Source organism: uncultured Pigmentiphaga sp. (assembly GCF_937950555.1).
Classification (GTDB): domain Bacteria; phylum Pseudomonadota; class Gammaproteobacteria; order Burkholderiales; family Burkholderiaceae_B; genus Pigmentiphaga.
Genome location: NZ_CALFCW010000069.1, coordinates 55,044 through 168,044, shown reverse-complemented (window position 1 = coordinate 168,044; position 113,001 = coordinate 55,044). Strand labels below are relative to the sequence as shown.

Genomic DNA, 113,001 nt, shown 5'->3' with positions numbered 1-113,001 from the left:
CGAGCTCGATGCCCAGCTCTTGCAGGCGCTGCTTGAACGCGTTGCGGCCGGACAGCTTGCCCAGCACGATCTTGTTGGCGGACCAGCCCACGTCCTCGGCGCGCATGATCTCGTACGTCTGCCGCGCCTTGAGCACCCCGTCCTGGTGAATGCCCGAGGCATGGGCAAAGGCGTTGGCGCCGACGATGGCCTTGTTCGGCTGCACCACGAAGCCCGTGATGCCGGACACCAGGCGCGAGGCGGGCATGATTTGGGTCGTGTCGATGCCGACCTCGAGCCCGAAGTAATCCTTGCGGGTCTTGACCGCCATCACGACCTCTTCCAGCGAGCAGTTGCCTGCCCGCTCGCCCAGGGCGTTGATCGTGCACTCGACCTGCCGGGCACCGCCTATCTTGATGCCGGCCAGCGAATTGGCCACGGCGAGCCCCAGGTCGTCGTGGCAGTGCACGGACCAGACCGCTTTGTCGGAGTTGGGGATGCGCTCGCGCAAGGTGCGGATGAACTCGCCGTATTGCTCGGGCACAGCATAGCCCACCGTGTCGGCCACGTTGATGGTGGTGGCGCCTTCGGCGATGACGGCTTCGAGCACGCGGCACAGGAAGTCTGGGTCCGAACGGCTGCCGTCCTCCGGAGAGAACTCGATGTCGTCGGTATATTGGCGCGCGAACCGGACCGCCAACCTGGCTTGCTCGAAGACCTGGTCGGGCGTCATGCGCAGCTTCTTCTCCATGTGCAACGCACTGGTGGCGATGAAGGTATGGATGCGCGCGCGCTTGGCGCCGCGCAGCGCCTCCCCCGCCCGCGCGATGTCGCGGTCGTTGGCCCGTGCCAGCGAACAGACGGTGGAGTCCTTGATCGCCAACGCGATGGCCCGGACCGATTCGAAATCGCCGTTGCTGGCGGCTGCAAAACCCGCCTCGATCACATCTACCCGCAGCTTCTCGAGCTGCTTGGCGATGCGCACTTTCTCTTCGTGCGTCATCGACGCGCCGGGGCTTTGCTCGCCGTCGCGCAGCGTGGTGTCGAAAACGATCAGTTTGTCGCTCATGGGAGTCTCTCCTTACAGGCGACATTCTATCGTGACGAAGGGCCGCCCCCGAAGTGCCCGGGAAACGGCCGCAAGCCCTCAGCGCCGGGCGAGGCGCTCGCGCCTCCAGCGCAGGGCCCACAAGACGTAGCCGGAGAGCCCGTAGATCACGAACAACACGAACAGGACGATGGGCGGATCGCTGGAGATGAAGACGATGGCCAAGACCACCAGCAGGATGGTCCAGAAAGGAACGCTGCGCCCCAGGGCGAACGATTTGCCGCTGAAGAACGGCGCGTTCGACACCATGCTGACGCCCGCGTAGACGGTCAGCGTAAACGCGGCCCAGGGCATCCACAGCTCGCGTATCGGCAGTTTGTTGTCCACGGCGAGCCAGACGAAGCCGGCCACCAACGCCGCCGCCGCCGGGCTGGGCAGCCCCTGGAAAAAGCGCTTGTCCACGACGCCGACGTTGATATTGAAGCGGGCCAGCCGCAAGGCTGCGCCGGCCACGTAGATGAAAGCCGCGAGCCATCCCCAGCGGCCCAGGCCGTTCAGGATCCACTCGTACATGACCAGCGCCGGCGCGACGCCAAAGGAGGTCATGTCGGACAGGGAATCGTATTGCTCGCCGAACGCCGACTGGGTGTTGGTGAGCCGGGCGACGCGCCCGTCCATCCCGTCGAGCACCATGGCCACGAAAATGGCGATGGCAGCGGCCTCGAACCGATTGTTCATGGCCTGCACGATGGCGTAGAAGCCGGCGAACAGCGCGGCCGTCGTGAACGCGTTGGGCAGGAGGTAGATGCCGCGATGGCGGTGTTCCGGGTCTTTCATGACAGGGTTCCGCCGAAAGGTGAAACGTCGAGGTGCACCCACGTTGCAATGCCCCTTTAGATTGGAGAAAGAGTGGTGATCAGCATGACACGAAGGTTAACCGATGGCGTGCCAGCAGACCAATGAAAGGCGCGGCCGCCCTGCCCTGTGCGCCGCGGGCCACCTCGCTTGCCCTTTCTCTCCTATCCCAGCAGCGGCCGGCCCGCCACGGCCTGCGCGGCAGCCAGGACGGTCAGCGACGCATAGGCCAGGGCGACGAGCCAGACTGCCGCGATGCCGGTGGTCGCGTGGCGCGCCACCATGCCAGTGCCCGCGACGGCAAGCACGGGGCCGGATGCCCGGGCCGCCGCCATCGACGCCAGCATGCCTGCGGCGGGCAATACCTGCTGGGCGTGGATGCCGAGGAAATGCGCCACGCGCAGGTCTCCCCCGGCCAGCGACCAGCCGAAGACCGGCACGACAGCCCCGCCCGCCATGGCGCCGATGGTCGGGCCGCCATTCATGCTGATCGCCACCCCCGCCCCTGCACCGAAGACGAACGTCAGCACGAGCCCCAGTACGGCGCCGAGCCGGTACGCGGGCGCCATGTCCTCGGCATGGCGTCCGATCATCCAGGCTAGCGGCAGGGAGCAGGCGGTCAGGGTCAACGCGCCCACCCCCATGAGCACATACATGGCCGAATGGAAGGGTGTCGAATCATTGAAATGCGACGGCTGGCCCAAGGCCGCCTGGAGCGTGATGTAGGCCACCTCCGCCGCGCCCACCAGGATGATGGTGCGGGCCAGGCGCCGAACCGCGGGCGACGCGCGGAACCCGGAAGGCAATTCTCCGATCAGCCAAGCGGTGGTCCACGCATACAGCGCCACCGACGCCATGAACTTCATCGGCTTGACCCACACGCCCACGCCGCCCAGCGTGCGCGCATCGATCGCGGCCATCGCAAGCGACGCGGCAAGCGCGGCGAACAGGATCAAACCGAAGCGCGCCAGCGGGCCATGCCTGCGCTCGAGCTCGCGCACCAGCGCCCGCACAGGCTTGGCGGCATACAGCAAGCCGTAGGCGACCAGCCCCGCGGGGCCGAACAAGAACGTCAGGGCGTGGCAGGGAATCATCCACAAGGGAGCGATTCCATCGCGTTCGGCGCGCCGTGCCAGCCAAGTGCCAACGAAGAGGTCGAAAGCCAAGTAGTGATACCACCCTGCCGTCAACATGCCGCGATGGCCGAACAGCGTCGACACATCGTCCAGCGACCCGTACCCCCCGCCGGCGGCTGGCCAGGACATGGCCACCAACGCGACATAAGCCAGCGCCAGGGCACCGGGAACCACGGCGCCCGTCACCATGCGGACGATGGGCTTGGCCCTGCCCAGCCACGGCGACGCCGCCAGTGCAATCCAGGCGAGCATCACGATCATGCCCGCAAGCTCGAAAAGAAGATCGAACATGGCCCCTCTCCTCAGAAATGCCGCCCCAACCAAATCTAAACAGCGTTCAGATACCATAACAAGGCATTTGAACGGTGCAAAGTTTGATTTTTCCGACAACCAGCGAGGAGCCCTCATCCATGGCCACCCGGCGAAGCGGGGCGGCGACGCCCTACCACCATGGCGCACTGCGCCAAGCGCTCATCGACGCCACTGAACAATTGCTTGCCGCGCGCGGCGTGGAAGGCTTCAGCCTCAGGGAAGTCGCGCGCCAAGTGGGGGTGTCGCCGGCCGCCGCGCTGCATCATTTCGGTTCGGCCGCCGGCTTGTTGACGGAAGTCGCCATCCTGGGCTTTGAGGAACTGACGCGCTTCCAGCGGGAGGGCAGCGCGGCCGGCAGGACGCCGACCGAAAGGCTGCACGGCAAGGGGCTGGGATACGTGCGCTTCGCGCTGACCTACCCGGCCCGCTTTCTACTGATGTTCCGCAAGGACATGTTGGCACCCGACTCGCGGCTGGACGACGCGGGCCGGGCGGCCTACCGGGAGCTGGAAGAGGCCGTGCGGGAGTACGTGGGGCGCACGGATGGCCCGCTGGGCGCTGCGGACCAAGCCCTGCTGATGGGAGCGTGGTCGGCCGTGCACGGATGCGCACACCTGGCGCTGGAAGGCAAATTCGGGAACGGGCAGGCCGGCGGCGACGCGTTCATGGCGCAGATCCTGCCCGAGATGCTCAGGCAACTATTTCCCGAGCGGCCGCGCCCCAAGCGGGGCAAGGCCGAGTGAGCGCCGCGTCCATGCGCGCGGCGCAATGCCATCGACGTCAATAGTGGATGACGGTGCGGATGGACTTGCCCTCGTGCATGAGGTCGAACGCCTTGTTGATTTCGTCTAGCGGCAGCGTGTGCGTGACGAAGGGCGCGAGTTCGATTTCCCCGCGCATCGCTGCCTCGACCATGCCGGGCAGTTGCGTACGGCCTTTGACGCCGCCGAAGGCCGTGCCTTTCCAGGTGCGTCCGGTCACGAGCTGGAACGGGCGCGTGGAGATTTCCTGCCCCGCGCCCGCCACGCCGATGATGATGGACTGGCCCCAGCCGCGGTGTGCGCACTCGAGCGCCGCGCGCATCACGTTCACGTTGCCGATGCACTCGAACGAGTGGTCCACGCCCCAGCCGGTCATCTCGATGATGACTTGCTGGATGGGCTTGTCGTAGTCGTTCGGGTTGATGCACTCGGTCGCACCGAAAGTCTTGGCCAGTGGGAACTTGGCCGGATTGGTGTCGATGCCGATGATGCGGCTCGCCTTGGCCTGGCGCGCGCCCTGGATGACAGCCAGCCCGATGCCGCCCAGGCCGAATACCGCAACGGTATCGCCCTCCTGCACCTTGGCAGTGTTGTGCACGGCACCGATGCCCGTGGTCACGCCGCATCCGAGCAGGCAGACGTGCTCGGGATTGGCCTTGGGGTTGATCTTGGCCAGCGAAACCTCGGCCACGACGGTGTATTCGCTGAAGGTCGAGCAGCCCATGTAGTGGTAGACGGGCTGGCCGTTGTAGGAGAACCGCGATGTGCCGTCGGGCATCACGCCCTTGCCCTGCGTCGCGCGCACCGCGACGCAGAGGTTGGTCTTGCCCGACTTGCAGAACAGGCACTCGCCGCACTCGGCGGTATAGAGGGGGATCACGTGATCGCCAGGCGCAACCGAGGTCACGCCCTCGCCCACTTCGACCACCACGCCCGCCCCTTCGTGGCCGAGCACGACGGGGAACAGGCCCTCCGGATCCTCGCCCGAAAGCGTAAAGGCGTCGGTATGGCAAACGCCGGTATGGGTAATCTTCACGAGCACTTCGCCCTTCTTGGGCGGGGCCACGTCGATCTCGACGATTTCGAGCGGCTTACCAGGTCCGAATGCGACGGCGGCACGAGATTTCATGGGAGTCCTCTTTGCAGAAAGTCTTGGGAGCGCGACGGGGCGGGATTCATCGGAGATACGAGCGCACGAGGGAAATCACCTCGTCGATGGGCCGGTTCGGCGTGCCGGCGGCCTCGGCCAGGTGAGTGAACTCCTCGCGCAAATGACTTTCCAGCACGCCCGCCATCAGGCCGTTGATGGCCCCTCGCACGGCTGCAATCTGTTGGAGGATCGCCCCGCACTCCGCGCCCTCCTCCAGCGCCCGTTCGAGTGCGTCGATCTGCCCGCGCACGCGGCGGACACGGGTCAAGACGCGCTTTTTCTCTTCAGGCGTATGCGGCATGACGGTTCAGCATACTGGGTAGGAGTATGCGATGATACGTCATCGCCGCCGCAAGCGGCAGGGGGTTGACCCGTAGCAGACGGCGCTCGATGCGCAGCGCCCAAAAAGAAAAAGCCCTCGCGCAGGTAGCGTGAGGGCTGAGGCCTGGGATGCGCCGGGGCGCATCCTCGTGTTCCGGCCGCGCCATGGCATGCCGGGCCCGCCGGGAGCCCTGCCGCGCCACAACCGAAGATGGGCGCAGACATGCAGGACGCGCGGAATATCAGTTCTTGCTTTGGTCAACCAGCTTGTTCTTGCGGATCCAGGGCATCATTTCGCGCAGCTTGGCGCCCACTTGCTCGATCTGGTGCTCGGCCGTGAGGCGGCGACGCGACTTGATGGTCGGAGCCCCAGCCATGTTTTCCAGCAAGAAGCTCTTGGCATATTCGCCGCTCTGGATGTCTTTCAGGACGGCGCGCATGGCCTGCTTGGTCTCTTCGGTCACGATGCGCGGGCCGGTGACGTATTCGCCATATTCCGCGTTGTTCGAGATCGAGTAGTTCATGTTGCCGATGCCGCCTTCGTAGATCAGGTCGACGATCAGCTTGAGCTCGTGCAAGCACTCGAAGTAGGCCATCTCGGGCGCATAGCCGGCTTCCACCAGCGTCTCGAAGCCGGCCTTGATCAGCTCGACCGTGCCGCCGCACAGCACCGCCTGCTCGCCGAACAAGTCGGTCTCGGTTTCTTCGCGGAAGTTGGTCTCGATGATGCCGGCGCGGCCACCGCCGTTGGCCATGGCGTACGACAGGGCGATGTCGCGGGCCGCACCCGAACGGTCTTGGTAGACCGCAACCAGGTGGGGAACGCCGCCGCCTTGCTGGTAGGTGGCACGCACCGTGTGGCCCGGGGCCTTGGGAGCGACCATGATGACATCGACGTCGTCACGGGGCACGACGCAGCCATAGTGCACGTTGAAGCCGTGCGCGAAGGCCAGTACCGCGCCCTTCTTCATGTTGGGGCCGACGTTCTCGGCATAGACCTTGGCGATGTTCTCGTCGGGCAACAGGATCATGACGACGTCGGCTTCCTTGACCGCATCGTTCACTTCCTTGACGGTCAGGCCGGCGTTGACGGCCTTGTCCCAGGAGGCTCCCCCCTTGCGCAGCCCGACCACGACCTTGACGCCGGAATCGTTCAGGTTCTGGGCATGGGCGTGACCTTGGGAACCGTAGCCGATGATGGCGACGGTCTTGCCCTTGATCAGCGACAGATCACAATCTTTGTCGTAAAAAACTTTCATGGCGCTCTCCAAAATCCACTCGATACTCGAAATTCAAATTCAAATTCAATGCTGGCCGCTCCGCTTCCGACGCGACGGGGACGGGGAACCCGAGGCATTGGGTTCCGCCGGCGCCCGCCGGGCGGGACACATCCGCGCCACGGCCTGGCCTGCCATCCCCGGATGCACAGGCGCGCAGGGGCTCAGATCTTCAGCACCCGCTCGCCCCTCCCGACGCCGCAGCTGCCTGTACGCACGGTCTCCAGGATGCAGGCACGGTCGAGCGCCTCGATGAAGGCGTCGAGCTTGCCCTTGTCCCCGGTGAGTTCCACGGTGTAGCTCTTGTCGGTCACGTCCACGATATGGCCGCGGAAGATATCGACCATGCGCTTCATTTCCTCGCGCTCCTTGCCCACCGCGCGAACCTTGATCAGCATCAATTCGCGCTCGATGTGGGGCGCTTCGGTCAAATCGACGACCTTGACCACTTCCACCAGGCGGTTCAGGTGCTTGGTGATCTGCTCGATGACGTCGTCGGACCCGGAGGTCACGATGGTCATGCGCGACAGGGTCGGGTCTTCGGTCGGCGCGACGGTCAGGGTTTCGATGTTGTAGCCGCGCGCCGAGAACAGGCCGACGACGCGCGAAAGTGCACCTGCTTCATTCTCCAGGAGCACCGATATGACGTGTCTCATGTGTGCTCCTTAGAGGTCTTCGGAACCGAGCAGCATCTCGGTCAGGCCCTTGCCGGCCTTCACCATCGGCCACACGTTTTCCGTGCGGTCCGTGATGATGTCCAGGAACACCAGGCGCTTTTTGTGGGTGGTGAACGCTTCGCGCAACGCGCCCTCGACATCGCGGGCGCTTTCGATGCGCATGCCGACGTGGCCATAGGCCTCGGCCAGCTTGACGAAGTCGGGCAGCGAATCCATGTACGACTCGGCATAGCGGGAACCGTAGTCGATCTGCTGCCACTGGCGCACCATGCCCAGGTACCGGTTGTTCAGGCACAGGATCTTGGGGCTCAGGTGGTACTGATGGCAGGTCGACAGCTCCTGGATGTTCATCTGGATCGACCCTTCGCCGGTAATGACGGCGACGTCGGCATCCGGATACACCATCTGCACGCCCATGGCATACGGCAGCCCCACGCCCATCGTGCCCAGCCCGCCGGAATTGACCCAGCGGCGCGGCTTGTTGAAGCGGTAGTACTGCGCGGCCCACATCTGGTGCTGCCCCACGTCGGAAGTGACGAAAGCCTCGCCGCGCGTGACTTCCCAGAGCTTTTCGATCACGAACTGGGGCTTGATGACGTCGTCAGAGCGCTTGTATTTCAGGCATTGCCGCTCGCGCCACGCGCCGATCTGCTTCCACCAGGCAGCGAGCTGCTGCGGATCGCGCCGGTTTTCCTTGAGCGCGGACTCCAGGTGCGCCAGGAGGTCCTGCAGCACGTCCTTGACGTCGCCCACGATGGGCACGTCGACCTTCACGCGCTTGGAAATCGACGAGGGATCGATGTCGATGTGGACGATCTTGCGGGCGTTCTGCGCGAAATGCTTGGGATTGCCGATGACGCGGTCGTCGAAGCGCGCGCCAATGGCCACCAGCACGTCGCAATGCTGCATGGCCATGTTGGCCTCGTACGTGCCGTGCATGCCGGGCATGCCGACGAAATGCTCGTCCTCGCCGGGAAAGCCGCCCAGCCCCATCAGGGTATTGGTGCACGGCACGTCCAGCATGTGCACGAGTTTGGTCAGCTCGGGCGCGGCATCGGCCAGGATGACCCCGCCGCCCGTGTAGATCATCGGGCGCTCGGCCTGCAGCAACAGTTGCACGGCCTTCTTGATCTGCCCCTGGTGCCCCTTCACGACGGGCGAGTAGGAGCGCATCTTGATCTCGCCCGTGGGGGGCGTGTACTTGCAGCGCGCGACCGTGATGTCCTTGGGGATATCAACCAGCACTGGGCCGGGACGGCCGGTGCGGGCGATGTAGAAGGCCTTGCGGATGGTTTCCGCGAGGTCCTTGACGTCCTTGACCAGGAAGTTGTGCTTGACGCACGGCCGGGTGATGCCGACGGTGTCGGCCTCCTGGAAGGCGTCCTGGCCGATGGCGGTGGTGGGCACCTGCCCCGTCAGCACCACCAGCGGGATGGAATCCATGTATGCGGTCGCGATGCCGGTTACCGCGTTCGTCACGCCGGGGCCACTGGTGACCAGCGCCACGCCGACGCGGTTGGACACGCGCGAATAGGCATCGGCGGCGTGCACGGCTGCCTGCTCGTGACGCACCAGGATGTGCTTGAACTTGTCTTGCTTGAAGATCTCGTCGTAGATGTAGAGAACCGAGCCGCCCGGATAGCCGAACACGTGTTCGACCCCCTCATCGGCAAGGCTGCGCACGACGATCTCGGCGCCTGTGAGTTCCATTGGATGTGTCGTCCATTCAAGTTCGCGCTGACGCCCCGGGCGGTACTGCCTCCTGGCAGGGAAACCAAACCTGTACGGGCACCGGCAGCATGCAGCGACGCTTCACGGTTCACGGAACCGATCCGCTCGCCCACCCTGCCGACCTCGCACACGTTCACCGGAACGAGCACTGAAGGTTGAAACGGAAGGCCAAGGCCAGGCCGCCTGCGCCCTTTCGGGCCGAGGCCGCCGCAACGCTTTTGGCGCGGACTTGGGCTTGAGTAACTGCAATGCTTGGCGCCGAAGGTATCGGGCGCCAGACGAAGCGCTCTGCCGTCGACTTGGGTATCGCTTTCGGCGAGCCCGCTAGGCTATCAGGTATGCTGCACCGCAGTCAAGGTAGCGGTGCGCGCCTGGGATTTTCCCGCACTGCCCCCTGGGGGCGGGCGCGCGCCCGCCGGCTCGGGTTATCGTAGCGCCCCATGAATGATACGCAGTCCTTCCGCCCCGCTCCGCTTCCCACCCCCGGCCGCTGGCGCCGTTTCGCCTGCATGCTGTATGAAGCCATCCTGCTGTTCGGCGTGGTATTCGTCGCCGGGTATCTTTTCGACACGCTGACGCAGAGCAGGCATGCGCTGGCGCTGCGGCACGAGCGCCAGGCCTGGCTCTTCTTCGTCATCGGCGCCTATTTCGTCTTGTGCTGGCGCCTGGGTGGCCAGACCTTGCCCATGAAAACCTGGCACATCCGGCTCACTGACGCGGACGGCGGGCGGCCTCCGCTCTGGAAGGCAGTCCTCCGCTACCTGCTGGCCTGGCCGTTCACGCTCACGGGCATCGGGTTCGTCTGGAGCTTCTTCGATCCGGACAAGCAGTTTCCCCAGGATCGCCTGCTCGGCACGCGGCTGGTTTCCACGCGCTAGCCCAGGCGGCCGCTGGAGCGCATCGGCGGTGCGGCGTTGCAGCGCCTTGATGGAGCTGGGCGCTCCGGCGGCGTGTTGTTTTTTCCCCCAAATGCCCCCGGGTGGCCGCCTTCCCTGAGGAATCTTCAGTTGCCTGTAAGGTTGCGCGTTCTATCGTTGCCCCCTAAGATATAAATGCGAATCATTCTTCTTATCTCTTTTTTTCTTCGATGATTGACGGGCGCGCAGGCGCCCGCTTGGGGGGATTTCACGGTGACATCTTCGAACCCATTCCGGGTCAATACCTTGGCGGCCGCGATCGGCGCCCTGACCTTCCTGCCTGCCGTCCAGGCCCAGTCGCAGGACGCGGCAAACGCAGACGCGCCGCGGTCCGGCGGCCAGCTCGCGCCGATTACAGTACAAGGCGAGGCCGATACGCCCTACAAGGCAGAAAAATCGGCATCTCCGAAATTCACCGCGCCGCTGGTCGATACGCCCAAGAGCGTGACCGTCATTCCGCAAGAAGTCATCGAGAACACCGCCTCTACCACCCTGACCGAAGCGCTGCGCCTGACCCCGGGCATCACCTTCGGCGCCGGCGAAGGCGGCAACCCGCTGGGCGATCGCCCGTTCATCCGAGGCTATGACGCACAGGCCAGCACGTTCGTGGATGGCATGCGCGACATCGGCGCCACCACGCGCGAAATCTTCAATATCGAACAGGTCGAGGTCACGAAAGGCCCCGACGGCGCCTACGGCGGCCGGGGCGGGGCCGGCGGCAGCATCAACCTCATCACCAAGGCGCCCATGGCCGAGAATTTCACGAACGCCACGCTGGGCCTGGGCACGGACAATTACAAGCGCGCCACGGTGGACGGCAACTGGCTGTTGGGCGACAACATGGCCTTCCGGCTCAATGCCATGGCGCACGACGCCGACGTGCCAGGCCGCAAGGCGGTGGACAACTCCCGCTGGGGCATCGCACCGTCCTTCACGTGGGGGTTGAACACGCCGACCCGGATCACGCTGAGCTATTACCACTTGCAGACGGACGACACGCCCGACTCGGGCATCCCGTTCATGTACGGCAACAGGGTGCCCGCCGGCGTCACGGCAATCCGCCCGGTCACAGTCGACATGGACAATTTCTACGGCCTGGCCAACAGCGATTTCCTGAAGAACCGCTCAGACGTCGCCACCGCCCGGATCGAGCACGACATCAGCAGCAACCTGACCTTCCGCAACACGCTGCGCTACACCGCCTCGGACCAGCGCTACATATGGACCCAACCCGACGACAGCCAGGGCAACGTCAACGACGGCCTGGTCTGGCGCCGCGCGAACACCCGCACCAGCGGCGTCCATACCATCGCCAACCAGACCGAGATTTTCGGCAAGGCCAACCTGGGAGGCTATGAGCACAGCTTCACGGCCGGGATCGAACTTTCGCGCGAGAAGGCCGACAACGGCACCTACACCATTACGAGCACCCTGGGCAGCCGCAGCACCAACTCTTGCGGGCTGGGCGCAGGCGCGCCGTCGGGCTACACGTGCACGGACCTCTACAACCCCAACCCGTATGATCCGTGGACGGGGAGCATCATCGAGGGCGAACGCGCCAACCACTTCAAGACCACGACCAAGTCCATCTATGCGTTCGATACCATCAAGCTGAGCGAACGCTGGATGACCAACCTCGGCCTGCGCGTGGACGACTACAAGACCCGCTACTTCAACGCCACAACCGACGTCGGCCGCAACGACACGCTCGTCAACTACCAGCTGGGCCTGATCTACAAGCCTGCGTCCAACGGCAGCATTTACGTGTCGTACGGCACCTCGTCCACGCCCGCCAATGCCTTTCTCGGCCAGGGCAGCGAAAGCGGCAGCCTGACCCCGGGACGCGGTGGCGTGGGCCCCAATGCCGCGGAACTCGGCCCCGAGAAAAACCGATCGCTGGAGCTGGGTACCAAGTGGAACCTGCTGGATAACCAACTCGCAGTCAATGCTGCCGTGTTCCGCATCGACACGACCAATGCCCGCGTGACCATGCCCGACAACACCTACGCGATGGCTGGCAACCGCCGCATCAACGGCTTCGAAGTCGGCTTCTCGGGCAACATCACCAAGGCTTGGCAAGTGTTCGGCGGATACACCTTCCTGGACAGCGAGATGCGCAACACCGGGGCCACGACCGACGTGACCAAGGGGCAGGAGTTCCCCAATACACCCAAGCACAGCGCCAGCCTGTGGAGCACCTACAGCGTGACCAGCGATTTCTCGCTGGGCGGCGGCGTGTTCATCGTGGGCAAGCAATACGGCTCGAATGGCGCGGTACGCCGCTACATCCCGGGTTACACCCGCTTCGACGCCATGGCCGCGTATCGCATCAACCGCAACGTGAGCCTGCAGCTGAACCTGCTCAACCTGACCGACAAGCGCTACTTCACCTCGACCTATTCGACGCACTATGCCGCGGTGGGGGCAGGCCGGGCAGCAATCCTGAGCGTCAACCTGAAGTACTGAGGAGGTTCGCCCTGCGCGCGCGGCGTGCCGTCCCAGTGTGGACGGCGCGCCGAACTTTTCTAAGGCGGCCGCCAAGCCGGGTGCGGGCCTGCGCCAGGCTTGGGGCCGCCTTCGCACTGGCCCGTCCGTTCTCATGCACAATCGCAGCATGCACCCCATCACTCCCCGCCGACTGAACACCGCCACGCCAGAAGAGATCGCCGAGGTCCTGCGCGGGCCCGAGGAGCACGCAGTGGCCTGGATACGGGCCGCTGCCGAAGGCGGCGTCTCCGAAGCCCAGGCCGTCTACGGGCAAATACTGCTCGACGGCCGCGGCACGCCCGTGGACCGCGAACAAGCCGTGTATTGGTTCAAGCGCGCGGCCGACGCCAACCACGCAATGGCGATGAACATGCTGGGCCAATGCCACCGCCACGGCTGGGGGGTCCCCGTGAACCTCGTCCTGGCCGCCTATTGGTACCGGCTCGCAGCCCAGCAGGGCTTGGACTGGGGCATGTACAACTACGGCACGGCGCTGGCCCTGGGAGAAGGCGTGCCCGCCGACCGCGCCCAGGCCATGGCGTGGTTCAAGCGGGCGGCCGCCTTGGGCCATGCGAAATCCATCAATATCCTCGGCGGCTTCTACGAAGACGGCTGGGAAGTCCCCGTCGACAAAGAGCGCGCTTTCGAGCACTACCGCCGTGCAGCGGAGGGCGGAGATTTCCGTGGGCAGTTCAACTACGCGCGCCTGCTGGTCGAACGAGGCGAAATCGACCTCGCGCTGCCCTGGCTGGAGCGCCTGCCCGAGACGGCCACGCCCGCCTTCCTCGCCAAGGTGGCCGCGTTCTTTGCCCGCGCCGGCGATGCGCGGGTCCGCGCGGTGGCGCAACGGCTGGAGCGCCGCGCCGGCGCAAGGGGCGAAGGGACCACCCAGCCATGATGGCGTGGACCATGCGCGCCTTCACGCTCACCGTGGTGGCGCTCATCGGCCTGACCGCGTGGGCACTCTCGCATGGGATGCCCTGGCCCGCTGCCCTCGCCACGGCCGCCTTGCTCGCGGTGCTGGTCCACGCCGCCCTCGTCGCGGCGGGTTTCCTGCTCGCCCGGGCCGAAGCGAAACGGGCCGGTGAACCCGCACCGCCCGGCTGGGCCGCCGCCGCGCTGCCTGAGATCCTGCTTTCGATACGCAACATGTACGTGGATATCCCGTGGCGCCACCGGTGGCCCGCCCGCCTGCCCGACAACCCACGGGGCGCGGTGCTCCTGGTACATGGCTACGGATGCAACCGCGGCATCTGGCGGGACCTGGACGATTGGCTCGCCGCGCGCGGCTGGGCCGTCGCGGCGCTCGACCTGGAACCACCCCGGGGAAACATCGACGAATTCGGCAGGCAGGTCGCCGCCGAAGCCGCAGCGCTGGCGGCACGTACCGGCGCCGGCCCGGTCATCGTCATCGGGCACAGCATGGGCGGCCTGGCCGCGCGGGCGGCGCTGCGCTGCGCGCCCGACGCCCCCATCGGGCACATCATCACCATCGGCACCCCGCACGGCGGGACCCGGCACGCGCGCTTCGGACGTGGCCTGTGCGCCGCTCAGATGATGCCCGGCCACCCCTGGCTGACCGGGCTATGCACGGCCGAGCGGCCAGGTTGGCCAAGCCTCTGCACGTGCATTGCCTCGCGCCACGACAACATCGTCGCCCCGGTGAGCCGCGCGCTGCTACCCGGCGCCGCAGTCACGCAAATCGTCGAGCGGGTCGGGCACATGGCCATGCTGCACCACCCCGCAGTGCGCGAATTCCTAGGCGCGCGGCTGGCACAGCTTTCGAGCGGCCCAGCAACCCCCGCCGGGAATGCAAAGCTCAGCGGCGGCGCCCCAGGGCGATGACTACCGCCCCGGCAGCAATGGCGAGCACCCCGGCCCAGACCGGGATCTCCACGGTCTTGCGGGTATCCGCGGTGGCCTCCACTGGGCCGAGCTTGAGCAGCGTCTCCTCGGATGTGTACGAGAAGGTCCGGTAGCCGAGGGCCACTATCCCCAGCACGATGAGCAACAGGCCGACCACCACGGATGCTTTCATGTTTTCCCCTCTTGGTTGAGCCTACGCCCGCAAGATACCCGATGCACCGGCCCGCCGCGGCGCAAAACACGCCGGTCGTAGCATTTCCTTACCTCTGAAAGGCCTTTCGGAAACACGCAACCGCCGCAGTGCTGCCTGCCCGTGGACCGCGCCGGACCGGTGCAAAACTTTTTATAATTGGTTATCGTTTTCATTTTCACCATTGCCGACCGAGTACATGGCTATACGCCTCTCCGAGCTACCCTTTGGCCATGAAGCGGCCGTCAATACCGTCGAAGACGCACTACCCGCCGATCCCGTTGCCGTCCGCCTGCGCGATCTCGGCTTTGTCGCCGGCGAGCGCGTGCGCATCGTGGCCCGCGGCCCGATCGGCGCCGACCCTCTGCTGGTCCAGATAGGTTTTACCCGTTTCGCCCTGCGCCGCTCCGAGGCCGCGCGGGTCGTGGTGGAACCCCTCGCATCCTGATCCCATGTCCACCGCCGCCCTGTCGAACCTGCGCGTTGCCCTCGTGGGCAACCCCAATTGCGGAAAAACCGCACTGTTCAACCTGCTGACCGGCAGCCGCCAGAAAGTCGCCAACTATGCCGGCGTCACCGTCGAGCGCAAAGAAGGCCGCTTCGTCACCGCCTCGGGCCGGCAGGTCAGCGTGCTCGACCTGCCCGGCGCATACAGCTTGCACGCTGCCAGCCCGGACGAGGCCATCACGCGCGACATCTGCATGGGCCAGTTCGCCGGCGAACCGAGGCCGGACCTGCTGGTGGCCGTGGTGGACGCCACCAACTTGCGCCTGCACCTGCACTTCGTGCTGGAGCTGCAGCGCCTGGGGCTGCCCATGGTCCTCGCCCTGAACATGGTCGATGCGGCAGCCCGCCGCGGCATCCGCGTCGATCGGGAAAAACTGGAGCAGGCCCTGGGCGTCCCCATCGTGGAAACAGTAGCCGTCAAGCGCAATGGCGCCGCCCAATTGCTCTCGCGGCTCGATGGAGAGCTGCCCCCTCCCTCCCGCGGCCCAGCCCCCGGTGCCGACCTGCACCAAGAAGTCAACCGGCTGCTGCGCGAGGCCGTGTCGGTGCCGCGCCGGACCGCCGCGATCGACGACGCGCTCGACCGCTGGCTGCTGCATCCGGTATGGGGCCTGGTGACCCTGGCCGTGGTGATGTTCCTCATGTTCCAGGCGGTGTTCTCGTGGGCCGAGCCGCTCATGGAGCTGATCGAGTCGTCCGTCGGCGCCTTGGGCGCTTGGGTCGGCGCGACGCTGCCGGAAGGCTTGCTCAACAGCCTGCTCGTCGACGGCATCATCGCCGGCGCGGGCAGCGTGCTGGTATTCCTGCCCCAGATCCTGTTCCTGTTCTTCTTCATCCTGCTGCTGGAAGAATCGGGCTACCTGCCGCGCGCCGCCTTCCTACTCGACAAAATGATGGTGGGAGCGGGCCTGACCGGGCGCTCCTTCATTCCGCTGCTGTCCAGCTTCGCCTGCGCGGTTCCCGGCATCATGGCCACGCGCACCATCCAGGATCCGCGCGATCGGCTCACGACCATACTCGTCGCCCCGCTGATGACCTGCTCGGCGCGCCTGCCGGTCTACACGCTGCTCATCGGCGCTTTCATCCCGGACCAGACGGTGCTCGGGATCTTCAACCTGCAAGGCGTCACGCTGTTCGTGCTGTACGTGGCAGGCATTCTGAGCGCCCTTGCCGTGGCCTGGGTGATGAAGCTGCTGCGGCGCGACACAACGGAACACTCCCTGCTGCTGGAACTGCCGTCCTACCGCATTCCACACTTGCGCGACGTCGCGCTGGGCCTGGCGGAGCGGGCACGCATTTTCCTGGCCCGCGTGGGCGGCATCATCCTGGCGCTGACGGTGCTGATCTGGTTCTTGTCGAGCTTCCCCTCGCCGCCCGAAGGCGCGACCGGCCCTGCCATCGAGTACAGCTTCGCGGGCCGCATCGGCGAAATCCTCCAGACAGTCTTCGCCCCGATCGGCTTTAACTGGCAAATTTCCATCGCGCTCGTTCCCGGCATGGCTGCGCGCGAAGTTGCGGTCGGCGCATTGGCCACGGTGTACGCCCTATCGGCCGAGGATGAGGAAACGGCATCGACGCTGCTCACTCCGCTAATCGCGGCCCAGTGGCCGCTCGCCACGGCGTTCTCGCTGCTCGCGTGGTTCATTTTCGCGCCACAGTGCCTTTCCACCCTGGCCGTCATCCGTCGCGAAACCGGTTCGTGGAAGGTCGTGGCGCTGGCCGCCGGCTATCTGTTCGGCCTGGCCTACCTGGCATCCTTCATCACGTATCATGTGACCAGGATGCTGACCTGATTCGAAGGGCTGCCATGAATGCCTACTCCGTACTCGAAATCGCGCTCGTCTCCCTCATCGTCGCAGCGTGCGCGATCAAGGCTTTCGGGCGATTCGCTCCCAGGATGCGCATGCGCCTGCAGGCTCGCCTTGCCAACGCCTTGGACCGCCCCGGCCGCGCGCCGTGGCTGCGCAAGGCGGGCCAACGGCTAGGTGCGGCAGCGCCCGATGCGGGATGCGGCAGCGGCTGCGGTACCTGCGATGGCTGCGGCCCCGCCGACGCCAAGCCCGTGCACCTGCGCCGATGATGCCGCGAGGTGGAGTCAGGCGCGGCGGTTCAAATCGAACAGGCTCGTGGCGGTCAGGTCCAGCACCTCGCGGCCGTCCTGGTTCAACAAATGCCAGCGCCAGCGCAGCACGCCCAGCTCCGGACGGCTGCGTGAAGGCCTAGCTTCCAGCACCTCCGCCCGCAAGCGCAGCTCGTCGCCCGCAAACACCGGATGGGGCCAGCGCACCTGCTCCACCCCGGGCGAAGCGAAAGACTCCGAGTCATGCAACGCGGCCTGCACTGCGAGCTCCATCGCGATGCCGCAGGTCTGCCAGCCGCTCGCGATCAGTGACCCGAAGTGTCCTTTGCGGGCCGCTTCCTTGTCCGTGTGGAACCATTGCGGATCGTAGCGGCTCGCAAAGGCCAGCATTTCCGCCTCCTCGACGCGACGCGGCCCGGCCTCGATGACCATGCCCGGCTGGAAATCGGCGAATCTCATGCATGGTTCTCCGTCTGGATGCCTTGCGTCTTGCGCCGGTCATGCGCGAAGCGGGGAGCGCGCTTCTGGGCCAAGGCGGCCAAGCCCTCCCGCGCGTCTGCGCCGGCAAATCCGAAAAACTCCAGGGCCAGCGAATGTTCGAACGCCGGCCACGCCGACCGCAGCCAATGATTCAGGCTGCGCTTGGTCCAGGCCAGCGCGGTGGGACTGCCAGCCGCAAGCTGCGCCGCAATGCGCCGGGCGACAGGCAACACGTCCGCATCGTCCACGCACAGGCTGACCAACCCGATGCGTTCGGCCGACTCGCCGTCGAGCGGCGCACAGGTCAACAGATGGTACTTGGCCTTGGCCATGCCGCAAAGCAGGGGCCATAGGAGGGCGGCATGGTCGCCGGCCGCGACGCCCAGCTTGGTATGGCCGTCGATGAGCTTGGCGCTGCGCGCGGCGACGGAAACATCGGCCAACAGTGCGAGCGCCGCGCCGGCCCCGACGGCTGCGCCGTGGATCGCCGACACGATGGGCAGGTCGCAGTCCAACATGCCCTGCACGAGGTCACGGGCCTCCCGCATGACGCGCAGCCTGTCTTCTTCGCTATCGAGCATGGCCCGGACCACGTCCGCATGGCCGCCGGCGCAAAACCCCGTGCCCTCGCTGTGCACGAGCACGCACCGCACTCCCGGCTCGCGTGCGAGCCGGGGCCAGATGGCGGCCAATTCCGCATGGCCCCGGGCGCCCAGCACAGGTATGGTGCCCGGGGTGCCGAGCACCAGCTCTGCAATGCCGTCGTCGCCGACCGCAACGCGAAAATCGGACGTATCCACGCGCAATTCGTGGGACATGCTTCCTCCTCGAACGTGAACGAATGGTAGGCAACAGCCGGCGACCGTTCCCGCGCAGGCGCGCCGCCGGGCACCCGGAAAGTCCTACCGCACCCACGCGGCGGGCCGCTTCTCGAGAAAGGCCGCGAAGCCTTCGCGCGCCTCGTCCGTGCCGCGCACCCGGCTGATGGTGCGGGCGGTGAGCTCCCTGGTTTCGGCCGTCACGGGGCCGACCTCCAACCGGCCGAACAAGTCCTTGATCTCGGCCAGTGCCTGCGGGCCGTTGGCGACAAGCTCGCCCACCATGGCATCGACGGCGGCATCCAGTTCGGCGGCGTCGACCACCCGGTGTGCAAGTCCTACCTGCAGCGCCTCCTGGGCATCGATGCGAGAGGCGGTCAATGCCAGCCGCAGCGCATGGCGCTTGCCCACGGCGTTGACAAGGTACGGACCAATGACGGCCGGCAGGATGCCGAACCGCGCCTCGCTCACGGCAAAGCGCGCGTCACGGGCGGCCACGACGAGGTCGCAGGCGCAGGCCAGCCCGACCCCACCCCCGAGGGCGACGCCCTGGACGCGCGCGACCGTGGGTTTGGGACAGGAGGCGATCGCGTCGAGCATGGCGGCGAAACGGCGCGCATCCTCCAAGTTCCACGCCTCCGTGGCACGACTCGCGCGCTGCATCCATTGGATGTCCGCCCCTGCGCTGAACGCCTTGCCGCGCCCGGCGAGCACAATGGCCCGCACCGATGCGTCCGCGCCGAGCTCTGCAAAGACCTGGGCCAGCTCGGCGATCATCCGTTCGTCGAACGCATTGAACACCTCGGGCCGGGCCATCTCTACCCGGGCGACGCCCGCCCCGCTCTTGGTGATCGAGAGAGTCTCCATGGCCATTCAGTACGTCTCCAGGTGCAGCCGTCCTTCGCGCTTGAGTGTGGCGGCGATCGATTCCCAGTTCAGCCCCGCCTGCAAGGCGACGTCGCGCAACGCAAGGATGACGCCGGTTTCCATGCTCTTGAGCCCGCACACGTAAAAGTAGGAATTGGGGTCCTGCAAGAGTTCGGCGAGGTCGGCCGCGCGCTCGCGCATCAGGTCCTGCACGTAGCGCTTGGGTGCGCCTGGCGCCCGCGAAAACGCAAGGTTGATGTCGATGAAGTCCTTGGGCAGGCTCATCAATGGCCCGAAGTACGGCAGCTCCTCCTTGGTGCGCGCGCCGAAGAACAGCATCAGCCTGCCGCCTTCGAACCGCCCCTTGCCGCGCAGGCGGCGCCGCCATTCAGTCATGGCGCGCATCGGCGCGCTGCCCGTGCCGGTACATATCATCACGATGTGCGAACGGGGATGGTTGGGCATCAAGAACGAGGCGCCGAACGGCCCGATCACCTGCACCTTGTCGCCCACCTTGAGGTCGCACATGTAGTTGGAGCACAGGCCGCGGACCGGATTGCCCTGGTGGTCCGCCGTCACGCGCTTGACCGTGAGCGACACGTTGTTGTAGCCGGGCCGTTCGCCGTTGCGCGGGCTGGCCACGGAGTATTGGCGCGCATGGTGCGCCCGGCCCTGCGCATCGACCCCGGGCGGGATGATGCCGAGGGACTGCCCCTCGAGCACTGGAAATGGCACGGAGCCGAAGTCGAGCACGATGTGATGGGTTTCATTCTGCGTGCCTGGCTCGTTGACGCGCACATTGCCCACTACCGTAGCCGTGACGGGATTGCGCGGGCCGTAGAGGTTGGTGTAGGCATGGGCGGCAGACCAAGGCGGAATGGTGGCGCCGTACGAGGCGGCATTGAAAGGCTCATCGTCCGCGGAAAACGCTTCCGGTTCACGCTCGGCCAGCGGCCCCGGCGGGGCCTCGGCGCCTCCCTGGTCGACCGCGGCGCCTGCCGCTGCGAGCTGTTCGGGGGTCAGTTCGTCGGGCAATGCATCCCAGCCCAATTGCTCTTCGATGCTATACGCGGCCGACGCCAGCACGGATCGCCAGTTATCGATCGCGCCGGTTGGGCATGGCGGCACGCAGGCCATGCAGGCGTTGCAAACATCGGCCCGCACGACGTAATTCCTATCGTCGTGGGTGATGGCGCCCACCGGGCAGGTCGCTTCGCAGGTGTTGCAGCGTATGCAGATTTCCGGATCGATCAGGTGCTGCTTGATGACGACCGTCTTGACTGGCGTATCCATGCGCAGCTGCCGCTAGTTGAACCGGACGTATTCGAAATCCACCGGTTGCCGGTTGATGCCCATGACCGGCGGCGCGATCCAGTTCGCGAACTTGCCCGGCTCGGCGACACGCCCCATGAGCGACGCCACGAAGGCCCTGTCTTCGGCGCTCGGCAGCCATTCGTCTTTCTTCGCGTCCCACTCTTCCTGGGAGACCACGCGCCCCTCCGGCGAAACGCGCACGCCGGACAGCGAGCCGATCTGGCGGTTGAAGGCCTTGTGCGGGACGGTCAGGCGCATGGGCAGGCCCGCTTTCTCGATCACCTTATTCCAGCGCGCCACGCCAGCCATTGAGTCCTTGATGAAGTCATCGCGCAGCACTTCGTTCAGGCCGTTGAGCATGGGCACCTCCCGCTCGACCAGCTGGCCGTCGCGCACCTCCAGCACCTTGTACGCCTCGTCGCGCAGGCGATGGTCGTCGGTGCGCTTGCCTTCTTCGTAGCGCCCCTTGAGCCCCGAGCTGTAGAAGATAGCCGCGTTGGACGACTGGTCGGCGCCGAACAGGTCGATGGTCACGCTGTAGTGGAAATTGAGGTAGCGCTGTATGGTGCCGAGGTCGATCACCCCGGCGGCGCGGATGCGGTCCGGATCATCGGTCTTGAGCTGGTTCATGACTTCGCAGGTACGCTGGATCACCCGCGACACGCCCGACTCGCCCACGAACATGTGGTGCGCTTCCTCGGTCAGCATGAACTTGGTGGTGCGGGCGAGCGGGTCGAAGCCTGACTCTGCGAGCGCGCTCAGCTGGAACTTGCCGTCGCGGTCGGTGAAGTAAGTGAACATGAAGAAGGACAGCCAGTCCGGGGTCTTTTCGTTGAAAGCCCCCAGGATGCGCGGGTTGTCCTCGTCACCGGAGCGGCGGTCGAGCAAGGCCTCGGCCTCCTCGCGCCCGTCCCGGCCGAAGTAGCGGTGCAGCAGGTAGACCATGGCCCATAAATGGCGGCCTTCCTCCACGTTGACCTGGAACAGGTTCCGCAGGTCGTACAGCGAGGGAGCCGTCAGGCCCAGGTGCCGCTGCTGCTCGACCGAGGCCGGTTCCGTATCGCCCTGGGTGACGATGATGCGGCGCAGGTTCGCGCGATGCTCGCCCGGTACCTCCTGCCATACGGGTTCGCCCATGTGCTCGCCGAAATGGATCTTGCGGTCCTTTTCGGCCGGGTTGAGGAAAATGCCCCATCGGTACTCGGGCATCTTCACGTATCCGAACTGGGCCCAACCTTGCGGATCGACGCTGACGGCGGTGCGCAGGTAGACGTCGTAATTGCTGCTGCCCGCCGGCCCGACGTCGCCCCACCAATTCAGGAAGTTTGGCTGCCATTGCTCCAACGCCCGCTGCAGCGCGCGATCCTCCGAGAGGTTGACGTTGTTGGGAATTTTCTCGCTGTAATTGATGCTCGACATGTCTCGACTCCAGGTTCGGACTGCGACGTTTAGACTCGGTTCAGATCGAAGGCGGCCTTCTCGCCTTTTCCGTAAACCTTCAAAGCCCCCTTCTCCCCCACCGCATTCGGGCGGTTGAAGATCCAGTTCTGCCATGCGCTCAGGCGGCCGAAGATCCGCGTCTCCATGGTTTCCTTGCCAGCAAAGCGCAGGTTGGCCTCCAGCCCGGTCAGCGCATCGGGCGACATGGCGGCGCGCTCTTCGATGGCGAGCCGGATTTCGTCGTCCCAATCGATGTCGTCCGGTGCCGCGGTGATGAGCCCCAAGCCGAGGGCGGCCTGCGCATCGAGCGGCTTGCCGATTTGCGAACGGACGGCCGCCAAGGGCTCCGGCTCTTCATAGAATCGGCGTGCCAGCCGCGACTGGCCGTTAACCATGGGGTAGGCTCCGAAATTGCACTCAGACAGCGTGAGCGCGGGCGCCTGTTCGGGAGCATCCGGCAGCGCCAGCATGTAGGTGCGGTCCGCGGCGAAGGCCAACTCGGCCAGCGTGCCCGCAAAGCACGACCCGGACTCGGCCAGCGCGAACAGGCTGCGGGACGACACATCCAGGCGTGCGAGCGTGCGGCGCAGGAGCCCGCCCACTTCGCGAACGAACCAGTGTCCGGCATGGCGCTGCAAGGCCTCGTCGCAAGCCAGGACCTTGGCGGCGTCGCCACGCGTCTTGAGGATCCAGGTCCCGATGTCCAATTCATTGGTCCGCATGTGCAGGATGGCATCGTCCAACTCCCGCGCCATGGCCATCGGCCACCAGTTCGCGCCGGCGGCCAGGATGCCGTCCACATCCGCGGGCTGCTCAGCATCGGGCGCGGCAACGGTAAACACCGCGCTACGGCTGGCACGATCGATGCGGACCTCCACGTAGCGGTAGCGTAAGCCGTCGGGCTCTTCCGTGCGCGCGATAGGCACCAACTCGACGCCTTTCGCATCGGCCGGGCGGTCGCTACCCTCGGCGAGCCGCTGCGCCCGCTCGCGGACGACTTGCGCAAACTGCGAGGGCTTGGGCGCGCAATCGACCAGGCGCCACTCCACCGCGCGCTGGCCGCGCACGCCTTCGCTCGTGGTGCAGAAAACATCGGCGAGGTCGTGGCGCACGCGCCGCTTGTCGGTGAGGCGGGTCAGGCCCCCGGTGCCGGGCAAGACGCCGAGCAGCGGAACCTCGGGCAGGGATACGGCGGAGGACTTGTCGTCGATGAGGACGATGTCGTCGCAGGCCAGCGCAAGCTCATAGCCGCCGCCTGCGCATGCGCCATTGATCGCGGCAAGGAACTTGAGCCCCGAATGGCGGCTGGAATCTTCGATGCCGTTGCGCGTCTCGTTGGTGAACTTGCAGAAGTTCACCTTCCACGCATGGGAAGACAAGCCCAGCATGAAGATGTTGGCGCCGGAACAGAAGATGCGCTCTTTCAGGCTGGTGATGACGACCGTGCGCACCTCGGGATGTTCGAAGCGGATGCGGTTCAGCGCATCGTGCAGCTCGATGTCGACGCCCAGGTCGTAGGAATTGAGCTTGAGCTTGTATCCGGGCCGCAGTCCGCCGTCCTCGGCGACGTCCATGCTCAGCGTCGCGATCGGACCATCGAAGCTCAGTTTCCAGTGGCGATACTGGGCGGGCTCGGTGCGGTAGTCCACCTTGCCCGGGGCCTGGCCGGCCATGACGGCAGCATCCATGACATCTCCTCGGTGATATGCAAATTAATGCATTAGTTGTCTGATGAATGAACAATAGTGCATGCTCGCAGGCGCGTCAATAGCCGGGCACTCGGGTTCAACCCTGATCCCGTCGCCGGCGCCGCCCCAGGCGGCGCCCGGTCACGTCACATGTTCCAGTCCATCAGCCCGGCAGCGTTGCGCACCAAAGTCCGCAGGCCTTCGAAGGCTTCCTCCAGCGAATGGCCGCTGGTGTTGTAGCGGGCATCGGCCTTGGCATAGAACGCGGCGCGACCGGCAAGGATCCGCTTGAGATCCTCCATCGCCTCGCGACTGCCGGACATGGGACGGAAGTCGCCCTGCGCCACCACGCGGCGCATGTGGTCCTCGGGATCGGCCTGCAGCCAGATCGTGTAGCAATGGGTGAGCAGGAGATTGAACGTCGATACGTCCGAGACGAGGCCGCCCGGCGTCGCGATCACGACTTCCGGATAAATCTGGATGGTCTCTTCCAGCGCTCGCCGCTCGTAGCGTCGGTACGCGTTGGCGCCGTAGAGCGAATGAATCTCGACGATGCTACAGCCGGCAACCTTCTCGATCTCCCGGCTCAGCTCGATGAAGGCGTAGCCGAGGTCTTCCGCCAGCATCCGCCCCAACGTCGATTTGCCCGCGCCGCGCAGGCCGACCAGCGCGATGCGCGACAGCCGGGAGTGGCTGTCGCGACGCGAGCCGAACAACTCCGACAGCGCATTGCGCGCGCGATGCAGGTCGGCTTCGGAGCGGCCCTCCAGCAACTCGCGGATCAACAACCACTCAGGGCTGCTGGTGGTCACGTCGCCGAGGATTTCCGCCAGCGAGCACTGCAGCGCCTGGGAGACCTGGAGCAGGACGAGAATGGAGGCATTGCCCGTGCCCAGCTCGAGATTGGCTAGGTGGCGCTCGGAGATGCCCGCCGCCGTCGCCGTCGCCTTGCGGGTCAGGCCGCGCCGCGCGCGGATGATACGGATGCGATCGCCCAAGGCAACCAGGAACGGCTCTTTCGCCGGCACGCCGCCGGCCGCCAGGCGATCGGACTCGGAAATACCCACCTCTTCTTCTTTCATCGGAACTGGCTCGCACGACGAAGCGCGCTCCTGGGATTTACCCGCAGGATGCGGTTTTCTTTTTGACATGACCCGACCATGACGCGTATTGTCTCGCCTCAAGAACATGCACAATACTTCATGGACATCGGATGCAACATGAAGTTGAGTATGCCTGAGGAGACGAATTCATGCGCGATTCATTTGAATCCTTGGTGCAGAAGATAACGCAGTCCATCGCCGGCCTGCCCGTGGACGAGACGCTCGAAGCACATCTCAACCGGCATTACGGGTGCGACTCCGATTGGTTCCGCGACATGACGCGCGCTTGCGAGACGGGCGTGCGCGAAGGCTGGCTCTGCCAGCGCGAGGCCGGCGGCGTGCGCTACGGGCGCGTCGTCAAGCCCGGCCCCGAGACGGCCGGTTTTTCCGTCGACGTGGTGGAGATGGCCGACGTGGCGGGCCCGCATCACGTCCACCCGAACGGCGAGATCGACATGGTCATGCCGCAGACCCCGCAGGCCAGCTTCGACGGCAGTCCGGCAGGCTGGAAAGTGTATCCGCCCGGCAGCGCGCACCGTCCCACCGTCGCGGGCGGGCGCGCCCTGGTCCTCTACCTGCTGCCCGAAGGCGCCATCGAATTCACCCGCTCATGAGCACACTGCTACCGAACTTCCTGGCCGGACGCTGGCAGGCCGGCGACGGCCCCGGCGCCCCACTGTTCGACCCTGTATCGGGCGCCGAGCTCGCGCGGGTCTCGAGCGCCGGCCTGGACCTGGCCGCCGCATGCGAGTATGCGCGCCACGAGGGTGGCACCGCGCTGCGCGCGCTGACCTATCGCGAGCGAGCGGGACTATTGGCGGCGATCGCGGACGTGCTCAAGGCCAACCGCGACCGCTATTTCGACATCGCACTCGCCAATTCGGGTACCACCCACCGCGATTCGGCGGTGGACATCGACGGCGCGATCTTCACGCTCGGCCAGTATGCCCGGTGGGGCACGGAGCTGGGCGACGCACGATGGCTGCCAGACGGCGAGGCCGTGCCGCTAGCCAAGGACGGATCGTTCCGAAGCCAGCACGTGTCGGTGCCGGTGCGTGGGCTCGCCCTCTTCATCAACGCATTCAATTTCCCTGCCTGGGGGCTCTGGGAAAAAGCGGCTCCAGCCCTGCTCTCCGGCGTGCCGGTCGTCGCCAAGCCGGCCACCGCCACGGCCTGGCTAGCGCAGGCCATGGTGGCCGACGTCATCGCCGCAGGCGTGCTGCCGCCCGGCGCATTGTCCATCGCCTGCGGCAGCGCGCGGGGGCTGCTCGATGCCTTGCAGCCCTTCGACGTCGTGTCGTTCACCGGCTCGGCCGACACCGCCGCGGCCATCCGCGCGCACGACGCCGTCGTGCGGCGCTCGGTACGCGTGAACGTCGAGGCCGACAGCCTCAACAGCGCATTGCTGCTTCCCGACGCGCCGCCCGGTTCGCCGGCCTTCGACCTGCTGATCGACGAGGTGGTGCGCGAGATGACGGTCAAGTCCGGGCAAAAATGCACGGCCATCCGGCGCATCTTCGTTCCGGCGGCCCACTATGCCGACGCCGGCCGTGCCATCTCGGCGCGCCTGGCGCAAATCACCGTGGGCGATCCGCGCAATGACGCGGTGCGCATGGGATCCCTGGTCAGCCGCGCACAATGGGAAAGCGTCCGCGCCGGCATCGCGCAGCTGCGGCGTCACGCCGAGGTACTACACGACGGCGAAGCAACGCCCCTGGTCGATGCCGACCCCTCGGTATCTGCCTGCATCGGGCCGACCCTCCTCGGCGCACCGGACGCCTCGGCCGGGGCGGTCCACGAAATCGAAGTCTTCGGTCCGGTGGCGACACTGCTGCCCTATCGCGACCTGGACGATGCGACGCGCCAGGTACGCCTCGGACAAGGTTCACTCGTGACCTCCATCTACACCGGCGACGATGCGCTCGCCGCCCGCGTCGCGCTCGAGCTGGCCGACGCGCACGGCCGCCTGCACGTGGTCACCCCCGCGGTGGGTGCCACGCACAGCGGCCACGGGAACGTGATGCCCATGTCGCTGCACGGCGGCCCGGGTCGCGCCGGCGGTGGCGAGGAGCTGGGAGGGTTGCGGGCGCTGCAGTTCTATCACCGCCGCACCGCGATCCAAGGCGCCGGATCCGTCCTCGACGGGCTGGGCGCCGGTGGGCCCTAGGCCCGCGCAAACGAGACATCGAGCACATTCCGGCGCACGCACTGCCTGACGGGAGCCGGAAAACGAGCATTGATTGGAGTGAGGAGACGACCATGCTTGCCGACTGTGCCGCCCCACCTGCGGAGTTCAATTTCGCCGGCCATCTGCTGGCGCTCAATGCAGGACGCGCCGCCAAGACAGCCTACATCGACGACCGCGGTTGCATGACGTACGGCGAACTCGACGAAAAAGTCCGCCGGGCCGCCTCCGCGCTGCTGGACCTAGACCTGCGCCCGGAAGACCGCGTGCTGCTGTTGATGAACGACTGCACCGACTGGCCCGTCAGCTTCCTCGGCGCGCTCTACGCAGGCATCGTGCCCGTCGCGGTCAATACGCTGCTGACGCCTGCCGATTACGCCTACATGCTCGAGCACAGCCGGGCGCGCGCCGTGCTGGCCTCGCGCTCGCTACTGCCCAAGGTTTCGTCCGCGCTCGCAACGAGCAGGCACCGGGTGCGGCACATCGTCGCATCGCGCGACGAATCTGGCACTCCCCTAGGCGGCGCGCTGGACTTCGACGACTGGCTGGCCGCGCACGAACCCATGGCTGCCCCGGCCGACACGCTCGCAGACGAGCCCGCGTTCTGGCTCTATTCCTCCGGCTCCACAGGCAAGCCCAAGGGCGCAGTGCACACCCACGCCAACCCCTATTGGACGGCCGAGCTTTACGCCAAGCGCGTCCTGGGCATGCGCGAGAGCGACACGGTGTTCTCGGCCGCCAAGCTCTTCTTCGCCTACGGGCTGGGCAATGCGCTGAGTTTTCCGCTCAGCGTCGGCGCCTCCGTCGTGCTCATGGCCGGGCGTCCCACGCCCGAAGCCTGTTTCGAAAGACTGACGCGCTTGCGGCCCACGATCTTCTGCGGCGCCCCGACCGGCTATGCCGGCATGCTGGCCAGCCCGGCGCTGCCCGCGCGCGAGGACGTCGCCCTACGCCTGTGCTCATCGGCGGGCGAGGCGCTCCCGCAGGAAATCGGAGAACGCTTCACCGCGCATTTCGGCTGCGAAATCATTGACGGCATTGGCTCGACCGAAATGCTGCACATCTTCATTTCGAACCGCGTGGGCGACGTGCGCTACGGCACCACCGGCAAACCGGTGGAGGGCTACGAAGTCGAACTGCGTGGCGAGGACGGCAAGCCGGTGGGCGTGGGGGAAATCGGCGACCTCTACATCCGGGGCCCGAGCGCGGCGCTGATGTACTGGAACAACCGCGAAAAGAGCCGCGAGACGTTCCAGGGCGCCTGGACCAAGAGCGGCGATAAATACAGCCGCGATGCGGACGGCTATTACACCTACGCCGGCCGCAGCGACGACATGCTCAAAGTGAGCGGCCAGTACGTCTCGCCCTTCGAGGTCGAAGCGACGCTGGTACAGCACCCCGCCGTGCTCGAAGCCGCCGTGATTGGCGTCACCGACGACGACGGCCTGACCAAGACCAAGGCGTACGTCGTGCTCAAGCCCGGCCAGCCCGCCGGAGACGCGCTGGACGCCGAGCTCAAGGCCTTCGTGAAAGCGCGCCTGGCACCGCATAAATACCCCCGCCAGATTGAGTTCGTCAGCGACCTGCCCAAGACCGCGACGGGGAAGATCCAGCGGTTCCGGCTGCGGGAGCGGGAAAGCGCCAAGGCATCGCAGGAGGTGCACGCATGAGCGCGAATGAACCGCTGCGCGCCGGGCTGCCTTGGCGCACCTACGCCACCCCGGACGCCGATGCTGCCCCCACGCGCTTCGCCGACGTTTCCTGGGACGGCAAGCGCCACGACATCGAATACGTGTTCATCGCGCCGCAGCGTACGCAGCAGCCGTTGCTCGTGTTCCTGCACGAGGGCCTGGGCTCGGTGGCGATGTGGAAGGATTTCCCGCGCACCCTCTGCGAAGCCGTCGGCTGCCGCGGCCTGGTGCTGTCGCGCTGGGGCTACGGCCGCTCGAGTCCGCGGCCCGGCCACGAGAAATGGCCGGTCGACTTCATGCATAGACAGGCCCGTCATTTCCTGCCCGCATTCTTCGAGGCCATCGGCCACGACACCCGCGCCGACCCGCCCTGGCTCTACGGCCATAGCGACGGCGGCTCGATCGCGCTCATGTACGCCGCCGCGTTTCCCGACCGCGTTGGAGGGCTGATCGTTGCAGCGCCTCATCTCTTCGTCGAGTCGATCACGCTGGCCAGCATCGAACAGGCGCGCGACGGCTACGTCACCACCGACCTGCGCAGCAAGCTCGCCCGCTACCACGCCGATCCCGATTCGGCCTTCTGGGGCTGGAACGACGTCTGGCTCAACCCCGAATTCAAGCGCTGGAACATCAAGGCGCTCTTGCCCGACATCCGCTGCCCCGTCCTCGCCGTCCAGGGCTACGACGACGAGTACGGCACCATGGCGCAGATAGACGGCATTGCCGAAGAAGTCCCGCATGCCGAGCTGCTGAAGCTGGAGGATTGCGGCCATTCGCCGCACCGCGACCAGCCGGCGAAGCTGATCGAGGCCTGCGTGGCCTTCATCCGGCGCCACCACCGATGAGCCGTCCGGAGAACTTCGGGCGTCACCGCGATGCGCAGCCACAGGGCGCATCGACTTTTTCCACCAAGAAAGGGGCGGCGCCGCACGATGCCCGCCCGCCAGGAGACAAGAAATGAACGCTTCGAAACGCCAATCCGCCATCCTCGCCGCCGCGATGTTCGCCGCGTCCTGCCTTGCCTCGACGGCATCGGCCCAGGCTCCGGGCAAGGTGAAGGTCGGGCTGATGCTGCCCTACACCGGCACCTATTCGGCGCTCGGCACCGCGATCGAGAACGGGTTCCGCCTGTACGTGCAGGAGCAAGGCGGCAAGCTGGCCGGACGCGACATCGAGTACTTCAAGGTAGACGACGAATCCGACCCGGCCAAGGCCTCGGACAACGCCAACAAGCTCGTCAAGCGCGACCAGGTCGACGTGCTGGTCGGCACCGTGCACTCGGGCGTGGCCATGGCCATGGCGAAGGTCGCAAAAGACACCAAGACGCTGCTCATCATCCCCAACGCGGGCGCCGACGATGTGACCGGCCCACTGTGCGCGCCCAACATTTTCCGCTCTTCCTTCAGCAACTGGCAGCCCGCCTATGCGATGGGGCTGGTGGCCGCAACCCAGTTCAAACACAAGACGGCCGTCACGCTGAGCTGGAAGTACGCCGCGGGCGACGAGTCGACCAACGGTTTCAAGGAAGGTTTTGAATCGAAGGGCGGCAAGGTCATCAAGCACCTGCACCTGCCCTTCCCCAACGTCGAATTCCAGGCCCTGTTGACCGAAATCGCCGCGCTCAAGCCCGATGCCGTATACGTGTTCTTCGCCGGCGGCGGCGCGGTCAAGTTCGTCAAGGACTACGCCGCGGCGGGCCTGAAAGACAAAATCCCGCTCTATGGCCCCGGCTTCCTGACCGACGGCACGCTGGAAGCGCAAGGCGCCGCCGCCGATGGACTGCTGACCACGCTGCACTATGCCGACGGCCTGACGTTGCCCAAGGACAAGGCCTTCCGCGCCGCATATGAAAAATCGTACAAGCTCCAGCCCGACGTCTACGCCGTACAGGGCTACGACGCCGCACAGCTCCTCGACGCGGGACTGAAGGCCGCGAACGGCGACATCGGCAAGCGCGAAGCCGTGATCAAGGGCATGGAGCAGGCCAAGCTCGACAGCCCGCGTGGCGCATTCACGATGTCCAGGGCGCACAACCCGGTACAGGACATTTACCTGCGCAAGGTCGAGAACAAGACCAACCAATTCGTCAGCGTTGCAGTGCCCGCCCTCGCCGACCCGGCGCGCGGCTGCAAGATGTAAGGCGCGACCGCGACTTGCGACGGCGGCCCGACGGGAGTGAGCGATGGATTTGACGACTTTCTTGATCCAGTGCCTGAACAGCGTGCAGTACGGCCTGCTGCTGTTCTTGATCGCCAGCGGATTGACGCTGATCTTCGGCATCATGGGCGTGATCAACCTGGCCCACGGCAGCTTTTACATGATCGGCGCGTACCTGGCGTTCACGCTGTCGTCGTTGACCGGCAACTTCGTCGCGGCGTTGCTGCTGGGCATCGCGCTGGCCGTCTTGTTCGGCTACCTGCTGGAATGGTGCTTCTTTAGCTTCCTCTATGAGCGCGAACACCTGCAGCAGGTGCTCCTGACCTACGGCCTGATTCTGGTGATCGAAGAAATGCGCAGCATCCTCGTAGGGGACGACGTGCACGGGGTGCCCGTCCCCGACTGGCTGTCCGGCGGCATCGCGATCGGCAACGACATGACGTACCCGGTGTACCGGCTCTTCATTTCGGGCGTATGCGTGCTGCTGGCCGCCGCGATGTACGCGGCGCTCAAGAAAACGCGGGTGGGCATGATGGTGCGGGCCGGCGCGACCAACCGCGAGATGGTGCAGTCGCTAGGCATCAACATATCGCTGCTGTATCGCATCGTATTCGCGATCGGCGTCGCCATCGCGGTGCTCGCGGGCATGATCGCCGCACCCGTCTCTTCCGTCTACCCAGGCATGGGTGGCTCTGTACTGATCATCTGTTTCGTCGTCGTGGTCATCGGCGGCATCGGCTCGATCAAGGGAGCGCTGGTCGCGTCGCTGCTGATCGGCTTCGTCGACACCTTCGGCAAGGTGTTCTGGCAGCAGGCCGCCGGCGCGCTGATCTATGTCCTCATGGCCGCCATCCTGTTATGGCGCCCAGAGGGTTTGTTCAAACAAGGTACTTGATCCCTGGCGCGGCCCGCCGTGCCGGAGCTGCCTGCGACACATTGGAATACGGAATGAAAGTCCCTCCCCTGCTTGCCTGGATCGTCGTGCTGGGACTGCTGGCGCTGCTGCCGGTGCTGCCCGAGCCAATCGGCACGCCGTTCCACATCGAACTCGGCACCAAAGTGCTGATCATGGCGATCTTCGCCGCCAGCCTTCAGCTGCTGGCGGGCTACACCGGCCTGATCAGCCTGGGCCACGCCGCCTATTTCGGCGCCGCCGCCTACGCCGTCGCGATGCTCACGCCGCGCTACGAGGCCGGCAACGGCTGGCTGCTGCTCCTGGCAGCGATCGCCTGTGCGGCGCTGCTCGCGTTCATCATCGGTTTCCTGGTGATGCGCACGCGCGGCATCTATTTCATCATGGTCACCCTGGCCTTCGGCCAGCTGGTGTACTTCGTGTTCCACGACGTCGAGATATTCGGCGGCAGCGACGGCACGTATATCTACAACAAGCCGGCGTTCGAGCTGGGGAGCCTGCGCCTCGTCGACCTTGACCAAGCCTCCCACGTCTACTGGCTCACGCTGCTCGGCCTGGCGCTCACGCTGGGTGTAATCGGGCTGGTATTGCGCTCGCGGCTCGGCCACGCGCTGGTCGGCATCCGGCACAACGAGCCTCGCATGCGGGCAGCCGGCTTCGATACGTTTGCCTACAAGCTCGCCAGCTTCACCCTGGGCGGCGCCCTCGCTGGGCTGGCGGGCTTTCTCTACGCCACCCAGCATGGCTACGTCAATCCGGAGCTCGTGTCCTGGCACCAGTCCGGCAACGCGCTCCTGATGATCATCCTCGGCGGGTTGGGCAGCATGGCGGGCGCCGTGGCCGGCGCCGCCACCTTCGTGCTGCTGGCCGAATGGTTCCAGGACCTCACCAAGCACTGGCAGCTGCTGATGGGCGGGTTCATCATCCTGGCCGTGGCGTGGATGCCGCAAGGCCTGGCCGGAGGCTTCTCGGGCCTGCGCCTGCCCCGCCGCGGCCGCGCGCGCCCCGCCTCGCCTCGCATCCCAACCCACCCGGTGGACGACGACCTCGCGTCGCCGCGCGCCACGGCTACGGAACAGACGACATGACGGCAGTGCTCCAAGCCCACGGGCTGAGCCGCCATTTCGGCGCGCTCAAAGCCATCGACAATGTTTCCCTCGCCCTCGCGCCCGATCGCATCCATGCCGTGATCGGCACCAACGGCGCGGGCAAATCGACGCTCATCCACCTGCTCTCGGGAGAGCTTGCGCCCACCTCTGGCTGGATCAGCCTGCACGGCCGCGACATCACGAATTGGTCGCAGCCGCGCCGCGCCCAGGCGGGCATAGGCCGCAGCTACCAGCGCAATACCATCTTCCTGCCACTGACGGTACGTGAAAACTGCCGCCTCGCCGCGCAGGCGCGCGCCCAGCGGCCCTGGCGGATCTGGGAATCGGCGCAGGCGTGCAAGGCCAGCCAGGAGCGCGCCGACGACGCGATGGAGCGCACGGGGCTCTCGGCCCTGGCAGACAAGCCCGCCGCCAGCCTCTCGCACGGCCAAAAGCGCCAGCTGGAAGTCGCCATGTGCCTGGCGACCTCGCCGACGGTGCTGCTGCTCGACGAACCGCTCGCCGGCATGGGCGCGGAGGAATCCGAGCGCATGCTGGAGCTACTGCGCCGGCTGAGGAAAGGCCACGCCATCCTGCTGGTGGAGCACGACATGGACGCGGTCTTCGCCGTGGCCGACGACATCACCGTCATGGTCAACGGCAGCCCCATCGCCACCGGCCTGCCGGCCGAGGTCCGCAACAATCCGGACGTCCAGGAAGCCTACCTGGGCGCAGCCCATTGAGCGACGCGAGGAAGCAAGGGATGGAAACGCTCATCGACGCCCGCGGGATCCACGCGTGGTATGGCAGCAGCCACATTCTGCACGGCATCGACTTTCGGCTGGGACGCGGCGAAACCCTCGGCCTGCTGGGCCGCAACGGCATGGGTAAGTCCACGTTGATCCGTACCCTGCTCGGCCACGTCAGGGAGCGCGAAGGCCAGATCGTGATCGGAGGCCGCGACTTGTCGCGCGGCAAACCTTACGAAGCCGCCCAGGTCGGCATCGCCTACGTACCCGAAGGACGCGGCATCTTCCCCAACCTGACGGTGAAGGAAAACCTGGTCATGGCCGCGCGCCGGGGCACGGACGGGCGCGCCGAGTGGACGCTGGACCGCGTGCTCGCGACCTTTCCCCGGCTCACCGAAAGGCTGGGCAACCTGGGCTGGCAGCTTTCAGGGGGGGAGCAGCAGATGCTCTCCATCGGCCGCGCGCTGATGACCAACCCCGCAGCGATCATCCTGGACGAAGCGACCGAAGGCCTCGCGCCCCTGATCGTGGCCGAGATCTGGCGCGTCATCGGCGAGATCCGGCGCACCGGCCTGGCGGCCCTCGTCGTGGACCGCAACTACCGGATGGTCATGGCCAATGCGGACCGCCTGATGGTGCTGGAAAAAGGGCGCGTGGTGCAGGAAGGGCTGGCCGAGGACCTGCGGCGCCGGCCGGAAACGCTCAGCCGCTACCTGGGCGTCTAGGCGGGATCAGTCGTCCCCGCCCTCCGTCTGCTCCGGCGGGATCTCGAACACCTGCCGCAGGTAGGCCAGATAGGCCTTGTCCTCGCACATGGTCTTCTCCGGCGTGTCGGACACCTTGGCCACCGGTTGCCCGTTGCACTTGACCATTTTCATGACGACCTGCAGCGGCTGGTAACTGAGGTCGTTGGTCAAGTTGGTGCCGATGCCGAAGGCAGTGTTGCAGCGCCCCTTGAAGTGCTTGGCCAGTTTGATGGCCAACGGAAAGGTCAGGCCGTCGGAGAACACCAGCGTCTTGGTGCGGGGATCGACCCGGTTCTGCTTATAGTGTTCGATCAGGCGTTCCCCCCAAATGAAGGGATCGCCGGAGTCGTGGCGCGCGCCGTCGAACAGCTTGCAGAAGTACATGTCGAAATCGCGCAGGAACGCGTTCATTCCGTAAACGTCGGACAGCGCGATGCCCAGGTCGCCGCGATACTCGCGTGCCCAGACCTCGAAACCGTAGATCTGCGAATCGCGCAGGCGCGGCCCCAGCGCCTGGCAGGCTTGCAGATACTCGTGCGCCATGGTGCCCAGCGGCGTCAGCCCGTGCTTCATGGCGAGGTAGACGTTGCTGGTTCCCGCAAAATTCTCCGGCATCTGCTCTTTGAGCGTGATGACGACTTCTTCGTGCCAGGCCTTGGAAAAGCGCCGGCGGGTTCCGTAGTCGGCAACGTGGAAATCGTGCAGCTCCGGATCGCTGCGCACCATCTCCACTTTGCTCATGAGGCGCTGCCGCCCCTCAGCATAGGCCGGGACGAGGTGGTTGTTGCGGAAATAGACCTCGTTGATGATGGCCAGCACCGGGATTTCGAACAGGATCGTGTGCAGCCACGGCCCCCGGACCACGATGTCGAGCTCGCCCGGCGCCTGCGCCTTGGAGACCGATATGCAGCGCCTGGGCAGGCGGAACAGCCCGAGGAAGTCGACGAAATCGCTCTTGATGAACCTCAGGCTGCCCAGGTAGGCGAGCTCCTCCTCGGTGAAGCGCAGCTCGCACAGCGCATCGATTTCTTCGCGGATCTCGTCCACATACGGATGCAGGTCTATCCCCGGCGTGCGGCACTTGTACTTGTACTCGACCTGCGCCGCGGGGAAATGATGCAGGACCACCTGCATCATGGTGAACTTATAGAGGTCGGTATCCAGCAAAGACGTGATGATCATGACTGCGGACCACTCTGGTTGCCATAGGGCGTGCCGAGATTGCCTCCGGACATGCCGTAAACGTGCTCGGGCCCGGGAAATGCGCCGCTCTCGACTTCCGTGACATAGCGGCGGAACGCCTGCAGCACCGCATCCCCGCCGGCCGGGGCGTTCACCATGTAGTTCTTGACGAACTTGGCGGGCGTCGAGGTCAGCCCCAGCATGTCGTGCATGACGAGCACCTGTCCGGAACACGCGGCCGAGGCACCGATGCCGATGGTGATCAGGTCCACCGCCTCGCACACTTGGCGCGCCACCGGATCGGGCACTGCCTCAATCACCATCATTGCCGCGCCCGCGGCCTCGACCGCCTTGGCGTCGGCCACGATGCGCCTGGCCTCGGCGTCTTCCTTGCCCTGCACGCGATAGCCGCCCAGCGCATGCACGTGCGAGGGCAGCAGGCCGATGTGGCCGCAGACGGGGACGCCGCTGCGCACGAGCAGCTCGATCGTGGGCGCGAGTTCCGCCCCGCCTTCGATCTTGACCATTTGCGCCCCGGCCTGCAGCAGCGTCACGGCATTGCGCAGCGCCTGCTGCGGACTTTCCTGGTACGTGCCGAACGGCATGTCGGCCAACAGGAACGGCCGCCGCGTACCCCGGGCCACGCATGAAACGTGGTAGGCCACATCCTGCAGCTGGACCGGCAACGTGGAGTCCCGCCCCTGCACGACCATGCCCAAGGTGTCGCCGACCAGGATGCAATCGACCTCGGCATCCTCCATTACCTTGGCGAAACCGGCGTCGTAACACGTCAGCATGGAAATCTTGCGGCCTGCGGCGAGTTTCTTGCGCAGCGCGGTCAGGGTGGATCGCATCGTACGGTCTCCAGTGATGCCTTTTTGCGTAACTGAAGAAAATAGCACAAGCATGGGTTTACCCGCATGCCGGCCCGGCCGCGGCCGTGCGCCCGAAGCGCGCTCCATCCATGGCACCGCAAGGGGTATGCCGGCCGGATTCTCCCAGTCCGGTAAAATGATGGGCTTGACCTAAACTTTATTCCAGCCCGCCCTGGAGCAGCCTATGACTCACGTCGTCACCGAGAACTGCATCAAATGCAAATACACCGATTGCGTTGACGTCTGCCCGGTCGACTGCTTTCGCGAAGGCCCTAACTTTCTGGTGATCGACCCCGACGAGTGCATCGATTGCGCCGTCTGCATCCCCGAATGCCCGGCCAACGCCATCATGGCCGAAGAAGACGTACCTGCCGACCAAGTCCACTTCATCCAGCTCAACGCCGAGCTGGCGCAAACCTGGCCCAGCATCACCCGTACCAAAGAGCCGCTGCCCGACGCCGACGAGTGGAAGGACAAGACGGGCAAGCTGGCGCTGCTGGAGCGATAACGACCCGTTTTCGCGCCGACGCATCGTCATTCCAGTTTTCAGGGCCGCCTCCGGGGCGGCTGGCCGGCGCTGGCGGCCCCGGCCGGGGACGCCCAGGAAATAATGACCGCTGAAAAATACACCGTCGAAACCGTCACCTGGGTCAAGACCTGGGTCCCGCACAAGCTCTTCTCTTTCCGTACGACACGATCGCCAGGCTTTCGTTTCGCGCCGGGGCAGTTCGCCCGCCTGGGCATAGAACGGCAGGACCCTGACGCCGAGGACGGATCCGGGCGGCGCATCGTCTGGCGGGCCTATTCCATCGTATCGGCGCCTTACGACGACTTCCTCGAGTTTTTTTCCATCGTCGTGCCGGGCGGCGAGTTCACCAGCGCGCTCGAGCACCTGCGCGAAGGCGACCGCATCTACGTCGACAAAACGAGCTTCGGCTTCCTGACCACGGCGGCCTTCCCTGCCGGCAAGGACTTGTGGATGCTGGCATCGGGAACGGGACTGGCGCCTTTCGTCTCTGTCCTGCAGGACCTGGAGGTCTGGGAAACATACGATCATCTGATCGTAGTGCACAGCGTGCGCACGCCGCAGGAATTGGTGTATCGCGACGTCATCGAAGGCCTGCGCAACCACGAGGTTTTTGGCGAATTTTGCCGCGGGCGGCCGGACAAGCTCATCTACCTGCCATCGGTCACGCGCGAAAAGGTGGAAGGCGCGATGAGCGACCGCATCACGACGCTGATAGCCAACGGCGAGCTGGAAAGGCGCGCCGGCGTGACGCTGGATCCGGCACGCTCGCGCGTCATGCTCTGCGGCAACCCCGACATGGTCTCGGACCTGCGCAAGCTGCTGGCCGAACGCGGTTTCGGCACCTCCCGGCGGGGCAAGCCGGGGAACCTGGCGGTCGAGAATTACTGGTAGGGGTAGCTTCGCCTCCCTCCCCAGGCCGCGAACCGCGCGGATTGTGCAATGCAATATAATCGTTTGACGGCAACGATCGTTTGCACCCAGGTCTGGAGCAAAGATGCTGTATCAATTGCATGAATGGCAGCGGGCGCTGCTCACCCCTTTCGCGCACTTTGCGGACGCGACGGCACAGCTTTTCTCTAATCCGTACAGCCCCCTCGCCTATACGCCGATGTCCCGGCGCCTTGCGGCGGGCTACGAACTGCTGTACCGGCTGGGCAAGGACTACGAAAAGCCGGCCTGGGGGCTCACGTCCACGACCATGGACGGCGCCGACGCCGTCGTCACCGAAGAGATCGCCGCTGCGCGTCCATTCTGCAACCTCGTGCATTTCGTGCGCACCCCGGCCGGCCGCAAGCCCGCCAGGCGCAAGCCCGATCCGACCGTACTGCTGGTGGCGCCGCTCTCCGGCCACCACGCGACGCTGCTGCGCGACACCGTGCGCGCCCTGCTTCCCGCGCACGACGTCTACGTCACGGACTGGATAGATGCCCGCATGGTGCCGGTCTCTGCCGGCCCGTTCCACTTGGCCGACTACGTGGACTACATCCGGGATTTCATCCGCCAGCTGGGGCCGGACGTCCACGTGATTTCCGTCTGTCAGCCTACCGTCCCCGTGCTCGCCGCGGTGTCGCTCATGGCCTCGGAAGGCGATCCCAAGCTGCCGCGCAGCATGGTCATGATGGGCGGCCCCATCGACCCGCGCAAGTCGCCCACGCAAGTGAACAACCTGGCGACGACCAAACCCTACTCCTGGTTCGAGACGAACCTCATCCACCGCGTGCCGCCGCGCTTTCCCGGGGCCGGTCGCCAGGTATATCCGGGCTTCCTCCAGCATGCCGGCTTCGTGAGCATGAATCCCGACCGGCACCTGAAATCCCACTACGATTTCTACCTCGACCTGGTGCGCGGGGATGAAGAGGACGCCGAGGCGCATCGCCGCTTCTACGACGAATACAACGCCGTGCTGGACATGCCGGCCGAGTACTATCTGGACACCATACGCATCGTGTTCCAAGAGTTCCAGCTTCCGCGCGGGGTCTGGAAAGTGCAGGGCAAGCTTGTCAAGCCGGCAGACATCGAATCGGTCGCGCTCTTCACCATCGAAGGCGAGCTGGACGACATTTCCGGCTCCGGCCAGACCCGGGCCGCGCACGACCTGTGCAGCGGCATTCCGGCCGAACGCAAGCGTCACTTCACGGCGCCACGTTGCGGCCACTACGGCATTTTCTCGGGAAGGCGCTGGCGCGAGATGATTTGCCCCCAGATTGCCGCCTTCATTCGCCAGCACAGCCATCCCGCCTGACGAGGACGCCCGTGAGCCTGGTTGACCTGGTCGACGCGGAACTGCCCCAGACGCAATGCACCAAGTGCGGCTACGAGGGATGCCGCCCATACGCCGAAGCCATCGTGCGCGGCGAAGCATCCATCAATCGTTGTCCGCCCGGCGGCGACGAAGGCATCGTCAAGCTCGCCGCCCTTTTGCAACGGCCGGTGTTGCCGCTGGACGAAACGCGCGGGAGGCACGAACCGCTGAGGGTGGCGCGCATCGACGAACAGCACTGCATAGGCTGCACGCTCTGCATCCGGGCCTGTCCGGTGGACGCCATCGTGGGCGCCAACAAGGCCATGCATACGGTGCTGCCCGAGCTGTGCACGGGCTGCGACCTGTGCGTGGCTCCGTGTCCTGTGGACTGCATCGTGATGGAGCCCGCTCCCGGCGGGCGCACCTGGACGCGGCAAGACGCCGACGCCGCGAGGCTGCGCCATCGGCGCCGGCAGGAGAGGCTCGCCCGCGAAAGCCTCGAGGACCAAGAACGGCTGCGCGCCAAGTCCCAACTCCAAGGCGCTTCCCCGCTCGCCCCCGCAGCCTCCGCTGCGGCAGCCACCGGCGCCGACGAAGCGGCCGAACGCAAACGTGCCATACTGCAGGCCGCGCTGGCCCGGGCGCGCGCCCGGCGGGCGCATTGATCCATCCCGAACAAGACGGCCATCGCCGCGTCTGCATGAATTCTGCCAAACGACTCGCTATTTTCGAGCGCCTGCAAGCCGCCAATCCCACGCCGACGACGGAGCTGGAATACCAAACCACGTTCCAGCTGCTCATTGCGGTCATCCTTTCGGCGCAGGCCACCGACAAATCCGTCAACCTGGCGACGCGCCGCTTCTTCCCCCAGTACGGCACGCCCGAGAAACTGCTCGAGCTGGGCGAGGAAGGGCTGATCGAGTACATCCGCACCATCAATCTCTACAAGACCAAGGCCAAGAACGTCATCGCTACCTGCCGGATCCTGCTCGAGCAGCACGGCGGGGAAGTACCCGCCAGCCGGGAAGCGCTTGAGGCGCTGCCCGGCGTCGGCCGCAAGACCGCCAATGTGGTGCTCAATACGGCCTTCCGGCAAGTCGCCATGGCTGTCGACACCCACATCTTCCGCGTGGCCAACCGCACCCGCCTGGCGCCCGGCAAGACCGTGCGCGAGGTGGAAGACCGCCTCCTCAAGGTAGTGCCCAAGCCCTTCCTGCTGGACGCCCATCACTGGCTCATCTTGCACGGACGCTACGTCTGCCTCGCCCGCAAGCCCAAATGCCCGGAATGCGGCATCGCAGACTTGTGCGAGTACAAGGAGAAGACGCTGCCCGCGTGAGTCGCCCGGCTCGACCGGCGGGCACGCGGTTTGCGGCGTACCCGGCATTCTGGAAGGAGCATGTGATGACCCACAGCAGCGTGCTGGGCGCCCCCGACGCAGCGCCCGACGAGGACAAGACCGGAGCGCTGGGACCGAGCGATACCTCCGACTCAGGCAGCGACTTGGCCGGCTTGCCGGACGAGGCCACGGACACCGATTCGGGCGGCACCGGCGAGCGCGGTTCCGTCGATCCGCAAGAAGAGCAAGCGGGAAGTGACGTGCTGCCCGATGAGGTGGTGGATGAAGAGCGCCTCGTGCGTTCGCATCCCGGCGACAATGAGGACGACGCCACCGAACGCCGGTGACGGGCCGCCCCCGCCCGCGACACCATCGATCAATGCACCGTGTGCCGCGCCGCCCGCGGGTGGCCGTCCATGGCGTCCTCGGGCCGGGCCGGGACCTTGTCGCTCAGTACCGGCGCCGCTACGGGGTCGAAATCTGTCCAGTCGCCCTCGCGCCAGCGGCCTTCGGCCTTTTCCACGTCTTTGCCACCGCAATCGCGCAACACGCGTGCGGCGACAGCCTCCGACTCACGCGTCACATGCACGGCGGCCAAGACACCCGCCCGGCGCATGCCGGTCGTGTGGCCGGCCCGATGGGCGCGTGCGGCACTACGCGTTGCTGCCAGCGCGCCCGCCAGCGATCCCACGTAGGCCCCCACCCCGACGGCCAGCAGCAAGGCGAGTACCGACCCCCCCGCGTACAGCCAGATGACGCTGCCGATCAAGGCACCGGCCAGCCCCAGCAGCGCGGCACCCGCCACGGCCCCGCGCCGGGTCTTGCTCGCACCGGGGTCGACCGCCTGGTCCCCGCCCAGGGAGTAGCGGTCGTGCTGCCCAGCGGGATTGACGAAGAAAATGGACACGTCCTCGGGGGCGAAGCCGGCGCCAAACAGCTGGCGGCCGGCTTGCTCGGCCTCGGGGAATGAATCGAAGCGAGCAGCAACGATGAGTGACACGGCTGTCTCCTATCTGTTCACGGATAGGAAACTGCTAGCACGGACCGTGCCGCCTCACTCCTCTTCCGGAGGGGTGGGCGGAGATGGCGGCAGATCGGGATCGATGGGGTCGGGTTCCTGCGCTGGCGGCACGGGCGGGTCGCCCACCGGCGTACGCGGCGGGTCGCCGACCGGCGGAGGATCCTTGACGGGCGGATCGGGAGGAACGGTGTGCAGGCTCAATTCGAACATGAGGTCTCCATGACTGCACGAGGCGTCATGACACGGGCGCGTCGTGCACGTCCGTTTCGCGCGCATCGCTCGCGGCATACTCCTCCAGCCGGTTGTAAAGCGTCTTTAGGCTGATGCCCAACATCTCGGCGGCATGCTTCTTGACGCCTCCACAGTGCTGCAGCGTCGCGAAGATCAGGCGCTTATCCGCTTCTGCAAGCGACATGCCTACCGAAATCGTGACCAGCGGTTCGCTTTCGGCCTTGCCGGCCGGAGCCAGTCGTATGGGTGCCGCCACCGAATCGATCAGCCCGCCGTCGGCCATGATGAACGCGCGGTGCACGTAGTTCTTCAATTCACGCACGTTGCCTGGCCAGGAATGCGCCACCATGTCGGCCAGCATAGCCGGCGAAAATGACTTGGAAGTCTTGTGCGTTTCGTTGAGCTGGTCGAGGAAACTCTGGGCCAGCAGCTCGACGTCCTTGCCGCGCTCCCGCAGGGGCGGAAGGTGAATGGGGAATACGTTCAGGCGATGATAGAGATCCTCGCGCAGCTTGCCTTCAGCCACTGCCTCCTGCGGATTGCGGTTCGTGGCGGCGATGATGCGCACGTCGCATTCGATTTCCTGGTTAGTGCCGACCCGCATGAAAACGCCCGTTTCGAGCACCCGCAGGAGCTTCACCTGCAGCTCGATGGGCATTTCCGTGATCTCGTCCAGGAACAAGGTCCCGCCGTGGGAGCGCTCGAAGTACCCCTTGTGCTGGCGCTCTGCTCCCGTGAAGCTGCCGCGCTCGTGCCCGAACATTTCGCTTTCGATCAAATTGGGCGAAATCGCGCCGCAGTTCACGGCCAGGAACGGGCGCTTGCGCCGCAGGCTGAGGTCGTGCAGGGTCTGGGCGGCGAGCTCCTTGCCGGTGCCGCTTTCGCCGATCAGCAGCACCGTGGCCTCCGTGGGCGCAACCTTGCCGATCTGGTCATAGAGATCCTGCATGGCCGCAGAGCTTCCGAGCATGCGCCCAAAGCGACCGAACCGCCTCAATTCGCCGCGTAGCGAACCGATCTCGGCTTTCAGGTCTCCTGCACGCGGGATGCGATCCAGGATGGCCTTGAGCCGCTGCATGTTGATCGGCTTGATGAGGTAGTCTGCCGCCCCCAGCCGCAAGGCGTCGACCGCGCTTTCGACGCTCGCATGGCCGGTAATGAGAATGACCTCTACCGGGATCGACGGGTCGAGCTCCTTGAATAAGTCCATGCCGCTGCCGTCGGGAAGCTTGAGATCGGTCAGCACCACGTCTGGACTCTGGCGCACGATCTGGATCCGGGCCTCACGGAGGTCGCCCGCCACTGCGGTGGTAAAGCCTTCAGCGCTGACGATTTCCGCCAGGGCGGCTCGAGTATTCGGTTCATCGTCCACGATCAGGACATGCGGCATGCGTCAAGGCTCCACGATAAACAGGTCACGCAGCCGGGGCCGCCTCCCGGGGGCAGCCATTCGGCCGTCAAAAGGATGTCCGTATCGACGGGCTGAGCACCGCCCGACATGCATTCTGCCGCGGGCCGGCGCAATGCGCCACTAGCGCCGCATGGACAGCAGGCCGATGACCGCGCCCACGGCGGCGGCTATGCCGACCGCCCTCCATGGATTCTCTCGCACGTAGGCATCCGTGTGAGCCGAAACCTGGCGGTAGGACGCCGCAGCGCCACGCTGCGCGTCCCGGAACAGGTCCCGGGCGCGGTCCATCTCGTCACGGAGCCGGTGGCGCGCAGCCTCGAGCTCCTGGCTGGTGAAGTCCGCCTTGTTTTTCAACAGAGCTTCGGTGTCCTCGACGGCCCCGCGCAAATGCTCGACTACCTTGCTCTTTCCTTGCCAGTCGTTCGAATGCCAACCCATATCCTCTCCCTGTTTCGGTTCCGGGCTAGCGTCTCAACGCACCCAGCAGAAGCGTCACCACGAAAACGATGACGAAAACGTAGAACAGTATCTTCGCGATCTCCGCGGCGCCGGAAGCGATTCCTCCGAATCCGAAAAGCGCGGCGATCAATGCAATTACGAAGAAAATGGCGGCCCATCGCAACATCGCTTACTCCTTGTATAGATCCAGCGTCGAGCAGACCGGGTCGTGCGCCGGCGCCACTCCGGAAAGCAGCGCTCGCAGTTTTCGTACCGTGGCGCCAGACGTCACGCCGGTGCTCCGCCAGCAGACCACGACAACCGGCGATTGGCCATGGTCCAAGTGCAAGGAATAGGTAAGAATTACATGAAAACTTGTAAATTCCATGCTTACGGATGGGCGTTGCCACAGCCCGTTACCACGTGCATGTCCCCGGCGCCCCGCGGGGCGCCCGCGACTGCTTAGAATGGGGCCTTGCCGCCCAGCGACGCGGCTCGCCTCGCCCCTGGAGCCCCATGCGGAAGGAACCGGCAATGCGCCCTGACGAAGCCCAGGCCTCGACGATCGATACCGAAACGCAACGCCCGGGTTCCGACGGCAACGCCGCTCCCTCGGCCGAGCGCCTACCGGATGCCTGGGACCACTACGGACTGCTGTATGGCGCATCACCCGCCATGCGGGAGTTGTACCAACAGATCGAGAAAGTCGCGCCCACTTCGCTCACCGTGCTCATCATCGGCGAGAGCGGCACGGGCAAGGAATTGGTCGCGCGCACGCTGCACGAGAAGAGCCCCCGCTCCAGCGGCCCCTTTATCCCGGTGAACTGCGGTGCCATCCCCTCCACCCTCATCGAGGGCGAGCTGTTCGGCCACGAAAAGGGCAGTTTCACCGGCGCCATCCAGCAGCACGCCGGGTATTTCGAACGCGCCGCCGGCGGCACGATACTCCTGGACGAGATCACGGAAATGGCGCCGGACATGCAGATCAAGCTGCTCCGCGTCCTCGAGACCGCCGCCTTTCACCGCGTGGGGGGGACGGAGCAGATCTCAACCGACGTCCGCGTCATCGCAGCGACCAATCGCGACCCGCAACTTGCCGTCCAGGACGGCAGGTTCCGGGAAGACCTGCTGTATCGACTCGCGGTATTTCCCTTGCGCGTGCCACCGCTGCGCGAGCGCACCTCTGACATCGAGCTGCTCGCGCGGCACTTCCTCGACCAACTCAACGCGGCCGAGAAAACCCGCAAGCGCTTCGCCAAGGGCACCCTCGACAACCTACGCCACCATCGCTGGCCGGGCAACGTGCGGGAGCTGAAGAACGCGATCCACCGCGCCTTCATACTCGCTGACGAGGAAGTCGAGGTGCGCAGCCCCGAGCCGGCTCCGCGGAACCGACGGATCGTGCGTCGCGACGGCCGCATCGAGCTGGCCGTGGGCACGCCGCTGCCCGAAGCGCAGCGGGAGCTCATCCTGGCCACGCTGGCCCATTTCGGCGGCGACAAGCGGCAAACCGCCAGTACGCTGGGCATCAGCCTCAAGACACTCTACAACCGGCTCGACAGCTACAAGCACGGCGGCGCTGACGCCTGAACGCTGCCCGCCGGCACGGATGCCAGGGATGACCGGACACTCAGAGCCAGCGCTCCCACAGCCGGGCGAAGAACTCCTTGAACCGCTGTGAAACCGGCCGCCTGCGCCACTGTTCGGCATCCACCCGTACCGCGGCGCGGCGGTCCGCCTCGAACAGCGCTTCCATTTCCGCGCCGAATCCGGCTCCGAGAATGACCGCATTGATTTCGTGATTCAGGGTAAAGCTGCGCCAATCGAGGTTACTAGACCCCGCCGTGGACCAAACGCCGTCTACCACCGCAGTCTTAGCATGAAGCAAGGCATCCTTGCGTTCGTAGATTTTCACCCCTGCTTCCAGCAGCGTTTCGTAATGCGAGCGCCCTGCGTGGAACACGATGGAAGAATCGCTGAACCCCGGCAACAGCAAGACGACGTCCACGCCCCGCTGCGCCGCCTCGCACAACGCCGCGATAAAGGCGGGATCGGGAACGAAGTAGGCCATCGTGACATGGATGGAGCGCTGCGCGCTGTTGATGGCTGAGAGCAGCGTCAGGTAAATCGCGTGATTGTCGCTTTCACCGGGACGATTGACGAGGATGCGCACCACGTGCGGTCCGCTGCGGGGTTGCGGGACGAGGAAATCCGCGGCGCCCAGGTCCGGGCCATCCTGGCTGCGCCAGCCGTCGAGGAAAACGCGCTCGACATCCTGGACTGCAGGCCCGCGTATGCTGATATGGGTGTCGCGCCAGGGCGCGCTTTGCGCATCTGCCGCCTTTCCGCCCGAAGAGCCGCGCCCCGGCCGGGACGCGTAGACGTCGCTCAGGTTGATGCCCCCGACAAAAGCGATTTCACCGTCGACCACCAGGATCTTCCGGTGGCTGCGCTCATTGAGGGACCACGCACCGCGTCCTTGGAGGGGATTGACCGGATTGAAGAACACCACCTGCACGCCCGCCTGCCGCATGCGTTCGAAAAGCTCCGGCGGCACGGACAGCGTGCCCACGGCATCGACCATCACGGCCACTGCCACACCTTCCCCACGCTTGTCGATGAGGCGTTGCGCGATACGCAAGCCCACGGCATCGGCCTCGAAGATGTAGCTCTCTAGGTGAATGAAACGCCGGGCGCCGCCGATGGCCGTTTCCATCGCCGCATAGGTGCTGGGACCGTCGGCGAACAACTGCACGGCGTTGCCGGCGACGAGCGGCGCATCGGCCACCGCCTCTTCCACCTGCAGGTGCCGGGCCAGGAAGTCCTGCGCGCCGGCGCCTGCGCCCAAGCGCTGGATGATGCGCCGGCTCTCCCGGTAGGTCAGCCATCCGCTGTCGGTGGAAATGCGCACCTCGCGCCGGGGCGGCGCGTCTTCTGCGTCGGGCAGGGGGTGCGCGCAACCGAGAGCCGAGAGGACTGCCGCGACACAAACAACGAAGCCAAAGAACGTAATCATTCTGTCATGCACTCCACGTTATGTAGTGGATGGCCCCTGGCCCGGTGGGCCTTGCGCAGGTAAAACTTACCGAACCGGCAAGAGCTGCACGCCATTGTCTACCGCTGCGCTGCGTCTGCCTACCGTTTCGCGATTGGCACGAAGCTTGCAATTGCTTGAGATCGCGACACCTGGGGGCCGGCCTCGGCCCCCGCATCCAAAGCACGGGAGACGGCCTTGGTACAAGCCACGTACGACATGCGAGTGCGTCAGCAATTATCCTTGACGCCAAGACTCCAGCAGTCGGTCAAGCTGCTGCAGATGTCCGCACTCGAATTCACGCAAGAGCTGCAACAGGCAATCGCGACCAATCCATTCCTGGAAGAAGACGATCAGGACGACGCGCCGCCCGCGGAAGAAACGGTGCTGTCGGTCGATCGCAACGCGGGCGAGATTTCGCAGGCCGAAGAAGCCGACCTGCGCGCCTCCGAACCGCCCCCGTTCGACCCGGAACCGTATTCGGCGCCGTATCCCAGCGACCGAAGCCGCGACGACGACGGCGACGAACGTCCCGACGTCGGGCAATGGACACACAGCTGCGTCGGCCTGCACGATCACCTGCACCAGCAGCTCTGCGGATACCGCCTGGGCGCACGAGACCGCCTGCTGGCGGAGGTCATCATCGAAGCGCTGGATGAAGACGGTTATCTGCGGCAGGATCTCGACGAACTTGCCGTCTCCTTGGCCATTTCCCCGCCGCCCCACCCCGACGAATGGATGGTTGCCCTCAAGCTCGTCCAACACCTGGACGCGCCCGGATTGGCAGCACGCAGCCTCGGCGAGTGCTTGCGGCTGCAGTTGGAATCCCTCGATCCCGGAACGCCGGGCCGCATGCTGGCCATGGAAATCGCCGGCTCGCACCTGGACCTCATGGCCCGGCGCGAGACGGCCGAACTTCGCCGCAAGCTCGGGTGCAATGAAAGCGAGCTCGCGGTCGCGTGCCGCCTGATCCGAAGCCTGAATCCGCGTCCCGGCCTGGCGTTTTCCGAGCCCGAGAGCGACCACATCGTGCCGGACGTCATCGTGCGCAAGGTCAGGAACAGATGGATCATTACGACCAACCCCGCGGTGATGCCCAAGGCGCGGCTGCACCAGGCCTACGCCAACCTGTTCCGCAAGGCGCGCTATGACGACCGCGCGCCCCTGGCGCAGGAACTGCAGGAAGCGCGCTGGCTGATTCGGAACGTTGAACAGCGCTTCGCCACGATACAACGGGTGGCCGAAGCCATCGTCGCCCACCAGCGCACGTTCTTCGACTACGGCGAGATCGCGCTCAAGCCCCTGGTGCTGCGCAAAGTGGCCGAGGAACTCGACCTGCACGAGTCCACGGTCTCGCGCGCGACGAACAACAAATACATGGCGACGCCCCGCGGCGTTTTCGAATTCAAGCACTTCTTTTCGAGGGAATTGGCCACGGACACCGGCGGGCGCTGTTCGGCCGCGGCCGTGCGCGCGCTGATCCGCGACATGATTGCCGCGGAGAATCCGCGCGAGCCGCTCTCGGACGTCGCACTGACACGCTTGCTCGCGGAACAGGGCGTGGTGGTGGCGAGGCGCACGGTCACAAAATATCGGGACTTGATGAAAGTCCCGCCGGCCGAATTGCGCAAACAACCCTGACCCATTAAAACGGGGGTGTGGAGGCAGCCGCCTCTTCTGGATTTCCCCATGCGCGCATTGAAACTCCTGGCTGCCTTCGCTGGCCTTCTCCTGCTTCTCATCGCCGCCGCGCTGTTGACCGATTGGCGTTTCCTGCGCGGCACCGTGGAGCGCATCGCCAGCGACAAGCTGGGGCGCCCGGTGATGCTGGACGAATTTCGCATGCAGCTGCGTCCCGTCACGCGCATTCATCTCCAGGGGTTGAAGGTCGACAACCTTCCGCAGTTCCGCCCGCAGCGCATGGTCGAGGCCGAAGCGGTCGATATCCACGTCCGGCTGCTACCGCTGCTCAAGCGCGCCATCGTGCTGGACTTGCTGTCCATCGACGGCGGCCAAGTGCACCTGGCGCGGAACGACAAGCTCGACAACTGGACCCTGCCGAAATCGGAAGACTCCGGCCCGCCGCCGGACATCGTGCTGCGCACGCTCGCCTTCAACCGTCTAGCGATCACGTACGACGACAGCGTGCTGGACGTTGCTGGCAAGCTGCGCGCCGACAGCGAAGCACCACCACCATCGGGGCCCGCCTATGGGATGAAGCTCCAGTTCGACGGCAAGTACCGCGAAGGGGTGTTCGGCGGCGTCGCGCGTGCCGGAAGTATCCTGACCCTCCGGGACTCGGGCACCCCGTTTCCCTTTTCCATCGACGCCCAAGCCGGACGGACGCGCATCCGCGCCGAAGGGCAGGTCGGGGATATTTTCGGCGATGCCCAGGTGGACCTCGCCCTCGACGCCAGCGGACCGACCTTATCGACGCTTTATCCCTACATCGACCTGCCGCTGCCCGCCACCCCGCCCTACCGGCTCAAGGGGCAGCTCAGGCGCACCGCAACGACTTTCGACCTGGTCGGCATGCAAGGAACCATCGGCTCCACAGACATATCCGGCGATGCGCACTACGAAATGCGCGCACACAAGCCGCTACTGCGCGCCCGGCTCAAGAGCCGCGTCTTGGACATGAAAGACCTCGGCCCGCTGATCGGCGTGGGCGATGATTCGGAGCACGATGCCAAGAAGAACGCCCGCGCGTCGGACGGCCGCGTCCTACCAGATGCCGAATTCGAGCTCGAACGCCTCAACGCCATCGACGCAGACGTGACCTTGGACGCCGGCGACGTACGCGTGCGCGGTCCCTGGGCATTCGACGATTTCTCGTCCCGGCTCGTATTGCAAGACGGCGTGCTCAAGCTCGCTCCCCTGAACTTCGGCTACGCGGGCGGCAAGCTACGGGCGGACATCACGATGGATGCGCGCCAGCCGGTCATCCGCGCCGACGCCCGGATCGCGATCCAACGCGCACGGCTGAACCGCCTGTTTCCCGACGTGGAACTGATGAAGAAAAGCGAGGGTACGCTAGGCGCCGACGTCAAGCTCAAGACGACCGGCAACTCCGTGCGCGCCATGCTCGCCCACGCAGGCGGGTCGCTCGGGCTGGCCGTGACGGGCGGCGAAATCTCGAACCTGCTGGTCGAAGCGATCGGGCTGGACGCGGGACAGGCGCTTGGGTTCCTGATCGGGGGGGACGAAGCGACTCGCCTGCGGTGCGCCGTAGCAACCTTCGACGTGAAGCAAGGCCTCGCCACGGCACAGGCATTCGTCGTCGATACCGACGATACGCGTATCGACGGGAGCGGCACGATCGACCTCCGGACCGAAAAGCTGAACCTGCGCCTGGAGCCTCAGCCCAAGGACAAGAGCATCCTGGCCGCCCGCTCGCCGATCAACATCGTCGGCACCTTCGCCAAACCGGACTTCGAAATCGACAAGGCGAGCCTGCTGGCGCGTGCCGGCGCGGCCGTGGCGCTCGCCTTCATCAATCCGCTCGCGGCACTGATCCCCCTGGTCGAGACCGGGCCAGGCAGCGACGCCGATTGCAAGGGCCTGCTCTCGACCTTGCGCGACGCCAGCCGCAACGCCGATGCCCCTGCTGGCCGGGGCGGGCAGCGCTGACCGGCCGCGTAGGTCACGATTCGTCGGGCGGCACCGTCTTCTGGCGCTTGCCGCGACTGGCTCGCAGGTCGGTATCCTCCTGCCCTGATTGCACGTCCCGATAGGCCTGCTCGATGATCTCGCGCGGGGCGCTTTCCTGGCTGTCGTGAGACTCGTCGTGTTCATGGGGCAGCCGCGGCTCGGGTTGGCCGACGTCGTCCTGCGCGCGCGTGCGCTCCGGCTTGCGTGGTTTGGGGTCAGCCATGCGAATCTCCTGAACGAGCCAGCCGCAAGCCGGCGTACTGCCAACGCGAGGCGGGCGGAAAAAAATTCCGGTACGTCGTGCGCAGGTGGCTGCGGGGCGTGGCGCATGACCCACCCCGCAGCACCATCTGGTTGATCATGAACTTGCCGTTATATTCCCCCACTGCCCCGGCTGCGGGACGAAAGCCGGGATACGGCAGATAGGCGCTCTGGGTCCATTCCCAAACGCCGCCCAGGAACGCCGTGCACCCGGGCCGCAGGCGCCGGGGGTGGAACACGCCTGCCTCCGCGAAGTCGCCCTCTTCGATGCCCGCCTCCGCAGCCGCGCGCTCCCATTCCTGTTCGGTGGGCAAACGCGCCCCCGCCCACCGCGCATAGGCATCCGCCTCGTAGTAGCTCAAGTGGCAGACCGGTTCGGCCTCGTCGAGCGACTGCACGCCAAAGCTCGTGTAGCAGTACCAATCGCCTGCCCTGCGCAGCCAATACAGCGGCATGTCCCAGGCTTGCCGGCAGCGGGCATCCCATCCGTCGGACAGCCACAGATCCGGGCGCTCGTAGCCGCCGTCGCGGATGAAAGCCAAGTATTCGCCGTTCGACACAGGCCTGTCCGCCAATTCGAATGCTTCGGTCCAAACGCGATGCCTGGGGGATTCATTGTCGAACGCGAATCCGTCCCCGGCATGGCCGATCCCGACCAAGGCCGCGTCATAGCGGCGGAACCGGAGCGGCCCCGGAGCGACCTCGGTCCGGCCCTCCGGCACACTGCCCCACGCCGGGAGCAAGGGGTTGCACCAAAGGTGGTGCTTGAGGTCCGTGGCGATCAGCTCCTGGTGCTGCTGTTCATGTTGCAGGCCGAGCTCGATCAGGTCGAGCGCCTCGGCCGGCAGGGCCTCTTCGCCCATCCATGCCAGCAGGCGCTCCGACACCGATCGCTGATAGGCAAGCACCCGCTCGAGCGACGGGCGGGACAACAATCCCCGCTCGCCGCGCGGATGGCGTGCGCCAACGCCCACGTAATAGGAATTGAACAGCTCCCGAAAGGCCGGATCGAACGGTTCGTGCCCGGGCAGCCTGGGTTCGAGCACAAAAGTCTCGAAGAACCATGCAACGTGGCCAAGGTGCCATTTGACCGGGCTGGCCTCCGCCATGGATTGCAGCATGCAGTCTTCCGCCGACAACCCGTGCAGCATGGCGAGGGTCGCATCGCGCACGGCGACGAAGCGGCGCGCCAGCAGGGCCTGCCAATTCGTTGCGTCGCGCGCGTTCATCGCTGTGCCAGGAATACGCCGAACCAGGCGCGCGGATCGGTCCACATGCTGCGCACGGAGAATCCGGCTTCGGCCAGCATGCCGTCAAACTGTTCGGGCGTGTATTTGTAGGAATGCTCGGTGACGATCGCATCGCCGGGCTGGAACGTGCGGCCCATGGCGCCCCACCGGACCCGGACGCGCTTTCGGGCCCGCAGCCGCATCTCTATCCGCCCACGCTCGGCATCGAAGATCGCCTCGTGCGCGAAATCCGCCGGTTGGAAGTCGGTGCCCAGCACGCGGTTGCACACCCGCAGCACATTCCGGTTGAAGGCTGCGGTCACGCCCAAGTCGTCCGCATAGGCCCGCTCCATCGTCTGGCGATCCTTGCGCAGGTCGGCGCTGATCAGCAGGCACCCCCGGGCGCCAGCTTCGCGGCCGATGGCCGCCATGAATGCCACGGCGCGACCGGGCGAGAAGTTGCCGATGGACGAGCCTGGATAGAAAAAGACGGGGGGATGCTCATGCAGGTCGACCAGCGCACCGTGCAGGTCGAATTCCCCGGAAAAATCCGCCTCCATCGCCTCGCACGGCATCTGGGGAAAGTGACGGCCCAGTGCGGCCACCTCGCGGCGTACCCAATCGGCGGCAATGTCCACGCCCACATAGCGGCAGGCATCGACGTGGGGGAGCCAATCGCGGGATTTGGCGCAATCGCCGCATCCAAGGTCCACCCATTGCACGCTGGCAGGCAAGGAACGCACGATGGCTGCCCGGTGGGCTTCGAAAATGGCGCGCTCGGTCCGCGTGGGGTAGTACTCCTCCAGCTCGCAGATGGCGTTGAACAACACGCAGCCTTGTGCGTCGTAAAGGAATTTTGGATCGATGCGCGCCGGCTCGGCTTGCAAGCCCGCGGCGAGTTCCGCGGCCCGGTTGTCAAGGGGAACGCCCTCGGGGTGGCGCCGTGGCTGCACGGCTGTTTTCTCGGGCGCGGCGGCCACTGCAGCCGCGGGGGTGAGGGAATAGGGACGTATGTTCGTCAATATCGGCTCCTGACACAACGACATCTGGCGTCGAGCGCCAGCAAGTCCGGTGCCCGGCTTCCGATGTCCGTATCTATACGCCCCGGACGGCTCCGGCGACCAATGCGCTTGTAACGCTTCGCGCCATGCCGGAGGGGTTTGCGCGCGCCCCGGCCCCCACGGACGCGTAGCTCCCCAGCCCCGACGCGAGCTCCGCTTCGCGCAATCCCTGGGCGCCGCACGCACTGCACTTGATCCAGATCATTGCCTCTTCGCATGAGCACTGTTAAGTTACCCTCGGTAACACACCTCATGCCAACGGATTACGTCCCTTCTCGCGCGGCGCGGCTCCGACCAACGTCAGGAGACTGGCTGCAATTAATTGGTTCGCTGTTATGGCTGGCCCAGGCCGGCGTATTGGCCGCCGCGGTACAACGCATGGCAGCGAACCCCGGTGACGCCAAGCCCGGCCTCGCCGCCGCAGGGGTGTTCCTGGCGTTGGCGCTGTGCCGGACAGGGCTGGAAACCTGGGGGCAGCGGCTGAGCTTCAAGGTGGCCCGCGATGCGGTCACTCGCCGCCGGGCCGACGCCATCGCTGCGCTGGCCTGCGGCTCACCGCTGGATAAACGGCGGCCGGCCGCCGGCGAGGCCGCCAGCGTGATCGCCGAGCAGGCCGACGCCGCGCTCCCCTATCTGGCCCGCTACCCAGCCGTGCAGCTCAAAGTGGCGGTCGTTCCCCTAGCCATCCTGGCCTGCGTCCTGCCGTTTTCGTGGGCAGCGGGGCTGGTCCTGCTCATCGCGGCGCCCCTTATCCCCCTCTTCATGGCGCTGGTAGGCTGGCGTGCGCAGCGCGCCAGCGAGGAACACCTGGCCGAAATGGGAACGCTCAACGCCTTCCTGCTCGATCGGCTACGCGGGCTGGCCACGCTCCGCGCGCTCGACGCCGTGGAAACCACGACACACCGCCTCGAAAGCGTTGCCCAAACGCTGCGAATCCGTACCATGGCGGTATTGCGCATCGCGTTTCTTTCCTCGGCAGTACTGGAGTTGTTCTCCGCGCTCGGGGTAGCCATGGTGGCCGTCTATGTAGGATTCCATCTCTTGGGGCAACTGCAATTCGGCGCCTGGAGCGGCAAGCTGACGTTGGGCGAGGGGCTGTTCGTCCTGCTTCTGGCCCCCAGTTTCTTCGAACCCTTGCGCGAGCTGTCGACGGTCTGGCACGACCGCGCGTCGGGACGTGCCGCACTCGACGCCTTGGACCGTCTCGCCGCGGCGCCGCTCAAGCTGGTGGGCGGCCCGGCCGCCCCTTCGACCGCCTTTAGCCCCCCGCTGCGCACCCCGCCTGGCGTCGAATTGGCCGGCGTGGGCTTCCACCATCCCGATGCCGGGCAGCCGCTGTTCGAAGCCTTGGATCTGCGGGTCATGCCGGGCGAACACGTGGCCATCCTGGGCCCGAGCGGCTCGGGCAAGTCCACGCTCCTGGCATTGATCGCCGGCCTGGTTCCGGTCCGGTCCGGCCGCATTGCCGTGGGCGGGACGGAGCTGGACGAAAGCACCGCCCCAGAGCTGCGCGCGCGCATCGCATGGATCGGGCAGCGCCCGCACGTTTTCGCGGCGACCGTGCGGTTCAACGTCAGCCTTGGGCGCCCTGAAATCCATGCGCGCGCGGTCGATGCCGCGCTCGGAGCCGCCCATCTCCGGGCATTGGCTGGCGCCGCGGCAGGACGCAGGCTCGGCGAAGGGGGCGCCGGCCTGTCGGGCGGAGAATCCCTGCGCCTAGCCATCGCACGGGCGGCGGCCGACCGGGCCCGGGACCTGTGGCTGGCCGACGAACCCACCGCCCACCTGGATGCAGCCACCGCGCGCGAAGTGACGCGGCGCCTGCTGGCCCAGGCCAAGGGCAAGACGCTCATCGTCGCCACCCACGACCCCGAACTGGCCGCCCGCATGGATCGAGTCATCCGCTTGCCCATGGCCTCGGGCGACGAGCTCGCCCTTCCCGAGGAGCGCTTGGCATGAGCGAACGCCGCATCGATTCCGCCTCGCTGCACACGGATGCACCCTGCGCTGCGGCGGCCGCCGGACGAGGCGACCGTGGCGCCGTGCTGGCCGTGCTGCGGCTGTTTTTCGTGCGACGGGGCCGCCTGCTTGCGGGAGGCGCGGCCTTGGCAACGCTGACCGTCCTGGCAGGCATGGCGTTGATGGGCCTGTCCGGCTGGTTCATCACCGCGACCGCGATTGCGGGACTGGCGACCGGCACCGCCCTCGCCTTCGACGTTTTCACGCCCGGTGCCGGCATCCGCCTGCTCGCGTTGGTTCGCACTGCGGCCCGCTATGGCGAACGCGTGGTCACCCATGACGCGGCCCTGGCAGTCGTGGCCGCGCTGCGTCCGCGCCTGTTCGCCGGCTGGGCGCGTCCCGATGCCGCCCGCGAACTGCTGGCACGCCCGGCACGCCTGCTGTTCCGGCTGACCGCCGATGCCGACGCCCTGGACGGCCTTTATCTGCGGGTGCTGGTGCCAGCCTGCGCGGCCGGCGCCACCATCGCGGTCATGGGCATCGCGCTCGGGGTCGTCAGCCTGCCGCTGGGGCTGGGCATCGCGGCCTGGATGCTCGCGGCCAATGCCGCCGTGATAGCGAGGACGGTGCGGCGCAGCCGCAACGCGTCCCACGATCGGGTACACGCCCTGGAGGCCCTGCGCGCCGACGCCATCGATCTGGTCTCGGGCCAGGCCGAACTGTTGATGGCCGGACGCCTGGATGCGCAATGCGACCGCCTGGCCCGTACGCAGGCGCGCCTTGCCCGGGCGGACGACACGCTCCACCGCGTCGATGCGCAAGCGAGTTTCCTCCAATCGTTCGCGTCGGGCGTGGCCATGGCCGCCACGCTGGCCGGATGTGCGCTGCTCGTTGCGGACGGCGCCATCGGCGCCCCGGTGGCGGCGCTGGCGTTGCTGCTCGTGCTGGCCAGTGCCGAACCGATGGCCCCGCTGCGCCGGGGCGCACTGGAGTGGGCCCGCATCATGATCGCCGTGCGCAGGCTGGCGCCACAGCTCGAGGCACAGGGCGGGCCGAAGGGCCCCGCGCGCGCCGGCGGGGACGTCAAGCTCGAGTCCGTCTCCTTGCTGCATGCCGCTTCGGGCCGCTCCGGCCGATACGTGCTGGACGGGGTTTCGCTCACCGTGCGGGCCGGCGAACGGGTTGCCGTCGTCGGCCCCAGCGGCGCCGGCAAGTCTACGCTGCTCGCGCTCATCGCCCGGGAGCTCGAGCCGACGTCGGGCTTGGTCGACGCACCGGCAGCGTGCCTGTTCACCCAGCGCACCGAGCTTTTCCGCGACAGCGTGCGCGACAACTTGCTCCTTGCGCGGCCGGACGCCGACGACGACACGCTGTGGGCGGCACTGCGCGCAGCGGGGCTGGCGCAAACCATCGCTTCGCTGCCCATGGGGCTCGATACGCGCCTGGGCGATGGCGGCCTCGGGCTGTCCGGCGGCCAGGCGAGGCGCCTGGCACTGGCGCGGCTGCTCCTGCGCCCCACGCGGCTCTGGCTGCTCGACGAGCCGACCGAAGGCCTGGACCCGGCTACGGCCCGCGACGTCCTCGCGCGATTGAACGAACAAGCCGGCGATCGCACGCTGATCATCGCCACCCATACCCGGCGGGAGGCCACCCTGGCCGACCGCCTCATCGTTCTGAAAGGTGCCACCGTGGCCGGCGACGTACCGCGCGGCACGGCCGCCTTCGAGAACACGCTCCATACCCTGCGCACGGACTGAGGAGGAATCGGCCGCCATGGATCTCGACATTGTTTCTTTATCGCGCTTGCAGTTCGCACTGACGGCGCTCTACCACTTTCTCTTCGTCCCGCTCACCCTAGGACTGTCCGTCCTCATCGCCATCATGGAGACGGTGTACGTGATGACCGGACGCAAGATCTGGCGCCAGATGACCAAGTTCTGGGGCACGCTGTTCGGCATCAACTTCGTCCTCGGCGTCGCCACGGGGCTGGTCATGGAATTCCAGTTCGGGATGAATTGGAGCTACTACAGCCACTACGTCGGCGACATCTTCGGGGCACCGCTCGCCGTAGAAGGCCTGATGGCTTTCTTCCTCGAGGCCACCTTCGTCGGCCTGTTCTTCTTCGGATGGAATAAGCTCTCGCGCGTCGGGCACCTGGTGGCGACCTGGTGCGTGGCGCTCGGATCGAACTTCTCGGCGCTGTGGATCCTCATCGCCAACGGCTGGATGCAGAACCCGGTAGGCTCTGCATTCAATCCCCAAACCATGCGGATGGAGATCACCGACTTCTTCGCAGTGATCACCAACCCCGTGGCTCAGGCCAAGTTCGTCCACACCGTCTCCGCAGGCTACGTCACGGCCTCGGTGTTCGTGCTCGGCGTGTCCGCCTGGTACTTGCTCAAGGGCCGCCACCTCGACGTCGCCAAGCGCTCTATGACCGTTGCCGCCTCGTTCGGGCTCGCGTCGGCGCTGTCGGTCGTGGTGCTGGGGGACGAAAGCGGCTATCTGTCGACCGAACACCAGAAAATGAAGCTGGCCGCAATCGAAGCCATGTGGGAAACCGAGCCCGCACCGGCCCCCTTCACGGTGATCGGCATCCCCGACCAGCAAGCGCGCGAGACACACTACGCGGTCCGCATACCTGCAGTCATGGGGTTGATCGGCACACGCTCGCTCACGACCGAGATTCCGGGCATCAATACCTTGGTCGAACACGCCAAGGACCGCATCCGCAGTGGCATCGTGGCATTCGACGCCTTGCAACGCATCCGTGCGGCCGGCAGCACTGCGGCCGCTGCCGAGGCCGACCGCGCCGCCTTCGAAGAACACGGAAGCAATCTCGGATACGCATTGCTGCTCAAGCGCTACGTGGACGATCCCCGCCAGGCCACGCCCCAGCAAATCGACCAAGCGGCCGAAGACACCGTGCCCATGGTGCTGCCGCTGTTCTGGGCGTTCCGCATCATGGTGGCGCTCGGCTTCTTCTTCATCGTGCTGATGGCCACCTTCTTCGTGCTGTCGGCACGGCGCAGGCTGGACGCCCACCGGTGGCTGCTCAAGCTCGCGGTATATGCCATCCCGCTGCCGTGGATTGCGGCGGAACTGGGCTGGTTCGTCGCAGAGTTCGGCCGCCAGCCCTGGATCATCGAAGGCGTGCTGCCCACCGCGGCGGCGGTCTCCGATCTCGGCGCCGGCACGGTGTTGGCCACCATCCTCGGCTTCACCGCTCTCTACACGGTCCTGTTCATCATCGAAATGGGCCTCATGCTGCGTGCGATCCGCAAGGGCGTCGAGCCCGACCTAGATCCCGAGGTCAGCCTGATCGCGCCACGTGTCTCTCAACGTCTCACCGCCCAGGAGTAAGCCATGATCCTGCACACCCTCATCGACTACGACGTACTGCGGATGATCTGGTGGGCGCTGCTGGCCATCCTGCTGATCGCGTTCGCGCTGACCGACGGCTTCGACTTGGGAGCTGCCATGCTATTGCCGTTCGTCGGCCGGACCGACGCCGAGCGGCGCGTGGTGATCAATACCGTCGGCCCCGTCTGGGAGGGCAACCAGGTGTGGCTGATCCTCGGCGGGGGCGCCATTTTCGCCGCGTGGCCGCCACTCTACGCGGTATCGTTCTCGGGTTTCTACTTGGCGATGTTCGCCATACTGTTCGCGCTGATACTCCGCCCCGTGGGCTTCAAGTACCGGAGCAAGCGCGAAAGCGCCCGCTGGCGCACGGGTTGGGACTGGGCGCTATTCGTCGGCGGCCTCGTGCCTTCGCTGATCTTCGGGGTGGCGGTCGGCAACGTACTGCTGGGCGTGCCCTTCCGGCTGGATGAGGATCTGCGCATCTTCTACGAAGGCGGGTTCTTCGGGCTGCTGTCTCCGTTCGCGCTGCTCTGCGGCCTGGTCTCGGTATCCATGCTGTGCATGCACGGCGCCGCATGGCTCGTCCTCAAGAGCCGCGGTCCCGTTGCGGAGCGCTCCCGCACGTATGGCAGCGCCGCGGCGCTCGCCACCCTGGTCCTGTTCGCGTTGGGCGGGCTCCTGCTGTGGCAGGGCGTAGACGGCTATCGCATCACCAGCGCCATCGACCCGGCAGGCCCATCCAACCCCTTGCGCAAGACCGCCGAAATCGCGGCCGGTGCCTGGTTCGACAACTATCGGAGCCATCCCTGGCTGGCGGCAGCGCCCGCCGCCGGGCTGGCCGGCGCCGCCCTCACCTGGATTTTCCTGCGGTGGCGCAAAGAAGGCACGGCCCTCTTGACGAGCTCGCTCTCCATTCTGGGGATCATCGTCACCGTGGGCGTCACCATCTTCCCATTCCTGCTGCCCTCGTCGATCGACCCGCGCGCCAGCCTCACCGTCTGGGATGCCTCGTCCAGCCACCAGACCCTGTTCATCATGCTGGTTGCGGCCGTCATCTTCGTCCCGCTGGTCGTCGCCTACACATTGTGGGTCTACCGGGTGCTGTGGGGCAAAGTGGACGAAGCCTCCATCAACGAACCCGGCAACCACGCCTACTGAAACCTGGGAGGAATGAGCATGTGGTACTTTTCCTGGATATTGGGGCTGGGCCTGGCCGCAGCCTTCGCCGTCCTGAACGCGATGTGGTATGAGTTGATGGAGGAGGAGTAACCGAGGAATGGCGGCATGAAGACCTGGGACGAACGGTACTCACGACCCGGATATAAGTACGGCACTGAGCCCAACCGTTTCCTGGCGGAACAGGAGCCTCGCCTGCCGGCGGGCAGCCGCGTGCTCCTGCCGGGCGACGGCGAGGGCCGCAACAGCGTCTGGCTGGCGCAGCGGGGCCACCAGGTGCTCGCGGTGGATAGTTCCCAGGTCGGCCTGGACAAGGCTCTGGCGCTGGCCTCCCTGCGCGGCATCACCATCACCACCTTGCATGCCGATCTCGCCGATTGGTCGCCACCGGCGGCGACCTGCTCCGGCGTGGCCCTGATTTTCGTGCACCTTCCCTCGGCCGTCCGCCCCGGGATCCACCGCCGGCTCGCCCGCGCGCTCGCCCCCGGGGGCTGGCTGATCCTTGAGTGCTTTCATCCCCGCCAACTCGACTATCCGAGCGGCGGACCGCGCGAGGTCGACATGCTGTCCGACCTCGCCGCCATACGCTCCGATTTCTCCCCGCTGCTCGAGGAAGTCGTGGCATGGGAAGGCGAAGTGGTCCTGAACGAAGGCGAAGGCCATAAGGGGCCGGCATTCGTGACCCGCTACGTAGGGCGCATGCCGGCCCCCTGAATCGGCCGCGTTCCCGATGCGATTTGCCCACCTGCGAACAATCGCACCCCCTAGGTATTTATTTTTTAAATAAAAATCATTACTATTTGCCTTTCTATTTTTTATGGGCAAATTGATGATGCCTTCGCCGATGATGCGCATCTGGAAGTGGCCCCTCATCCTGGGCGGCCTCACGGCGACCGGTTTGGTCAGCGCGCTCGTCTCCGACAGCTGGGGCGACGTTTGGTCCTGGATAGGCTTGGGCATCCCCGTCCTGGCCATGACTTGGCTCAGCCTGCGTCGTCCGCCCGAGCGATCGCGACGTTCTCCGGCGAGAACCCGCCCATGACCCCCGCCAATCCCGGGGCCGCCGCGGCCGTCGTCCCCGTTCGCCTCTGCCCTGGCCCTTCCGGCCGCCTAGCATGACCGATCCCATGTCCAACGCCCGCTCCCTCAAGACCTGGTCCTGGCTGCACAAGTGGAGCAGCCTGGCCTGCACCGCCTTCATGCTGTTGCTGTGCTTGACCGGATTGCCGCTGATCTTCCATCACGAACTCGGTCACTTGCTCGGAACCGAAGTCGAGGCCCCCGCAGGTGCCGACGATAGCGTCCGGGTGAGCCTGGACAGCGTGCTCACGACCGCGCATGCCCTTCATCGAAACCGCGTGATCCAGTACGTATCCCAGGACGAGGAAGACGATCGCATTTGGTTTGTCACGCTGACGCCTACGCCCGATCCCACCGACGACTTCCGCTCCGTGGCGGTCGACGCGCGAACTGGGGAGGTGCTGGCCGAGCCCCGTTTCGACCGCGGTTTCATGTACGTCATGCTCAAGCTTCACGTCGATTTGTTCGCCGGCCTCGCGGGCAAACTGTTCCTCGGCTTCATGGGCCTGCTTCTGCTCGTTGCCCTCGTGACCGGCGCGGTGCTTTACGGACCGTTCACCAAGAAGCTCGAATTCGGTGACGTCCGGCGACACCGTACGCCCCGCGTGAAATGGCTGGACCTGCACAATCTTCTCGGCGTCGTGACGCTGGTGTGGGTTTTCGTCGTGGGAGCAACCGGCGTGATCAACACCTGGGCCGACCTGTTGATCAAGTACTGGCAGTACGACCAACTCAGCGCGGTGCTGGCGCCGTACCAGGGACAACCGATCACCCCGCCCGCCGAGCGGGCGTCGGTGCAACGCGCGATGGAAGTGGCAATGACGGCGGCGCCCGGGACGCGCCTGTCGTTCATCGCTTTTCCCGGCACGGCCTTCTCCAGCCCGCACCACTACACATTTTTCCTGGCGGGCAACGCCCCCCTCACGTCCAAGCTGCTACAGCCGGTCCTGGTCGACGCCCAAACCGCCGAGATCACCGCGATGCCTAGGCTGCCTTGGTATTTGGCGGCGCTGCTGCTCTCCCAGCCGCTGCACTTCGGCGACTACGGCGGCATGCCGATGAAAATCCTGTGGGCACTGCTCGATCTGGCCACCATCATCGTGCTCGGAAGCGGCCTTTATCTTTGGTTCAAGCGCAGGCAGCCCGCGTCCGTCCGTGCCGGTGCGCATGCCCACGCCGTGCCGGCGGGGCAAGGCGACGCGCGAAACGGCGGTGATCCGCTATAGTAGCTGCACCCTTCCCTTGCTGCTGTAGATGCATGTCACGCCCAGCAAAGTCCAACAACGCCGCGCCGGCAATTTCGCCCGACATTTTTTCGTTCTCCGACCTATCTTCGCGTCCCGCGTCCGTACAGCAGGCGTACGCGTATGTGCGCCAAGGCATCATTACCGGACGCTTTCCGGAAGGGTCCCGCATCACCGAGAAAGAGGTGGCCGAGGCGCTGGGGCTGTCGCGCACACCGGTGCGCGATGGCATTCGGCTGCTGGTCTCCGACGGCTTTCTCGTCCTGCGTCCGAATGCAGGCGCGACCGTGCGGGTCTGGTCGGACCCCGAAGTGCGCGAAATCTATGCCGCGCGCATTCTGGTGGAATCGGAGCTGGCCGCCCTGGCGGCCGAACGCATGGACGCCCGCACGCTGGAAGAGCTGCGGCAAGTCGAAGATGAAATGGAGTCTCGCGGACCGGACGTCAGCGACGCCAACCTGGAACGCATCAGCACACTGAACCGGCGTTTTCACGCGCTCATCTATGAGGCGGCCGGCAACGCCCGCCTGCTCGCGATGCGCGCCAAGGCCGTCGAGCTCAAGGTGATCCTGGGCACGCGGCGCAGTTACGACCGGGACCGCCTGGCGCGCACGTTCCAACACCACCGTGAGCTGATCGATGCGTCTCGGCGGCCGCTGCCATCCGGACCATCGAGAGATTGGTGCCCACCTGCACGATGGCCTCGACATCGTCTCCGTCGAGTTCGCGGATCGCCGCACGGCACATTTCATCGGTAGTGTGCGCGATTTGGACCGGGCTCGGACGGCGCAGGCAAACGTCGCGCACGACCGTGAAGCCGCAGTCTTCGAAAAAGCGGCGAACTTCGGCGTTTGCGACCGGGAAATACGGCGACAGGAACGCGATGCGCTTGACCCCATAGGCATTCAGGGCCGCTTCCAGCGCAAACGACCCGCAGGTCACGCCCACGCCTGCGCAGTCATGGATCTCCTTCAAGTATTGTTCCGCGCCCTTGCGGCCATTCCAGAACGTGACCGCCGACATCCCCATCACCAAATACTGGATCTCGCAACTCTTGAGCACTTCCGCAGCGTGCTTGGTATTGGACGAGATCGCTTCGATCATGCGCATGAAATCTGCGTCATCGTTCACCTTCATGTCGGGGATCTCGATCCGGCTGTAATGGTTGGTGACGCCGACGGGACGCATGTCGTCGAAATCCGGCTGGACAATCGTATTCGTCGAAGGCCCCAAGACCCCGAATTTCATCCGGTAACCCAAATGATCCATGTTGGACTCCTCAAGAAATGACGGACAGCAGCGCGTCGCGGGACATGACGTCCGCATACTTCTGCTGCAGGTCGAACAAACTGGCTTGGTGAGGGCCTGGCGCCCGGTCTCCGACGCAATCCTCCACCACCACGGTCATGAAATCGTGCTGCATGGCATCGATGGCCGTTGCTCGCACGCAGCCGCTGGTCGTGCACCCTACGACCACGACGGTATCGACGCCGCGCGCCCGCAACCAATCTGCGAGACTCGTGGCGAAAAAGGCGGACGCGCCTTGCTTGCGGATGACGCGTTCCCCCGGCTCGGGCGCGAGCAGGGGAAGAATCTGCGAACATTCCGCACTCTCGGTGAATCGGGTCAAGGCGGGAGCCTTGCGGCAGAACACATTGTGGTCGCTGCCGTCTTCGGCGAACACCACGCGGCTGTGCGCCACGGGCAGGTTGCGCGCACGGAACGCCTGCAGCAGCGCGAGCGTACGCCCGGCCGCCTCGGCCACGTGCTGGCCGCCAAGCAAGGCGGGGTCGACGAAGCCGTTTACGAAATCAACCAACACCAAGCCGCAGCGCTTTCCTATGCCCGAGGGCTGGCCCAGCCCTTGCCTTTGGTAGACCTCGACATCGCTCATGCTTGGCTTCCTTGGTCCAGATCGCGATAACGGGCGTCAAAGCGTTCCACCCAGTCGAACCCGATCAGCTGCGAGAATTCGGCGAACGGATACGAGGGCCCGTCGGGAATGCGGCCCGCGCCCAGCGCGCCATACGCGTCGGCGCATGCCTGGGCGGCGGCCAACAATGCGGCCGTAGGGTAGATGACGAGCTTGGCGCCAAGCTCGTACAACGCCTGTGGCGTCATCACTGGCAGGCGCGCCCCGGGGCCCATGTTGATCATGACGGGAACATCCACGGTGGCGGCGCATTGGCGAATCTCGTCGGTCGACTCCGGGCCTTCGACGAAAACGACGTCCGCCCCCGCCCGGGCATACCGGTCGATGCGGCGCAACGTCTCATCCATGCCGAGGTCGGTGCGCGCATCAGTGCGCGCGATGATGACGGTACCGGCGTCTTCGCGGGTATCCAGCGCGACTTTGATGCGCGCCTCCATCTCGGCGGCCGGAACCACCTTGCGACCGCGCATGTGCCCGCAGCGCTTGGGGTAAACCTGGTCCTCGAGCTGGATCGCCGCCGCGCCCGCCCGCTCGTAATTCCGAACGGTGTGCATGACGTTGATCAAGCCGCCGTAGCCGGTATCGGCGTCGCAGATCAATGCGGACTCGCTCACGAGCGCCATCTGGCGCACCCTGTCCAGCATGTCGGTGCCATTGGCCAGCCCGGCGTCGGGCAAGCCGAGCGCCGAGGCCACCACCCCGTATCCGCTCATGAACAAGGTCTCGAACCCGGCTCGCTCTGCCAGCCGGAGCGAAATCAGGTCGTAGACGCCCGGGGCGACGGTGGGCCCGGATGCCGCGAGCGACGCACGCAACCTCTGCCGCCGCGCCGAGGGCGGACGGGTTGCATAGCCGTTGTTCATGCGATGCTCCTCGCCCGCTCCAGCGCGTCGAACATGGAGGTCTTGCGGATGTACGCCATGGAAGCCTGCGGATCCGCCGCGGTGGCGCGCAATTCGGCATGAATGCGGTCCCGGACCGCTTCGTCGCGCTCTTCGATGAGCTGCTTGTTGCGCGCCGTATTGGCGTTGATGTATTCGATCGCGACGGTGCGGCGCTGGCGCTCGTACTGGTCAAGCAGGCTGTCCGGCGCGCGGCCCTCGATGACGTCGATGAGCTTGGCGGTCAGGTTGAACGCGTCATGCACCCCGCCATTCATTCCCATGCCGCCCAGGGGATTGTTGATGTGCGCGGCGTCTCCTGCCAGCATCACGCGCCCGAGGCGGAAACGGCTCGCCACGCGCTGGTGCACCTTGTACAGCGTGCGATGGACGACCTCATAGCGCTCGGGACGCGGCAGCAGGCCCTGCAATCGAGCCTCGATGAACTCATCCGACAGCACGCGCTCGTCCGACTCTTGTTCGGCCGTGGGAAACAGCACCCGCCACAGGGACGGTACCTTGAGCATCACGCACCATTCCTCGGGATCGGAGATGTAGTTGACCCAAGACAGGTTTTCGAATTGATCCTCGAATGGGAACTCGGTGGAAACGACCAGGAAACGCTCGGGATAGGTGTAACCCTCGAACTCGATGCCCAGGCTGCGGCGCACCGTACTCCATGCGCCATCCGCACCGATCAGGTAGTCGCCGCGCACCTCCTCCAGGCCATCGAGCGTGCGGACCTTGAGCGTGACGCCAGTGTCGTCTTGTCCTGCCGCTTCGACGGCGCAACCGAAACGGACCTTGGCATGGGGGTATTGCTCCAGCTTCTTGACCAACTCGAGATTGAGCTTCCATTGCTCGCACTGCAGGCGGAACGGATAGGCCGTGCTGCCCTCCAGCCGCGCCAAGTCGAACTCGGCGATCAGGCCCTTGCGCCGGTCTCGCTGCTGCGTGAAGCGGGCCTTGAGCCCCGACTCCACGAGCACGTCGGAAATGCCGTAGGGGGCGAGCATGTCCAGCGTCGGCGGATGGAAGGTCGAGGCCCGCAGATCTTCCATGACGGTGGCATTGCGCTCGAACACCTCGACGTCGATGCCCGCGTCGGCCAGCACCATTGCGCTGACCAGGCCCACCGGCCCCGCACCGGCGCCAACTTCACCCACGCCCCGTATCGCGGCAACGCCCAGGCCATGACCGACCTGCTCGGCGGCACCCTTCAAATGGGCTTCATCAACACGCCGGTGGCGGCCCCGTTCCTGAAAGACGGCCGGCTGCGCGCGCTGGCGGTCACTTCGAACGTCCGCTCGCCGCTGCTACCCGAGGTCCCCACGGTGGCCGAGGCGCTGAACCTGCCCGATTTCGATTTCAATGGATGGTTTGGACTCTTCGCCCCCAAAGGCACGCCCGCACCGGTGATCGCCAAGCTGTCCGACGCGGTGGGCAAAGCGCTGGCCGACGCGAAGGTGAGGAAAATCTTCATCGACGCAGGCGCCATGCCCATGGAGCTGGGAGCTGCCGACTTCGCCAAGTTCGTGGCCGAAGAACGTGGCCGCATCGACCCGCTGCTGGAAAAACGGAAGAAGTAAGGAGAAGGGGTTCGGCGAAACCGGGCGCGGGCCTCGCCCCGCCCGGATCCAGCCCGGGTTCAGTCCATGTTGGCGATGATGGCCTCGCCAAACCCGGAGCACGACACCTGGGTCGCACCCTCCATCTGCCGCGCGAAATCATAGGTGACGCGCTTGGACAATATGGTGCGCTCCATTGCGGCCAAAATGAGATCGGCCGCTTCATGCCACCCCATGTGCTGCAGCATCATGCGGCCGGCCAGGATCTCCGAGCTGGGGTTGACGTAATCCTTGCCCGCATACTTCGCGGACGTGCCGTGCGTAGACTCGAACACGGCGACCGAATCGCTCATGTTGGCCCCGGGGGCGATGCCCGCCCCGCCCACCTGCGCGGCCAGCGCCGAGGAAAGATAATCGCCGTTCAGGTTGAGGGTGGCGATGACGTCGAACTCCACCGGCCGCAGCAACATGCTCTGCGAGAACGTGTCGATCAGGCAATCCTTGATGACGATGTCGCGGCCCGTGCGGGGGTTGCGGATGCGGCACCACGGCCCGGCGTCTATGGTCTGGGCACCGAAGGCGAGGCGCGCGACCTCATAGCCCCAGTCGCGGAACGCGCCCTCGGTGTACTTCATGATGTTGCCCTTGTGCACCAGCGTGACGGACTTACGGTCGTGGTCGATGGCGTACTGGATGGCCTTGCGGACCAAGCGCTCCGTCCCCTCGCGCGAAACGGGCTTGATGCCTATGCCTGACGTGGCGGGGAAACGCAGGTGCTTGGCACCGAGCTTTTCCTCCAGCACCGTGATCAGCTCCACCGCCTCGGGCGAGCCCGCGGCATACTCGATGCCCGCGTAGATGTCTTCCGAGTTCTCGCGGAAGATGACCATGTTGGTTTTTTCGGGATGCTTGAGCGGAGACGGCACGCCACGCAGGTATTGGATCGGCCGCAGGCAGACGTATAGGTCTAGTGCCTGGCGCAGCATGACGTTCAACGAGCGCAGGCCACCTCCGGGCGGCGTGCCGAGCGGCCCCTTGATGGCCAGGACGAACTCGCGCAGCGCATCGAGCGTCTCCTCAGGCAGCCAGACGCCTTCTCCGTACAGCGTCGTGGCCTTGCGGCCGGCGTAGACCTCCATCCAGTGGATGCGGCGCTTGCCGCCGTAGACTTTCGCAACGGCGGCATCGATGACCTTGGTCGCGACCGGCGTGGTATCGCGCCCGATGCCGTCACCCTCGATATAGGCGACGATGGGCTCATCCGGCACGTTGAGGGAATAATCCTCGTTGACGGTGATACGGCTGCCCTCGGCGGGCACCTGGATATGCTTGTAAGACATGCAAGGATTCCGAGCAATCGTGGGGATGCGCGCCGTTGCCGCGCGCCCTGGATAGGGGCAATTATCCTGGATTCGGCCAGGCATTGCCACGCGGCGCCCGCGACGTGCGGCGGTACAATGGCCGCATCATGTTCAACCCTACCCGAGAACAAGTTCGCCAGTTTTTCACCGAAACCTGGCGCAAACACCGCGCAGGCGAAGTGCTGACCCCGCTGGAGGCCACGGCGCTGGACTGGATCCTCGAGCATCCCGAGTACCACGGCGACCTCGAAAACCCAGACGCCGCGCAGGCCGACTACAGTGTCGAGGCAGGTCGCACCAACCCGTTCCTTCACTTGTCGATGCACCTGGCCATCGCCGAACAGCTCTCCATCGACCACCCGCCCGGAATACGCGCCGCCTACCAGGCCCTCGCCCGCAGCAAGGGGGCGCACGACGCCGCGCACGAAATCATGGAATGCCTGGGACGGGTGGTCTGGGAAGCACAGCGGCTGGGCACGCCGCTGGACACCGAGGCCTATATCGAGCTGATCAGGCAACGGGCGGGGTCATAAGCCCGGCGCCCATCGCCCCGGCAGCCCATTACTTCACCGACAAATTGCCGGGCAGGCTGGAAAGATAGGCCGCGACGTCCTCGATGTCTTTGTCCGACAGTTGCACCGCGAAAGCGCCCATGATGGCGTTCTTGCGGATGTTCGCCGACGGGGCGGCGTTGGACTGCCCCCGGCGGTAGGCCTTCAGTGCGTGCACGAGATAGTCGGCATGCTGGCCGGCCAATTGCGGGTAGCTCGGATCGATCGAGGTCTTGGCGTCGGCGCCGTGGCAGGAAGCGCAGTTCACGCGGTCGTAGACGGCTTTGCCGGCGGCGACGTCGCCAGCGGCAAAGGCCGGCACGGCGGCCGAAAGGGACAACAGGACGGCAGCGACGGAAAAACGGTGACGGTTGCTCATGGTCGGGCGCTCACTTCAGACTCGAGTAATAGGCGGCCAAATCGGCGATGTCCTGTTCAGACAGGCTCTTGGCGATGCCGACCATGGAAGGATGAGAGCGCGCGCCGCTGGCGTATTCCTTCAGCGCGGCCTCGATGTACTTCGCGTTCTGCCCGGCGATCTTCGGGACGGAGTAGACCTCGGGGAAGCTGGCCTTGTAGCCGGGAATGCCATGGCAGCCTATGCACATGGAATTTTTCTCACGGGCGGCTTCGGCATTGCCGGTGACGGCAGACTGAGATTGGGCTGCTGCGGAGCCGACGACCGCACAGGCGGCCAGGGCGGCCAGCGCGGGCATGGCCCGCTTCGTTATGCTCAACTTCATTAGAACGCTCTATCAGAATCAAGAGAAATCCCGATACCGGGCGGCGAGAAAGACTGAGCGGCAACGCCCGGCCCCAAGGCCAACGAAGCGTCTCCGTTTTTATCGAAAATCGTATTGTTGTACGACTGAGAAGCACGATTTTCGTCTTATTTAACCTCTAATGATACATCAGGACCGCAGAATCCCGCAGCCGTCCGATCTCGCCACCTCGCGCTCCCTCCTCTCCCCGTCTTTCCCTATACTGGGTGCTTCGCCCCCGTGGCCCCCATGCCAGTTCGACCATGTCCCAGACCGCTCAGCCTTCTCCCGCCCGCTTCGCGGGCACGGACACCTACGTCGCCACCGACGACCTGACGCTTGCCGTCAACGCCGCCCTGACGCTGGAACGTCCTCTCCTGATCAAGGGAGAGCCCGGTACCGGCAAGACCATGCTGGCCGAGGAAGTGGCCAAGGCGCTGGACAGGCCACTGCTGCAATGGCACATCAAGTCCACCACCAAGGCGCACCAGGGGCTTTATGAATACGACGCGGTCTCGCGCCTGCGCGATTCGCAGCTGGGCGACGAAAAAGTGCGCGACATCCGCAACTACATCGTGCGCGGCGTGCTGTGGCAGGCATTTGCTTCGCCCGAACCCGTCGTGCTGCTGATCGACGAAATCGACAAGGCCGACATCGAGTTCCCGAACGACCTGCTGCGCGAACTCGACCGCATGGAATTCCACGTCTACGAGACGCGGGAAACGGTGCGCGCCATACACCGGCCGCTGGTCATCATCACCTCCAACAATGAGAAGGACCTGCCCGACGCGTTTCTGCGGCGCTGCTTCTTCCATTACATCCGGTTCCCGGACAAGGCGACCATGGAGCGGATCGTCAAGGTCCACTACCCGGACCTGAAGAAGGAATTGCTCTCCGCGGCGCTCGACAGCTTTTTCCAACTGCGGGAAACGCCGGGGCTGAAGAAGAAGCCCTCCACTTCCGAACTGCTGGATTGGCTCAAGGTGCTGCTGGCCGAGGATATTCCGCCTGAAGCGCTGCGCAGCGGCGACCGTAATGCCGCCATCCCGCCGCTGCATGGCGCACTGCTGAAGAACGAGCAGGACGTGCACCTGTTTGAACGGCTCGTGCTGATGGCGCGACGGTAACCGCTCCCGCCGGGCGGCGCACCGCCCGGGAGAAGCCCCCGCGCCTCGGACGGCAAGTCTCTCGCCTGGCACACGGACCATCATGCTGATCGACTTCTTCTACCATCTGCGCAAATTCCAGCTGCCGGTGTCCATCAAGGAATACCTGACGCTGCTCGAAGCGCTGTCGCGCCGAGTGATCTCGCCCTCGGTGGATGAGTTCTACCTGCTGGCCCGGATGACGCTCATCAAGGACGAGAGCCTGTTCGACCGCTATGACCGGGCATTCGCCAGCTATTACAAGGACGTCGAAGCGGCCTTTCCGCCGGGCAAGGAGATTCCGGCGGAATGGCTGGTCCAGCGCCTCATGCGGGAGCTCTCGCCGGAAGAAAAGGCCGCCATCGAAAAGCTGGGGTGGGACAAGCTGATGGAATTGTTCCGCCAACGGCTGGAAGAGCAACAAGACCGGCACGAAGGCGGCAACAAGTGGATAGGAACCGGCGGTACTTCCCCCTTCGGCAGTGGCGGGTATCACCCGGAGGGCCTGCGCATCGGCAACGAAAGCGCCGGCAACCGCAGCGCCGTCAAGGCTTGGGAAATGCGCGACTTCCGCGATTACGACGACCAGGTGGAACTGGGCACGCGCAACATCAAGGTGGCGCTGCGCCGACTGCGGCGCTTTGCCCGCGAGGGCGCCGATTACGAGCTGGACCTGGACGACACGATACGCAGCACCGCCCGCAATGCGGGGCACCTGGACCTGCGCATGGTCCCGGAACGCCACAATACCGTGAAGGTACTGATGATGCTGGACGTGGGCGGCACCATGGACGTCCACGTCCAGCGCATCGAAGAACTGTTTTCGGCTGCCCGCAGCGAATTCAAGAACCTGGAAGTCTATTACTTCCACAACTGCCTGTACGACTGGGTGTGGAAAAGCAACCGCCGGCGCCATGCCGAACGCACCCATACGTGGGATCTCCTGCGCAAGTACAACCCTGACTGGCGGCTGATCTTCGTCGGCGACGCCACCATGAGCCCCTATGAAATCCTGCAGCCGGGAGGCTCGGTCGAGTATCACAACGACGAGGCCGGTGCGGTCTGGCTGCAGCGCATGGTCGCCGCCTTCCCTCGCTTTGCCTGGTTGAACCCTGAGCCCGAGGGGCTATGGCCCTACCGGCAGTCCGTGGATATCATCCGCAGGCTGATGCAGGGACGCATGTATCCGGTCACGCTGAGCGGCCTGGAGCAGGCCATGCGCCTGCTCTCCAAGTAATCCCGGTTCCGGGGCGCGCGGCGGGAACATCGTCGCGGTTCGTCACTCCAACCATTTCCTGAACGGTCGACTCAACCTATGCCATCATCGCTTACCGCTTTCCGATCCGGCGGCCTGGGCCGGTCCCTCGCCTGCGTCGCGCTGTCCTTGAGCGCGTTGCTGCCGCCGGCAGTCACCGCCGCCCACGCCGACGCAGACTCCCTGCCGGCCGGCGTCCAAAAGGTCACCTCGGTCGAAGGTATCAGCGAGTTCCGCCTCTCCAACGGGTTGCGGGTCCTGCTCGCCCCCGACCAGTCCAAGCCGACCACCACGGTCAACATGACGTATCTAGTCGGGTCGCGCCACGAAAACTACGGCGAAACGGGCATGGCCCACCTACTCGAACACATGCTGTTCAAGGGCACGCCCTCCATGCGCAACGCGCTGGCCGAGTTTTCGCGGCGCGGACTGCAGGCCAACGGCAGCACCTGGACCGACCGCACGAACTATTTCGCCAGCTTCGCCGCCAATGAGGACAACCTCGAGTGGTACCTGAAATGGCAGGCGGACGCCATGGTCAACTCCCTCATCGCGCGCGAGGACCTCGACTCCGAGATGACGGTCGTGCGCAACGAGATGGAAAGCGGCGAGAACAATCCTTTCCGCGTCCTGATGAGCAAGATGCTGGCATCGGCCTATCAGTGGCACAACTATGGCAAGACGACGATAGGCGCACGTTCGGACGTGGAAAACGTCGACATCGGCCGGTTGCAGGCCTTCTACCGCACCTACTACCAGCCTGACAACGCGGTGTTGATCGTCTCGGGCCGGTTCGACGTCGCCAAGACCCTGGCCGTCATCGCCGACACGTTTGGCAAGATTCCCAAGCCCGAGCGCACCCTACCCCGCCTCTACACTGAAGAGCCGGTGCAGGACGGCGAACGCAGCGTCACGCTGCGCCGGGCGGGCGGCTCGCCCATGGTCGCGGCCATGTACCACACGCCGCAAGGCGGCGCGCCCGATTACGCGGCCATGGACCTGCTGGCCGGCATCCTGGGCGACGCGCCCTCCGGCCGCCTGTACAAGGCGCTGGTCGAAACCAAGCTGGCGGCATCGACCTTCGGCTTCACCTTCGGCATGCACGACCCAGGCGTCATCATGCTGGGCGCGCAGCTGCCGCCGGGCGCCGACATCGACGCCGCCCGCTCGAAGATGCTCGAGACAATCGAGACCATCAAGTCGCAGCCCATCACGGAAGAAGAACTGGAGCGGGCCCGGACCCGCTGGCTCAAGGACTGGGACATGGCTTACAGCGACCCGCAGAAGGTGGGCGTGTCGCTGTCCGAGAGCATCGCCCAGGGCGACTGGCGGCTGTTCTTCCTGACCCGCGACCGGGTCCGCGCGGTCAAGCTGGCCGACGTGCAGCGCGTGGCCGAGAGTTACCTACTCCAGTCCAACCGCACGCTCGGCACCTACATCCCGACCGACAACCCGCAACGCGCGCCGGCGCCTAAGCCGCTGGACCTGCAGGCCGAGCTCAAGGACTACAAAGGCGACACCGATTTCGTCCAGGCCGAAGCCTTTGATGCGACGCCGGCCAACATCGACGCACGCACGCAGCTCAAGACCCTGGAGCTGCCCAACGGGCCGGTCAAGCTGGCGCTGCTGCCCAAATCCACGCGCGGCCGCCTCGTGCATGCACGGCTGGCGCTACGGTTTGGCGACGCGGAATCCCTGCGCGGCCAACGCGAAATCGCCCGCGCCGTGGGCGCCTTGCTCGACAACGGCACGGCCACGATGACTCGCCAGCAAATCCAGGACCGCTTCGACGCCCTGCGCGCGGACGTCGGGTTTGCCGCGGGCGGCACGGGCGTGGTGGTCGACATTTCCACCACGCGCGACAACCTGCCCGCCACGCTGGAGCTGGTGCTGGACATCCTGCGCAACGCCAACTTCCCGGAAGACCAGCTGGACGAATACCGGCGGCGCGGACTGGCGGCGGTGGAAAGCGCGCGCCAGGAACCCACGGCCGTCGCGCAACAGGCGCTCGCGCGCCACAACAATCCCTGGCCGGCAGATGACCTGCGCTACACGCCCAGCTTCGACGAACAGGAGGCCGCCTACAAAGCGCTGACCCGCGACGCGTTGGTCCGCTTCCACGAGCGCTTCTACGGAGCGGGGCACATTCGCCTGGCCGCGGTCGGGGATTTCGACCCCGAGGTCGTGGAACAGGCACTGACCCGGGGCTTGGCGGGCTGGAAACGGGCGCCCGCCTACACCCGCGTGCCGCATCCTTTCCATGCACCGCCGGCCGAGCGCTTCGACATTTCGCTGCCGGACAAGGCCAACGCCTTCTATATGTCCACGCTTCCGATCCCGCTCCAGGACACTGACCCGGACTACCCCGCCGTGATCCTGGCCAATTACCTGCTAGGCAGCTCGGAAACCTCCCGCCTGTGGATGCGCGTGCGGGAGCGGGAAGGCCTGTCCTACAACGTGCGCAGCCAAGTGTCGGCCTCGTCGTACGAGCCTTCCGGCAGTTGGACCATGTACGCCATCTACGCGCCGAGCAACCGGGCGCGCCTGGAGGCGGCCGTCAAGGAGGAAGTCGAACGCGTGCTGCGCGAGGGTTTCAGCGAGGAGGAAGTCCGGGATGGCATCGCGTCGCTGATGAACCTGCGGCATTTGGCGCGGGCTCAGGACCGGCGCCTGGTGGCGGCCTGGTCCGACTACCTGGAACTCGGCCGCACCTTCGCTTTCGCCGCCGAATCGGACCGCAAGCTGCAGGCGCTCACGGCGGCGGACGTCAACGCCGCGCTGCGCAAGTATTTCAAGCCTGAAGCCTTCAGCACGGCAGTGGCGGGCACGTTCAAATAGCAGGAAGCGCCGGGCCGGGGCCCGCATCCCGGCCCCGGCGCCGCGCTACAGGAGCTTCATGCCCGCGAACTCCTCGCGCACCGTGCCGAGGAAAGCCTCTGCCGCGGGTGACAAGCTGCGGTCGCGCTTGTACACGGCTGAGAAATCGATGGGTACGCGCGGGCCCACCAGCCGGCAACGGGTCAAATTCCCATAGGGCATGCGGGACGCCAGCGCGGACGCCCACATCGAAACCCCCAGGCCACTAGCGGTCATCCAGAATGCCGAGGAAAGAAAGTTGACCTCGTGCACCACGTTCAAGGTCACGCCGGCTTCGGCCGCCGCGGCCTCCATCTGGCGGCGAATGCCGTACGCCAGCCCGGGGCGTACCGCGATCACCGGCTGTGCCGAGAGCTCGCGCCACCGGACCTGGCGCCGGCGGGCGAACGGATGGTCCGTGGCGCACACCAGGCATAGGTGATCGCGCAGCAACAGCCTAGACGCCAGGAGAGGCTCCTCGCGCTCGAGGGTGCCGATTCCGAAATCCACGGCCTCGGATGACACCCGGGACAGAAACTGGTCCGGCGCGCAGTCGTCCAAGACCAATTGGACGCCGGGAAAGTCCTCCCGGAAGCGCCGCACCACGCCGGGCATCAAGACACTGCCCACGGTCGCGGTAACCGCCACATGAACGCGCCCGGTCCGGCACTCGCCCAAGTCCCGCGTCCTCGCCCCGAGCCAGGCCACGTCGCCCAGGATCCGCTCCGCCGTCGCAATGATTTCCTGCGCCGCCTGCGTCGGCACCAGCGAACGCGAGGTCCGGTCGAACAGGCGCAAGTTGAGCGTGGACTCCATTTGCCGAAGCATGGTGCTGACGGCTGACTCCGTGACCGAGAGCCGGTCAGCGGCCGTCGTGAGTTTGCCGAGCCGGTACACGGCAACGAAGGCACGCAGTTGCCGCAGGCTCAACTGGGTTTCGATGCTCATTCAATGTTTTCTCAAGGTTCAATCAAAATCTTTTGATTGGCTTCGGCCCGAGCCGGGTCTTCAATACAGGAAGAAGGGCGGCGCGGCGAGCATACTCTACCCCAGACTCCCTCGCTTGACCCCTCTTTATCCATCAAGCTCGGGAATCTATGTCGAACGACCACAGTAGTACCACCCGCAACCCCGCGTGGAGCGACGAGGAATGGCAAACCCGCATCGACCTGGCCGCGTGCTATCGCCTGCATGCGCACTACGGCTGGACCGACCTCATCTATACGCATATCTCCGCCCGCGTGCCGGGCGAGGAAGAACACTTCTTGCTCAACCCGTTCGGATTGATGTTTGACGAGGTCTGCGCCTCCAACCTGGTCAAGATCGACATCGACGGCAACGTCATCGAACCCACCCCGCACCGGATCCATCGCGCGGGCTTCGTCATCCACAGTGCCATCCATGCGGCGCGCCCCGACGCCCGCTGCGTGATCCACGCTCACACCCGAGCGGGCATGGCTGTCTCGACCATGAAATGCGGGCTGCTTCCGCTCACCCAGCACGCCATGCTGTTCCACGGGAAAGTGGCCTATCACGACAGCGAGGGCTTCGCGAACCAGCTCGCCGAACGCGAGCGGCTGGCCGCCGACCTGGGCGACAAGCCGGTCATGATCCTACGCAATCACGGCACGCTCATTGCCGGGGAAACCATCGGCCAGGCATTCGCGATGATGTGGCACCTGGAGATGGCCATGCAGGCCCAGGTCGATGCCCTCGCGAGCGGCCAGGAGCTGGTGCAGCCGGGCACGGCGTTGGCCGAAAAAATTTCAGCCGCCGGCTTTCGCCCGCCCGGGACGCTGCGCTCGGACGGGACGATGAGCCCCTTGGGGAACCTCGAATGGCCGGCCCTGCTGCGCATGCTGGACCGCAAAGACCCGTCGTATCGAACCTGATCGTTGCAATCCGTCCCCACCCATAACACATGGCGCGGCTTGAACCGCGCGAGGAGACACACGATGTTCCGCCGTTGCCCGAAACTCGTCGTCCGCCTGGTCGCAGCGCTCGCGTTCTTCACCGGGGCTGCCCATGCCTATCCCGATAAACCGATACGCATCATCATCCCCTACGCGCCGGGAGGAGGCGCGGACGGCGTTTCCCGGCTGCTGGCCCAGCGGCTGGAAAAAAGCTTCGGGCAACCGGTACTGGTCGAATCGCGCGCCGGAGGCAATACGGTCATCGCGGCCCAGGCCGTGGCGCGGGCCGCTCCGGACGGCTATACCTTGCTGATGACGGGCGGCTCCACCATGTCGCTGATTCCGCTGACCAGCAAGAAGGTGCCCTACGACCCGCTGGCCGACTTCGCGCCCATCAGCATTCTGTCCAAGGGGCCGTATCTTCTGTGTGTCTCGGCGGAACTGGGCGTCAACACCCTCGACGAGGTCCTCGCGCTCGCGCGCGCCAAGCCCGGCGCCCTGTCCTATGCGTCGAATGCCATCGGCGGTTCTGCGCACCTGGGCATGGAACTGCTGGCACAGCGAGCCAAGGTCCAGCTCAACCACGTTCCATACAAGGGGTTCGCCCCGGCCATCGGGGATGTCGTGTCGGGCCGCACGCCCCTGGCGATGCTGGACCAGGCAACGCTGGGCGGTTTCGGCAAGTCGGGCCGGATCAAGGTCCTGGCTGCCACTTCGCTGACGCGATCCAGCATGTACCCGGACGTGCCGACGCTGGCCGAACTCGGCTTCCCCGGCTACGAGCTGGAAACCTGGTTCGCCCTCTACGCCCCGGCAGGTACCCCGGACTCGATCATCGAAAAACTGGGCGCCGAAGTGCGGGCCTGGCTATCCACCCCCGAAGCCCAGCAGGCCCTGAACGCGCTGGGGCAAGAAGCGGCCGCATCCACGCCTGAAGCGGTCCGCGACCGCATCAAGAGTGAGCAGCAATCCTACGGCCCGCTGATCGAGGCCGCGAAAATCAGTACCGACTGATTCAGGCTGGCGCCGGGACGGGCCAGGGTCAGCTGAAGAATTCCTTCACCCGGTCCGTCCAGGACTTGCTCTGGGGCGAGTGCTTGTCGCCGCCCTCGTTGAGCGAGGCCTCGAACTCGCGCAGTAGCTGCTTCTGCTTCTCGTTCAGGCGCACCGGGGTTTCCAACACCACGTGGCAGTAGAGATCGCCAGGATAGCTGGAACGCACGCCCCGGATGCCCTTGCCCCGCAGGCGGAACACCTTGCCCGACTGCGTGCCTTCAGGAATGGTGATCTGGCCGCGCCCGCCAAGCGTGGGCACCTCCAGCTCCCCGCCGAGCGCGGCAGTGGTGAAGGGAATCGTCAGCTCGCAGTGCAGGTCGTCGCCATCGCGCTGGAAGATGGGGTGCGGCTTGATGTGGATCTCGACGTAGAGGTCGCCCGGAGGACCGCCGTTGACGCCCGGCTCGCCATTGCCGGCGGACCGGATGCGCATGCCGTCATCGATCCCGGCCGGAATCTTCACCTGCAGCGTCTTATTGCGCCGCACCTTGCCCACCCCGTCGCACGTCGTGCAGGGCTCGGGAATGACCTTGCCCGTGCCGTGGCACGTGGGGCAGGTCTGCTGCACGCTGAAGAACCCCTGCTGCATGCGCACCGCCCCGGTGCCGCCGCAGGTGTGGCAGCTCTTGGGATGCGTGCCCGGCTTGGCCCCGCTGCCATGGCAAGTGTCGCAGTTGTCCCAGCTGGGAACGCGGATTTCGGTCTCGAACCCCGCAGCCGCCTGTTCCAGCGTGATTTCCATGCTGTATTTGAGGTCCGCGCCGCGGTACATCTGGGGGCCGCGCTGGCGCCCGGCGCCGAAGATCTCGCCAAAGATATCGCCAAACGCGTCGGCGAAACTACCTGCCCCGCCGCCCATGCCTCCCGCCGCGGCGGCATCGACGCCGGCGTGGCCATAACGGTCGTAGGCATCGCGCTTGTCAGAGTCGGAAAGAATCTCGTAGGCGTATTTGACCTCTTTGAACTTCTCTTCCGCTTCCTTGGAGTCCGGATTGCGGTCCGGATGGTATTTCATGGCCAGCTTGCGGTAGGCCTTCTTGATCTCTTCCTCGGAAGCGGTGCGGGATACGCCGAGGACTTCGTACAAGTCGCGTTTGGTGGACATGATGGTCTTTCAAGTGGCCTGCGGGAGGCCGTGATCTCTTAGGCGAATAGCTGCGTTGCTATTGACTCTGGTTTGGGTAGGCCCCCTCTGCCCGTCGAAGCCTTCCAGGAGCGGCTCCGGCGAACGGAGGGGGCCTACCCAAAACCCCGCACTGCGCCTTGCGGCGCCGTGCGGGAGACGCTGGGCCCGAACGGGGCGGCCCTCATTGTAGGCTGCCCCGGGCCGGCGGATTATTTGTCGTCGCGCTTGACTTCCTTGAAGTCGGCATCGACCACGTTGTCGTCGGCCTTGGCGCCGCCGGCATTCTCGCCGGAGGCCGCGCCGGCCGCCTGTGCCTGGGCCTGCATGTCGGCATACATCTTCTCGCCCAGCTTCTGCGAGGCCTTGGACAGCGCTTCGACCTTGGCATCGATCGTGGCCTTGTCGCCGTCTTTCAAGACGCCTTCGAGGTCCTTGATCGCGGCCTCGATGGCTTCCTTCTCGGAAGCATCGAGCTTGTCGCCGTACTCGGACAGCGACTTGCGGGTGGCGTGGACCAGCGCGTCGGCCTGGTTGCGCGACTGCGCGAGCTCGGCGACCCGGCGGTCCTCGTCGGCGTTGGCCTCGGCGTCGCGGATCATGCGCTCGACTTCGGCTTCGGTCAGGCCGGAGTTGGCCTTGATCGTGATCTTGTTCTCCTTGCCCGTACCCTTGTCGCGGGCGGACACGTGCAAGATGCCGTTGGCGTCGATGTCGAACGTGACCTCGATCTGCGGCACGCCACGCGGCGCGGGCGGAATGCCTTCGAGGTTGAATTCGCCCAGCGCCTTGTTGGCCGAGGCGATCTCGCGCTCACCCTGGTACACCTTGATGGTCACCGCGGGCTGGTTGTCCTCGGCGGTGGAGAAGACCTGGGTGTACTTGGTCGGGATCGTGGTGTTCTTCTTGATCATCTTGGTCATGACGCCGCCCAGGGTCTCGATGCCCAGCGACAGAGGCGTCACGTCCAGCAACAGCACGTCCTTGCGATCGCCGGCGAGCACCGACCCCTGGATGGCGGCGCCAGCGGCGACGGCTTCATCCGGGTTCACATCCTTGCGCGGCTCGCGGCCGAAGAACTCCTTGACCTTCTCCTGCACCTTGGGCATGCGCGTCATGCCGCCGACCAGGATGACGTCATCGATATCCGAGACCTTGATGCCGGCGTCCTTGATGGCGATGCGGCAGGGCTCGATCGTACGTTCGATCAGGTCCTCGACCAGCGCTTCCAGCTTGGCGCGGGTGATCTTCATGTTCAGGTGCTTGGGACCGGAGGCGTCGGCCGTGATGTACGGCAGGTTGATCTCGGTCTGCGAGGACGAGGACAGCTCGATCTTGGCCTTTTCCGCGGCTTCCTTCAGGCGCTGCAGGGCCAGGACGTCCTTCGAGAGGTCCGTGCCTTGCTCTTTCTTGAACTCGGCGATGATGTAGTTGATCAGCACCTGGTCGAAGTCTTCGCCGCCCAGGAAAGTGTCGCCGTTGGTGGACAACACCTCGAACTGCTTTTCGCCGTCGACGTCCGCGATTTCAATGATCGAAATGTCGAACGTACCGCCGCCCAGGTCATACACGGCAATCTTGCGGTCGCCCTTGTCGGTCTTGTCCAGGCCGAATGCGAGCGCAGCCGCGGTCGGCTCGTTGATGATGCGCTTGACCTCCAAGCCCGCGATGCGGCCGGCATCCTTGGTCGCCTGGCGCTGGCTGTCGTTGAAGTAGGCCGGAACCGTGATCACGGCCTCGGTCACTTCCTCGCCCAGATAATCCTCGGCGGTCTTCTTCATCTTGCGCAGCACTTCGGCCGAGATCTGGGGCGGCGCCAGCTTCTTGTCGCGCACTTGCACCCAGGCGTCGCCGTTGTCGGCCTTGACGATGGAGTAAGGCATCAGGTGGATGTCCTTCTGCACCTCGTCTTCTTCGAACCGGCGACCGATCAAGCGCTTGACCGCGTACAGCGTGTTCTTGGGGTTGGTGACCGCCTGGCGCTTGGCCGGCGCGCCCACGAGGATCTCGCCATCTTCCATGTAGGCGACGATGGAGGGAGTGGTGCGGGCGCCTTCGGCGTTCTCGATGATCTTGACCTGCGTACCTTCCATGACTGCCACGCAGCTGTTGGTGGTACCCAGGTCGATGCCTATGATTTTGCCCATGATCCTATTCCTGAAAATCGGAGAATTTTCTTGACTGGTGAATAAATTGGGGGATTCTTCGTGATTTCAATGCCTGCGATGACATCGTTCAATCGCGGCGGACCCGCATACCTCACTTCGGCGCAGCGACCGTCACCAACGCCGGGCGCAGCACCCGATCCACGATCATGTAACCCTTTTGCAGCGTCTGGACGATGGTATTGGCCGGCTCATCCGACGGCACCGAGGCGATGGCCTGATGGTGATGGGGGTTGAATTTGTCCCCGGGGACGGGAGCGATCTCCATCAGCTTGTTGCGCTCGAACGCGCCGGTCAGCTGCTTGAGCGTCACTTCCACGCCTTCGCGCAGGGACTCCAGGGACTGGTTTTCCTGGGCCAGCGCGGCCTCCAGACTGTCCCTGACCGGCAGCAGGCTCTCGGCAAAGGACTCGATGCCGAACTTCTGCGCCTTGGCCACTTCCTCCTGGGCGCGACGCCGCACGTTGTCGGCCTCGGCCACCGCCCGCAGCATGGCATCGTAATGCTCCTTGGCCTGCGCCTGGGCAGCGGCCAATTGGGCTTGCAGCTCGGCGACCGGATCCTCCTGCGCGGGCTCCTGGACCGGGTCTTGGGTTTGCTGCGTCGCAGCATCCGTCACGGGCTGATCCGGTTCCGGAATGGGTTGGTCGCCAGGCTTTTGCTCAGCCGACATTGATGCCTCCATAAAAAACCAATTAAATCAGGGACTTGTTGAGATACTATGCGCAAGGTGGGGATGAACGCCCCTATTTCAAGAGGGGGAATATACCCTCAAGCGAAAAAACCCCGCCCGCGCGGGAGCCCTCCTGCCCCGCGCGCAAACGTGGCGGCTCCCGCTCAGTGCGGCGAAAAGGATTTGAGTTTTTCGAGCTGGCGCCGGTCGTGCTTGGTGGGGCGGCCCTTGATGTGGGCGGACGGATCGACATTCTGCTTGCGCAGCTCCAGCGCTTCGAGCCGGCGCTTGAGCCCTTGCGGCGTCTCGTCGTAGAGCGTGCGGGCGAATACCGCCGGCCCCCGCTGCGCAGACAAGCCCCGCACCAGGACTTCCCAGTCCTGCTCGCCCGCGCGGATCTGCAGGATGTCCCCGGGCCGCACGGACCGGGACGGCTTGACCCGATCCCCGCCCACTTTGACCTGCCCCGCCTCGACGGCCGCCTGGGCGAGCGACCGGGTCTTATAAAACCGGGCCGCCCAAAGCCACTTATCGATTCGTAGTTCTTCCATTTCCATCCTGTGCATGCATTGCACGGTCAAGAGGCCGCCCGGGCCTTCGCCCCACCCAACCCTGCAGGTGCCGTTCCGCCAAGTCGGCCAGGGCAGCGACCCAGGGACCGAAGTCGTTCAGGGCGGGAATGTAGCGGAGCTGGCGTCCGCCGGCGGCGACGAAAGCCTCTTTGGCCTGCACCGCGATCTCTTCCAAGGTTTCGATGCAGTCGGCGACGAAGCCCGGGCAGAACACGTCCACGTCGGCCACGCCGGCCTGGGCCAACTCCTTGAGCCTGGGTTCGGTATACGGCTGCAGCCATTCGGCGGCGCCGAAGCGGCTCTGGAACGTCACCTCTGCCTCCCCGGCGGCCAGCCCAAGCTCCTCGGCCAGCAGGCGGCCGGTGCGCAGGCACTGGTCGTGGTAAGGGTCTCCGAGCTCCGCGCAGCGCTTGGGCACGCCATGGAAACTCAACACCAGCTTCTGCCCCCGCCCCTCCCGTTCCCAAAATTCGCGGATGCGGGAGGCCATGGCGCCGATGTAGCCGGGATCGTCATGGAAGTCCCGCACGTAGCGGATTTCGGGCACGTTGCGCAGGCAGGCAAGGCGCGCGCCCACCCCGTCGACGACCGCAGCCGTGGTGCTGGCCGCATATTGCGGATAAAGCGGCAGTACGAGGATGCGCTCGCACCCCGCGGCACGCAGGGCGCCGATGCCGTCGGCCAGCGACGGAATCCCGTAGCGCATGGCAAGCGCCACCTCCACGTCCAGGCCCCGGCCCGAGAGCTCGCCCCGCAGCCGCTCGCCCTGGCGCCGGCTCCACACCATTAGCGGAGAGCCTTCGGGCATCCATATCGAGGCATAGCGCCGTGCCGCCTCCCGGGGGCGCAAGGTCAGGACGATGCCGTACAGGATGGGCAGCCAGAGGAAGCGCGGGAGTTCGACCACGCGCGGATCCGAGAGGAATTCGGCCAGGTAGCGGCGCACCGCGGCCGGGGCGGGCGCGTCCGGCGAGCCCAGGTTGACCAGGAGCAAGCCGGTACGGGTAGGGTGGCCGGCTGGCGCCGAGGGCTCGGGAAGGAAGCGCATGAAAGGCTTTCCGGTGTGTCGCGCAGGCGAGGGTTAGCAATGGCTCAAGGCGTTCGACAACAGGCGGGCCGTAATGTCGACGATGGGAATGACGCGCTCATACGACATTCGCGTCGGGCCGATCACCCCTACCGTCCCGACGACCTTGCCGTCCACGCCGTAGGGGGCGGTAATGATGCTGACTTCTTCCATCGGCACCAGCTGGGAATCCCCGCCGATGTAGATCTGCACCCCCTGGGCGCGGCTGGACATGTCGAAAAGCTGCATGAGGTCCGTCTTTTTCTCGAAGAGCTCGAACATCTTGCGCAGCTTGTCCATGTCGGAGGCCAGGTCCGAGACGCCAAGCAGGTTCAGCTCGCCGGAAATCACCACGCCTTCGTTTTCGCTTGCCGCCTCGACGCTGGCATCCACCGCCTGCGCCATGAGCTTGGAGATGTCGTCCCGCAGCCGGCTCAGCTCTTTCTGCAGCAATTGCCGGGCGTCGTCGAAGGACTTGCCGCTGAAATGCTGGTTGAAGAAATTAGCGGCCTCAGTGAGCTCCGACGACGAGTAATCGCGCTGCACCGACAGGATGCGGTTCTGCACGTCGCCTTCGGGCGTCACGATGATCAGCAGGACGCGCCGCTCCGAAAGCCGGATGAATTCGATCTGGCGGAAGACTTGGCTGCGCTTGGGCGCCATGACCACGCCGGCGAAATGCGTGAGGTTGGACAGCAGCGAGGCGGCCGCCGCGATGACGCGCTGCGGTTCCGCCGAAGGCAGCATGTTCTGGATATGGGACGCCTCCGACACCTCGTACGGCTGCACGGTAAGCAGCGAATCCACGAACATGCGGTAGCCGCGCGGCGTGGGCACCCGCCCGGCCGACGTGTGCGGGCTGTGGATCAAGCCATGCTCTTCGAGGTCGGCCATCACGTTGCGGATGGTGGCCGGAGAGAGGTCGAAGACCTTGGAAAGCGTACGCGAGCCGACAGGCTGTCCGTCACTAATGTAACGCTCGATGAGAGCTTTCAACAACGCACGTGCGCGATCGTCCATAAGCCTATTTTACCCCGTAGGGTGTGCGCCGTCCCCGTCGAAACGGCCGGAACGGGACGGATTTTGTTCAATGCCGCATTCTTCCGCCCATATAATGGACGCATGCATTTTCCCATCGTCGCCCTGGTTGGCAAATATCACGACACCGGCATTGCCGCCCCGCTGCGCGCCGTCGCGCAGATGCTGCGCGAGGCCGGCCGCGAGGTCTTGTTCGAAAAAGACACCGCTGCCAACATCGGCGTCGATGAATATCCTGCCGCAACCGTGGAAGAGATCGGGCAGCGCGCCTCGCTCGCCATTGTCATGGGCGGGGACGGCACCATGCTCGGCGTGGCGCGCCAGCTGGCGCCCTGGGACGTGCCCGTCGTAGGCATCAACCATGGCCGGCTCGGCTTCATCACCGACATCCCGCTCGAAGACGCCTGTACCGCCGTGGCAGGCATGCTGAACGGCGAATACGAATCCGAGACCCGCACCCTGCTCGCCTCCAGCGTGATCCGCGGCGATACCACGCTGGTCTCGGCATTGGCGCTGAACGACGTGGTCCTGAGCCGGGCCGGGCTGGGCGGCATGGTGGAAGTCACGGTGCAGGTCGACGGCCTATATATGTCGAAGCAGCGCGCCGACGGGCTCATCATCGCCACGCCCACCGGCTCGACGGCCTACGCGCTCTCGGCCAACGGCCCCATCCTGCACCCGGCCCTGCGCGGGCTGGTGCTGGTGCCGGTGGCCCCGCAGGCCCTCTCGAACCGGCCCATCGCCATCCCGGACGACTGCACCATCGAAATCACGCTGACGCGCTCCCCGGGCGGCCGGGACGAAAGCGCGAGCGTCCACTTCGACATGCAAAGCTGGTCCTCGCTCCAGGAAGGCGATCGCGTCCTGGTGAGACGCGCCGAACATACGATCCGCTTCCTGCATCCGGCCGGATACAGTTATTTTTCCACCTTGCGGCGCAAGCTGCACTGGAACCAGATCTCGGGCACTGCAATCGACTAACCCTGCCCCGTCCCTCTTCCGGCTTCATCCGTATGCTGCGCGCCCTGCACATCAGCGATTTCGTGATCGTCGACCACACCGAAGTCGAATTCGGCCCGGGCTTCACCGTTTTTTCTGGCGAGACTGGCGCGGGCAAATCCATCCTGATCGACGCCCTGGCCCTGGCCCTGGGCGAACGGGCCGACGCCTCGGTGCTGCGGGAAGGCGCGAGCCGCGCCGAAGTCAGCGCGGTATTCGACGTACCCGCATCGCTGCGCGACTGGCTGGCCGAGCGCGAGCTGGATACCGAAAGCCTGGTGCTACGCCGCGTGGTCGACGCCCAGGGCCGCAGCCGGGGCTACATCAACGGCGTGCCTGCCACCCTCACCCAGTTGCGCGAGTTGGGCGAGCGGCTGGTCGACATCCACGGCCAGCACGCCCACCAGAGCCTGCTCAAGCCGCATTTCCAGCGCGACATGCTCGACGACCACGGCGGGCACGGCGACATGCGCCGCGCGGTGGCCGAGGCCTGGAAAGCCTGGCGCGAACTGGAACGCAAGCTGGAGGAAGTCGAGCGGAACGCCGCCATGCTGGCCCAGGAGCGCGAGCGCCTGCAGTGGCAGGCGGACGAACTGGGCCGCCTGGCGCTCAAGCCCGGTGAATGGGACGAACTCCAGGCCGAACACAAGCGGCTGGCCCATGCCCAGGCCCTGATAGACGGCGCCAGCCAGGCCATCGCGGCGCTCGATGAAGACGACGATTCCGCCCATTCCCGCCTGGCCGCCGCGGCCCAGCGCATCGCCCAGCTCGCGACGCACGACGCCGCGCTCGCGCCGGTCGCCGAAGCCTTGGAATCGGCCCGCATCGCGCTGCAGGAGGCGGTCTCCGACCTGAACGGCTATCTCTCCCGGCTCGAACTCGATCCGCAGCGCCTGGCCGAGGTCGAGGCCCGCCTGCAGGCAGTGTTCGACACGGCCCGCAAGTTCCGGCTCCAGCCCGAGCAGCTGGCGGCGCAGCATGCCGCGCTGCTGGCGCAACTCGACACGCTGAAAGACGCCGAAGACGTCGAAGCCCTGCGCAAGAGAGCCGCCAACGCGAAGGCTGCCTACGAGGAGGCCGCCGCCAAACTGAGCCGGGCCCGCCGCAAGGCGGCCGCATCGCTCGGCAAGGCCGTGACACAGGCCATGCAGGCCCTGGCGATGGGCGGCGGCAAGTTCGAAGTCGCCGTGGAACCGTCGGACCCGGGTCCTGCGGGCAACGATGCCATCGAATTCCGGGTGGCGGGCCATGCCGGCACGACGCCGCGCCCCCTCTCCAAAGTGGCCTCGGGCGGAGAGCTGGCGCGGATCTCGCTTGCGCTGTCGGTCATCGCCAGCCGCGCTGCCCGGGTGCCGACCCTGATATTCGACGAGGTGGACACCGGCATAGGCGGGGCTGTCGCGGAGGTGGTCGGCCGCCTGCTGCGGGAGCTCGGCAGCCTGCACCAAGTGCTATGCGTGACGCACTTGCCGCAGGTGGCGGCCTGCGGCAACACGCACCTGCGGGTGGACAAACGCCAGGAAAATGGAACGGCGGTTTCGACGGTCACCGTACTCGACCGGAGCGGCCGGGTGGACGAAATCGCCCGCATGTTGGGCGGCATAGAAATCACCGCCACCACGCGCAAGCACGCGCGCGAGATGATAGGAAGCCATTGACGGGCGGGCATCCAGCCCGTCCCGTGCGGCGGCTATCGATTCTTGGTGCAGTTCTGGCAAATGCCGTAGAGCGACAGGGCATGCCCGGTCAGCACGAAATTGTGGTCTTTCGCGATTTTCTGCTGGCGCTTTTCGATTTCCGGGTCGAAGAATTCCTCGACCTTGCCGCAATTCGTGCACACTAGGTGGTCGTGGTGATCGCCCTCGTTCAGCTCGAACACCGCCTTGCCGCTGTCGAATTGGCTGCGGATCAGCAGGCCGGCCTGCTCGAACTGGGTCAGCACGCGATAGACCGTCGCCAGTCCGATTTCCACACTGTCGCCTATCAACGCGCGATAGACATCCTCGGCGCTCATGTGGCGCACTTCAGCCTTGCGGAAGACATCCAGGATCTTCAGCCGGGGAAATGTCGCTTTCAGGCCTATACTCTTGAGTTCGCTTTGATCAGTCATGATGGTCCCTTTGAAAGCGGTTCGGTGTATCGGTTCCTTCCGACGCGGAAGCCCCATTGCCGGCCTGCGAGCGACCGCCGAACCGCGACGCGGAATACTTTCCCTGCACGCGCGCTCGGCGGACGGGCGGCGGCAGCACGGCCCGGCATGGTCGTGCGCGCGCAGCGCTCCTTCCGTCCTGGCAGCCGCCCGAGAAGGTTGGGAACGCGCCGAAGAACCCAGGCGCTTCCCGAGAGCTTTATGATAACGGTTTCCCCAATGAAGACGAGTGCGGATCTGTGCCAAACGCCCTGATTTCCCTTCTCTACGGCCGAGCAGGCGTCCTGCGCCGGCTGGCGCCGGTCGCGCTGCTGAGCTTGGCCGCATGCAGCACGATCAACGACTATGTGCCGGGCTTCATCAAGCCCTACCGGCCCGACATCCAGCAAGGCAATTGGCTGACCCGGGAACAGGTGGAACTGCTGCGTCCGGGCATGACCCGCGAGCAGGTCCGATTCGCATTGGGCAGCCCCACGCTGACGAGCATTTTCCACGCCGACCGCTGGGACTACCCCTATCTGTACACGCCCGGATACGGCAAGACGGAGAAGCGTCTCTTTACCGTCTATTTCGTCAATGACCGGCTGGACCGCTGGGAAGGCGACGAGCAGCCCAACCGCCAGCCCTTCCAACAAAAGGATGCGCGCGAGGCGCTAGACACGGCTGCCCCGCCGCAACAGGCCGAGCAGGCCGCCGGGCCCAGGCCGGACGGCGACGCCACGCCGCCTTCCGCACAGCAAGGTGCCATGACGCATACGCCCCTGACGACGGGCGGCATGGCTGTGCCGGGCGCGCTCGACCCCGCATCGAACCCGCCGGCGGCCGCCGCGCCCAATGAATCCGCCACGTCCCCCCGATAACACTAAGTGCCAATGACTCCTCTACGTATCGCCATTGCTGGGTCCACCGGCCGCATGGGCCGCATGTTGATCGAAACGGTGCTCGCCGCGCCTGACCTGCAGCTGACCGTCGCGCTGGATCGAGCCGGCAGCCCGGCCCTCGGCCGCGACGCGGCCGAATTCCTCGGCAAGGCCAGCAACGTCTCGATCACAGACAACCTGGACGCCCTGGCCGAGGCTGACTGCCTGATCGACTTCACGCGCCCCGAAGCCACGCTCGCCCACCTTGAAGCGTGCCAGCGCCACGGCGTCAAGATGGTGATCGGGACCACCGGCTTCGATGCGGCCGGCAAGGCTGCGATCGAAGCCGCATCGCAGAAGGTAGGCATCGTATTCGCCCCCAACATGAGCGTGGGCGTGAACGTCACGCTCAAGCTCCTGGACATTGCCGCCCGCATCCTGAAAGACAATTACGACGTGGAAGTCTTCGAGATCCACCACAAGCACAAGGTGGATGCGCCGTCCGGAACGGCCCTGAAAATGGGCGAAACCGTGGCCCAGGCCTGGGACAAGCCGCTTTCCGAGATCGCGGAATGGGCGCGGCACGGCGAAACGGGCGCCCGCAAGCCAGGCACCATCGGCTTTTCAGTCGCCCGCGGCGGCGACGTGGTCGGCGACCACACCGTATTTTTCTGCGGCCCGGGCGAGCGGATAGAAATCACGCATCGGTCCGCCAGCCGCGTCACCTATGCCGAGGGCAGCCTGCGCGCCGCCCGTTACCTGGCCGACAAGCCCACCGGGCTGTACGACATGCAGGCCGTGTTGGGGCTCTAAGGCCGGCGTTGCGGCATCCGGTTCGGCCGGATGCCGCATTCCCACGGCCGCCGGCCGCGCCCATCACCACGGCGTCAACGCCAGCGCGCGGTGGCGCACGTCGACCGCCACCTGCAAGCGCTGCGCGACCTGGGACAGCGGCACGACCTCGTGGGCCGCGCCAAGTGCAATGGCCTCGCGGGGCATGCCGAACACCACGCTGGTGGCTTCGTCCTGGACCAGGTTATAGCCCCCCGCCTCGCGCAGGGCCAGCATGGCGCGCGCGCCGTCCTTACCCATGCCGGTCAGCATCACCGCCACCGCCCCTGGCCCGGCGGCCCGCGCCACCGATAGAAACAAGACCTCGACCGAGGGACGGTGGCGATTCACCGGTTCCCCTTCCGACAGATTCGCGTAATAACCGACGAGCGGCAGATAGCGTACGGCCAGATGCGCATGGCCTGGTGCGACGTACGCACAGCCGGGATACAAGCGCTCGTTGTGCTCGGCCTCCTTGACGTGCAGCCGCGAATGTTTGTCTAGCCGCTCGGCGAAGCTGCGCGTAAAGCCCGGCGGCATGTGCTGGGTGATCACCACCGGCGGCAAGCCGGGGGGCAAGCCGCCCAGCACTTCGCGCAGCGCTTCGGTGCCGCCCGTCGATGCGCCGATCGCGATCAGCAACCGGTGATCGTATGTCGGCGCAGGCCCTCCCGGCCCGCCTTCTCCGCACCCGTACGCGGAACAACCGCTCATGCCAGCTCCCTCAGTCCCGGACGCGTGCATACACCGTGCGCCCCTGTAGCTGGAATTTGTGCTGGCCCTGGGAGAAGCTTTCGGAGTGCCCGACGAAAAGCAGCGCGCCCGGAGGCATCAGGCTCGCCATGCGCTCGATCACGTTCAATTGCGTGGGGCGGTCGAAATAAATGAGGACGTTGCGGCAAAACACCGCGTCGAGCGGCCCGCGGACGCGCCATACCGGATCGAGCAGGTTCTGCTGGCGAAAGCTCACGAGGGCGCGCAGCTCCGGGCGCACGCCATAGAGGCCGTCGCCTTGGGGACGAAAATACCGGCGCACCTGCTCGTCGGGAACCCGAACCAGCTGGTCGCTGCGGTATGCCCCCTGCCGCGCGACGGACAAGACCTGCGTATCGAGGTCGGTGGCGAGGATCCGCACGGGCGGGGCCAGGCTGCTGAAGGCTTCGGCCGCGGTGATGGCGAGCGTCCATGCTTCTTCACCACTGGAGGCCGCTGCGCACCAGACCTGCAGGGGCTGTCCGTTGTTCTCGGCGGCCCGCCGCTTCAGGTGCGCGGCAAGAATGGGAAAGTGATGGCTTTCCCTATAGAAATACGTGAGGTTGGTCGTTAATGCATTGACGAAGTATTCCCACTCCGGCGCGCCGGCGCGCAAACCTTCGAGATAAGCACTGAACGATGAACGCCCCGTGGCACGGAGCCGCCTGGCCAGGCGGCTGTACACCATGCTGCGCTTGGCGTCGGACAGCGAAATGCCGGTATGCTGGCGCAACAGCGTGCGTATGCGATCGAAATCCTGGTTGCTGAAGGCGAACTCGGTTCCGACCAGAGTATCGGACATGCCCGGTGCGCCGTCGGCCATGGCCAGAGGAGAAGGTCTGGAGGTCACGGTTTGCCCTGAAAAACGCGCCTTGAGGGTGCCGCATGACGAAGCAGCGGCGGGCCCTCACGCTATCATTAAATGGATTAACGGCAACTCTCTGCAAATCATTAAGCATGTTCCATCGCGGCCCAGTCCTCGCGCAGAGCTCCTTTTCCATCGGAGTCCCGCCTCCTTTCATGACGGCTCCGGGCACTGCTTATCCCGGGGTGGGAACGGACGGACGCACCCCCCATCAACTGGCGATTCTCTTCGTCGAAGATTCGCTCGCCGACTTCACCCTGATGCGTGCAGTGCTGGTGGACGCGGGGCTGAACGTCACCGCCCGCTGCGTCGATACCGAGGCCACCATGCGCCAGGCGCTCGCCGAGCGCGAATGGGACGCCATCATCAGTGATCATTCCCTGCCCACGTTCAGCGGCCTGCGCGCCCTGAAAGTCGCCAAGGAAGTCGGTTTCCGCGGCCCCTTCCTGATCGTGTCGGGGGCCATCGGCGAAGAGAGCGCCGTCGAAGCGATGCGCGCCGGTGCCGACGATTACGTCATGAAGAACAACCTGCGCCGGCTGCCTCCCGCACTCGAGCGCGGACTGCGCGAAGTCCAGACCCGGGACCAACGCCAGCGCGCGGAAACCGCGCTGGCCTCGGCGCACGACCAGCTCAATGCCATCTTTTCGGCAACGCCGGTGGCCCTGTTCGCCATCTCGCGCGAGCGCATCGTCACCATGTGGAGCCCGGCCTTCGAGGACCTCACCGGCCTGAACGCAGCGCAGGCGCTGTCGCGCCCCTTCGCCCTGCCCTCGCAGGAAGACACCTGGAAATTACTCACGCTCATCGCGCCGGCACTCGATGGCACCGCCGTGCGCGGCCTGCCGTTCAGCATCGAGACCCGCGGCGAAAAACACGAACTGCTGGTCTCGGCCAGCCCGCTCAGCGGGTCTCCCCCGTCGGGCTGCGTCGTCGCCCTGTCGGACGTCACGCACCTGGCCCACGCACAGGCCGAACTGAGCCGCTCCGAGCGCCAATTGCGGGAGCTGTCGCGCCACACGGAGCGCCTGCGCGAGAAAGAGCGGGCCGAGATCGCGCGCGAAATCCACGACGACCTGGGCGCGCTGGTGACCCGCATCCGCGCCGACCTGGCGCTGGCGCGACGTCGCTCGCGGGAACAAGACACGGCCAAGTTGCTGGAGCAGGCCGAACAAATGGTCGCCTCGCTGGGAGAAGCGATTTCCCGCATCGCGCGGGCCATGCGCCCGCCCGTCCTTGACTTCGGCATCGTGGCGGCGATCGAATGGCAGGCCCGCGACTTTGCGCAGCGCACCGGCATCGCCGTCAACGTCCACACCAACCAGGACGACCTGGCCCTGGACCTGGAGCGATCGATCGCGATTTTCCGCATCTTCCAGGAAGCGCTGACCAACGTCTTCAAGCATGCGCAGGCCACCCAGGTCGACGTCGACTTGTTCGCCGACGACAACACCCTGAGCCTGGAAGTCCGGGACAACGGCATCGGCCTGTCGTCGGATGCGCTGCGCAAGCAAACGTCTTTCGGCCTACGCGGCATGATGGAGCGCGTCCACGACCTGGGCGGATGGATGGACATCAGCGGATCGCCCACCACGGGGACGCCTCCGTTTCGAGGCACTACACTTATGATCTCGATCCCGCTGAATCCTCAGGAAGCACCCATGAATTCGAACGGGAGCAAGCATCCCCATCACGAACCGGAGGACCTGGAATGATCCGCCTGGTTCTCGCCGACGACCATGCCATCGTGCGATCCGGCCTGCGCCAGATCGCACAAGCCGAGGAAGGCATCACGGTGGTAGGCGAAGCGGCCGACTGCGGCGAATTGCTGGACGTGCTGCGCAAGACCGAGGCGGACGTCGTGCTGATGGACATTTCCATGCCCGGCAAGAGCGGCCTCGAAGGGCTCAAGCAGGTGCGCGAGCGTTGGCCGAAGATCGCCGTGCTGATGCTCAGCATGTATCCGGCAGACCAATACGCGGTGCGCAGCGTCAAGGCGGGCGCCGCCGGCTACCTACACAAGAACTCGCCGCCCGAGATGGTCATCGAGGCGATCCGCACGGTTGCGCGCGGCAAGAAATACATCACGCCGGAATTGGCCGAGCAGCTGGCCACGCACCTCAGCCAGGGCGACGAGCGCCCGCCTCACGAGCTGTTGTCGGACCGCGAATACCAGACCATGGTGATGATCGCCTCGGGCCGCACGCTGACGCAGATCGCGGAGGAAGTGTCGCTCTCGCCAAAGACAGTATCGGTATACCGCGCGCGGCTGCTGGAGAAGATGAAGCTCAAGAACAACGCGGAGCTGACGCACTACGCGCTCAAGCACAAGCTCGTCGAATAAAGCAGGCAGATCTTGGCATCAGGGCCTGCGGCAACCGGGCCCGGGGCCTGGCCAAGGTCGGCAGCGTCGAGTTGCCGGGGCGCCGGACCCGCTTGCGGCAGGCCCTGTGATGCCTCGCACGGATCTATCCGTTCAAGGGAATCGTCCCCACCGCCTCGCGCCCACCGTCTTCGTAGGTCAGGTCCTTGAACGTCAACGCCTTGGCCATCGCAATGCCGCGCCCGTGCATCTCGAACGCCCGGTCGGGTGACATCTCCAGGTACTCGCGCCAATCAAAGCCGTTGCCCTGGTCCCGCACCCGAAAGCGTATCCATTGCGGCCCGCGCTCGAAGCTCACCGTCGCCACGCGATCCCGGTAAGGCGGCAGCGACAGCCGCCGCTCGATCTCCGCGGTCCAGCGGCCCTCCATGCTCAAACGCCCTTTTTCCTGGAAACCAATCTCCAGATTGCCGTGTTCGACGGCATTGACCATCAACTCGGCCAGCCCGATCACCGCCACCTCGGGTGCAGGACACAGCTTGGCCAGGAAAAAAGCGAGCTGGCGGGCCTCCACCAACGAGACGAACTCGAACAACGCCTGCCGCATGTGTGCGAACACGTCATGCACGTCGGAAAGCCGGCGCCGCAATCCTTTCTGCTTGGCGCGAAACTCGATGGCGGCCCCTACCACCGCCGTGAGCATGTCGTGCTCGTACGGCTTGGTGAGGTAATAGTAGGCGCCCCGGTGTATGCCTTCCAGCACGTCGGAGGGATGCGATACCGCCGTCTGCATGATGACCGGGATATCGGCGAAACGGCGATCCGACCGGATGCGCGCAAGCAGCTCGATGCCGTCTATGCCCGGCATCATGCGGTCAAGGACGATCAGGTCGAAATCGACGCCGGAGCCCTGCAGCACCTCCCAGGCCTGGATGCCGTCCTGCACGCATCGCAGGCGATAACGGGGGTCCGACAAGAGCTCAGAGATGATCTCGAGATTCAGCGGCTCGTCGTCGACGACGAGGATGTTGAATGGTTCCTGTGGCATGGGGTCACCGAGCTGAACGGAAAACAGCGCTGGCGGCGCATTCGCGTCCCGACGCCACAGCGTCCTCTAGGCGTCTACAAGTAGTTGAATATCGACAGCCGGGCAATCTGCGTATACGTCTGTTGCGCAGCCTGCACCGTGTACGTGCGCTTGGCCAGCTCGCCCGTCAGTTCCGTCATCGTTTCGATATCCGATCCTACCACGCGCGATATTTCCTCCGTGACCTGGTCGCCGCGCGCCTCGCCTGCGGTGGTGGCCGCCTCGATTTCGTTCAGCCGGCTGCCGATGGAAGAACGGGCCTCGAGCAGGCGGTTCAAGGCGGCATTCAAGTTCAGGTTCACTTCGTACAAGGCGTTCGTGCGCGCCGTGGATTCGTGGCCGGTATCGGGCAAGCCCAGCGCGGCGATCGCCTGGTCCAGGGTATCGAAAACGCTCTGCGACGACGCCGGCCCGAAGGTGATCCGGTCTCCTTGCGCGGGCCTGCCGTTGAAGCTGACCTGGATGCCCGCCATCTCCACGACCTGCCCATCCCCCAGCAAGCCTGTGCCGACTTCGGCGCCGTCCCTGTCGGTGATCGTGTACGCGCCGTCGGCGCCGAACTCGATGGTATAAGGCCCGAAGGGCGCGGCCGCGTTCCAGGCTTGCCTGTCCTTGATCACGCCGGCAGACAGCGTCGCGCTACCGGTGTTGGCTCCATCGGCCTTGACCTCCAAGCCGTTCTGCCCCGTGGGGATGTCGCCGAACAGGTAATGACCCGAGAAGCTGACGTCGATCACGCGGTTCGGCCCGATCTGGCTTTGGCGCACGCCGGAATCGCCCTGGTAGACGACGCCGGCAGCCGTCCGCACGAAGGGCTGGTTGTCGCGCTTGTAGCCGGCGAAGATGTAGTTGCCGTTTTCGTCCTGCGTGTTCGCCACGCTCAGCAGTTGGTCGCGCAGCGCCCGCAGGTCGGCCAGGATGGATTGCCGGTCTTGCTCGTTCAGCGTACCGCCACCCGCCTGCACGATGCGCGCCAGGGCTGCCTGGAGCGTGTTGCCGGCCTCGACCAAGTAGTTTTCGGTCGCTTCGAGCATACCCTTGGCGTCGGCCTGGTTACGCAGCATTTGCTCGTTGGCCTGCCGCGTTGCCTCCAGGGCTACCTCGCGGCTGGCCGCCACCGGGTCGTCGGAAGGAGTCAGCAGCTTGCGTTGGGCGGATAGCTGCTGCGAAACCTGCATCAATGCACTCTGCTGGCTGTTGATGGCGCGTATGCTGCTGTCGTAGAACTGATTGGTGCTGACTCTCATGGGTGCTATGTCCGGTTTCGGTGTCGGGAAGCGCGCCTAGTCGTGCCCCGCGCGATGTCAATGAAGGGCGGCCAACAACTGGTCGAACAGCTCGGAAGCCAGGCCGAGCACCTTGCCGGCGGCCGCGTAGGCCTGCTGATAACGCAAGAGGTTGGCGCCTTCTTCATCGAGGTTGACCCCCGCCAGCGATTGCTCGGCGGCGACGGCTTGGTCGTACGCGCCCTGCTGGGCCGCCTTGCTGACGTTGATCGAGGCCGCGCGCGTGCCGACCTGGGAGATCAACGCGGCATAGGAATCGGTCAACGTACTGCCACCGGCGATCTTGGTGGTGGCCAGCCCGGCCAGGGCCAGCGCGTTGCGGTTGTCGCCAGAAGGATCTCCCGGATCGGCGACGACCGTGATCACGTCGCCCGCAGCCGGCGTGCCGGACACGTCGAAGGCCCAGCCGTTGTACGCGATGGTCTGCTGCGGCGGCTGCAAGGTGCCGGACGACAGCACGGAGCCGTCTTCGCCCACCAGTTCATACCCAGAGGCGGATGTAAAACGCACCGTGATCGAGGTGCCGTAATCGATATTGGACGACTCCACCGAACGCAGCCGCGAGGCCACGACCGTCCCTGCGTTGCCGGCCGCGACATCCAGGCGCATGGGCGCGGCGGCGGCCAGCTTGCCGGGGTCGGTAAGCAGCACCTCCAGGCCCACGGCCGCCTGGCTGGCCACTTCGATGGTGAAGGTGTCGCCATCGGCCAAGTCGCCGGCGATGAGCCCGATGCGCAGGCCGTCGACGTCCTGCGGCAGCGACGAGAACGGACCAAACTCGGCACCGTCGTCGAGCCGCGTCACCACATATTCGTCACCCACCCGCGCCAGCTGGTAGTCGCTGCCCGTGAGCGACCGGGCATCCGCGATGCTCACCGCCACCCGCGCATCGCCGGCATTGCCGCGCGCACCGAAGGCGACCGGATTACCCAGCTTGAACAAGGCCTGCCCCGGCTGACCGGACAGGTCGATGCCGAACTGTTGCTGCTGGTTGTAGGCCGAGACCATCGCAATGGCAAGCCGCCCCAGCTCCGACTGGGCCTGGGCGAGCTCGGTCTCGCGGAACTGCAGGAGCGCGCCGAGCTGGCCGCCCGCGACATCGCTTCGGTTCAGGGGGGTGGCATAGCCCCCGACCTTGAGCGAGAGCCGGATCCCGGAGGAAGCATGCGGATCCTGGGTGTCGATCTGCATTTCCGACGCGAGGTGATCCAGGACCAGGGGCTGCCCATTGCTCAGGTACACATTCACGCTGGAACCTTGCACGCTGGTCGTGATGCCGACCAGCTTGCCCAGCTCGCGCAGCAGCACGTCGCGCTGGTCCAGCAAGTCGTTCGGGGCCTGGCCGTTGCCGGCGGCGTAGCCCTCGTTGATCTTCGCGTTGTAGGTGGCGATGCTCTGCGCGAGCTGGTTGATCTGGCCAACGGTGGCCGCGGCCTGGTTGCCGATGCCCTGCCCGAGCGTGGCGAGGTCTTCGCTCACAGTGCGGAAACGCGTCGCCGCCGCTTGCGCCGCGGCCAGCGCGCCTTGGCGCGAGGCGTTCTCGTTCGGGTTCTGGCTGAAGCGGCTGATGGCGGTGTACAAATCGTTCAGGCTCTGGTTGATGCCGGTGTCTGGCGTACCGAGCCGGTTGATGAGCCCGCTCATCTGGTCGGAATAGGTGCTGAGGTAACTCAGCGCCGATGCCGACTGGCTCGCCTGGGCGGTGAGGAATTCGTTGTAGGCGCGCTGCACGGTGACCACGTCCACGCCCTGGCCGAGATACGCTCCGCCGCTGAAGCTGGACCGGGCCGACTGCAGGACGACCTGCTGCCGGGAATAGCCTGGCGTGCCCTGGTTGGAGATGTTATTGGCGGTGACCGCCAGGCCCGCCTGCGAGGCGCGCAATCCTGATAGTGCGATGTTGGCGATGGTCGTGGTCATGTTCGTATGCGGACTGCCTGACGCGCGCAGTCGAGGCGCGCAGCGATATATCACTTAACGGACGTACCGGGCAAAGCTTGAGGATACGCGGCGCCTGCCCTCATCGAACCGCGTACGGGTGCGCCGCTAGATGACGATTTGCATGGCACGCCGGATGGTGCTGCCCAGCTTTTCGGCATAGCGCGGGTCGGTCGCGTAGCCGGCGCGCTGCAGCCCTTGCGCGAACTGCTCGGCACTGCCCGCCGAACGCAGCACCTTGGCGTAGCGCGGATTGGAAGCCAGAAGGCGGGCGTAGTCTTCGAAAGCTTGCTCGTAGGAATCGTAGGCTCGGAATTCGGCCATCACCCGTTCGGCCGCTCCGTCGCGATACTCCGTGGTACGCGCACGCACCGTGCGCCCGCCCCAGCCCGTGGCCTTGATGCCGAACAGATTGCGACTGGGCTCCCCGTTCGGACCGCGGATCTCGTGCCTTCCCCAGCCCGACTCGAGCGCCGCCTGCCCCAGGATGTAGGCGGCGGGAATGCCGGTGGCCGCCTCTGCACGCTTGGCCGCGGGCAGGAACCTGCCCAGGAACTCGGCCCGGACGTCTTCCGTGGAAGCCTGCGCGGCCAAGGCGGGAGCGGGCCTAGCCGGCGCTGCGGCCGCATAGGCAGCCTGCGCCCCGAACCTGCCGTTCTGGATGCGGCGCATCGGTGCGGCGGCCCCGGTCAACGCCGAAGCGTCGACGCCGCCTATCATGCCGCTCGTCGACGTCGTTGGCGTACCGACCGCGCGGCCGCGCGCCAGCTCCAGTGTCGACATGGACAAAGGCAGGCCGGTCCGGCGCAGGGACTCCGGGGAGACCGTCCGTCGGGTCAGTTGCTTCTCCAGCATGTCCGCCAGCCCCAGGCCGCTGCGCTCCGGCATGGTGCCCTGCTTGCCGGTCCCGGCCAGCGCCTGCGCCAGTTGCTGGTCGAGCATGCCGCGCCAGGTTTGCGAGGCGGGGCTGTTGAGCGCCTGCGCCAGTGCCCCATTGCCGGCCATGGACGTCTGGCGCATTTGATTCAACAGCATCTGCGCAAACTGCGCCTCGAACTGGCGCGCCGCCTGGCGTACCGCACCGGATTGGTCGCGGCGCGCCTGCTGCTTGAGGCTTTCCAGCGAGCGTGCATCGACGGCCAGGCTTGCCGCGGCCCCTTCGAGCTTGCGCATCAGATGATCTCCAATTCGGCGGTCAACGCGCCGGCGGTCTTGAGGGCCTGGAGGATCGAAATCAGGTCTTGCGGCGTCGCCCCCAGCATGTTGAGCGCCTTGACCACGTCGGCCAGCTGTGCCCCGCCATCCAGGTGAACGATTTGCCCGCCCGCCTGCTTGACCTCGATGTCGGCTCGCTGCGTCACCACGGTCTGTCCGCCCGAGAATGGCGCAGGCTGGCTGATGACGGGCGTGGCGCTGACCGAGACGCTCAGGTTGCCGTGCGCCACCGCCACGGGCGCAAGGCGCACGCTCTGGTTCATCACGACCGACCCCGTCCGCGCATTGATCACCACGCGCGCCGGCGCCCGGCTGCCTGCCACCTCGAGATTCTCGACCTGCGCCATGAATGCGACCCGCGCATCCGGCAGGGACGGCGCGCGCAGTTCGATGACGCGGCCGTCGAGCGCCGTGGCCGTGCCCGCGCCGAAGTTGCGGTTGATCGCATCCGCCATGGCACGCGCCGTGGAAAAATCGGCCGTCGTCAGCTCCAGGCGCAAGACGCCGTCGTCGGAAAACGGCGTCGGCACTTCGCGCTCGACCGTTGCACCGGACGGAATGCGACCGGCGCTCAAATGATTGACCTGCGTCCGGCTGCCCGCCGCCGATGCGCCTGCGCCGCCTACCGAGACGCTGCCTTGGGCGATGGCATAGACCTGCCCGTCCAACCCTTTCAGGGGCGTCATCAGCAAGGTGCCGCCGCGCAGCGATTTCGCGTTGCCCATGGAGCTCACGGTGACGTCGAGCTGCTGGCCGGGCTGCGCAAACGGCGGCAGGGTCGCCGTGACCATGACCGCCGCCACGTTCTTGAGCTGCAGGCGCGTGCCCGGCGGAACATTGATGCCCAGGTTGGACAGCATGGACATCAGCGACTGCGTGGTGAAAGGCGTCTGCGTCGTCTGGTCGCCCGTGCCGTCCAAGCCCACGACCAGCCCGTAGCCCACGAGCTGGTTGTTGCGCACGCCCTGTACGGTGGCGAGGTCTTTGACGCGTGCTGCTTGCGCCACGGGCGTGAACGGCAGCCATGCGCACGAGGCGAGCACCAGGAACCGGATGATGCAGAAACGGAAACGAAAACGGCAATCCATCATCGCCCCATTCAGAACGGCAGGAACGAGAAGAAGAAGCGCGACAGCCAACCCACGGTCTGGGCTTCACTGATGGCGCCCTGGCCGCGATACTCGATGCGCGCATCGGCAACCTGGGTGGAGCTGACGGAGTTCCCTCCGACGATGTGGGCCGGGTTGACCACGCCGGAGAAGCGCACGCGCTCGGTTTCGCGGTTGGTGCCGATCTGCTTTTCTCCCGCCACGCGCAGGTTGCCGTTGGGCAACACCTCGACCACCGTGACCGCGATCGTCCCGGACAAAATGTTAGAAGCGCCGGTCTCGCCGCGCGCATTGAACTTGTTGTCGCTTCCGCCTTCGAGGCCAAGCCCGCGCAGCGCACCGGCGCCGGGCAGGCGGTTGATGGTTGGCAATCCGACAGAGGTCGATGCCGTGCGCTGCGCAGAGGTGTTGTTGCGCTGGGTCGAATTGATGTGCTCTTCCAGGCGCACGACCAGGGTGTCGCCGACGTTGCGCGCCCGCACGTCTTCGAACAGCGGGCGGTACGTCGGCGCGGTGCTGAAGATGCCGCCCGTGGGGCGGCGATTGGCGTTGAAAACCACGGGGTCCACCGGCCGTGCCGTCGTCTGCTCGTCGATGTCCACCTTGGGCGTGGAACAGGCGGCGAGCATGCATGCCGCAGCCAGGGCGGCGGCCCGCGCCGCCACGCGCGCGATCTTCACGCTGAATGCCTCGATCATGCGCCTGCGCCTCAGAGCTGCGAAATGCGCTGCAACATCTGGTCGGAGGTGGAGATCGCGCGCGAATTGATCTCGTAGGCGCGCTGGGTCTGGATCATGCCCACCAGCTCCTCGACCACGTTGACGTTGGAAGCCTCGACGTACCCCTGGTTGATCAGGCCCGCGCCGTTGGTGCCCGGCACGTTCACGACCGGAACACCCGAGGCCGCGGTTTCCGTGAACAGGTTCTGGCCCATGGGCTGCAGGCCGGCCGGATTGATGAAGGTGGCCAACTGCAATTGGCCGAGCTGCACGGGCTGGGTCTGGCCAGGCAGGGTCGCGGTCACGACGCCGTCCTGGCCGATGGCGACCTCCTTCACGCCCTCTGGCACGACGATGCCCGGATCAATCACCAGGCCGTTGTTGGTGACGAGCTGGCCCTGGCTGTCGATCTGGAAACTGCCGTCGCGCGTATAGGCCAGCGTGCCGTCTGGCAGTTGGACCTGGAAGAAGCCGGCGCCGTTGATGGCCAAGTCGAAGCTGCTGTCGGTCTGCTGCAACGCACCCTGCGAATAATTGCGCACCGTCGCGACCGGCCGTGAACCCGTGCCCAGCGTCAGGCCCGCGGGTACCTGGTTCTGCTGCGTCGTCTGCGTGCCCGCCGGCCGCATGGTCTGGTAGAGGAGGTCCTCGAACACCGCGCGCGAGCGCTTGTAGCCGTTGGTGCTCACGTTGGCCAGGTTGTTCGAGATCACGTCTAGCTGAGTCTGCTGCGCATCCAGGCCGGTCTTGGCGATCCAGAGCGAACGCATCATGATGCTTGTCCTTTATCGCGGCGCTTGCCGCACTGCTACCTACTTCCGAATGTCTAGAAAAACGTTGCCCGCCCAGAGCCGCTAGCTCATGGAGAGGATTTGCGTGGCCGCGCGCTGGTTCTGCTCGCTGTTCTGCATGAGCTGCACCTGCATGTCGTAGTGCCGCGCGGCGGCGATCATCTCGACCAGCGTGCCCACGGCGTTCACGTTGCTGCCCTCGAGCATGCCACCGGCTACCCTCACCTCCTCGGCATGCGGCGCGACGCCGCCGTCCCTCAGCCGGAACAAGCCGTCGGGGCTACGCTCGAGCGCGGCGGCAGGCGGGTTGACCAGCTTGAGATTGCCGACCTGCGCCGCCATCACGCGGTCCACCTCGGGCACGGTGGAGATCGAGCCGTCGGTATTGACCTGCACCTTCGCGTCGGGCGGGATCATGATGAACTCGCCATTGGGATCCAGCACCGGGCGCCCCGCGGCATCCACCAGCATGCCGTCGGGCGTGGTCTGGAAGCTGCCGGCCCGGGTGTACGCCTCGCCGCCGTCTGCCGTGCGGACCGCGAACCAGCCGTCGCCCTGCACCGCCACGTCGAGTTCGCGCCCAGTTGCCATCATCGCGCCGGGCGACATGTCGGCGCCCGGCGTGGACTCCACGGCGTAGGCGCGCGTGCGCAGGCCGGGCCCGCCCACCACGGGCGCAGTGCGCTGCGCCGCGATCTCCGCACGGAAACCGGGAGTCAGCGCGTTCGAGAGGTTGTTGGTCTGAACGTCCTGCCGCCGCATCAGTTCGCGCGCGCCGGTCGCCGCGATGTAGAGGGCTCTGTCCATGATCGCTCGCTATCCGTCAGCGCATGTTGACCAGGGTCTGCATCACCGAGTCCTGGGTCTTGATGGACTGGGCGTTTGCCTGGTAGACGCGTTGGGCGGTGATCATGTTGACCAGTTCGGCCGTCAGGTCGACGTTAGCGTCTTCGAGCGCGCCCGACACGACCGTGCCGAAGTTGCTCGACCCCGGCACGCCAAGGCGCGGCGTGCCCGAGAGCATGGTCTCGAGGAAGTTGTTGCCGCCGGCGGGCACCAGCCCCTGGGGGTTGACGAAAGACACCAGCACGATCTGCCCTTGCGCGCGCGACTGCTGGTTCGAGTAATTGGCCTTGAGCACGCCATTCTCGTCGATCGTGAAGCTGGTCAGGCGCCCCGAGGTATAGCCGTTCTGGCGCTGCAGCTCGTTGCTGAATGCCTGGCCAGTCTGGGAGGTGGCCACCAGGTTGTATTCGAACTCTAGGTCGGTGGCGCCGGTGCCGAGGGTCGCCCCGTCCACGCGGACGTTGAACACGCCGCGGCTATCGGTCTTGTCCAGGTCGATCTTGCCAGCCGCGTCGAAGAACAAGGTATGGACGCTGGGCAGGGAGGGGTCGTCCGGATCGGGCGTGGTCGTGCCATTGAGCGCCGTGTAGACGTCCCATTCGCCCGGCCCGCGCTTCACGTAGAACGTAGACAGCGTATGGGTGTTGCCCAGGGAATCGTAGATCGCAATGGAAGTGGCGTGGGTGTAGGTAGTCGAATCGTTCGGGTCGAACGGCGTGGTGGCCCGGTCGATGACCGGTGAACGCGAATCGAGGACCGCCCCCTGTACGACCTCGGTCGTGCCCCGCGCCTCGATGGAGCTGACCGTCAGCCGCAGCGGCTGGGGTGCCGCGGCGTTGATGTTGCCGTTTTCGTCAGCCGCGTAGCCGGTCAGGCGCAGCCCGTTGGCATTGACGAGATAACCGTTCGCATCCAAGTGGAACTGGCCATTGCGCGAATAGACGATGCTCCCGTTGTTGTCCATCCGGAAAAAGCCTTCGCCGGAGATCGCGACGTCGAACGGATTGGAGGTGACCGAGATCGCGCCCTGCGTGAAGATCTGCGAGACGGCGTTGAGCTTGGTGCCTATGCCTATGTTGTTGGAGAAAGTCCCCATCACCGTGGACGCGTACACGTCGGCGAACTCCGCGCGCGACGCCTTGAAACCCACGGTATTGGCGTTGGCGACGTTGTTGCCGATCACGTCGAGATTTTTGCTGGCGGCATTCAGGCCGCTCAGTGCCTGCTGGAAACTCATGACGGGTTCCTTGCTGTGTGATGCTGTATCCGGAAAATGAAGCGTGGGCGGTCGCGCCGCTACCAGACCTGGTAGACGTCCGACAGGTTGACGACGTTGCCCTTGGCGTCGACGACGGTGGTGGCGCCCGCCGAGGGGCGCACCGAGGTGATCTCGGACACAGTGAGCGGCGGCGCCGCGCCGACCTGCGCGCCTTCGCCCACCTGGACCTCGAACTTGTATTCCCCGTCGGGCAGCGTATTGCCCTTGCCGTCCTTGCCGTCCCAGGTGAACCGGTGCACGCCTGCGTCGACTTTGTCCAGGCTGCGACGCGCGACCTCGACGCCATCGGCGTTCTTGATGACGAGCTCGGCTTTCTCCACCGGAATGCTGAGCACGTAGCCACCCTCGGCCTTGCCGTCCGCGAGGGTGAGGTCATCGCCCGAGAGCATGACCTTGCGCCCAATGAGCGTAGCGGCCTGCGTGGCCTGGAGGCTGCCCAGGCTGTAGCCCAGCCACTGCATGGTGGTATTGAGCTGGCTGATGCCGGAGACGGTGCTGATCTGCGCGAGCTGCGAGGTCAGTTCGGCGTTGTCCAGCGGATTGAGCGGGTCCTGATTGCGCATCTGCGCAGTCAGCATGGTGAGGAAGCGGTTCGACAGCTCTTCGGCGGACGTTGCGCTGAGCGAATTGCCGGATGTGGCGAGGTTGCTGCCGGTAATGCTGGATACGGCCATGACGATTCCTTAACTGCCGAGGGTCAGGGTTTTCTGCATCAAGGTCTTCGCCGTGTTCATGACCTCGACGTTGGTTTGATAGGCGCGCGAGGCGGCGATCATGTCCACCATCTCGTCCACGACCTCCACGTTGGGCATGCTGACGTAGCCTTCTGCATCAGCCATGGGGTGCCGGGGGTCATAGATGCGCTTGGGAGGCGACGGGTCGGTCGCGACCTCGCGCACGCGCACGCCCCTGGCGCCGTCCGTGCCACCCGGGACGAGGTAAGACTCGAATACGACCTTGCGGGCGCGGTACACCTCGCCATCGGGGCCGCTCACGCTTTCGGCATTGGCCAGGTTGCTCGCCACGGCGTTCAGGCGCTGGCTGTTGGCGACGAGCGCCGTGCCGGCGATCTCGAAAGCTTTGTTCATGGACATGTTGCGACAGCCTCGCTCGATCTCAATTGTTCTGGATGGCGCGCTGGAGGGTCTGGATCTGCCCGTTCAGCATGCGCAGCGCCGCGTCATAGCGCAGCGCGTTGTCGGCGAAACGCGTACGCTCCAGGTCGGGATCGACGGTGTTGCCGTCGATGGATGCCTGGGCGGGCGTGCGGTATTGGAGCGCCACGGGCAAGCCGGCGCTGGCCTCGCCCCGAAGGTGGCGGGCGTTGGTCGTGGCCATGCGCAAGGGCGCGAGCGAAGCGTCCGGCTCGGGCGTGCCGGTCGCCGCGCGCAGCGCAGCGCCGAAATCGAAATCCCGCGCCTTGTAATTGGGCGTCTCGGCATTGGCCAGGTTGGACGCCAAAACCTCCTGGCGCTGGGCGCGCAGCGTCAGGGCTTGCGCGTTGAACATCAGTTCTTCGCCGATGCGGCTGATCACATGACCTCCTGTACACGCGTGAGGCGGTAAAGCCTTTCGCAGGTCTGGCCATTATTCGCGTTCCCCGTCACGGGGAAAGCGGGAGTAAGCCACCTTTTCCGTTCTTGTTTTTCCCTTCCTTCCCGTCCACGCGCGCTAGAGTTTTCCTCCACCGCCCCTTTGCTTAGGAAAAAGGCTGCCATTCCATGAAACGCTCCGGCTGCGCCGCGGCCCTCGCCCTCGTCCTGACCTCGATCGGCGCCTCGCCGGCGTGGGCTGAACCGGGCACTGCGCCCGAGCTCATCGAACGGGGACGCAAGCTGCTCGAAGCGCGTGCCGCCTCCGCCGCCGGCGCCCTGGGCGGGCGCATCGACATCCAGATATCCGGACAGGCGGCCGAACGGCTTGCCCAAGCGCCGTGCTCACCCCAGGTCTTCCTCCCGCCCGGCGGCCGGCCCCTGGGCAAGACCGCCATTGGCATGCGCTGCGCGCAACAACCCTGGCAAGTGCGCATTCCCGCCGAAGTCTCGGTATACGTACCGGTACCGGTTCCCAACCGGCCGCTGCCCGCGGGCACCGTCTTGCGCGAAAACGACTGGTCACTCGCGGAAGTGAACATCGCCGCCTGGCCGCGCGGCGTGATGACCGACCCGCTTCAACTGGAAGGCGCGACGACGACCCGCCCCCTCAAGGCAGGCGAGCCCATTCCGCCCGCGGCCCTGCAGTCGCGCTCGCAGCTCGGGCCTGGCGACCCGGTGCAGGTCGTGCTGAGCGGGGTCGGGTTCACCATCAAGGCTTCCGGCAAAATGCTCCATGCCGCCCGGCCCGGCCAGCCTGCCCGGGTCCAGCTCGACACCGGGCGCACGGTAGCAGGCATCCTGCGGGAAGACCGCGAGATCGAGGTCAATCTCTAACCCCATCCCGCTTACATTCTGTTGCGTCCGCCTTCGGTGCCGCACGGCCCCGGTGCTAAAGTTTTCCCCCGAATGCGCCGATAAGGGCTTATCGCCCAAGACAGGTGCGCCTGTCTGCAACGGCAACCGGATGGAACATCATCGTGAAGATCACCCCTAAGGGTCCCGAATCGGTCAAGGTTTCGCGCCCTGCTGCGGCCGCGGAAGCCCGTCACGCCGTGCCCGCCCAGCCCGCGGCCTCCGGCCCGGCGGAATCCCTGGTCCAGCTCTCGCAGCTGGCCACCGGCCAGCCCGGCGCGGGTGAAGTCCCTTTCAATGCGGAGCAGGTCGAACGCATCAAGCAGGCCATACGCAACGGCGAATTCACCGTCAACGCCGAAGCCGTGGCCGACCGCCTCTTGGAAATCGAACGCGCCCTCGCACACAAGGCATGAGGCTCGAGGAATTCTCCGCCGTCGTGGACCGCTGCGCCTTTGCCGCCCAGGCGCTGAGCGAGGCCGTCACGGGCCGCGACACGAACCGCATCGACCAAGCCACCCAGGCCTTGAGCCTACGAATACTGGAGGTGCAGCGCGCCCTCCCCCATGCCCTTCCCTCCCTGCAGGCTGCGGAGCCCCACGTGCGCGAGGGCTGGCAGGCGCGGCTCGCGGCCATCCTTGAACCGATCAAGATCGCAGCGGAGCTCTCCACCCTCAACACCGCCGCCGCCTCGGCGCGGCTGGCCGCCCTGGCCCAGCTCAGCGGTGCCGAGCTTTCCTATTCGAGCAGCGGCCAGCTCTCCCGCTAGGCTTGGGCACGGCTAGCGACTCCAATCCTTCAACCGCGTGCGCAGGCGCGAAACGGCCTGCGAATGGAGCTGGCATATGCGCGACTCGGTCACGCCCAGCACCGCCGCGATTTCCTTGAAGTTCATCTCCTGCTCGTAATACATGCCCATGACGAGCTTTTCGCGCTCGGGCAGGCGCTCGATGCCCTGTACGACGGCTTCGCGGAAGCGCTGGTCGGACAGGCGAAGGTGCGGATCGCTGCTGTCGTCGACCGGTACATGCCGCTCGAGATAGCCGTCCGCGTCGTCGTCGCCGTCGAAGTCTTCGTAGTAGTACAGCTGCACGCCGCGTGCCTCGGCCAGCATCTGCTGGTATTCGGCCAGGCTCACTTCCATGGCCGCAGCCATCTCGGCATCCGTCGGCGCGCGGCCCAGCTGGTGTTCGCAGCGATGCATCGCGGCTTCGATCTTGCGCTGGACCTGGCGCACGCCGCGCGGCAGCCAGTCGCCCCGGCGCAGTTCATCCAGCATGGCGCCGCGTATGCGCTGCGTTGCGTACGTTTCGAACTGCGCCCCCAGCCCTTCCTCGAAGCGTCCGAGGGCATCGAGCAGCCCCAGCATCCCGGCCTGCATCAGGTCTTCGATCTGCACGCTCGCGGGCAGGCGCGCCACCATGTGATGCGCCATGCGCCTGACCAGCGGCACGTACTGCTCGATGTTCATCTCGCGCGCCAGGGTTCCTTCACGCGTATACATTCGTTTCTCGCCGCAAAAATTCGTCGGTGGGGATGCGATGCGTCATGAATTAGGCCGCTGCGGTCTGCGATGGCGCAGAGGGCTGCCATGCTGGCGCGGGCGCCGCCATCGCCCATTCGAGCTCTTCCGCTTCCAGCGCGAACACCCGGGCGTTGCGCGCCCGCAGGGCACGATGCACGAGCAGGCGCGCATTGGCCGCGTGGATGTCTTCGGGCACGCACTGCCCGTTGGTCATGTAGTGCAGCGGCACCCGGTGGCGGATCGCCGCGTCCAGCACACCGCCCAGGCGCACCGCTTCGTCCAGCTTGGAGACGATCATGCCCGCCAGCCCACCGGCCGAATAGGCCCGCACGATGTCCTCGGCCTGTTCGGCATGGGAGCCGCCCGGAACCACCAGCAGGCGTTGCACGCCTTCGGCGTCTAGCACGCGCAGGTGCTCGCCGATCTGCGCGTCGCGCTGGCTCACGCCCGCGGTATCGATGAGAACGAGCCGGCGGTCGGCCATACTGCCCAAGAGTACTTCCAGCTCGCTGCCGCCGCGCGCAACGTAAACCTCCACGCCGAGCATGCGGCCAAAGGTACGGAGCTGGTCCACCGCCCCGATGCGCTGCTGGTCGGTCGAGATCAGGCCCAGCGACCCGGCGCCGTACTTGACGACGCAATGGGCGGCGATCTTAGCCGCGGTGGTGGTCTTGCCCACGCCGGTTGGCCCGACGATGGCATAGCGCCCACCCTGCTCCACGATGTTGGCCTGCGCATCGACGCATGCAAGATTGCGCACCAGGACCTCGGCCAGCCAACGCTCGCCCTCTTCCGGCGCATGGGAGGCCGGCAAATGGGTGGCCACGGAGCGGGCGAGCTCCGGGGTGAATCCGCAATCGACCATGCGGCGCCATATTTCGCGCCGCAGCGGTTGGCGCTGCGCACTGTCGCGCCACGCCATGGCATCCATTTGGTGAGCCAGCCAGTCGCGCATCGAGCGCATTTCGCTGACGATGGGTTCGGCCACGCGGCTGGCCAGCTCTTCGCGGTCCTGTTCATCGAGCCGCGACGGTGCGGCGGCGCGATGCGCCACCTGCACGCCCGAAGGCTTTGGCCCGCTCCGGTGCGGCGCGCGCTTCTCCGCCTCCCCGCGTGGCGCCCCGAGACGCAGCACCGGCTTGGCGGTCTCGCGCTCGGCCGCCGCCACTGCCATGGCATGCGCCTGGTCGGCAAACTCGCCGCTGCCGCGCACCAGGTGCGGAATCTCGGCCGCATCGACGCGCGGCCAACTGGCCAAGGGCACCGCTTCCGCCGTCGGGGATGGCGGCACCGCAGGGCGGGACGCGTGCTCTTTTTCCTCATGCTGGGCCAGCACGCGGGCCGCCGGCGACAGGCGCACGGACTCTTCTTCCATATCGTCCCACAAGGCCGGCGCGGTGGCTGCGGCCGGGGCCGGCTGCTCCTGCGCGGGCGCGGATGCCGCGGGCGTGCCGGCATCAACGGCGGGATCCTCGGCGAGCGGCATGTCCTGGGCGCGTATGCCGACCACTTCCACGCCGGCGCTCGTACGGCGGGTGGAGACGATCAAGGCATCCGCCCCCAGCGCTTCGCGCATCATGCGCAGGCAATCCCGCGTGGTGGCAGCGATGAATTTGCGGAACTTCATGGGGTCAATCCCTGCAGGCGAATGAAAGGGGACATGCTCAACGTCCTCCCAGCGTCATCGCGACGCGGATGAGACGAGATTCGGGAATTTCGGAATGTGCCAGGACCTTCAGGCGCGGCACGGAACGCCGGAAGAACCGCGCCAGGGCAAGCCGCAACTGATCCGGCACCAGCAGCGCGGCGGGCTTGCCCACCGCATCCATCTTCTCGACCGCCGCCGCTGCCTCGTGCAGGAGGCGTTCGGCGAGCCCGGGCTCGATCGCGCCGATCTCGCCCGCCTTCGGGCTGATGGTGCGCAAGATGCGCTCGAGTTCGGGATCCAGCGCCAACACGTCGATCTCGCCATGGGCGCCGAAGATGTTCTGCGTGATGGCGCGTCCCAGTGCCACGCGCACGGCACCGACCAGCTCCACAGGATCCTGGGTGTGGACGGCGTGCTCGGACAAGGTTTCGACGATGGTGCCCATGTCGCGTATGTGGACGCCTTCGTCGAGCAGAGATTGCAGCACGCGCTGCAGCGTCGCCATGGAGATCAGCTTGGGCACCAGGTCTTCGAGCAGCTTGGGCGCGCTGCGAGAGAAGTGATCGCACAGCGCCTGCAGTTCCGCGCGGCCCAAGAGATCGGCCGCATGGCTGTGCAACAGGTGCGACAGGTGCGTGGCGATGACGGTGCCGACGTCGACCACCGTATAGCCCGCTGCCTGCGCCGCTTCGCGGGTCGCGGCGTCGATCCACATCGCCGGCAGGCCGAAGGCCGGGTCGCGGGTGGGCGTGCCCGGCACCTCGCGCGTGACGCGGCCGGGGTTGATGGCGAGGAATCCGCCGGTCTGCACTTCGCCCTCGCCGATGGCCACGCCCTTGAGCGTGATGCGGTAACCGCCGGGCCGCAGCTCGAGGTTGTCGCGGATGTGCACCGCCGCCGGCAGGAAACCCACGTCTTGCGCGAACTTCTTGCGCAGCGCCTTGATGCGCTTGAGCAGGTCGCCGTCGCCGGTCTTGTCCACCAGCGGAATCAGCCGGTAGCCCACCTCCAGCCCCACCGTATCGACGGGCGTGACGTCTTCCCAGCTGGCCTCTTGTGGCTCGACCGGCCCGGCCGGGGCCGCGGGCGCGGCTTCGCGCTGCGCCTGCTGCTTGCGGCGACGCGCCAGATGCCAAGACAACGCGCCGAGCCCGGTGGCCAGGACGAGGAACGAGAAATTGGGCATACCCGGCACCAACCCCAGCATGCCGACGATCCCCGCCGACAGCCCCACGGCCTGCGGCGTGCCGAGCAGCTGTTTGCCGACTTCGGTGCCGATGTCCTCACCCTCGCCGACCCGGGACACGATCAGGCCGGCGGCGATGGACACCAGGAGCGCTGGAACCTGGGCCACCAGGCCGTCCCCGATGGAGAGCAGGACATACGCGCGCCCTGCTTCGGAGAAACTGAGCCCGTGCTGCCCCACGCCGATCAACAGGCCGCCGATGATATTGACGAAAAGAATCAGGATGCCGGCGATGGCATCGCCGCGCACGAACTTGGAGGCGCCGTCCATCGCGCCGTAGAAATCGGCTTCCTGCGCCACGTCGGCGCGGCGCTTGCGCGCGGTGGCTTCGTCGATCAGGCCCGCGTTCAGGTCGGCGTCGATGGCCATCTGCTTGCCGGGCATGGCATCGAGCGTGAAGCGCGCCGACACTTCCGCGATGCGGCCCGCGCCCTTGGTGATGACGACGAAGTTGATGATGACCAGCACCAGGAACACCACCACGCCCACGGCGAAATTTCCGCCCACGAGGAACTGGCCGAAGGCCTCGATGACCTTGCCCGCGGCATCCGGCCCGGCGTGGCCGTTGAGCAGCACGACGCGCGTCGAGGCGACGTTGAGCGAAAGCCGCAGCAGCGTCGTCACCAGGATCACGCTGGGAAACACCGCGAAATCCAGCGGCCGCCTGGTATAGACGGACACCATCAGCACCAGCAGCGACACCGCGATGTTGAAGGTGAACAGCAGGTCCAGCACCAGCGGCGGCAGGGGCAGCAGCATCATGCCCAGCACCAGCAGGATGAAGGCGGGCATGCCGAGCTCGCGCAGCTGCGATGCGTTGAACTCCAGCCCGCCGACCTTCAGGCTGCGACCGATCATGCACGGCCTCCCTTGCGGAGCGGGGCCTCATCGAGCGGGTCCCAGCCGGCCGGTACCTCCACCGGCTTGAGCTCGGGCAGCGGCCCGGAGACATAGTCGCGCAGCTGATAGACGTAGGCCAGCACCTGGGCCACGGCGCGGTACAGGGCCACTGGCACTTCCTGGTCCACTTCGGCATGACGATACAAGGCGCGGGCCAGCTTCGGGCTCTCCACCACGGCCACCCGGTGCTCGCGCGCGATCTCGCGGATGCGGGCCGCGACGGCGTCCGTGCCCTTGGCCACCACGCGAGGCGCACTCATCCGCCCTTCCTCGTACTTCAGGGCGACCGCGTAGTGCGAAGGGTTGGTCACGACCACGTCGGCAGTCGGCACCGCCTGCATCATCCGCGCGCGTGCCCGGTCGCGCTGCAGTTGCCGTATCCGCCCTTTGACGTGCGGATCGCCTTCGGTTTCCTTGTTTTCCTGCTTGGCTTCCTGCAGCGTCATGCGCAGGTTCTTGTGGTGCTGCCACCATTGCAGGGGCACGTCGGCGGCCGCGATGACGAACAGCGCGCCGGCCAGGGCCAGCGCGTGGTTGGACAGCATCCCGGCGAGCTGGGACAGGGCGCGCGGCACCGAGGGCAGCGCCAGGGACAGCCAGCCGTGCACGCCGTGCCACACGAGCAGGCCCGCCACGCCTCCCAGCACCGCCACCTTCAGCAGCGCCTTGCCGAGCTCGGCCAGGCCGGTGACCGAAAACATGCGCCCGAATCCCTTCAATGGAGAAAGCCTGCCGAAGTCCGGCGTGACCGCCTTGCCCGAAAGGACCAGGCCGCCGAGCCCCACCGACCCCAGCACCCCCGCCGCCATCCCCGCCGCCAGCACGGGCGATATGGCAAGCAGGGCATCGCCCAGCGCATCCATCAGGGAGGGGAACAGCACGGCTTCGTCGCCAGACGCCGCGGCGCTCGCGGCCGCGGTCGAGAACGCGGCGCGCATCCAGCCCATGGCGCGGTCGACGATCCCGGCCCCGGCCAACATCAACGCCGCGACGCAGGCGAAGGTCGCCATGGCACCGGACAGGTCGCGCGAACGCGCGACCCGCCCTTCTTCGCGCGCCTGGTCCAGCCGCCGCTGGGATGGCGCCAGGGTCTTTTCCTGACCGCTTTCCTGGTTATCTGACACGGTTTTCCGGGGTATCGACGAACGCCGGGCCCAAGCTGCGCCTGGCGGATACCGGAGTTGCGGGCGAGCGCCAGCCGCCTCGCCACCACGGCTAAGGGATTATTCGCGAAAGGCGCGCATCCCAAAGCCCCGAACAGAGGCCGGAAAACTAGGCTATCTAGATGAGAGCGAGGCCAGGACCCGTGCGTCCGGTCAGAACACGCCCTCGAGCAGCTGCTTCATCTCCAGCACCAGCACCAGCGTGCCGTCGCCCGACAGGGTGGCACCGGCCACGCCGCGCGGATGGATGCCTTCGAGCGGCTTGATCATGACTTCGTCCTGGCCGATGAAGCCGTCCACGCCCAGCACGAGCTGGCGCTCGCCGTGCGCCAGCACCACCGCCAGCGAAGGCGGCTGCTCCCGCTCGCGCCCGAGCAGGGCCGCGAGGTCGAACACGGGCAGGACTTCGCCGCGCAGGGAGAGCGCCTGGCCATGGCCGACCTGGTGAATGTCTTCCTGGCGCAGCGGAATGATCTCGCGCACCACCGACAGCGGGATCGCATAAGGCTGGTCGAGCAGCTTGAGCATCAGCACGGGCAGGATGGCCAGCGTGAGCGGTAGCGAAATCACGATGCGCGAGCCCATGCCCGGCGAAGAATGGATGTCGATCTGCCCCTTGAGCTTCTCGATATTGGTCTTGACGACGTCCATGCCCACGCCGCGGCCGGAAAGGTCGCTGACTTCGCTGCGGGTCGAAAAGCCCGGCAGGAAAATCAGCTGCAGGCAATGCGCGTGGTCCAGGACGGCCGCCTCCTCGGCACCGATGACGCCCTTTTCCACCGCCTTGCGCCGTATGACTTCCGGATCCATGCCGCGGCCATCGTCCGAGACCTCGACCACGATGGAATCGCCCGTCTGGCGCGCGGACAAATGCACGGTGCCGCGCGCCGGCTTGCCCACCGAGCGGCGTTCGACCATGGTTTCGATGCCGTGGTCCACTGCGTTGCGGATCAGGTGCACCAGCGGGTCGTTGAGCTCGTCGAGAATGGTCTTGTCGACCTCGGTCTCGCCGCCCGTGATGATGAGCTCGACGTCCTTGCCGAGCTGCCGCGCGAGGTCACGCGCCAGCCGCGAGTACTTCTGGAACACGCGGCCCACCGGCTGCATGCGCGCCATCATGACGGCCGATTGAAGGTCCGAGACCAGGGTGTCGAGCTGGCTGAACACCGCATCCAGCGTCTCGGCCACGGCCTCGTCGCGGCGGCCGCCCAGGAGCGTATCGCGCAGGCACGAGAGGCGGTTCTTG

Annotated in this window: 110 protein-coding genes and 2 pseudogenes (2 of these 112 running past the window's edge); 51 read left to right on the top strand and 61 right to left on the bottom strand. The window is 65.9% G+C overall.

Annotated features, from left to right (window positions below):
- From Q0319_RS16960 to Q0319_RS16950, 3 genes are all read right to left on the bottom strand, one after another.
- Positions 1-1,048 carry the 5' portion of a 2-isopropylmalate synthase gene (locus tag Q0319_RS16960; protein ID WP_296466780.1) on the bottom strand. 494 nt of this gene lie to the left of the window's left edge, so the window shows 1,048 of its 1,542 coding nt (coding positions 1-1,048); it begins with the start codon at positions 1,046-1,048; the stop codon falls past the left edge of the window.
- 78 nt (positions 1,049-1,126) lie between these two features.
- The gene (gene pssA, locus Q0319_RS16955; protein WP_296466777.1) at positions 1,127-1,864 is read right to left on the bottom strand and encodes a CDP-diacylglycerol--serine O-phosphatidyltransferase; all 738 of its coding nucleotides are present in this window, start codon (positions 1,862-1,864) and stop codon (positions 1,127-1,129) included.
- 182 nt (positions 1,865-2,046) lie between these two features.
- Complete coding sequence (locus tag Q0319_RS16950; RefSeq protein ID WP_299454629.1) at positions 2,047-3,309, bottom strand: ABA4-like family protein; 1,263 nt, start codon at positions 3,307-3,309, stop codon at positions 2,047-2,049.
- 119 nt (positions 3,310-3,428) lie between these two features.
- Here Q0319_RS16950 and Q0319_RS16945 point away from each other — a divergent pair, with 119 nt between their 5' ends.
- Positions 3,429-4,073, top strand: a complete 645-nt coding sequence (locus tag Q0319_RS16945) for a TetR/AcrR family transcriptional regulator (RefSeq protein WP_296469512.1) — start codon at positions 3,429-3,431, stop codon at positions 4,071-4,073.
- Positions 4,074-4,110: 37 nt separating this feature from the next.
- Here Q0319_RS16945 and Q0319_RS16940 read toward each other — a convergent pair whose 3' ends face one another.
- The 5 genes from Q0319_RS16940 to Q0319_RS16920 form a co-directional block, all read right to left on the bottom strand.
- On the bottom strand, positions 4,111-5,220 hold the full coding sequence (locus tag Q0319_RS16940) for an S-(hydroxymethyl)glutathione dehydrogenase/class III alcohol dehydrogenase (protein WP_296469513.1): 1,110 nt from the start codon (positions 5,218-5,220) through the stop codon (positions 4,111-4,113).
- A 46-nt stretch (positions 5,221-5,266) separates the two neighbouring features.
- Positions 5,267-5,542, bottom strand: coding sequence for a formaldehyde-responsive transcriptional repressor FrmR (gene frmR, locus Q0319_RS16935; RefSeq protein WP_296469515.1), 276 nt, complete (start codon positions 5,540-5,542; stop codon positions 5,267-5,269).
- Positions 5,543-5,804: 262 nt separating this feature from the next.
- Positions 5,805-6,821, bottom strand: a complete 1,017-nt coding sequence (gene ilvC, locus Q0319_RS16930; RefSeq protein WP_296469517.1) for a ketol-acid reductoisomerase — start codon at positions 6,819-6,821, stop codon at positions 5,805-5,807.
- A gap of 182 nt (positions 6,822-7,003) precedes the next feature.
- Complete coding sequence (gene ilvN / locus Q0319_RS16925; protein ID WP_296469519.1) at positions 7,004-7,495, bottom strand: acetolactate synthase small subunit; 492 nt, start codon at positions 7,493-7,495, stop codon at positions 7,004-7,006.
- 9 nt (positions 7,496-7,504) lie between these two features.
- A complete protein-coding gene (locus tag Q0319_RS16920; RefSeq protein ID WP_296469521.1) occupies positions 7,505-9,226 on the bottom strand; it encodes an acetolactate synthase 3 catalytic subunit in 1,722 nt (573 codons plus the stop codon).
- A gap of 461 nt (positions 9,227-9,687) precedes the next feature.
- Here Q0319_RS16920 and Q0319_RS16915 point away from each other — a divergent pair, with 461 nt between their 5' ends.
- The 4 genes from Q0319_RS16915 to Q0319_RS16900 all read left to right on the top strand — a co-directional run bounded on the left by Q0319_RS16915 (position 9,688) and on the right by Q0319_RS16900 (position 14,496).
- Positions 9,688-10,125, top strand: coding sequence for an RDD family protein (locus Q0319_RS16915; protein WP_299454624.1), 438 nt, complete (start codon positions 9,688-9,690; stop codon positions 10,123-10,125).
- A 285-nt stretch (positions 10,126-10,410) separates the two neighbouring features.
- A complete protein-coding gene (locus tag Q0319_RS16910; protein WP_299454665.1) occupies positions 10,411-12,630 on the top strand; it encodes a TonB-dependent siderophore receptor in 2,220 nt (739 codons plus the stop codon).
- A gap of 148 nt (positions 12,631-12,778) precedes the next feature.
- Positions 12,779-13,549, top strand: a complete 771-nt coding sequence (locus Q0319_RS16905) for a tetratricopeptide repeat protein (protein WP_299454621.1) — start codon at positions 12,779-12,781, stop codon at positions 13,547-13,549.
- The gene (locus tag Q0319_RS16900; protein WP_296469883.1) at positions 13,546-14,496 is read left to right on the top strand and encodes an alpha/beta fold hydrolase; all 951 of its coding nucleotides are present in this window, start codon (positions 13,546-13,548) and stop codon (positions 14,494-14,496) included. Before Q0319_RS16905 ends, Q0319_RS16900 begins: the two co-directional genes overlap by 4 nt.
- Here the strand turns inward: Q0319_RS16900 and Q0319_RS16895 are convergent.
- Positions 14,471-14,689 carry a hypothetical protein gene (locus Q0319_RS16895; protein WP_296469886.1) on the bottom strand — a complete coding sequence of 73 codons (219 nt, stop codon included), beginning with the start codon at positions 14,687-14,689 and terminating at the stop codon, positions 14,471-14,473. The genes Q0319_RS16900 and Q0319_RS16895 overlap by 26 nt on opposite strands.
- A gap of 223 nt (positions 14,690-14,912) precedes the next feature.
- Between Q0319_RS16895 and Q0319_RS16890 the strand changes: the two genes are divergently transcribed.
- Genes Q0319_RS16890 through Q0319_RS16880 form a run of 3 tightly spaced genes read left to right on the top strand, consistent with a single transcriptional unit; the run spans position 14,913 to position 17,294 of the window.
- The gene (locus Q0319_RS16890; RefSeq protein WP_296469895.1) at positions 14,913-15,155 is read left to right on the top strand and encodes a FeoA family protein; all 243 of its coding nucleotides are present in this window, start codon (positions 14,913-14,915) and stop codon (positions 15,153-15,155) included.
- A gap of 4 nt (positions 15,156-15,159) precedes the next feature.
- Positions 15,160-17,007, top strand: coding sequence for a ferrous iron transporter B (locus Q0319_RS16885; RefSeq protein ID WP_299454616.1), 1,848 nt, complete (start codon positions 15,160-15,162; stop codon positions 17,005-17,007).
- 14 nt (positions 17,008-17,021) lie between these two features.
- A complete protein-coding gene (locus Q0319_RS16880; protein WP_299454613.1) occupies positions 17,022-17,294 on the top strand; it encodes a DUF6587 family protein in 273 nt (90 codons plus the stop codon).
- 15 nt (positions 17,295-17,309) lie between these two features.
- On the opposite strand, the gene Q0319_RS16875 is transcribed toward Q0319_RS16880, so the two are convergent.
- The 7 genes from Q0319_RS16875 to Q0319_RS16845 all read right to left on the bottom strand — a co-directional run bounded on the left by Q0319_RS16875 (position 17,310) and on the right by Q0319_RS16845 (position 24,983).
- Entirely contained in the window at positions 17,310-17,753 is a 444-nt protein-coding gene (locus Q0319_RS16875; RefSeq protein ID WP_296469164.1) for a MaoC family dehydratase, read from the bottom strand.
- Complete coding sequence (locus Q0319_RS16870; RefSeq protein ID WP_296469162.1) at positions 17,750-18,592, bottom strand: enoyl-CoA hydratase/isomerase family protein; 843 nt, start codon at positions 18,590-18,592, stop codon at positions 17,750-17,752. The genes Q0319_RS16875 and Q0319_RS16870 overlap by 4 nt, the downstream gene beginning before the upstream one ends.
- An 84-nt stretch (positions 18,593-18,676) precedes the next feature.
- Positions 18,677-19,465 carry an enoyl-CoA hydratase-related protein gene (locus tag Q0319_RS16865; protein WP_296469160.1) on the bottom strand — a complete coding sequence of 263 codons (789 nt, stop codon included), beginning with the start codon at positions 19,463-19,465 and terminating at the stop codon, positions 18,677-18,679.
- The gene (gene boxA / locus Q0319_RS16860; protein ID WP_296469158.1) at positions 19,466-20,752 is read right to left on the bottom strand and encodes a benzoyl-CoA 2,3-epoxidase subunit BoxA; all 1,287 of its coding nucleotides are present in this window, start codon (positions 20,750-20,752) and stop codon (positions 19,466-19,468) included. It abuts the gene before it with no gap.
- 12 nt (positions 20,753-20,764) lie between these two features.
- Positions 20,765-22,192, bottom strand: a complete 1,428-nt coding sequence (gene boxB / locus Q0319_RS16855; protein ID WP_296469156.1) for a benzoyl-CoA 2,3-epoxidase subunit BoxB — start codon at positions 22,190-22,192, stop codon at positions 20,765-20,767.
- Between the two features lie 29 nt (positions 22,193-22,221).
- Entirely contained in the window at positions 22,222-23,901 is a 1,680-nt protein-coding gene (gene boxC / locus Q0319_RS16850) for a 2,3-epoxybenzoyl-CoA dihydrolase (protein ID WP_299454606.1), read from the bottom strand.
- A gap of 146 nt (positions 23,902-24,047) precedes the next feature.
- A complete protein-coding gene (locus Q0319_RS16845; RefSeq protein WP_299454603.1) occupies positions 24,048-24,983 on the bottom strand; it encodes a helix-turn-helix transcriptional regulator in 936 nt (311 codons plus the stop codon).
- Between the two features lie 170 nt (positions 24,984-25,153).
- Here Q0319_RS16845 and Q0319_RS16840 point away from each other — a divergent pair, with 170 nt between their 5' ends.
- From Q0319_RS16840 to Q0319_RS16800, 9 genes are all read left to right on the top strand, one after another.
- Positions 25,154-25,618, top strand: coding sequence for a DUF4863 family protein (locus Q0319_RS16840; protein WP_296469435.1), 465 nt, complete (start codon positions 25,154-25,156; stop codon positions 25,616-25,618).
- On the top strand, positions 25,615-27,171 hold the full coding sequence (locus tag Q0319_RS16835) for a 3,4-dehydroadipyl-CoA semialdehyde dehydrogenase (protein WP_299454600.1): 1,557 nt from the start codon (positions 25,615-25,617) through the stop codon (positions 27,169-27,171). Before Q0319_RS16840 ends, Q0319_RS16835 begins: the two co-directional genes overlap by 4 nt.
- A 92-nt stretch (positions 27,172-27,263) precedes the next feature.
- Positions 27,264-28,859 (top strand): benzoate-CoA ligase family protein, encoded by a 1,596-nt coding sequence (locus Q0319_RS16830; RefSeq protein ID WP_296469439.1) that lies wholly within the window; start codon positions 27,264-27,266, stop codon positions 28,857-28,859.
- Complete coding sequence (locus Q0319_RS16825; RefSeq protein WP_299454597.1) at positions 28,856-29,725, top strand: alpha/beta hydrolase; 870 nt, start codon at positions 28,856-28,858, stop codon at positions 29,723-29,725. The genes Q0319_RS16830 and Q0319_RS16825 overlap by 4 nt, the downstream gene beginning before the upstream one ends.
- 154 nt (positions 29,726-29,879) lie before the next feature.
- Entirely contained in the window at positions 29,880-31,019 is a 1,140-nt protein-coding gene (locus Q0319_RS16820; RefSeq protein WP_299454662.1) for an ABC transporter substrate-binding protein, read from the top strand.
- A 43-nt stretch (positions 31,020-31,062) separates the two neighbouring features.
- Complete coding sequence (locus Q0319_RS16815) at positions 31,063-31,932, top strand: branched-chain amino acid ABC transporter permease (protein ID WP_299454594.1); 870 nt, start codon at positions 31,063-31,065, stop codon at positions 31,930-31,932.
- Positions 31,933-31,985: 53 nt separating this feature from the next.
- Positions 31,986-33,038 carry a branched-chain amino acid ABC transporter permease gene (locus Q0319_RS16810; protein WP_299454591.1) on the top strand — a complete coding sequence of 351 codons (1,053 nt, stop codon included), beginning with the start codon at positions 31,986-31,988 and terminating at the stop codon, positions 33,036-33,038.
- Positions 33,035-33,781, top strand: coding sequence for an ABC transporter ATP-binding protein (locus tag Q0319_RS16805; RefSeq protein WP_296469221.1), 747 nt, complete (start codon positions 33,035-33,037; stop codon positions 33,779-33,781). The genes Q0319_RS16810 and Q0319_RS16805 overlap by 4 nt, the downstream gene beginning before the upstream one ends.
- 20 nt (positions 33,782-33,801) lie before the next feature.
- A complete protein-coding gene (locus Q0319_RS16800; protein ID WP_296469223.1) occupies positions 33,802-34,512 on the top strand; it encodes an ABC transporter ATP-binding protein in 711 nt (236 codons plus the stop codon).
- A gap of 6 nt (positions 34,513-34,518) precedes the next feature.
- On the opposite strand, the gene pncB is transcribed toward Q0319_RS16800, so the two are convergent.
- Positions 34,519-35,715, bottom strand: a complete 1,197-nt coding sequence (gene pncB / locus Q0319_RS16795; RefSeq protein WP_296469225.1) for a nicotinate phosphoribosyltransferase — start codon at positions 35,713-35,715, stop codon at positions 34,519-34,521.
- Positions 35,712-36,569, bottom strand: a complete 858-nt coding sequence (gene panB, locus Q0319_RS16790; protein ID WP_296469227.1) for a 3-methyl-2-oxobutanoate hydroxymethyltransferase — start codon at positions 36,567-36,569, stop codon at positions 35,712-35,714. The genes pncB and panB overlap by 4 nt, the downstream gene beginning before the upstream one ends.
- 205 nt (positions 36,570-36,774) lie before the next feature.
- Between panB and fdxA the strand changes: the two genes are divergently transcribed.
- From fdxA to Q0319_RS16760, 6 genes are all read left to right on the top strand, one after another.
- Positions 36,775-37,098 (top strand): ferredoxin FdxA, encoded by a 324-nt coding sequence (fdxA, locus tag Q0319_RS16785; RefSeq protein ID WP_296469229.1) that lies wholly within the window; start codon positions 36,775-36,777, stop codon positions 37,096-37,098.
- 102 nt (positions 37,099-37,200) lie between these two features.
- Positions 37,201-38,010: a ferredoxin--NADP reductase gene (locus tag Q0319_RS16780; RefSeq protein WP_299454585.1), complete on the top strand. Its 810-nt coding sequence runs from the start codon at positions 37,201-37,203 to the stop codon at positions 38,008-38,010.
- Positions 38,011-38,113: 103 nt separating this feature from the next.
- Positions 38,114-39,361, top strand: a complete 1,248-nt coding sequence (gene phaZ, locus Q0319_RS16775; RefSeq protein ID WP_296469233.1) for a polyhydroxyalkanoate depolymerase — start codon at positions 38,114-38,116, stop codon at positions 39,359-39,361.
- Between the two features lie 11 nt (positions 39,362-39,372).
- Positions 39,373-40,026, top strand: a complete 654-nt coding sequence (gene rsxB / locus Q0319_RS16770) for an electron transport complex subunit RsxB (RefSeq protein WP_296469234.1) — start codon at positions 39,373-39,375, stop codon at positions 40,024-40,026.
- Positions 40,027-40,061: 35 nt separating this feature from the next.
- On the top strand, positions 40,062-40,700 hold the full coding sequence (gene nth / locus Q0319_RS16765) for an endonuclease III (protein WP_299454581.1): 639 nt from the start codon (positions 40,062-40,064) through the stop codon (positions 40,698-40,700).
- Positions 40,701-40,765: 65 nt separating this feature from the next.
- Positions 40,766-41,047 (top strand): hypothetical protein, encoded by a 282-nt coding sequence (locus Q0319_RS16760; RefSeq protein WP_299454578.1) that lies wholly within the window; start codon positions 40,766-40,768, stop codon positions 41,045-41,047.
- Between the two features lie 29 nt (positions 41,048-41,076).
- Here Q0319_RS16760 and Q0319_RS16755 read toward each other — a convergent pair whose 3' ends face one another.
- The 5 genes from Q0319_RS16755 to Q0319_RS16735 all read right to left on the bottom strand — a co-directional run bounded on the left by Q0319_RS16755 (position 41,077) and on the right by Q0319_RS16735 (position 43,988).
- Positions 41,077-41,700: a hypothetical protein gene (locus tag Q0319_RS16755; RefSeq protein WP_299454575.1), complete on the bottom strand. Its 624-nt coding sequence runs from the start codon at positions 41,698-41,700 to the stop codon at positions 41,077-41,079.
- Between the two features lie 54 nt (positions 41,701-41,754).
- Entirely contained in the window at positions 41,755-41,931 is a 177-nt protein-coding gene (locus Q0319_RS16750) for a hypothetical protein (RefSeq protein WP_296471113.1), read from the bottom strand.
- Between the two features lie 25 nt (positions 41,932-41,956).
- Positions 41,957-43,342 (bottom strand): sigma-54 dependent transcriptional regulator, encoded by a 1,386-nt coding sequence (locus tag Q0319_RS16745; protein ID WP_296471110.1) that lies wholly within the window; start codon positions 43,340-43,342, stop codon positions 41,957-41,959.
- Positions 43,343-43,483: 141 nt separating this feature from the next.
- Positions 43,484-43,801, bottom strand: coding sequence for a DUF883 family protein (locus Q0319_RS16740; protein WP_296471106.1), 318 nt, complete (start codon positions 43,799-43,801; stop codon positions 43,484-43,486).
- Positions 43,802-43,826: 25 nt separating this feature from the next.
- Positions 43,827-43,988, bottom strand: a complete 162-nt coding sequence (locus Q0319_RS16735) for a DUF1328 domain-containing protein (protein WP_296471103.1) — start codon at positions 43,986-43,988, stop codon at positions 43,827-43,829.
- 347 nt (positions 43,989-44,335) lie between these two features.
- Between Q0319_RS16735 and Q0319_RS16730 the strand changes: the two genes are divergently transcribed.
- Positions 44,336-45,391 (top strand): sigma-54 dependent transcriptional regulator, encoded by a 1,056-nt coding sequence (locus Q0319_RS16730; protein WP_299454571.1) that lies wholly within the window; start codon positions 44,336-44,338, stop codon positions 45,389-45,391.
- A 40-nt stretch (positions 45,392-45,431) separates the two neighbouring features.
- Here the strand turns inward: Q0319_RS16730 and cls are convergent, their stop codons facing one another.
- Positions 45,432-46,817 (bottom strand): cardiolipin synthase, encoded by a 1,386-nt coding sequence (cls, locus tag Q0319_RS16725; RefSeq protein ID WP_299454568.1) that lies wholly within the window; start codon positions 46,815-46,817, stop codon positions 45,432-45,434.
- 216 nt (positions 46,818-47,033) lie between these two features.
- On the opposite strand from cls, the gene Q0319_RS16720 reads away from it, so the two are divergent.
- Positions 47,034-48,476 (top strand): RNA polymerase factor sigma-54, encoded by a 1,443-nt coding sequence (locus Q0319_RS16720; RefSeq protein WP_299454566.1) that lies wholly within the window; start codon positions 47,034-47,036, stop codon positions 48,474-48,476.
- A 48-nt stretch (positions 48,477-48,524) separates the two neighbouring features.
- Positions 48,525-50,465: an AsmA family protein gene (locus Q0319_RS16715; protein ID WP_296469037.1), complete on the top strand. Its 1,941-nt coding sequence runs from the start codon at positions 48,525-48,527 to the stop codon at positions 50,463-50,465.
- Positions 50,466-50,478: 13 nt separating this feature from the next.
- On the opposite strand, the gene Q0319_RS16710 is transcribed toward Q0319_RS16715, so the two are convergent.
- Genes Q0319_RS16710 through egtD form a run of 3 tightly spaced genes read right to left on the bottom strand, consistent with a single transcriptional unit; the run spans position 50,479 to position 52,998 of the window.
- The gene (locus tag Q0319_RS16710; RefSeq protein WP_296469040.1) at positions 50,479-50,709 is read right to left on the bottom strand and encodes a hypothetical protein; all 231 of its coding nucleotides are present in this window, start codon (positions 50,707-50,709) and stop codon (positions 50,479-50,481) included.
- Entirely contained in the window at positions 50,702-51,976 is a 1,275-nt protein-coding gene (egtB, locus tag Q0319_RS16705) for an ergothioneine biosynthesis protein EgtB (RefSeq protein ID WP_296469042.1), read from the bottom strand. Before egtB ends, Q0319_RS16710 begins: the two co-directional genes overlap by 8 nt.
- A complete protein-coding gene (gene egtD, locus Q0319_RS16700; RefSeq protein ID WP_296469044.1) occupies positions 51,973-52,998 on the bottom strand; it encodes an L-histidine N(alpha)-methyltransferase in 1,026 nt (341 codons plus the stop codon). The genes egtB and egtD overlap by 4 nt, the downstream gene beginning before the upstream one ends.
- A 255-nt stretch (positions 52,999-53,253) precedes the next feature.
- On the opposite strand from egtD, the gene cydD reads away from it, so the two are divergent.
- The 9 genes from cydD (at position 53,254) to Q0319_RS16655 (ending at position 62,617) form a co-directional block, all read left to right on the top strand.
- Entirely contained in the window at positions 53,254-54,996 is a 1,743-nt protein-coding gene (gene cydD, locus Q0319_RS16695) for a thiol reductant ABC exporter subunit CydD (protein ID WP_363322292.1), read from the top strand.
- Positions 54,993-56,753, top strand: a complete 1,761-nt coding sequence (cydC, locus tag Q0319_RS16690) for a thiol reductant ABC exporter subunit CydC (RefSeq protein WP_296469541.1) — start codon at positions 54,993-54,995, stop codon at positions 56,751-56,753. The genes cydD and cydC overlap by 4 nt, the downstream gene beginning before the upstream one ends.
- A 16-nt stretch (positions 56,754-56,769) precedes the next feature.
- Entirely contained in the window at positions 56,770-58,359 is a 1,590-nt protein-coding gene (locus Q0319_RS16685; RefSeq protein WP_296469542.1) for a cytochrome ubiquinol oxidase subunit I, read from the top strand.
- Positions 58,360-58,362: 3 nt separating this feature from the next.
- Positions 58,363-59,517, top strand: coding sequence for a cytochrome d ubiquinol oxidase subunit II (gene cydB, locus Q0319_RS16680; protein WP_296469543.1), 1,155 nt, complete (start codon positions 58,363-58,365; stop codon positions 59,515-59,517).
- A gap of 18 nt (positions 59,518-59,535) precedes the next feature.
- The gene (gene cydX / locus Q0319_RS16675) at positions 59,536-59,628 is read left to right on the top strand and encodes a cytochrome bd-I oxidase subunit CydX (protein ID WP_296469544.1); all 93 of its coding nucleotides are present in this window, start codon (positions 59,536-59,538) and stop codon (positions 59,626-59,628) included.
- A gap of 15 nt (positions 59,629-59,643) precedes the next feature.
- Positions 59,644-60,249, top strand: coding sequence for a class I SAM-dependent methyltransferase (locus Q0319_RS16670; protein WP_296469545.1), 606 nt, complete (start codon positions 59,644-59,646; stop codon positions 60,247-60,249).
- Positions 60,250-60,364: 115 nt separating this feature from the next.
- Entirely contained in the window at positions 60,365-60,577 is a 213-nt protein-coding gene (locus tag Q0319_RS16665) for a hypothetical protein (RefSeq protein WP_296469599.1), read from the top strand.
- Positions 60,578-60,662: 85 nt separating this feature from the next.
- Positions 60,663-61,841, top strand: coding sequence for a PepSY domain-containing protein (locus Q0319_RS16660; RefSeq protein ID WP_296469618.1), 1,179 nt, complete (start codon positions 60,663-60,665; stop codon positions 61,839-61,841).
- Positions 61,842-61,873: 32 nt separating this feature from the next.
- Positions 61,874-62,617 carry a GntR family transcriptional regulator gene (locus tag Q0319_RS16655; protein WP_299454555.1) on the top strand — a complete coding sequence of 248 codons (744 nt, stop codon included), beginning with the start codon at positions 61,874-61,876 and terminating at the stop codon, positions 62,615-62,617.
- A 91-nt stretch (positions 62,618-62,708) separates the two neighbouring features.
- On the opposite strand, the pseudogene Q0319_RS19380 reads toward Q0319_RS16655, so the two are convergent.
- The 4 genes and pseudogenes from Q0319_RS19380 to Q0319_RS16635 form a co-directional block, all read right to left on the bottom strand.
- Positions 62,709-62,882 (bottom strand): annotated as a pseudogene (locus Q0319_RS19380) (hypothetical protein); the annotation flags it as partial.
- 256 nt (positions 62,883-63,138) lie between these two features.
- Positions 63,139-63,753 carry an isochorismatase family protein gene (locus tag Q0319_RS16645; RefSeq protein WP_299454553.1) on the bottom strand — a complete coding sequence of 205 codons (615 nt, stop codon included), beginning with the start codon at positions 63,751-63,753 and terminating at the stop codon, positions 63,139-63,141.
- Positions 63,750-64,655 (bottom strand): isocitrate lyase/PEP mutase family protein, encoded by a 906-nt coding sequence (locus tag Q0319_RS16640; RefSeq protein WP_299454550.1) that lies wholly within the window; start codon positions 64,653-64,655, stop codon positions 63,750-63,752. The genes Q0319_RS16645 and Q0319_RS16640 overlap by 4 nt, the downstream gene beginning before the upstream one ends.
- Positions 64,652-65,809: an FAD-dependent monooxygenase gene (locus Q0319_RS16635; protein ID WP_299454547.1), complete on the bottom strand. Its 1,158-nt coding sequence runs from the start codon at positions 65,807-65,809 to the stop codon at positions 64,652-64,654. Before Q0319_RS16635 ends, Q0319_RS16640 begins: the two co-directional genes overlap by 4 nt.
- Between Q0319_RS16635 and Q0319_RS16630 the strand changes: the two genes are divergently transcribed.
- Positions 65,705-66,262, top strand: coding sequence for a tripartite tricarboxylate transporter substrate binding protein (locus tag Q0319_RS16630; RefSeq protein WP_299454544.1), 558 nt, complete (start codon positions 65,705-65,707; stop codon positions 66,260-66,262). The genes Q0319_RS16635 and Q0319_RS16630 overlap by 105 nt on opposite strands.
- 59 nt (positions 66,263-66,321) lie before the next feature.
- On the opposite strand, the gene icd is transcribed toward Q0319_RS16630, so the two are convergent.
- A complete protein-coding gene (icd, locus tag Q0319_RS16625; protein ID WP_296469609.1) occupies positions 66,322-67,581 on the bottom strand; it encodes an NADP-dependent isocitrate dehydrogenase in 1,260 nt (419 codons plus the stop codon).
- 128 nt (positions 67,582-67,709) lie between these two features.
- Here icd and Q0319_RS16620 point away from each other — a divergent pair, with 128 nt between their 5' ends.
- The gene (locus tag Q0319_RS16620) at positions 67,710-68,135 is read left to right on the top strand and encodes a DUF1841 family protein (RefSeq protein WP_296469611.1); all 426 of its coding nucleotides are present in this window, start codon (positions 67,710-67,712) and stop codon (positions 68,133-68,135) included.
- A gap of 28 nt (positions 68,136-68,163) precedes the next feature.
- Here Q0319_RS16620 and Q0319_RS16615 read toward each other — a convergent pair whose 3' ends face one another.
- Positions 68,164-68,532 carry a cytochrome c gene (locus Q0319_RS16615; RefSeq protein ID WP_296469613.1) on the bottom strand — a complete coding sequence of 123 codons (369 nt, stop codon included), beginning with the start codon at positions 68,530-68,532 and terminating at the stop codon, positions 68,164-68,166.
- 10 nt (positions 68,533-68,542) lie between these two features.
- Complete coding sequence (locus Q0319_RS16610; protein ID WP_296469616.1) at positions 68,543-68,896, bottom strand: cytochrome c; 354 nt, start codon at positions 68,894-68,896, stop codon at positions 68,543-68,545.
- Positions 68,897-69,177: 281 nt separating this feature from the next.
- Between Q0319_RS16610 and Q0319_RS16605 the strand changes: the two genes are divergently transcribed.
- The 3 genes from Q0319_RS16605 (at position 69,178) to Q0319_RS16595 (ending at position 74,152) form a co-directional block, all read left to right on the top strand.
- On the top strand, positions 69,178-70,041 hold the full coding sequence (locus tag Q0319_RS16605) for a MoxR family ATPase (protein WP_296463016.1): 864 nt from the start codon (positions 69,178-69,180) through the stop codon (positions 70,039-70,041).
- 82 nt (positions 70,042-70,123) lie between these two features.
- Positions 70,124-71,296: a hypothetical protein gene (locus tag Q0319_RS16600; protein ID WP_296463020.1), complete on the top strand. Its 1,173-nt coding sequence runs from the start codon at positions 70,124-70,126 to the stop codon at positions 71,294-71,296.
- Positions 71,297-71,374: 78 nt separating this feature from the next.
- Positions 71,375-74,152: a pitrilysin family protein gene (locus tag Q0319_RS16595; protein WP_296463022.1), complete on the top strand. Its 2,778-nt coding sequence runs from the start codon at positions 71,375-71,377 to the stop codon at positions 74,150-74,152.
- Positions 74,153-74,197: 45 nt separating this feature from the next.
- Here the strand turns inward: Q0319_RS16595 and Q0319_RS16590 are convergent, their stop codons facing one another.
- Positions 74,198-75,118, bottom strand: a complete 921-nt coding sequence (locus tag Q0319_RS16590) for a LysR family transcriptional regulator (RefSeq protein WP_296463024.1) — start codon at positions 75,116-75,118, stop codon at positions 74,198-74,200.
- 149 nt (positions 75,119-75,267) lie between these two features.
- Between Q0319_RS16590 and Q0319_RS16585 the strand changes: the two genes are divergently transcribed.
- Both Q0319_RS16585 and Q0319_RS16580 read left to right on the top strand, forming a co-directional pair.
- The gene (locus Q0319_RS16585; RefSeq protein ID WP_296463027.1) at positions 75,268-76,062 is read left to right on the top strand and encodes a class II aldolase/adducin family protein; all 795 of its coding nucleotides are present in this window, start codon (positions 75,268-75,270) and stop codon (positions 76,060-76,062) included.
- Positions 76,063-76,125: 63 nt separating this feature from the next.
- A complete protein-coding gene (locus tag Q0319_RS16580; RefSeq protein ID WP_296463029.1) occupies positions 76,126-77,097 on the top strand; it encodes a tripartite tricarboxylate transporter substrate binding protein in 972 nt (323 codons plus the stop codon).
- 28 nt (positions 77,098-77,125) lie between these two features.
- Here Q0319_RS16580 and dnaJ read toward each other — a convergent pair whose 3' ends face one another.
- The 6 genes from dnaJ to hrcA all read right to left on the bottom strand — a co-directional run bounded on the left by dnaJ (position 77,126) and on the right by hrcA (position 83,758).
- Positions 77,126-78,244, bottom strand: coding sequence for a molecular chaperone DnaJ (dnaJ, locus tag Q0319_RS16575; protein WP_296463031.1), 1,119 nt, complete (start codon positions 78,242-78,244; stop codon positions 77,126-77,128).
- A gap of 230 nt (positions 78,245-78,474) precedes the next feature.
- Complete coding sequence (gene dnaK / locus Q0319_RS16570) at positions 78,475-80,409, bottom strand: molecular chaperone DnaK (protein ID WP_299454512.1); 1,935 nt, start codon at positions 80,407-80,409, stop codon at positions 78,475-78,477.
- A 112-nt stretch (positions 80,410-80,521) separates the two neighbouring features.
- Positions 80,522-81,100, bottom strand: coding sequence for a nucleotide exchange factor GrpE (gene grpE, locus Q0319_RS16565; protein WP_296463038.1), 579 nt, complete (start codon positions 81,098-81,100; stop codon positions 80,522-80,524).
- Positions 81,101-81,264: 164 nt separating this feature from the next.
- Positions 81,265-81,651, bottom strand: coding sequence for a S4 domain-containing protein (locus tag Q0319_RS16560; protein WP_363322291.1), 387 nt, complete (start codon positions 81,649-81,651; stop codon positions 81,265-81,267).
- Entirely contained in the window at positions 81,629-82,720 is a 1,092-nt protein-coding gene (hemH, locus tag Q0319_RS16555) for a ferrochelatase (RefSeq protein WP_296463046.1), read from the bottom strand. Before hemH ends, Q0319_RS16560 begins: the two co-directional genes overlap by 23 nt.
- Positions 82,721-82,753: 33 nt before the next feature.
- Complete coding sequence (gene hrcA, locus Q0319_RS16550) at positions 82,754-83,758, bottom strand: heat-inducible transcriptional repressor HrcA (RefSeq protein WP_299454506.1); 1,005 nt, start codon at positions 83,756-83,758, stop codon at positions 82,754-82,756.
- A gap of 102 nt (positions 83,759-83,860) precedes the next feature.
- On the opposite strand from hrcA, the gene Q0319_RS16545 reads away from it, so the two are divergent.
- Positions 83,861-84,757, top strand: a complete 897-nt coding sequence (locus tag Q0319_RS16545; protein WP_296463053.1) for an NAD kinase — start codon at positions 83,861-83,863, stop codon at positions 84,755-84,757.
- A 32-nt stretch (positions 84,758-84,789) separates the two neighbouring features.
- Entirely contained in the window at positions 84,790-86,433 is a 1,644-nt protein-coding gene (gene recN, locus Q0319_RS16540; protein ID WP_296463056.1) for a DNA repair protein RecN, read from the top strand.
- A gap of 32 nt (positions 86,434-86,465) precedes the next feature.
- Here the strand turns inward: recN and fur are convergent, their stop codons facing one another.
- Entirely contained in the window at positions 86,466-86,885 is a 420-nt protein-coding gene (gene fur / locus Q0319_RS16535; protein WP_299454502.1) for a ferric iron uptake transcriptional regulator, read from the bottom strand.
- 332 nt (positions 86,886-87,217) lie between these two features.
- Between fur and bamE the strand changes: the two genes are divergently transcribed.
- Both bamE and dapB read left to right on the top strand, forming a co-directional pair.
- A complete protein-coding gene (bamE, locus tag Q0319_RS16530) occupies positions 87,218-87,784 on the top strand; it encodes an outer membrane protein assembly factor BamE (protein ID WP_296463109.1) in 567 nt (188 codons plus the stop codon).
- Between the two features lie 12 nt (positions 87,785-87,796).
- Entirely contained in the window at positions 87,797-88,597 is an 801-nt protein-coding gene (gene dapB, locus Q0319_RS16525) for a 4-hydroxy-tetrahydrodipicolinate reductase (protein WP_299454499.1), read from the top strand.
- Positions 88,598-88,660: 63 nt separating this feature from the next.
- On the opposite strand, the pseudogene Q0319_RS16520 reads toward dapB, so the two are convergent.
- Together Q0319_RS16520 and Q0319_RS16515 are read right to left on the bottom strand one after the other, a co-directional pair.
- Positions 88,661-89,254, bottom strand: a pseudogene (locus tag Q0319_RS16520) (CheB methylesterase domain-containing protein); the annotation flags it as partial.
- 85 nt (positions 89,255-89,339) lie between these two features.
- Entirely contained in the window at positions 89,340-90,170 is an 831-nt protein-coding gene (locus Q0319_RS16515) for a protein-glutamate O-methyltransferase CheR (RefSeq protein ID WP_299454496.1), read from the bottom strand.
- A 218-nt stretch (positions 90,171-90,388) separates the two neighbouring features.
- Between Q0319_RS16515 and Q0319_RS16510 the strand changes: the two genes are divergently transcribed.
- Both Q0319_RS16510 and Q0319_RS16505 read left to right on the top strand, forming a co-directional pair.
- The gene (locus Q0319_RS16510; RefSeq protein ID WP_299454493.1) at positions 90,389-91,948 is read left to right on the top strand and encodes a response regulator; all 1,560 of its coding nucleotides are present in this window, start codon (positions 90,389-90,391) and stop codon (positions 91,946-91,948) included.
- Complete coding sequence (locus Q0319_RS16505; protein WP_299454490.1) at positions 91,945-92,577, top strand: response regulator transcription factor; 633 nt, start codon at positions 91,945-91,947, stop codon at positions 92,575-92,577. The genes Q0319_RS16510 and Q0319_RS16505 overlap by 4 nt, the downstream gene beginning before the upstream one ends.
- 124 nt (positions 92,578-92,701) lie before the next feature.
- On the opposite strand, the gene Q0319_RS16500 is transcribed toward Q0319_RS16505, so the two are convergent.
- From Q0319_RS16500 to flgB, 12 genes are all read right to left on the bottom strand, one after another.
- Complete coding sequence (locus tag Q0319_RS16500; protein ID WP_299454487.1) at positions 92,702-93,604, bottom strand: response regulator; 903 nt, start codon at positions 93,602-93,604, stop codon at positions 92,702-92,704.
- 74 nt (positions 93,605-93,678) lie between these two features.
- Positions 93,679-94,890 carry a flagellar hook-associated protein FlgL gene (gene flgL, locus Q0319_RS16495; protein ID WP_299454482.1) on the bottom strand — a complete coding sequence of 404 codons (1,212 nt, stop codon included), beginning with the start codon at positions 94,888-94,890 and terminating at the stop codon, positions 93,679-93,681.
- A 57-nt stretch (positions 94,891-94,947) separates the two neighbouring features.
- Positions 94,948-96,849 (bottom strand): flagellar hook-associated protein FlgK, encoded by a 1,902-nt coding sequence (gene flgK / locus Q0319_RS16490; protein WP_296463078.1) that lies wholly within the window; start codon positions 96,847-96,849, stop codon positions 94,948-94,950.
- A 126-nt stretch (positions 96,850-96,975) separates the two neighbouring features.
- Positions 96,976-98,040, bottom strand: a complete 1,065-nt coding sequence (gene flgJ / locus Q0319_RS16485; RefSeq protein WP_299454478.1) for a flagellar assembly peptidoglycan hydrolase FlgJ — start codon at positions 98,038-98,040, stop codon at positions 96,976-96,978.
- Entirely contained in the window at positions 98,040-99,170 is a 1,131-nt protein-coding gene (locus tag Q0319_RS16480; protein ID WP_299454660.1) for a flagellar basal body P-ring protein FlgI, read from the bottom strand. Before Q0319_RS16480 ends, flgJ begins: the two co-directional genes overlap by 1 nt.
- Before the next feature lie 11 nt (positions 99,171-99,181).
- A complete protein-coding gene (locus Q0319_RS16475; RefSeq protein ID WP_296463082.1) occupies positions 99,182-99,889 on the bottom strand; it encodes a flagellar basal body L-ring protein FlgH in 708 nt (235 codons plus the stop codon).
- An 11-nt stretch (positions 99,890-99,900) separates the two neighbouring features.
- Positions 99,901-100,683, bottom strand: coding sequence for a flagellar basal-body rod protein FlgG (flgG, locus tag Q0319_RS16470; RefSeq protein ID WP_296463084.1), 783 nt, complete (start codon positions 100,681-100,683; stop codon positions 99,901-99,903).
- 81 nt (positions 100,684-100,764) lie between these two features.
- Positions 100,765-101,508: a flagellar basal-body rod protein FlgF gene (gene flgF / locus Q0319_RS16465; RefSeq protein WP_296463086.1), complete on the bottom strand. Its 744-nt coding sequence runs from the start codon at positions 101,506-101,508 to the stop codon at positions 100,765-100,767.
- 16 nt (positions 101,509-101,524) lie between these two features.
- Complete coding sequence (flgE, locus tag Q0319_RS16460) at positions 101,525-102,784, bottom strand: flagellar hook protein FlgE (protein WP_299454473.1); 1,260 nt, start codon at positions 102,782-102,784, stop codon at positions 101,525-101,527.
- Between the two features lie 59 nt (positions 102,785-102,843).
- A complete protein-coding gene (locus Q0319_RS16455) occupies positions 102,844-103,500 on the bottom strand; it encodes a flagellar hook assembly protein FlgD (protein ID WP_296463089.1) in 657 nt (218 codons plus the stop codon).
- A gap of 9 nt (positions 103,501-103,509) precedes the next feature.
- Complete coding sequence (gene flgC / locus Q0319_RS16450) at positions 103,510-103,920, bottom strand: flagellar basal body rod protein FlgC (protein ID WP_299454470.1); 411 nt, start codon at positions 103,918-103,920, stop codon at positions 103,510-103,512.
- A 22-nt stretch (positions 103,921-103,942) separates the two neighbouring features.
- The gene (gene flgB / locus Q0319_RS16445; protein WP_296463093.1) at positions 103,943-104,362 is read right to left on the bottom strand and encodes a flagellar basal body rod protein FlgB; all 420 of its coding nucleotides are present in this window, start codon (positions 104,360-104,362) and stop codon (positions 103,943-103,945) included.
- Positions 104,363-104,547: 185 nt separating this feature from the next.
- Here flgB and flgA point away from each other — a divergent pair, with 185 nt between their 5' ends.
- From flgA to Q0319_RS16430, 3 genes are all read left to right on the top strand, one after another.
- Complete coding sequence (gene flgA / locus Q0319_RS16440; RefSeq protein ID WP_296463095.1) at positions 104,548-105,255, top strand: flagellar basal body P-ring formation chaperone FlgA; 708 nt, start codon at positions 104,548-104,550, stop codon at positions 105,253-105,255.
- Positions 105,256-105,398: 143 nt separating this feature from the next.
- Positions 105,399-105,689, top strand: a complete 291-nt coding sequence (gene flgM, locus Q0319_RS16435; RefSeq protein WP_296463098.1) for a flagellar biosynthesis anti-sigma factor FlgM — start codon at positions 105,399-105,401, stop codon at positions 105,687-105,689.
- On the top strand, positions 105,686-106,042 hold the full coding sequence (locus tag Q0319_RS16430; protein ID WP_296463099.1) for a hypothetical protein: 357 nt from the start codon (positions 105,686-105,688) through the stop codon (positions 106,040-106,042). Before flgM ends, Q0319_RS16430 begins: the two co-directional genes overlap by 4 nt.
- A gap of 12 nt (positions 106,043-106,054) precedes the next feature.
- Here the strand turns inward: Q0319_RS16430 and Q0319_RS16425 are convergent, their stop codons facing one another.
- The 5 genes from Q0319_RS16425 to Q0319_RS16405 form a co-directional block, all read right to left on the bottom strand.
- Positions 106,055-106,777: an RNA polymerase sigma factor FliA gene (locus Q0319_RS16425; protein ID WP_296463101.1), complete on the bottom strand. Its 723-nt coding sequence runs from the start codon at positions 106,775-106,777 to the stop codon at positions 106,055-106,057.
- Between the two features lie 49 nt (positions 106,778-106,826).
- Positions 106,827-108,425 carry a flagellar biosynthesis protein FlhF gene (gene flhF, locus Q0319_RS16420; RefSeq protein ID WP_299454464.1) on the bottom strand — a complete coding sequence of 533 codons (1,599 nt, stop codon included), beginning with the start codon at positions 108,423-108,425 and terminating at the stop codon, positions 106,827-106,829.
- A gap of 37 nt (positions 108,426-108,462) precedes the next feature.
- On the bottom strand, positions 108,463-110,550 hold the full coding sequence (gene flhA / locus Q0319_RS16415; RefSeq protein WP_299454461.1) for a flagellar biosynthesis protein FlhA: 2,088 nt from the start codon (positions 110,548-110,550) through the stop codon (positions 108,463-108,465).
- A complete protein-coding gene (gene flhB, locus Q0319_RS16410) occupies positions 110,547-111,716 on the bottom strand; it encodes a flagellar biosynthesis protein FlhB (protein WP_299454458.1) in 1,170 nt (389 codons plus the stop codon). Before flhB ends, flhA begins: the two co-directional genes overlap by 4 nt.
- 192 nt (positions 111,717-111,908) lie before the next feature.
- Positions 111,909-113,001, bottom strand: the 3' portion of a protein-coding gene (locus tag Q0319_RS16405) for a chemotaxis protein CheA (RefSeq protein ID WP_299454455.1). Its footprint extends 761 nt past the window's final position; only the last 1,093 of its 1,854 coding nucleotides appear in the window; the start codon falls outside the window, past its right edge; the stop codon is at positions 111,909-111,911.

Coding starts and splice junctions, on each gene's coding strand:
- pssA (WP_296466777.1), bottom strand. CDS start 1,864: ATGAAAGACCCGGAACACCGCCATCGCGGCATCTACCTCCTGCCCAAC.
- Q0319_RS16950 (WP_299454629.1), bottom strand. CDS start 3,309: ATGTTCGATCTTCTTTTCGAGCTTGCGGGCATGATCGTGATGCTCGCC.
- Q0319_RS16945 (WP_296469512.1), top strand. CDS start 3,429: ATGGCCACCCGGCGAAGCGGGGCGGCGACGCCCTACCACCATGGCGCA.
- Q0319_RS16940 (WP_296469513.1), bottom strand. CDS start 5,220: ATGAAATCTCGTGCCGCCGTCGCATTCGGACCTGGTAAGCCGCTCGAA.
- frmR (WP_296469515.1), bottom strand. CDS start 5,542: ATGCCGCATACGCCTGAAGAGAAAAAGCGCGTCTTGACCCGTGTCCGC.
- ilvC (WP_296469517.1), bottom strand. CDS start 6,821: ATGAAAGTTTTTTACGACAAAGATTGTGATCTGTCGCTGATCAAGGGC.
- ilvN (WP_296469519.1), bottom strand. CDS start 7,495: ATGAGACACGTCATATCGGTGCTCCTGGAGAATGAAGCAGGTGCACTT.
- Q0319_RS16920 (WP_296469521.1), bottom strand. CDS start 9,226: ATGGAACTCACAGGCGCCGAGATCGTCGTGCGCAGCCTTGCCGATGAG.
- Q0319_RS16915 (WP_299454624.1), top strand. CDS start 9,688: ATGAATGATACGCAGTCCTTCCGCCCCGCTCCGCTTCCCACCCCCGGC.
- Q0319_RS16905 (WP_299454621.1), top strand. CDS start 12,779: ATGCACCCCATCACTCCCCGCCGACTGAACACCGCCACGCCAGAAGAG.
- Q0319_RS16900 (WP_296469883.1), top strand. CDS start 13,546: ATGATGGCGTGGACCATGCGCGCCTTCACGCTCACCGTGGTGGCGCTC.
- Q0319_RS16895 (WP_296469886.1), bottom strand. CDS start 14,689: ATGAAAGCATCCGTGGTGGTCGGCCTGTTGCTCATCGTGCTGGGGATA.
- Q0319_RS16885 (WP_299454616.1), top strand. CDS start 15,160: ATGTCCACCGCCGCCCTGTCGAACCTGCGCGTTGCCCTCGTGGGCAAC.
- Q0319_RS16880 (WP_299454613.1), top strand. CDS start 17,022: ATGAATGCCTACTCCGTACTCGAAATCGCGCTCGTCTCCCTCATCGTC.
- Q0319_RS16875 (WP_296469164.1), bottom strand. CDS start 17,753: ATGAGATTCGCCGATTTCCAGCCGGGCATGGTCATCGAGGCCGGGCCG.
- Q0319_RS16870 (WP_296469162.1), bottom strand. CDS start 18,592: ATGTCCCACGAATTGCGCGTGGATACGTCCGATTTTCGCGTTGCGGTC.
- Q0319_RS16865 (WP_296469160.1), bottom strand. CDS start 19,465: ATGGCCATGGAGACTCTCTCGATCACCAAGAGCGGGGCGGGCGTCGCC.
- boxA (WP_296469158.1), bottom strand. CDS start 20,752: ATGGATACGCCAGTCAAGACGGTCGTCATCAAGCAGCACCTGATCGAT.
- boxB (WP_296469156.1), bottom strand. CDS start 22,192: ATGTCGAGCATCAATTACAGCGAGAAAATTCCCAACAACGTCAACCTC.
- boxC (WP_299454606.1), bottom strand. CDS start 23,901: ATGGATGCTGCCGTCATGGCCGGCCAGGCCCCGGGCAAGGTGGACTAC.
- Q0319_RS16845 (WP_299454603.1), bottom strand. CDS start 24,983: ATGAAAGAAGAAGAGGTGGGTATTTCCGAGTCCGATCGCCTGGCGGCC.
- Q0319_RS16840 (WP_296469435.1), top strand. CDS start 25,154: ATGCGCGATTCATTTGAATCCTTGGTGCAGAAGATAACGCAGTCCATC.
- Q0319_RS16835 (WP_299454600.1), top strand. CDS start 25,615: ATGAGCACACTGCTACCGAACTTCCTGGCCGGACGCTGGCAGGCCGGC.
- Q0319_RS16830 (WP_296469439.1), top strand. CDS start 27,264: ATGCTTGCCGACTGTGCCGCCCCACCTGCGGAGTTCAATTTCGCCGGC.
- Q0319_RS16825 (WP_299454597.1), top strand. CDS start 28,856: ATGAGCGCGAATGAACCGCTGCGCGCCGGGCTGCCTTGGCGCACCTAC.
- Q0319_RS16820 (WP_299454662.1), top strand. CDS start 29,880: ATGTTCGCCGCGTCCTGCCTTGCCTCGACGGCATCGGCCCAGGCTCCG.
- Q0319_RS16815 (WP_299454594.1), top strand. CDS start 31,063: ATGGATTTGACGACTTTCTTGATCCAGTGCCTGAACAGCGTGCAGTAC.
- Q0319_RS16810 (WP_299454591.1), top strand. CDS start 31,986: ATGAAAGTCCCTCCCCTGCTTGCCTGGATCGTCGTGCTGGGACTGCTG.
- Q0319_RS16805 (WP_296469221.1), top strand. CDS start 33,035: ATGACGGCAGTGCTCCAAGCCCACGGGCTGAGCCGCCATTTCGGCGCG.
- Q0319_RS16800 (WP_296469223.1), top strand. CDS start 33,802: ATGGAAACGCTCATCGACGCCCGCGGGATCCACGCGTGGTATGGCAGC.
- pncB (WP_296469225.1), bottom strand. CDS start 35,715: ATGATCATCACGTCTTTGCTGGATACCGACCTCTATAAGTTCACCATG.
- panB (WP_296469227.1), bottom strand. CDS start 36,569: ATGCGATCCACCCTGACCGCGCTGCGCAAGAAACTCGCCGCAGGCCGC.
- fdxA (WP_296469229.1), top strand. CDS start 36,775: ATGACTCACGTCGTCACCGAGAACTGCATCAAATGCAAATACACCGAT.
- Q0319_RS16780 (WP_299454585.1), top strand. CDS start 37,201: ATGACCGCTGAAAAATACACCGTCGAAACCGTCACCTGGGTCAAGACC.
- phaZ (WP_296469233.1), top strand. CDS start 38,114: ATGCTGTATCAATTGCATGAATGGCAGCGGGCGCTGCTCACCCCTTTC.
- nth (WP_299454581.1), top strand. CDS start 40,062: ATGAATTCTGCCAAACGACTCGCTATTTTCGAGCGCCTGCAAGCCGCC.
- Q0319_RS16760 (WP_299454578.1), top strand. CDS start 40,766: ATGACCCACAGCAGCGTGCTGGGCGCCCCCGACGCAGCGCCCGACGAG.
- Q0319_RS16750 (WP_296471113.1), bottom strand. CDS start 41,931: ATGTTCGAATTGAGCCTGCACACCGTTCCTCCCGATCCGCCCGTCAAG.
- Q0319_RS16745 (WP_296471110.1), bottom strand. CDS start 43,342: ATGCCGCATGTCCTGATCGTGGACGATGAACCGAATACTCGAGCCGCC.
- Q0319_RS16740 (WP_296471106.1), bottom strand. CDS start 43,801: ATGGGTTGGCATTCGAACGACTGGCAAGGAAAGAGCAAGGTAGTCGAG.
- Q0319_RS16735 (WP_296471103.1), bottom strand. CDS start 43,988: ATGTTGCGATGGGCCGCCATTTTCTTCGTAATTGCATTGATCGCCGCG.
- Q0319_RS16730 (WP_299454571.1), top strand. CDS start 44,336: ATGCGCCCTGACGAAGCCCAGGCCTCGACGATCGATACCGAAACGCAA.
- cls (WP_299454568.1), bottom strand. CDS start 46,817: ATGATTACGTTCTTTGGCTTCGTTGTTTGTGTCGCGGCAGTCCTCTCG.
- Q0319_RS16715 (WP_296469037.1), top strand. CDS start 48,525: ATGCGCGCATTGAAACTCCTGGCTGCCTTCGCTGGCCTTCTCCTGCTT.
- Q0319_RS16710 (WP_296469040.1), bottom strand. CDS start 50,709: ATGGCTGACCCCAAACCACGCAAGCCGGAGCGCACGCGCGCGCAGGAC.
- egtB (WP_296469042.1), bottom strand. CDS start 51,976: ATGAACGCGCGCGACGCAACGAATTGGCAGGCCCTGCTGGCGCGCCGC.
- cydD (WP_363322292.1), top strand. CDS start 53,254: ATGAGCACTGTTAAGTTACCCTCGGTAACACACCTCATGCCAACGGAT.
- cydC (WP_296469541.1), top strand. CDS start 54,993: ATGAGCGAACGCCGCATCGATTCCGCCTCGCTGCACACGGATGCACCC.
- Q0319_RS16685 (WP_296469542.1), top strand. CDS start 56,770: ATGGATCTCGACATTGTTTCTTTATCGCGCTTGCAGTTCGCACTGACG.
- cydB (WP_296469543.1), top strand. CDS start 58,363: ATGATCCTGCACACCCTCATCGACTACGACGTACTGCGGATGATCTGG.
- cydX (WP_296469544.1), top strand. CDS start 59,536: ATGTGGTACTTTTCCTGGATATTGGGGCTGGGCCTGGCCGCAGCCTTC.
- Q0319_RS16670 (WP_296469545.1), top strand. CDS start 59,644: ATGAAGACCTGGGACGAACGGTACTCACGACCCGGATATAAGTACGGC.
- Q0319_RS16665 (WP_296469599.1), top strand. CDS start 60,365: ATGATGCCTTCGCCGATGATGCGCATCTGGAAGTGGCCCCTCATCCTG.
- Q0319_RS16660 (WP_296469618.1), top strand. CDS start 60,663: ATGTCCAACGCCCGCTCCCTCAAGACCTGGTCCTGGCTGCACAAGTGG.
- Q0319_RS16655 (WP_299454555.1), top strand. CDS start 61,874: ATGTCACGCCCAGCAAAGTCCAACAACGCCGCGCCGGCAATTTCGCCC.
- Q0319_RS16645 (WP_299454553.1), bottom strand. CDS start 63,753: ATGAGCGATGTCGAGGTCTACCAAAGGCAAGGGCTGGGCCAGCCCTCG.
- Q0319_RS16640 (WP_299454550.1), bottom strand. CDS start 64,655: ATGAACAACGGCTATGCAACCCGTCCGCCCTCGGCGCGGCGGCAGAGG.
- Q0319_RS16630 (WP_299454544.1), top strand. CDS start 65,705: ATGGAAGGTCGAGGCCCGCAGATCTTCCATGACGGTGGCATTGCGCTC.
- icd (WP_296469609.1), bottom strand. CDS start 67,581: ATGTCTTACAAGCATATCCAGGTGCCCGCCGAGGGCAGCCGTATCACC.
- Q0319_RS16620 (WP_296469611.1), top strand. CDS start 67,710: ATGTTCAACCCTACCCGAGAACAAGTTCGCCAGTTTTTCACCGAAACC.
- Q0319_RS16615 (WP_296469613.1), bottom strand. CDS start 68,532: ATGAGCAACCGTCACCGTTTTTCCGTCGCTGCCGTCCTGTTGTCCCTT.
- Q0319_RS16610 (WP_296469616.1), bottom strand. CDS start 68,896: ATGAAGTTGAGCATAACGAAGCGGGCCATGCCCGCGCTGGCCGCCCTG.
- Q0319_RS16605 (WP_296463016.1), top strand. CDS start 69,178: ATGTCCCAGACCGCTCAGCCTTCTCCCGCCCGCTTCGCGGGCACGGAC.
- Q0319_RS16600 (WP_296463020.1), top strand. CDS start 70,124: ATGCTGATCGACTTCTTCTACCATCTGCGCAAATTCCAGCTGCCGGTG.
- Q0319_RS16595 (WP_296463022.1), top strand. CDS start 71,375: ATGCCATCATCGCTTACCGCTTTCCGATCCGGCGGCCTGGGCCGGTCC.
- Q0319_RS16590 (WP_296463024.1), bottom strand. CDS start 75,118: ATGAGCATCGAAACCCAGTTGAGCCTGCGGCAACTGCGTGCCTTCGTT.
- Q0319_RS16585 (WP_296463027.1), top strand. CDS start 75,268: ATGTCGAACGACCACAGTAGTACCACCCGCAACCCCGCGTGGAGCGAC.
- Q0319_RS16580 (WP_296463029.1), top strand. CDS start 76,126: ATGTTCCGCCGTTGCCCGAAACTCGTCGTCCGCCTGGTCGCAGCGCTC.
- dnaJ (WP_296463031.1), bottom strand. CDS start 78,244: ATGTCCACCAAACGCGACTTGTACGAAGTCCTCGGCGTATCCCGCACC.
- dnaK (WP_299454512.1), bottom strand. CDS start 80,409: ATGGGCAAAATCATAGGCATCGACCTGGGTACCACCAACAGCTGCGTG.
- grpE (WP_296463038.1), bottom strand. CDS start 81,100: ATGTCGGCTGAGCAAAAGCCTGGCGACCAACCCATTCCGGAACCGGAT.
- Q0319_RS16560 (WP_363322291.1), bottom strand. CDS start 81,651: ATGGAAGAACTACGAATCGATAAGTGGCTTTGGGCGGCCCGGTTTTAT.
- hemH (WP_296463046.1), bottom strand. CDS start 82,720: ATGCGCTTCCTTCCCGAGCCCTCGGCGCCAGCCGGCCACCCTACCCGT.
- hrcA (WP_299454506.1), bottom strand. CDS start 83,758: ATGGACGATCGCGCACGTGCGTTGTTGAAAGCTCTCATCGAGCGTTAC.
- Q0319_RS16545 (WP_296463053.1), top strand. CDS start 83,861: ATGCATTTTCCCATCGTCGCCCTGGTTGGCAAATATCACGACACCGGC.
- recN (WP_296463056.1), top strand. CDS start 84,790: ATGCTGCGCGCCCTGCACATCAGCGATTTCGTGATCGTCGACCACACC.
- fur (WP_299454502.1), bottom strand. CDS start 86,885: ATGACTGATCAAAGCGAACTCAAGAGTATAGGCCTGAAAGCGACATTT.
- dapB (WP_299454499.1), top strand. CDS start 87,797: ATGACTCCTCTACGTATCGCCATTGCTGGGTCCACCGGCCGCATGGGC.
- Q0319_RS16515 (WP_299454496.1), bottom strand. CDS start 90,170: ATGTCCGATACTCTGGTCGGAACCGAGTTCGCCTTCAGCAACCAGGAT.
- Q0319_RS16510 (WP_299454493.1), top strand. CDS start 90,389: ATGACGGCTCCGGGCACTGCTTATCCCGGGGTGGGAACGGACGGACGC.
- Q0319_RS16505 (WP_299454490.1), top strand. CDS start 91,945: ATGATCCGCCTGGTTCTCGCCGACGACCATGCCATCGTGCGATCCGGC.
- Q0319_RS16500 (WP_299454487.1), bottom strand. CDS start 93,604: ATGCCACAGGAACCATTCAACATCCTCGTCGTCGACGACGAGCCGCTG.
- flgL (WP_299454482.1), bottom strand. CDS start 94,890: ATGAGAGTCAGCACCAATCAGTTCTACGACAGCAGCATACGCGCCATC.
- flgK (WP_296463078.1), bottom strand. CDS start 96,849: ATGACCACGACCATCGCCAACATCGCACTATCAGGATTGCGCGCCTCG.
- flgJ (WP_299454478.1), bottom strand. CDS start 98,040: ATGCGCAAGCTCGAAGGGGCCGCGGCAAGCCTGGCCGTCGATGCACGC.
- Q0319_RS16480 (WP_299454660.1), bottom strand. CDS start 99,170: ATGGATTGCCGTTTTCGTTTCCGTTTCTGCATCATCCGGTTCCTGGTG.
- Q0319_RS16475 (WP_296463082.1), bottom strand. CDS start 99,889: ATGATCGAGGCATTCAGCGTGAAGATCGCGCGCGTGGCGGCGCGGGCC.
- flgG (WP_296463084.1), bottom strand. CDS start 100,683: ATGATGCGTTCGCTCTGGATCGCCAAGACCGGCCTGGATGCGCAGCAG.
- flgF (WP_296463086.1), bottom strand. CDS start 101,508: ATGGACAGAGCCCTCTACATCGCGGCGACCGGCGCGCGCGAACTGATG.
- flgE (WP_299454473.1), bottom strand. CDS start 102,784: ATGAGTTTCCAGCAGGCACTGAGCGGCCTGAATGCCGCCAGCAAAAAT.
- Q0319_RS16455 (WP_296463089.1), bottom strand. CDS start 103,500: ATGGCCGTATCCAGCATTACCGGCAGCAACCTCGCCACATCCGGCAAT.
- flgC (WP_299454470.1), bottom strand. CDS start 103,920: ATGTCCATGAACAAAGCTTTCGAGATCGCCGGCACGGCGCTCGTCGCC.
- flgA (WP_296463095.1), top strand. CDS start 104,548: ATGAAACGCTCCGGCTGCGCCGCGGCCCTCGCCCTCGTCCTGACCTCG.
- Q0319_RS16430 (WP_296463099.1), top strand. CDS start 105,686: ATGAGGCTCGAGGAATTCTCCGCCGTCGTGGACCGCTGCGCCTTTGCC.
- Q0319_RS16425 (WP_296463101.1), bottom strand. CDS start 106,777: ATGTATACGCGTGAAGGAACCCTGGCGCGCGAGATGAACATCGAGCAG.
- flhF (WP_299454464.1), bottom strand. CDS start 108,425: ATGAAGTTCCGCAAATTCATCGCTGCCACCACGCGGGATTGCCTGCGC.
- flhA (WP_299454461.1), bottom strand. CDS start 110,550: ATGATCGGTCGCAGCCTGAAGGTCGGCGGGCTGGAGTTCAACGCATCG.